Source organism: Paenibacillus pectinilyticus (assembly GCF_001700435.1).
GTDB lineage: Bacteria > Bacillota > Bacilli > Paenibacillales > NBRC-103111 > Paenibacillus_E > Paenibacillus_E pectinilyticus.
On the sequence record NZ_LYPC01000014.1, the window covers coordinates 1,095,756 to 1,211,098 of the forward strand.

General features: G+C 47.5%; 85 protein-coding genes and 3 pseudogenes (2 of these 88 cut by a window edge). 63 read left to right on the plus strand and 25 right to left on the minus strand.

The window, feature by feature from the left end; translation table 11 throughout:
* The 5 genes from A8709_RS11490 to A8709_RS11510 form a co-directional block, all read left to right on the plus strand.
* On the plus strand, positions 1–450 hold the 3' portion of the coding sequence (locus tag A8709_RS11490; RefSeq protein WP_425262321.1) for a 6-phosphogluconolactonase. The gene continues 321 nt to the left of window position 1, outside the view; the window shows 450 of its 771 coding nt (coding positions 322–771); the start codon falls outside the window, past its left edge; it ends in the stop codon at positions 448–450.
* Positions 422–1,615: an N-acetylglucosamine-6-phosphate deacetylase gene (locus A8709_RS11495; protein WP_244163157.1), complete on the plus strand. Its 1,194-nt coding sequence runs from the start codon at positions 422–424 to the stop codon at positions 1,613–1,615. The genes A8709_RS11490 and A8709_RS11495 overlap by 29 nt, the downstream gene beginning before the upstream one ends.
* Before the next feature lie 27 nt (positions 1,616–1,642).
* Positions 1,643–2,488, plus strand: coding sequence for a sugar phosphate isomerase/epimerase family protein (locus A8709_RS11500; RefSeq protein ID WP_065852481.1), 846 nt, complete (start codon positions 1,643–1,645; stop codon positions 2,486–2,488).
* 99 nt (positions 2,489–2,587) lie between these two features.
* Entirely contained in the window at positions 2,588–3,493 is a 906-nt protein-coding gene (locus A8709_RS11505) for an AraC family transcriptional regulator (protein WP_065852482.1), read from the plus strand.
* A gap of 28 nt (positions 3,494–3,521) precedes the next feature.
* Positions 3,522–4,601: a Gfo/Idh/MocA family protein gene (locus A8709_RS11510; protein WP_065852483.1), complete on the plus strand. Its 1,080-nt coding sequence runs from the start codon at positions 3,522–3,524 to the stop codon at positions 4,599–4,601.
* Between the two features lie 800 nt (positions 4,602–5,401).
* On the opposite strand, the gene A8709_RS11515 is transcribed toward A8709_RS11510, so the two are convergent.
* Positions 5,402–6,592, minus strand: a complete 1,191-nt coding sequence (locus tag A8709_RS11515) for an ROK family protein (protein WP_065852484.1) — start codon at positions 6,590–6,592, stop codon at positions 5,402–5,404.
* 197 nt (positions 6,593–6,789) lie between these two features.
* Here A8709_RS11515 and A8709_RS11520 point away from each other — a divergent pair, with 197 nt between their 5' ends.
* The 5 genes from A8709_RS11520 (at position 6,790) to A8709_RS11540 (ending at position 12,959) form a co-directional block, all read left to right on the plus strand.
* Positions 6,790–8,148: an ABC transporter substrate-binding protein gene (locus tag A8709_RS11520; protein WP_065852485.1), complete on the plus strand. Its 1,359-nt coding sequence runs from the start codon at positions 6,790–6,792 to the stop codon at positions 8,146–8,148.
* Positions 8,149–8,426: 278 nt separating this feature from the next.
* Positions 8,427–9,380 carry a carbohydrate ABC transporter permease gene (locus A8709_RS11525; RefSeq protein ID WP_065852486.1) on the plus strand — a complete coding sequence of 318 codons (954 nt, stop codon included), beginning with the start codon at positions 8,427–8,429 and terminating at the stop codon, positions 9,378–9,380.
* A gap of 4 nt (positions 9,381–9,384) precedes the next feature.
* Entirely contained in the window at positions 9,385–10,173 is a 789-nt protein-coding gene (locus tag A8709_RS11530; RefSeq protein WP_065852487.1) for a carbohydrate ABC transporter permease, read from the plus strand.
* A gap of 43 nt (positions 10,174–10,216) precedes the next feature.
* Positions 10,217–11,605 carry a sulfatase family protein gene (locus A8709_RS11535; RefSeq protein WP_065852488.1) on the plus strand — a complete coding sequence of 463 codons (1,389 nt, stop codon included), beginning with the start codon at positions 10,217–10,219 and terminating at the stop codon, positions 11,603–11,605.
* Positions 11,606–11,630: 25 nt separating this feature from the next.
* On the plus strand, positions 11,631–12,959 hold the full coding sequence (locus A8709_RS11540) for a sulfatase family protein (protein WP_084224835.1): 1,329 nt from the start codon (positions 11,631–11,633) through the stop codon (positions 12,957–12,959).
* 284 nt (positions 12,960–13,243) lie between these two features.
* Here A8709_RS11540 and A8709_RS11545 read toward each other — a convergent pair whose 3' ends face one another.
* From A8709_RS11545 to A8709_RS11560, 4 genes are all read right to left on the minus strand, one after another.
* Positions 13,244–13,789, minus strand: coding sequence for a hypothetical protein (locus tag A8709_RS11545; RefSeq protein ID WP_065852490.1), 546 nt, complete (start codon positions 13,787–13,789; stop codon positions 13,244–13,246).
* A 434-nt stretch (positions 13,790–14,223) separates the two neighbouring features.
* Positions 14,224–15,177: an NAD-dependent epimerase/dehydratase family protein gene (locus A8709_RS11550; RefSeq protein ID WP_065852491.1), complete on the minus strand. Its 954-nt coding sequence runs from the start codon at positions 15,175–15,177 to the stop codon at positions 14,224–14,226.
* A 28-nt stretch (positions 15,178–15,205) separates the two neighbouring features.
* On the minus strand, positions 15,206–16,498 hold the full coding sequence (locus A8709_RS11555; RefSeq protein WP_084224836.1) for a UDP-glucose dehydrogenase family protein: 1,293 nt from the start codon (positions 16,496–16,498) through the stop codon (positions 15,206–15,208).
* Positions 16,495–17,484, minus strand: a complete 990-nt coding sequence (locus tag A8709_RS11560) for a sugar phosphate nucleotidyltransferase (protein WP_065852492.1) — start codon at positions 17,482–17,484, stop codon at positions 16,495–16,497. The genes A8709_RS11555 and A8709_RS11560 overlap by 4 nt, the downstream gene beginning before the upstream one ends.
* A gap of 235 nt (positions 17,485–17,719) precedes the next feature.
* Here A8709_RS11560 and A8709_RS34485 point away from each other — a divergent pair, with 235 nt between their 5' ends.
* Complete coding sequence (locus tag A8709_RS34485) at positions 17,720–18,529, plus strand: hypothetical protein (protein ID WP_065852493.1); 810 nt, start codon at positions 17,720–17,722, stop codon at positions 18,527–18,529.
* 383 nt (positions 18,530–18,912) lie between these two features.
* Here the strand turns inward: A8709_RS34485 and A8709_RS11570 are convergent, their stop codons facing one another.
* Both A8709_RS11570 and A8709_RS33645 read right to left on the minus strand, forming a co-directional pair.
* The gene (locus A8709_RS11570) at positions 18,913–20,055 is read right to left on the minus strand and encodes a glycosyltransferase family 4 protein (protein WP_065852494.1); all 1,143 of its coding nucleotides are present in this window, start codon (positions 20,053–20,055) and stop codon (positions 18,913–18,915) included.
* A 20-nt stretch (positions 20,056–20,075) separates the two neighbouring features.
* On the minus strand, positions 20,076–22,049 hold the full coding sequence (locus tag A8709_RS33645) for a CotS family spore coat protein (RefSeq protein WP_084224837.1): 1,974 nt from the start codon (positions 22,047–22,049) through the stop codon (positions 20,076–20,078).
* Positions 22,050–22,353: 304 nt separating this feature from the next.
* On the opposite strand from A8709_RS33645, the gene A8709_RS11580 reads away from it, so the two are divergent.
* From A8709_RS11580 to A8709_RS11625, 11 genes are all read left to right on the plus strand, one after another.
* On the plus strand, positions 22,354–22,800 hold the full coding sequence (locus A8709_RS11580; protein ID WP_065852495.1) for a DUF1761 domain-containing protein: 447 nt from the start codon (positions 22,354–22,356) through the stop codon (positions 22,798–22,800).
* A gap of 84 nt (positions 22,801–22,884) precedes the next feature.
* The gene (locus tag A8709_RS34490) at positions 22,885–23,055 is read left to right on the plus strand and encodes a hypothetical protein (RefSeq protein WP_167357058.1); all 171 of its coding nucleotides are present in this window, start codon (positions 22,885–22,887) and stop codon (positions 23,053–23,055) included.
* Between the two features lie 209 nt (positions 23,056–23,264).
* Positions 23,265–26,054 carry a carbohydrate binding domain-containing protein gene (locus A8709_RS11585; protein WP_065852496.1) on the plus strand — a complete coding sequence of 930 codons (2,790 nt, stop codon included), beginning with the start codon at positions 23,265–23,267 and terminating at the stop codon, positions 26,052–26,054.
* Between the two features lie 125 nt (positions 26,055–26,179).
* On the plus strand, positions 26,180–27,718 hold the full coding sequence (locus tag A8709_RS11590; protein ID WP_065852497.1) for a response regulator: 1,539 nt from the start codon (positions 26,180–26,182) through the stop codon (positions 27,716–27,718).
* A 128-nt stretch (positions 27,719–27,846) separates the two neighbouring features.
* Positions 27,847–33,678: an S-layer homology domain-containing protein gene (locus A8709_RS11595; RefSeq protein ID WP_065852498.1), complete on the plus strand. Its 5,832-nt coding sequence runs from the start codon at positions 27,847–27,849 to the stop codon at positions 33,676–33,678.
* Between the two features lie 160 nt (positions 33,679–33,838).
* Entirely contained in the window at positions 33,839–35,164 is a 1,326-nt protein-coding gene (locus A8709_RS11600) for an ABC transporter substrate-binding protein (protein WP_065852499.1), read from the plus strand.
* Between the two features lie 83 nt (positions 35,165–35,247).
* The gene (locus A8709_RS11605; protein ID WP_141692495.1) at positions 35,248–36,117 is read left to right on the plus strand and encodes a carbohydrate ABC transporter permease; all 870 of its coding nucleotides are present in this window, start codon (positions 35,248–35,250) and stop codon (positions 36,115–36,117) included.
* A gap of 4 nt (positions 36,118–36,121) precedes the next feature.
* The gene (locus tag A8709_RS11610; RefSeq protein ID WP_065852501.1) at positions 36,122–36,949 is read left to right on the plus strand and encodes a carbohydrate ABC transporter permease; all 828 of its coding nucleotides are present in this window, start codon (positions 36,122–36,124) and stop codon (positions 36,947–36,949) included.
* A gap of 163 nt (positions 36,950–37,112) precedes the next feature.
* Positions 37,113–38,894: a sensor histidine kinase gene (locus A8709_RS11615; RefSeq protein ID WP_065852502.1), complete on the plus strand. Its 1,782-nt coding sequence runs from the start codon at positions 37,113–37,115 to the stop codon at positions 38,892–38,894.
* Between the two features lie 7 nt (positions 38,895–38,901).
* Positions 38,902–39,726, plus strand: a complete 825-nt coding sequence (locus A8709_RS11620; protein ID WP_065852663.1) for a response regulator transcription factor — start codon at positions 38,902–38,904, stop codon at positions 39,724–39,726.
* Positions 39,727–39,787: 61 nt separating this feature from the next.
* Positions 39,788–40,696, plus strand: a complete 909-nt coding sequence (locus tag A8709_RS11625) for a phytanoyl-CoA dioxygenase family protein (protein WP_065852503.1) — start codon at positions 39,788–39,790, stop codon at positions 40,694–40,696.
* A gap of 9 nt (positions 40,697–40,705) precedes the next feature.
* On the opposite strand, the gene A8709_RS11630 is transcribed toward A8709_RS11625, so the two are convergent.
* Entirely contained in the window at positions 40,706–41,593 is an 888-nt protein-coding gene (locus tag A8709_RS11630; RefSeq protein WP_244163158.1) for a helix-turn-helix transcriptional regulator, read from the minus strand.
* A 181-nt stretch (positions 41,594–41,774) separates the two neighbouring features.
* Between A8709_RS11630 and A8709_RS11635 the strand changes: the two genes are divergently transcribed.
* The gene (locus A8709_RS11635; RefSeq protein ID WP_065852505.1) at positions 41,775–42,380 is read left to right on the plus strand and encodes a pentapeptide repeat-containing protein; all 606 of its coding nucleotides are present in this window, start codon (positions 41,775–41,777) and stop codon (positions 42,378–42,380) included.
* A 210-nt stretch (positions 42,381–42,590) separates the two neighbouring features.
* On the opposite strand, the gene A8709_RS11640 is transcribed toward A8709_RS11635, so the two are convergent.
* Both A8709_RS11640 and A8709_RS11645 read right to left on the minus strand, forming a co-directional pair.
* Positions 42,591–43,337: a hypothetical protein gene (locus A8709_RS11640; RefSeq protein WP_065852506.1), complete on the minus strand. Its 747-nt coding sequence runs from the start codon at positions 43,335–43,337 to the stop codon at positions 42,591–42,593.
* A 59-nt stretch (positions 43,338–43,396) separates the two neighbouring features.
* Entirely contained in the window at positions 43,397–43,636 is a 240-nt protein-coding gene (locus A8709_RS11645; RefSeq protein WP_065852507.1) for a hypothetical protein, read from the minus strand.
* 134 nt (positions 43,637–43,770) lie between these two features.
* On the opposite strand from A8709_RS11645, the gene A8709_RS11650 reads away from it, so the two are divergent.
* From A8709_RS11650 to trhA, 4 genes are all read left to right on the plus strand, one after another.
* A complete protein-coding gene (locus A8709_RS11650; protein ID WP_065852508.1) occupies positions 43,771–44,865 on the plus strand; it encodes a glycosyltransferase family 2 protein in 1,095 nt (364 codons plus the stop codon).
* Positions 44,862–45,491, plus strand: coding sequence for a glycerol-3-phosphate acyltransferase (locus A8709_RS11655; protein WP_065852509.1), 630 nt, complete (start codon positions 44,862–44,864; stop codon positions 45,489–45,491). Before A8709_RS11650 ends, A8709_RS11655 begins: the two co-directional genes overlap by 4 nt.
* Before the next feature lie 880 nt (positions 45,492–46,371).
* Positions 46,372–47,037: a hypothetical protein gene (locus A8709_RS11660; RefSeq protein WP_065852510.1), complete on the plus strand. Its 666-nt coding sequence runs from the start codon at positions 46,372–46,374 to the stop codon at positions 47,035–47,037.
* Positions 47,038–47,672: 635 nt separating this feature from the next.
* Positions 47,673–48,317: a PAQR family membrane homeostasis protein TrhA gene (gene trhA / locus A8709_RS11665; RefSeq protein ID WP_065852511.1), complete on the plus strand. Its 645-nt coding sequence runs from the start codon at positions 47,673–47,675 to the stop codon at positions 48,315–48,317.
* Here trhA and A8709_RS11670 read toward each other — a convergent pair.
* Genes A8709_RS11670 through A8709_RS11675 form a run of 3 tightly spaced genes read right to left on the minus strand, consistent with a single transcriptional unit; the run spans position 48,312 to position 49,545 of the window.
* Positions 48,312–48,539, minus strand: a complete 228-nt coding sequence (locus tag A8709_RS11670) for a hypothetical protein (RefSeq protein ID WP_065852512.1) — start codon at positions 48,537–48,539, stop codon at positions 48,312–48,314. The two genes, trhA and A8709_RS11670, sit on opposite strands and share 6 nt — an antisense overlap.
* Positions 48,500–48,649 carry a hypothetical protein gene (locus A8709_RS35650; protein ID WP_425262316.1) on the minus strand — a complete coding sequence of 50 codons (150 nt, stop codon included), beginning with the start codon at positions 48,647–48,649 and terminating at the stop codon, positions 48,500–48,502. The genes A8709_RS11670 and A8709_RS35650 overlap by 40 nt, the downstream gene beginning before the upstream one ends.
* A gap of 2 nt (positions 48,650–48,651) precedes the next feature.
* Complete coding sequence (locus A8709_RS11675) at positions 48,652–49,545, minus strand: AraC family transcriptional regulator (protein ID WP_065852513.1); 894 nt, start codon at positions 49,543–49,545, stop codon at positions 48,652–48,654.
* Between the two features lie 135 nt (positions 49,546–49,680).
* Here A8709_RS11675 and A8709_RS11680 point away from each other — a divergent pair, with 135 nt between their 5' ends.
* Together A8709_RS11680 and A8709_RS11685 are read left to right on the plus strand one after the other, a co-directional pair.
* On the plus strand, positions 49,681–50,568 hold the full coding sequence (locus A8709_RS11680; protein WP_065852664.1) for a sugar phosphate isomerase/epimerase family protein: 888 nt from the start codon (positions 49,681–49,683) through the stop codon (positions 50,566–50,568).
* 129 nt (positions 50,569–50,697) lie between these two features.
* Positions 50,698–52,221 (plus strand): HEAT repeat domain-containing protein, encoded by a 1,524-nt coding sequence (locus tag A8709_RS11685; protein WP_065852514.1) that lies wholly within the window; start codon positions 50,698–50,700, stop codon positions 52,219–52,221.
* Between the two features lie 130 nt (positions 52,222–52,351).
* On the opposite strand, the gene A8709_RS11690 is transcribed toward A8709_RS11685, so the two are convergent.
* The 3 genes from A8709_RS11690 to A8709_RS11700 all read right to left on the minus strand — a co-directional run bounded on the left by A8709_RS11690 (position 52,352) and on the right by A8709_RS11700 (position 57,816).
* Positions 52,352–55,861, minus strand: coding sequence for a beta strand repeat-containing protein (locus tag A8709_RS11690; protein ID WP_482194136.1), 3,510 nt, complete (start codon positions 55,859–55,861; stop codon positions 52,352–52,354).
* Between the two features lie 454 nt (positions 55,862–56,315).
* Positions 56,316–57,155: an AraC family transcriptional regulator gene (locus A8709_RS11695; RefSeq protein ID WP_084224843.1), complete on the minus strand. Its 840-nt coding sequence runs from the start codon at positions 57,153–57,155 to the stop codon at positions 56,316–56,318.
* Between the two features lie 4 nt (positions 57,156–57,159).
* Positions 57,160–57,816 (minus strand): TetR/AcrR family transcriptional regulator, encoded by a 657-nt coding sequence (locus A8709_RS11700; RefSeq protein ID WP_065852515.1) that lies wholly within the window; start codon positions 57,814–57,816, stop codon positions 57,160–57,162.
* Positions 57,817–57,985: 169 nt separating this feature from the next.
* Here A8709_RS11700 and A8709_RS11705 point away from each other — a divergent pair, with 169 nt between their 5' ends.
* A complete protein-coding gene (locus A8709_RS11705; protein WP_065852516.1) occupies positions 57,986–59,485 on the plus strand; it encodes an MDR family MFS transporter in 1,500 nt (499 codons plus the stop codon).
* A gap of 111 nt (positions 59,486–59,596) precedes the next feature.
* On the opposite strand, the gene A8709_RS11710 is transcribed toward A8709_RS11705, so the two are convergent.
* Positions 59,597–61,051 carry a stalk domain-containing protein gene (locus tag A8709_RS11710; RefSeq protein ID WP_065852517.1) on the minus strand — a complete coding sequence of 485 codons (1,455 nt, stop codon included), beginning with the start codon at positions 61,049–61,051 and terminating at the stop codon, positions 59,597–59,599.
* A gap of 215 nt (positions 61,052–61,266) precedes the next feature.
* On the opposite strand from A8709_RS11710, the gene A8709_RS11715 reads away from it, so the two are divergent.
* Positions 61,267–62,037 (plus strand): DODA-type extradiol aromatic ring-opening family dioxygenase, encoded by a 771-nt coding sequence (locus tag A8709_RS11715; RefSeq protein WP_065852518.1) that lies wholly within the window; start codon positions 61,267–61,269, stop codon positions 62,035–62,037.
* 191 nt (positions 62,038–62,228) lie between these two features.
* On the opposite strand, the gene A8709_RS11720 is transcribed toward A8709_RS11715, so the two are convergent.
* Together A8709_RS11720 and A8709_RS11725 are read right to left on the minus strand one after the other, a co-directional pair.
* The gene (locus A8709_RS11720; protein ID WP_065852519.1) at positions 62,229–65,192 is read right to left on the minus strand and encodes a DEAD/DEAH box helicase; all 2,964 of its coding nucleotides are present in this window, start codon (positions 65,190–65,192) and stop codon (positions 62,229–62,231) included.
* On the minus strand, positions 65,189–66,808 hold the full coding sequence (locus A8709_RS11725) for an SWIM zinc finger family protein (RefSeq protein WP_065852520.1): 1,620 nt from the start codon (positions 66,806–66,808) through the stop codon (positions 65,189–65,191). Before A8709_RS11725 ends, A8709_RS11720 begins: the two co-directional genes overlap by 4 nt.
* 534 nt (positions 66,809–67,342) lie before the next feature.
* On the opposite strand from A8709_RS11725, the gene A8709_RS11730 reads away from it, so the two are divergent.
* On the plus strand, positions 67,343–67,717 hold the full coding sequence (locus tag A8709_RS11730) for a hypothetical protein (RefSeq protein WP_065852521.1): 375 nt from the start codon (positions 67,343–67,345) through the stop codon (positions 67,715–67,717).
* Positions 67,718–67,828: 111 nt separating this feature from the next.
* Here A8709_RS11730 and A8709_RS11735 read toward each other — a convergent pair whose 3' ends face one another.
* The 3 genes from A8709_RS11735 to A8709_RS11745 are packed head-to-tail and all read right to left on the minus strand — an operon-like array spanning position 67,829 to position 70,715.
* On the minus strand, positions 67,829–68,632 hold the full coding sequence (locus tag A8709_RS11735) for a 3'-5' exonuclease (protein ID WP_065852522.1): 804 nt from the start codon (positions 68,630–68,632) through the stop codon (positions 67,829–67,831).
* Positions 68,633–68,681: 49 nt separating this feature from the next.
* On the minus strand, positions 68,682–69,893 hold the full coding sequence (locus A8709_RS11740) for an MFS transporter (protein ID WP_244163159.1): 1,212 nt from the start codon (positions 69,891–69,893) through the stop codon (positions 68,682–68,684).
* 27 nt (positions 69,894–69,920) lie between these two features.
* Positions 69,921–70,715 carry a helix-turn-helix domain-containing protein gene (locus A8709_RS11745; RefSeq protein ID WP_065852524.1) on the minus strand — a complete coding sequence of 265 codons (795 nt, stop codon included), beginning with the start codon at positions 70,713–70,715 and terminating at the stop codon, positions 69,921–69,923.
* Positions 70,716–70,845: 130 nt separating this feature from the next.
* Between A8709_RS11745 and A8709_RS11750 the strand changes: the two genes are divergently transcribed.
* The 5 genes and pseudogenes from A8709_RS11750 (at position 70,846) to A8709_RS11770 (ending at position 77,892) form a co-directional block, all read left to right on the plus strand.
* On the plus strand, positions 70,846–71,685 hold the full coding sequence (locus A8709_RS11750; protein ID WP_065852525.1) for a phytanoyl-CoA dioxygenase family protein: 840 nt from the start codon (positions 70,846–70,848) through the stop codon (positions 71,683–71,685).
* A 233-nt stretch (positions 71,686–71,918) separates the two neighbouring features.
* Positions 71,919–73,520: pseudogene (locus A8709_RS34065) on the plus strand (hypothetical protein); the annotation flags it as partial.
* Between the two features lies 1 nt (position 73,521).
* A pseudogene (locus A8709_RS35655) lies at positions 73,522–74,836 on the plus strand (collagen-like protein); the annotation flags it as partial.
* Positions 74,837–74,937: 101 nt separating this feature from the next.
* A complete protein-coding gene (locus tag A8709_RS34495; RefSeq protein ID WP_065852527.1) occupies positions 74,938–75,441 on the plus strand; it encodes a hypothetical protein in 504 nt (167 codons plus the stop codon).
* 642 nt (positions 75,442–76,083) lie between these two features.
* Positions 76,084–77,892, plus strand: coding sequence for an exosporium glycoprotein BclB-related protein (locus A8709_RS11770; protein WP_208607669.1), 1,809 nt, complete (start codon positions 76,084–76,086; stop codon positions 77,890–77,892).
* A 64-nt stretch (positions 77,893–77,956) separates the two neighbouring features.
* On the opposite strand, the gene A8709_RS11775 is transcribed toward A8709_RS11770, so the two are convergent.
* Positions 77,957–79,684 carry a sigma-54 interaction domain-containing protein gene (locus tag A8709_RS11775; RefSeq protein ID WP_065852529.1) on the minus strand — a complete coding sequence of 576 codons (1,728 nt, stop codon included), beginning with the start codon at positions 79,682–79,684 and terminating at the stop codon, positions 77,957–77,959.
* A gap of 231 nt (positions 79,685–79,915) precedes the next feature.
* On the opposite strand from A8709_RS11775, the gene A8709_RS11780 reads away from it, so the two are divergent.
* The 15 genes and pseudogenes from A8709_RS11780 (at position 79,916) to murI (ending at position 100,440) form a co-directional block, all read left to right on the plus strand.
* Complete coding sequence (locus A8709_RS11780) at positions 79,916–80,830, plus strand: proline dehydrogenase family protein (protein WP_065852530.1); 915 nt, start codon at positions 79,916–79,918, stop codon at positions 80,828–80,830.
* 66 nt (positions 80,831–80,896) lie between these two features.
* The gene (gene pruA / locus A8709_RS11785; protein ID WP_065852531.1) at positions 80,897–82,468 is read left to right on the plus strand and encodes an L-glutamate gamma-semialdehyde dehydrogenase; all 1,572 of its coding nucleotides are present in this window, start codon (positions 80,897–80,899) and stop codon (positions 82,466–82,468) included.
* A gap of 405 nt (positions 82,469–82,873) precedes the next feature.
* Complete coding sequence (locus tag A8709_RS11790; RefSeq protein WP_065852532.1) at positions 82,874–83,959, plus strand: lactonase family protein; 1,086 nt, start codon at positions 82,874–82,876, stop codon at positions 83,957–83,959.
* Positions 83,959–84,273 carry an MGMT family protein gene (locus A8709_RS11795; protein WP_065852533.1) on the plus strand — a complete coding sequence of 105 codons (315 nt, stop codon included), beginning with the start codon at positions 83,959–83,961 and terminating at the stop codon, positions 84,271–84,273. The genes A8709_RS11790 and A8709_RS11795 overlap by 1 nt, the downstream gene beginning before the upstream one ends.
* Positions 84,274–84,458: 185 nt before the next feature.
* A pseudogene (locus tag A8709_RS11800) lies at positions 84,459–85,103 on the plus strand (transcriptional regulator).
* Between the two features lie 340 nt (positions 85,104–85,443).
* Positions 85,444–87,198, plus strand: a complete 1,755-nt coding sequence (locus tag A8709_RS11805; protein WP_065852534.1) for a sensor histidine kinase — start codon at positions 85,444–85,446, stop codon at positions 87,196–87,198.
* Position 87,199: 1 nt separating this feature from the next.
* Positions 87,200–88,810, plus strand: coding sequence for a response regulator (locus A8709_RS11810; protein WP_065852535.1), 1,611 nt, complete (start codon positions 87,200–87,202; stop codon positions 88,808–88,810).
* A gap of 112 nt (positions 88,811–88,922) precedes the next feature.
* Complete coding sequence (locus tag A8709_RS11815) at positions 88,923–90,341, plus strand: ABC transporter substrate-binding protein (RefSeq protein ID WP_065852536.1); 1,419 nt, start codon at positions 88,923–88,925, stop codon at positions 90,339–90,341.
* 87 nt (positions 90,342–90,428) lie between these two features.
* Positions 90,429–91,331, plus strand: coding sequence for a carbohydrate ABC transporter permease (locus A8709_RS11820; protein WP_065852537.1), 903 nt, complete (start codon positions 90,429–90,431; stop codon positions 91,329–91,331).
* Between the two features lie 131 nt (positions 91,332–91,462).
* On the plus strand, positions 91,463–92,245 hold the full coding sequence (locus A8709_RS11825) for a carbohydrate ABC transporter permease (RefSeq protein ID WP_065852666.1): 783 nt from the start codon (positions 91,463–91,465) through the stop codon (positions 92,243–92,245).
* 22 nt (positions 92,246–92,267) lie between these two features.
* The gene (locus A8709_RS11830; protein WP_065852538.1) at positions 92,268–94,247 is read left to right on the plus strand and encodes an alginate lyase family protein; all 1,980 of its coding nucleotides are present in this window, start codon (positions 92,268–92,270) and stop codon (positions 94,245–94,247) included.
* A gap of 104 nt (positions 94,248–94,351) precedes the next feature.
* Entirely contained in the window at positions 94,352–98,029 is a 3,678-nt protein-coding gene (locus A8709_RS11835; protein WP_065852539.1) for a 3-keto-alpha-glucoside-1,2-lyase-like domain-containing protein, read from the plus strand.
* Positions 98,030–98,204: 175 nt separating this feature from the next.
* A complete protein-coding gene (locus tag A8709_RS11840; RefSeq protein WP_065852540.1) occupies positions 98,205–98,735 on the plus strand; it encodes an ATP-dependent Clp protease proteolytic subunit in 531 nt (176 codons plus the stop codon).
* A 125-nt stretch (positions 98,736–98,860) separates the two neighbouring features.
* Entirely contained in the window at positions 98,861–99,631 is a 771-nt protein-coding gene (locus A8709_RS11845; protein WP_065852667.1) for a Cof-type HAD-IIB family hydrolase, read from the plus strand.
* Between the two features lie 35 nt (positions 99,632–99,666).
* Positions 99,667–100,440 (plus strand): glutamate racemase, encoded by a 774-nt coding sequence (gene murI, locus A8709_RS11850; protein ID WP_065852541.1) that lies wholly within the window; start codon positions 99,667–99,669, stop codon positions 100,438–100,440.
* 83 nt (positions 100,441–100,523) lie between these two features.
* Here murI and greA read toward each other — a convergent pair whose 3' ends face one another.
* The gene (greA, locus tag A8709_RS11855; RefSeq protein ID WP_065852542.1) at positions 100,524–100,994 is read right to left on the minus strand and encodes a transcription elongation factor GreA; all 471 of its coding nucleotides are present in this window, start codon (positions 100,992–100,994) and stop codon (positions 100,524–100,526) included.
* 293 nt (positions 100,995–101,287) lie between these two features.
* Here greA and A8709_RS11860 point away from each other — a divergent pair, with 293 nt between their 5' ends.
* Positions 101,288–103,039 carry a sensor histidine kinase gene (locus A8709_RS11860; RefSeq protein WP_065852543.1) on the plus strand — a complete coding sequence of 584 codons (1,752 nt, stop codon included), beginning with the start codon at positions 101,288–101,290 and terminating at the stop codon, positions 103,037–103,039.
* A gap of 75 nt (positions 103,040–103,114) precedes the next feature.
* Here the strand turns inward: A8709_RS11860 and A8709_RS11865 are convergent, their stop codons facing one another.
* Positions 103,115–103,633: a metal-dependent hydrolase gene (locus tag A8709_RS11865; protein ID WP_065852544.1), complete on the minus strand. Its 519-nt coding sequence runs from the start codon at positions 103,631–103,633 to the stop codon at positions 103,115–103,117.
* Positions 103,634–103,862: 229 nt separating this feature from the next.
* On the opposite strand from A8709_RS11865, the gene A8709_RS11870 reads away from it, so the two are divergent.
* The 10 genes from A8709_RS11870 to A8709_RS11905 all read left to right on the plus strand — a co-directional run.
* Entirely contained in the window at positions 103,863–106,553 is a 2,691-nt protein-coding gene (locus A8709_RS11870; RefSeq protein ID WP_065852545.1) for an alpha-L-rhamnosidase, read from the plus strand.
* A gap of 65 nt (positions 106,554–106,618) precedes the next feature.
* Entirely contained in the window at positions 106,619–106,888 is a 270-nt protein-coding gene (locus A8709_RS11875; RefSeq protein ID WP_065852546.1) for a late competence development ComFB family protein, read from the plus strand.
* Positions 106,889–107,609: 721 nt separating this feature from the next.
* Positions 107,610–107,777, plus strand: a complete 168-nt coding sequence (locus tag A8709_RS34500) for a hypothetical protein (protein WP_167357061.1) — start codon at positions 107,610–107,612, stop codon at positions 107,775–107,777.
* Entirely contained in the window at positions 107,770–107,940 is a 171-nt protein-coding gene (gene sda, locus A8709_RS35660; protein ID WP_084224848.1) for a sporulation histidine kinase inhibitor Sda, read from the plus strand. The genes A8709_RS34500 and sda overlap by 8 nt, the downstream gene beginning before the upstream one ends.
* Positions 107,941–108,057: 117 nt before the next feature.
* Positions 108,058–109,857 carry a sensor histidine kinase gene (locus A8709_RS11880; RefSeq protein WP_065852547.1) on the plus strand — a complete coding sequence of 600 codons (1,800 nt, stop codon included), beginning with the start codon at positions 108,058–108,060 and terminating at the stop codon, positions 109,855–109,857.
* A gap of 3 nt (positions 109,858–109,860) precedes the next feature.
* Entirely contained in the window at positions 109,861–111,450 is a 1,590-nt protein-coding gene (locus tag A8709_RS11885) for a response regulator (RefSeq protein WP_065852548.1), read from the plus strand.
* 126 nt (positions 111,451–111,576) lie between these two features.
* Positions 111,577–112,914: an ABC transporter substrate-binding protein gene (locus A8709_RS11890; RefSeq protein WP_065852549.1), complete on the plus strand. Its 1,338-nt coding sequence runs from the start codon at positions 111,577–111,579 to the stop codon at positions 112,912–112,914.
* Between the two features lie 83 nt (positions 112,915–112,997).
* A complete protein-coding gene (locus A8709_RS11895) occupies positions 112,998–113,876 on the plus strand; it encodes a carbohydrate ABC transporter permease (RefSeq protein WP_065852550.1) in 879 nt (292 codons plus the stop codon).
* A gap of 94 nt (positions 113,877–113,970) precedes the next feature.
* The gene (locus tag A8709_RS11900; RefSeq protein WP_065852551.1) at positions 113,971–114,813 is read left to right on the plus strand and encodes a carbohydrate ABC transporter permease; all 843 of its coding nucleotides are present in this window, start codon (positions 113,971–113,973) and stop codon (positions 114,811–114,813) included.
* 262 nt (positions 114,814–115,075) lie between these two features.
* A protein-coding gene (locus A8709_RS11905) for an assimilatory sulfite reductase (NADPH) flavoprotein subunit (RefSeq protein ID WP_065852668.1) crosses the window boundary here: on the plus strand, positions 115,076–115,343 show its beginning. 1,559 nt of this gene lie beyond the right edge of the window; only the first 268 of its 1,827 coding nucleotides appear in the window; its start codon is at positions 115,076–115,078; its stop codon lies off the right edge, out of view.

Here is a 115,343-nt window from a genome sequence, read left to right on the forward strand (position 1 = left end):
CATCCAGGGACTGTTCAGTTGATTGATAGCTCAAGCTCAAGTGAGCTAGAAAGTATACGCTATAGCGCTTTATTACAGGAGGCTCCCATAGATATTGTGTGTTTGGGCATCGGAGAGAATGGCCACATTGCCTTCAATGATCCCCCCGTTGCTGATTTCGAGGACACGTTGCTCGTTAAAACCGTAGAGCTCGAAGCAGCATGTCGTCAACAGCAGGTGAATGATGGCTGTTTTCCTTCCGTTGAAGCGGTACCGACACATGCCATCACGTTAACCATCCCAGCTTTGCTGGCTGGTGCGCATTTATTCTGCGTCGTGCCAGGGAAAACGAAGCATCAAGCGGTGACGAAGACGCTGCAAGATACGATTTCAACAGCGTGTCCTTCAACAATTTTACGAAATCATGTGGATTGTACGTTGTATGTCGATTGTGATGCGTATGGACAATAGGAAGAGACAACAAATTCAAGCGCTTCATTATCGAACAGGCGAGCCGATTCTTATCGACATTCAGCGTGGAGTTCTGGCTGCCATCACATCAGTTCAACTCGATGAGGAAGCAAAGAGAGCCTTGCCCATTGTGGCACCTGGCTTAGTAGACTTGCAAATCAATGGATTTGCAGGCATCGATTTCAATGATATTCCCTTCACGGAAGCGTCCATTAGCAAGGTGATTGAATTACTATGGCGTGAGGGAGTGACTTCATTTTGTCCAACGATTATTACGAACAGCGCGGAAGCCATCGAGCAGGCGGTTGCGACGATTGATCGTGTGTGCCAAGGAGATCCTTTGGCAGCCCAATGTATCGTGGGTATTCATCTCGAAGGCCCCTTTATTTCGCCGGAGGACGGTGCGAAGGGTGCTCATGACAAAGCCTACATAAGGCCACCTGATTGGGAGCTGTTCTGCCGGTGGCAAGCGGCTTCGGGTCAGCGAATTCGTATCCTGACATTATCACCCGAATGGCCGTGCAGCGCTGAATTTATTAGTCGCTGCACGGCTAGCGGGGTCATGGTTTCTATTGGCCATACGGCAGCAACGACGGAGCAAATTCAACTTGCCGTCGAGAGTGGAGCGCGGATGTCCACGCATCTCGGCAACGGCACGCATCTGACACTGCCTCGACATCCCAACTATATGTGGGAACAGCTTGCCCAAGATCAACTCGCGAGCTGTCTGATTGCCGATGGTTTCCATCTGCCAGACCAGGTGCTGAAAGTTGTCATGAAGGTGAAAGGACCGAAGGCCATCCTCGTTAGTGACGCGGTTGCAATCTGTGGTCTGCCCGCAGGAACGTATACCACCCACGTCGGTGGTGAAGTCGTCCTAACGCCAGAGGGAAGGCTGCATCTCGCACAGAATGAGCAGCTTCTGGCTGGCTCCGCCCAGTTGCAGCGCTGGGGAATCGAGCATCTGACCTCCCGTGGTCTTGCGACCTTAGCTGACGCTTGGGAGATGGCATCGACGAGACCCGCGGCCTGTATGGATTTTCCAATTAAAGAGGGAGTTGAGGCTCATGCTCCTGCAGATTTGGTGCTATTTAGACGGGAAGCACATCGTATCATCGTCGAGATGACCTATAAAGCTGGAGAATGTGTATATCAAAGAGATTGAAATGGGATTATCTGAGGAGGCCTTATCGTGAAATTCGCAGCATTTAGTGGCGTATTCGCAGCTCATAGTATGCAAGAAGCGATGCTTTTGACCAAACAGTTAGGGTTTGACGGAATTGAGATTGCAGCAAGAGGTAACCATATCACCCCGGATACTAGTCCAGAACGTATAACGGAAATCAAACAATTAGCGCAGACCTTACAATTAGACATACCGGCGCTGGCTGGATATATGGGGGGATTTTCTACAGCGAGTGATAAGGAATGTGCCATCGCGATTGACGAATTTAAACGTCTGCTGGACATTGCAAGTGAGCTTGGAGCCTCGATGATTCGCGTACAGCCGGGCGGTCCTAATGCCTTCATGGCGCAAGATTATCATTATACGAAAGCTGCTTATTGGCTGAATTTATGTGGGGTCGAGGCAAGAGCCAAGGGCATTCAAATTGTTCTTGAGATTCACAATGAATCACTCGTCGAAACGGTACCCAGTGCCTTGAAGCTTCTGAGTATGATCGAACAAGACAATATCGGACTGATTCATGATGCGGGGAACATGTATATTACGGATACCGACTATGGCAGAGAGTCCGTCTTGCAGTTAGGCAAACATCTTGCCCATGTCCATGTCAAAGATGAGAAACGTGTTGCGGAACTGGGTGCACCAGGGACGTTTCGGAGTCTGACGCATCGTGGGAATGAAGCTTTCTTGCAATCTCGCTTAGGAGAAGGCGAAGCAGATCATCAGCCGTTGTTCGACGCCCTGCGTGAAATTGGCTATAGCGGTTGGTTGACCTTAGAATGCCATGCACCTTTCCCGGCTGTTGAGCGACTAGCCTATGACCTTCATGTTGTAAAAAACATGTTGGCTTAAGACGAACAGTTTTTCACCCAGTAAAAAAAGATTGTGAGAAAGAAGAGCCCTATCGTATGCTAATGGGAACTGAAAAAAGGACGGATTGGAGTTGTGAGAGTGGGATTTGACCAAGGGATGCCGTATTTACAGAGCAAGTTACAATTAAATAAGGAATTTCCTTTTAAAATATTCCGCTATGCCAGCCATCCCCTGCAGCAACCCATGCATATGCATGAATATTTGCAGCTGGCCTATGTGCTTAAAGGGCAGTGTCAGCATCAAGTACGTGGGAAGTCTTTGGTAGTTGGCAAAGGGGATGTCTTCCTCATCCTTCCTGGTATGGAGCATAGTCTTCAATCCATGGCGGATAAGGAATATGAAGTGGTGATGATTGATTTCCTGCCGGATCTTATTGCAGAACCTATGAAGCGTTATTACCAGATTAGAGCGCCACGTTTCGCGGTAACGGCGGGGGAGGACTGGATAGCTTCCCTGCCTAATGCGTGGCTGCATATTGGAAAAAATAAGCAAATATTGTTCGAGCAGCTGCTGCAAGATATGCAGGATGAATATGAGATTAAGGAACTCGGGTATGAATACGTGATCCAGCTTTCACTTGCAAAACTGCTAGTTACGATGGACCGCGAATTTCGAAAAGTGAAGCGGAAATCCACACAGCAGCCTGCGTTAGCTGATCAGCAGCCGATTGATGAAGTGAAACGGTATATCAATGACAATTACAGCCAGGACATACCGCTTGAACATGGTGCGTATTTGGCCAAAATGGCGCCTGCCTATTTCAGTCATGTGTTCAAAAAAGAAACGGGTCAAAACTTTGTGGACTATGTGAATGAGGTCCGCATTGAACAGGCGATGATCTTAATTCGCCGCAATACACATACGATTACTCAGATCGGATTTCAAGTAGGTTATCATCATTTAAGCCATTTTATCCGTACTTTTAAGAAACGCGTGGGCATAACGCCAACGGAGTACAAGAAAACATTCGGCAATACCCCATAAATTTGCAGGAGAAAGAGGGCAAATCGGAATGAGTCAAGATATTATTAAAGTCGGTATTATTGGACAAGGTCGCAGTGGACGCGACATTCATGGCAATTTACTCGTGCAAATTCCAGAATATTACCAAATCGTAGCCGTTGCCGATTCCATACCAGAACGGCAAGCGCTAGCCACCCAAGAGTATGGCTGTCATTCTTATTCAACATGGGAAAAGATGGTGGAGAACGAAGAACTGGATCTAGTGATCAATGCTTCGCCGAGTCATCAGCATTTTGCGATCTCACTGGAGCTTCTGAATCGTGGATTTCATGTTTTGTGTGAAAAGCCGCTTGCCAAAACGGCGGCAGAGGTCGATCAACTGATTGCAGCCTCAGAGCGTTCGGGCAAGCAATTGCTGGTCTTTCAGCAATCGCGCTATCAGCCTGCTTTTAGGCAAATGAAACAGATTATCGAATCCGGTGTCTTAGGGAGAATTGTCCAGATCAATTTCAGCTTGAACAATTTCGCTCGTCGCTGGGATTGGCAGACGTTGCAAAGTAACAATGGCGGCAACTTGATGAACACCGGCCCGCATCCATTGGATCAAGCTTTACAGCTGCTTGGCACGGAGAGTTTGCCCGACATCACATGCATCATGGATCGAGCAAATACGTTCGGTGATGCGGAGGATTATGTGAAGCTGATTATGAGAAAAGCCGGGCATCCAACGATAGATCTGGAAATTTCCTCGACCTGCGCGTATCCTCGGGAAACCTACAATATTCAAGGCACGCTAGGTGGAATTAAGGGGACAGCGGAGGCATTGGAATGGAAATATTTCGTCCCGGAAGAAGCGCCTGAGCAGAAGCTGATTAGAGAACCGCTCGTCAATGCGGAGGGTCTACCCGCTTATTGCAGTGAAACACTTACGTGGCATACAGATAACTGGAAGCAAACGATTGCTGAGAATCGCACCTTGATGAGTCATATGACAGAACAATTGTATCTCATGCTGCATCGAACGCTTACGCAAGGGGTGCCTAGTGAAATCACGCCGCAGCAGGTTCGTCAGCAATTGCAAGTGATTGAAGAATGCCAGCGGCAGAATCCGCAGATTTATCAGGACTAATGAAAATGGAGCTAAGCAGCTTGCATGCGCTTAGCTCTATTTGTTTTTGGCGTATGGTGCTGTATGCAGCAAATCGTGGGTAACCGAAACTGCTGAGATTCAGGCTTACTTTATGGTGGCTCGGAGCTTACACCCGTAGAAGGGAAAATTGACTATGTGTTCAAAAGAAGGGCTCGCTGCAGGCCTCGGGTCTTAGCGGGGAGATAGTCGGAGAATCCGACTATCTCGAGCAGATCCGGGGCCCGAAGCAGGAAGATAGTCGGAAAACCCGACTATCTCGAGCAGATCGGAGGCCCGCAGCGGGAAGATAGTCGGAAAATCCGACTATCTCGAGCAGATCCGAGGCCCTCAGTGGGAAGATAGCCGGAAAACACGACTATCTCGAGCAAATCCGAGGCCCTCAGCGGGAAGATAGTCGGAAAACCCGACTATCTCGAGCAGATCCGAGCCTCGAAGCGGGAAGATAGTCGGAAAATCCGACTATCTCGAACATATCCGAGGCCCGCAGCGGGAAGATAGCCGGAGAATCCGACTAGCTCGAGCAAATCCGAGGCCCGAAGCGGGAAGATAGTCGGAAAACCCGACTATCTCGAGCAGATCCGAGGCCCTCAGCGGGAAGATAGTCGGAAAACACGACTATCTCGAGCAAATCCGAGGCCCGAAGCGGGAAGATAGTCGGAAAATCCGACTATCTCGAACATATCCGAGGCCCGAAGCGGGAAGATAGCCGGAAAACCCGACTATCTGGATACGCCCCGAGGCCCGCAGAGGTAAAACCTCTATCAGGTGTACTGGTTAGCTTAATCTAACAACGAATACCCAATAATTGCGCTGGGTAGCTGTCTAACGACCATCGAGATGCCGCCGTGAGCCACGCCTAACTCTCCCAAATCCGAACAATAGATTTCGAGATTGTTCAGGAAGCGCGCGGGAATCATCTCGTGCAGCGTTTTCCATATCGAGTTGATTAGAGGTGCACCTAGGAGGGCGAGTAGGCCGCCAATACAGATGACACGCGGGTTATAGGCATTAATGACATTCGCTATACCTATACCTTGATAGTGGCCTAGTTCATTCACCGCGCTGATGATGCGAGAATCGCCGTTTCGCAGTCCGTCTATTAAATTAGCGAAGGGGAGCACCTGCGGTGTCGTCTCTAGAAGATCATAAAGTGCCTTAATCGAGGCATACATTTCCCAACATCCGCGATTTCCACACGAGCATTTTTTCCCATTGATGTGTATGGTAGAGTGGCCTAAACGTCCTGCGGTACCAGCCGTGCCTGTAAATAACTCGCCTTTGTCATATACACCGACAGATAATCCCCATGAGCTTGTCACGTACACCAAATGCTCCACGGAGCGGGAGCGCCCGAAATGAACTTCGCCCATAGCGCCAGCGTAAGGAGCCGGATTCAGGTAAATGTTGAGATTCGGATTGTGTTTCGTTAAGCTATCAAGCAGCGGGAAATCGGTCCATTCCTTCAGGTTGGCGCTGTATTCGACGACATTCGTTTGGAGATTGTAATACACGGGAATGACGACGCCTACGCCGATGATACCTAATTGCCGATGCGAATGGGCTTTCTCCAAATCTTGAAGAATACGAGAAATGGCACTGACAAAATACTGCGGATCTTTGCTTTCAGCGGGATAAATCATGCTGTCGAGCTTTTTACCAAGAATATCCGTAACGAGTACAGTGAACTGATGAACCTCGATATCGATTCCCACGCAGATGCCTGCGTTTTCATTGAGATCGACAAGTGTTGGTGGACGGCCGCGTGAGGTGCCTGTTGTTCCTAATTCGATAACAAGTCCCTTTTGCACGAAGAGATCCACGCAGCTGGATACTGTCATTTTGTTGAGACCTGTTAATGCGGCAATTTTGGCGCGTGAAATCGGGCGATACTTTAATATGGTTGAGATTGTGTGCTCCATATTGATTTTTTTGACTAGATCATAATTTCCGATCGGACCCCTTGAATTCATCCCTATCACAACCTTACTCTTGCGCAGATTATCGTTTATTTAGTATGAATATTATACAAATTTTAGGGTTTTGTCAAAGAAAAACCGTGTATTTTCGCATATTTAAAAATAATCGTGCATTTTATTAGTATAGGTTATATACTAAATAAGAAAGTAGCTGAAAGCGGTTCCTACTATTGAATAAGGGGTGTTTATTCATGAGGAAGTTTAGTTGGATCAGTCTTATGTTTGTTTGCATGTTGATCTTCTCAGCCTGTTCGTCTACAACCAAAGACACAAGCGCGTCACCTTCTAATGGGACGAAAGCAGCTGAAACGAAAGCGCCGGAATCACAGAAGCCGGCGGATATCAAAGGTGAGATCTCTTTTTGGTCGTGGTCACCAGAAGATAATGTGTGGCAGCAACTGATCAAATCCTTTAATGATAAATATCCGAACATTAAAGTGAATTATGTACACACGCCGTCTGCGGATTATGAGAAGAAAATACAAGTTGCGATCCAAGGCGGAGAAATTCCGGACGTGATGGCGTTCGCGAATGGACCGATGATCAAAAATTACTCGCCAATTCTGGAGCCCTTAGCGCCGCTTGCGGAGAAGTCCCTAGGCAAGGATTGGGAGAAGCTGTTCAAAGCGACACCGCTAGAATCCTCCAAAAAGAACGGATACAGAACGATGCCGACAGGCGTAGCCGTTACTCCCTTCCTTTCGTATGATGTGGACCTATTCAAAAAGGTAGGCGCAGAGCCACCTAAAACTTATGAAGAACTGAAACAAGTGATCAAGAAATTCGATGACGCCAAATTACCTGGGGTATTACCTCGTTTAGGCTTTGCTGGTGGGAAAAGTGCTACAGTGACAGACGTATTCTACACGCTGGTCAATCAAATCGCACCTGGCAAATTATACGATGCAGACGCCGGTAAAGTGAAATTTACAGATCCGTCGTTCATCCAAGCAACGAATGCGTTCAAACAATTTTACACAGATAAAATCTTCCAAGATGGCAATTTAACAACCAAGTACGATCCGGATTTGCGCGATATGTATGAACAAAAGAAACAATTGCCTATGATTCTGGTCGGCGCTTGGATTATGAATGATGTAGCGAATAAAGATGGCCTGAAAATCGCTGATCGCACCTTTGGACTTGTGCCAATGCCGACGATTGAAGGTGGTAAAACAAGCGTTTTGATCAACGGCGACGTACCGCTTGGCATAAGCAAAGATTCGAAGAATAAAGAAGCTGCCTGGAAATTCGTTGAGTTTATGGCAACAGGTGATTACCAAACAATTCTAAGCAAAGCTTTGCAATTCCTGCCTATCAAGGAAGGCTTGTCGATGGATAAAACGAACCTGAAAACAGACATTGAGAAGCAGTCCGTTGATTTGATCACCAATGAAATGACGAAGGACGTTGGCGGCATCCGTTTCTTGGATAATGCTTCGATCGAGCAAGCGTTGTTCGTAAATTTGCAAAAAGTCGCCACGGGCACGATCACAGCAGATCAGGCTATGGCTGAGGTCCAGAAGGCTTCAGACGCAGTGAAACGTTGATAACGAATGAGGAGGAAGAATATACGCATTCATTCCCTTATTTTATCATTAAAATGGTGTGTCATGACGACTAAGATGTCGATCATGGGCAGCTTGGGATAGTGCCTATACTACGTATGGTATCGCCACGAGCTCGGCGCCGAATTTGGACGTTGTGAAAGCCGTGTCATTTTGCCCAACTGGACTATATTTTTTTTATTAAATAAGATTGGATTGTCCATCTATTGGACCTCCGTCACTAGCGTGAGGAAAGACGTGATGGCGGAGGATCCTCCCTCATGGAATGGAAAGCGAGGAGAATTCATGTGCAAATCGCTTTAACAGAAACGGATACAGAAACGAGTACTGCGATGCCATCTGCCAAAAAGAAAAAACACCGATTTACCGGATTATACTTCGTGCTGCCACTTCTGCTGTTAGTCTCTGTCTTTACGTTCTTCGGTATTTTCTACAACATCTACATTGGGATGTTTGAATGGTCGGGGATCGGGAGCAAGACGTTTATTGGCTTTGCCAATTATGTGACGATTTTTAGCACGGCGGAATTTTATGAAGCGCTTGGACATACGGGTTATTTTTTGCTAATTACGATACCGGCTTCCATGATACTGGGGCTACTTTTGGCTACTTTATTAAATGGTGTCTGGAAAGGGGAAGGCTTATTCAAGTCCATCTTCTTCCTCCCGCATGTGATTGCGGTTGTGACGATCGGTACGACTTTCGCAGGAATTTATGAACCTAACTTTGGTTTATTGAATGAAATGCTTAGAGGTCTGGGATTATCCAGCTGGGCGAAATCCTGGTTGTCCGAGCCCGCTACAGCGCTGAATGCGATTGCGGCCGTCTATATTTTTGCCAATACTGGCTTCTATATGTTGATCTACTATACGAGTCTGCTTAATATCGATCAAGAAATTTGTGAAGCTGCCAAAATCGATGGAGCTAACGTGATCCGACAATTCCGTCATATTATTTTCCCCATGCTGAGTGGAACGCACATCACCTTGGCTATTCTGGGCATCATTCATGCCCTGAAGGTATTCGATTTGGTCTGGATTATGACCGAAGGCGGCCCAGGCGGCGCAACGGAGCTGATTTCCACGTATTTATTCCGAGAATCCTTATTGAAATACAATACGGGGTATAGCGGAGCTGTGTCCGTCGTCCTTCTGCTTATTGCCTTTGGTTACACAGCCTTCCAACTACGTATGTATAACAAATTAAGGAGGTAAGCGAATGTTCGGTCGCATCCAACTATCGGAGAAGATTACGATGAATGTTCTGCTTCTCCTTGTCGCAATTGTATGGCTTGTGCCACTTGTTTATCTGTTGGGCTATTCACTAGAGGGTGACCACTGGGGAAACTATCAAGCTGTGCTCAGTCTCAAGCTATTCCCGCATTTCCTCATCAATAGCTTCATTGTGTCTGTTTCCGTGGTCATTCTGTTGCTGACGGTAGTCGCTTTGGCTGCATTCGGCTTCAGTAAGGCAACATTTCCAGGAGCATCTTCCATTTTTGCAATTTGTTTAATCGGCCTTATGATTCCACCTGTTGCGATGTTAGTCCCCTTGTTTCAAACGGTCAAATCGTTCCACTGGATGAATACCTACATGTCGTTAATTGGTCCAGAAGTCGCGATGAGTATCCCGTTTTCGCTGCTGCTTGCGCGCAATGCCTTCGATGAGATTCCGAACGAGCTGCTGGAGGCGGCGGAGATGGATGGGGCGAATGCCTGGGGGAAATTTGTTCGCATTATTTTGCCATTAGCTGTGCCTGTTCTGACAACAATTGGGATTCTGGCTTTCCTCAACTCCTGGAATCAGTATTTGTTTCCGCTTGTTTTCATTAATAAAGAGACGATGCTGACCGTGACGATGGCGCCTAAGTTCTTCATCAATGAATATACATCCGATTATCATAAGGTTTTCGCAGCGCTCGTGCTGATTACGATTCCAATCGTCATCCTATATTTGTTTGGTCAAAAGTATATGCAACGCGGTCTGACAAGCGGCGCCATTAAATAATCGCGGAAATATTCAGCGTATTCCTTAATAGTAGGAGGCCAAGATGAGAGAACAACAATCAGAGATACGTAAATCCAATATCCTTTTTCTTATCGCGGATGATCATCGGTTTGATGGGATAGGGGCGTATGGAAATCCGGTCGTGCAAACGCCGGTCTTAGATCAATTAGCTGCTGAAGGGGTGCTATATCAGTCCATCTACACGATGGGCGGCTTAACCGCAGCACTTTGCGTACCTTGCCGAGCAAGCCTGCTGACGGGAACCCATGTTTTTCAGGCTACCGCATCAGAGAAAGAAGTATCACTCGGCCAGACGGAGGATGCATCGCTATGGAACTTGAATCCGGAGCAAACCTTTTTACCCGAGGTATTCCGTCAGGATGGCTATAGAACGATTGGTATTGGGAAATGGCATAATGGCAAAGAGAGCTTTGCTCGAAGCTTCGCAGATGGAGCGGGTATTTTCTTTGGCGGCATGGGGGAGCATGTGGGGCTGCCGCTCCACGACTACGACCCTCAGGGTATATATCATCAGGATACCATGTACCCTAGTGAAACCTTTTCTTCGGAGTTATTTGCCGATAAGGCCATTGATTTTATTCAAGGGCATGAGGCTGAGGAACCGTTCTTTCTTTATGTGTCGTTCACAGCACCGCATGATCCAAGAACGCCGCCGCAAGCGTATTTAGATCGTTACCCGTTAGCGGATATCCCGCTTCCTCCTAATTTTATGACAGAGCACCCGTTTGATAACGGTGAATTGTCGGTTCGAGATGAACTGCTTGCCTCGATGCCACGCACTTCGGAAGAAATTCGCCAGCATCTGGCTGATTATTATAGTATGATTACGCATTTGGATGACCAAATCGGACGTATCTTAGCAGCGTTGAGGGCCAGTCCACACAGTGAGAATACATTGATTGTGTATACGGCCGATCATGGACTTGCTTTGGGTCAGCACGGTTTATTGGGAAAGCAAAACCTTTACGAGCATAGCATCCATATTCCGCTCATTATGCAAGGGCCAGGGCTGCCACAGGGTCTACAAGTCAGTGAATTAGGTTGTCAAATGGACATATATCCGACTCTGTGCGAATTGACTGGCAATTCCATTCCCGATAAGGTAGAGGGGCATAGTATGGTACCGAACGTATTAGGTGAGCGGAATGAGCGTAGAGCGAGTGTATTTTCGGTCTATAAAAATATGCAGCGCATGGTCCATGATGGACGATGGAAATATATTCGTTATTCGCAAGCAGGAGACGCGGGTTCGAATCGCACGCAATTGTTTGACTTACTGAACGACCCGTGGGAAATGTCCGATGTGTCGGAGGATCCTGCTATGCACGCTCATATTCAACGCTTAGAAGAGGAGCTGCAGGCCTGGCAAAAGGACGTTCAGGACCCCTTACTCCTCCAAAAGAACGCATAAATGAAGTGAATGAGGTGTTTCGTGTATGAGTCGACCTAACTTTTTATTTTTATTTCCAGATACCCATCGAGGAGATTGGATGCCTTATGAGGCGGAGATTGTATCACGCTTAGGGATGGAACCGCTGCCGATTCGGATGCCCCATATAGAAGCCTTGATGAAGCAAGGCGTCACGTTTACCCGAGCTGTTACGTCCTCTCCGTTGTGTGCGCCTGCCCGCGCTTGTCTCGCTTCTGGTTTGCGCTACAATAAGGCGGATGTGGCGGGCAATCATGAGAACTATGACATGTCGCGGAAAACGTTTTACGCTGTTCTGAAGGAACAGGGGTATCGTGTAGGCGGTGTTGGGAAATTCGATCTTCACAAAGCTACGCATTGGTGGGGGCTGGATGGTTGGATTGACGACCTGGGTGAACTCGGTTTCACGGATGGGATTGATAACGCAGGTAAAATCGATGCGATTATTTCGGGGCGGGAAGCTCCGAAGGACCCGTATATGACCTATCTCTACAAAAATGGCTGGGCGAATCTCCATTTGAAGGATATGACCAACCGTGGACAACGAACGGATGCGACGGATTTGCCCGACGAGGCCTATTGTGATAACTGGCTAACTCGGAATGGGATTGGTATGCTGAAGAGCTTCCCTCAGGATCAGCCTTGGTTTCTTATGGTTAATTTTGTAGGGCCTCATGAACCGTGGGACATCACGCACCGCATGAAAGCAGAGTGGGCGGATGTTCCATTTCAGGAGCCCCATGATAGTACGGTTCCCGAAGTAACCTGGAACTCAATTCGGCAGAACTACGCCGCTATGCTCGCGAATATTGATCGCAACGTCGGCGAGCTGATCGAGGAAGTGAAGCGCCGAGGTGAGCTGGAGAATACGGTCATCATTTACGCATCTGATCATGGCGATATGCTTGGCGATTTCAATCTGTTCGGCAAATGCAAGCCGGAGCGGGGTTCCGTGAATATTCCGCTCGTCATCAGCGGACCAGGCATTGTGAAAGACACGTACAGCGACGCGCTGGTGGAACTGCAGGACTTGGCAAGTACAATCGTGCATCTGGCTGGTACTCACATGGCAGAAGCGGCGGATAGTCTCTCCCTCAAGCCAGTTCTGGCGGGTGAAGAGAAGACGATACGCAGCGTGCAGCTGTCCGGCTTAGACGAAGGCCCTCAGCATCCGAGTCATTGGCGCATGGCTGCTGATCAGGAATGGAAACTCATCGTGGAAAGAGACCGACCTGATCGGCTATATCAATTAACATGTGACCCGTGGGAAAGTCAGAATGTGGCAGATGCCCATCCAGAGAAGGTAGCCGAATTGAAGCAAGCGCTCCAGACGTAAGTATCGGGAGGCAGGGATTAAAGTAAGAGGGTTTTTCGTAAACTCACTTGTGCACGGAACGTTGCATTACTATTGCGTTCGTCCAATCTGACTTCCTATGGGATGTCCGGCAAAGTGTGGAACGATACGCAGATGGCTCAAGAGCTTGGCCTCTTTCAGTGGTACTTCTGACTCCAAGGGTTTTGTAGCGCGAGCAACGCCGTAATCGGCAATAATGGATGTAAGCAAAAATCCCCTGTGAAAACAATGCTCGCATTGTTCACAGGGGATTTATTGTTTAGAACCTATTGTACCTCAGACACGAGGAATTTATCGTTTACTTTTTTAGTCGTATACGTAACGCCGTCTTTGGTTGAGAATTTCACAAGATCTGCTGTATTCGCTTTATCAAATGTGATCTCTTCTTTTTTGGTGTCCAACAAATTGGACTTGAAGTACGATTTGGTGTTCGTCAGGAACGCCGCGCCTGCTTTCGCATCAGTTACATAATAATTCACCAACGTATCTAGCATTGATGTATCAAAGTAGTTACCTAAAAATTTCTTAGCTGTTTCTTTATCTGTCGCTGCAATTGGATTCACTATGAATGCGCCATCAGCTGATTTGGCCTCTGCAAATAAGTAATCTACTTTCTCGCGAGCTATTCTAGCGGCGATATAGCCCTTCATGTTCGTTGTATCTTGCGATACAGCAGACGCTTGTGGAGCTGCAGTTGCCGTTGCTGTAGCAGCAGGGCTTGGTGAAGTTGTGGAATCTTTAGAGGAACATGCTGCTCCTGTTACTGCCATTGTGAGTATAAGAAGACCAGCAGCCGTTTTTTTTAATGTCATTTCGGTACACCTCATCGTTATTGAAATTCTAACTTATATTGCCAAATCATCCGAATTCTATCTTATAGGATGGCCAGCAATATAAAAATATAAACGATTAGGGTGTTTATTGCAAATTATGGAGGGAACGTACGATCTTATTCTTGGTGAATTTGTAGCTTGATCAACATGATAGCGTTTTTATTTGTGACAAAATAAAAGGGTAGTGAGGGAGGGGGATTTCATATAACTGGATTATATACAGGAAAAATCATCGATTTCAGCTGTTTGATGCAAATAACTGGAAAACCTGACTGTAAATGAGTCGATTTTTTGTCCAAATTCCGAATTTATGAGATTTAGCTAGAGGAAATCCATTTGATTTAGAAATCTGGCTAATTTTATCCAATTTAGATACTGGGAATCCAGTTATTTAAATCTGCCATTGTCACGCTCTACAAATAAGGCGTCTGCCTTAAATCTTCGATTTCATCTCGCAGCCCCGTGCGTAAATCGATTTTGGGCTCATAACCAAGGAGTACCTGTGCTTTGGAGATATCGGCCCATGTGTGCCGGGGCTCTCCAGTGGCTTTGCCCATAAATTGTCTGTCTATGCGATGACCGAAAAGCTCCTCCAGCATGGCGATGCAGTCTAGGACGGATGCTCGTTCCTTACCGCCAATATTGATCGTTTCCCCTATGATGTTCTCGGCATATGCGGTTGCAGTAATCGCTTCTACACAATCCTTTACATACGTAAAATCGCGGGTTTGCAGTCCGTCACCATGGATGGGGATTGGTTTATTCTGACGAATATGCTGGATGAATCGGTGAAACGCCATATCAGGGCGCTGTCTTGGCCCATACACCGTGAAGAAACGCAAAACAACAACAGGGACCCCAACATTATGCGCATATACCTTGCATAATTGCTCACCTGTCAGCTTGCTTACGCCATAGGGGGAGAGCGGAGCTGTGATAGCATCTTCGTTCACTTGATTCGTTTTCTCGCCATAAACGGAAGAAGTGGAGGCGTAGACGAATTTCTTAATCGGATATTTGGAGCAGCCTTCGAGCAAGCGCTGAGTGGCTTCGATGTTGTTGGTAACGTAGGTTTTGAACTCTTCCCCCCAGCTGGACCGCACGCCAGGCATGCCGGCTAAGTGATAGACCACATCCACTTGGGGAAGAATGTCGTCCCAGTTCGCTTCAAGTAAATCCTGTTGGAGATAAGTGAAGCGGTTGTGCAAAAGAAGGTGACGAAGATTGTATTCCCGTACATTGACAGGCGTTGGTGATTTCGCAATGAGAGCATCAAGTCCAACCACTTCATGCGTAGGATCTTGCAGCAGTCGCTCACAAAGATGCGATCCGATGAATCCGGCGGCACCTGTGACTAGTATTTTCATAGCTAGAAAACTCCTTTCATGAAATGGTTTAGCGATTTCCAATGCCGTAATAGTAAAATCCGAGATCAGTAAGTGATTTACCATCCAGTTTATTTCTGCCATCGAAAATGAAGTAATCTCCCATCACCGATCGCAATTGTGACCAATTTGCTCCGATATAGTCGGTCCATTCAGAACAGAGGATGATGGCATCCGCACCATCCAAGGTGTCTTCTAGGGAGTCAAACTGTTGTACAAATTCTCCTTGTAAATAAGAAGGAAGTTTAGCGATCGGGTCATGTACACGAAGGATGGCTTGTTTTTCCAACAAGTGTTGCATAATGGCAAGGGAAGGGGCTTCTCTTAAATCATCTGTATTGGGCTTAAATGAAATGCCAAGAATCGCGATTGTTCTGTGGTCAAAGCCTCCAAGCTTTTCCTCCCACACGTTCAGAAAATAAGAAGCCTGCGAGTTGTTAACTTCCGTAACTTTTTCAAGAATACTAAGTTGGATGTCGTTCTCTTTGGCCGTATAAAGCAAAGCTTTACTATCCTTGGGGAAACAGGAGCCCCCATAACCGATTCCTGCTCTAAGGAAGTGAGGTCCTATGCGGTGATCCATGCCCATGCCTTTCGTAACGTCTGAGATGTTTACCCCGATCTTGTCACAAAGCCTAGATAATTCATTGACATACGAAATCTTCGTAGCTAGGAAGGCATTTGAAGCATATTTAATCATTTCCGCTGTTTTGGGTTTGGTGACGAGGACAGGGGCATTAATCGAACGATATAAAGTTTTGAGCGTATCCACGGCTTGCTTACTGTTACTGCCAATGATAATCCGGTCAGGATGCAGAGAATCATAGAGCGCGCTGCCTTCGCGCAGAAACTCTGGATTGGACACCACATCGAAAGGATGCGGGGACGTTTGTGCTTCGCGAATCCATTGGCGCACTTTGCGATTCGTATCTATAGGAACTGTGCTTTTAACAGCAACCAGCTTATAATCATTCATATTTGTGCCGATGTGTTCAGCGACATTACGTACGTATTGAAGATCAGCGCTTCCATTAATATCTGAAGGTGTTCCTACACAAAGGAAAATAACGCTATGTTCACGGATCGCCTGAATAGGGTCTGAAGTGAAACGGATATTGTCCGATTGGAGGTGTTGACTCAACAAAATGTCTAATCCAGGCTCATAGAATGAAAGCTTGCCCTCAGATAGGGACTGTATTTTCAAAGCATCTGTATCTAACCCAGTTACCTTCCAACCTAGTTCAGCAAAAACTAACCCCGTAGTAACGCCCACATAGCCCATTCCGATAATTAAAATGTTCATTTTCCTGACCCTCCGTTGCTTTGTATAAAAACAGACTGTGGACTAATAATCGAGTTCGTCATGGGATAATGATTCGGATTCAGAATGGCATACTCGAGCAAAATACTGTTCTCCAGGGTGCAGCTTTCGAGTTTAACATTGGGACCGATCGTCACATAGGGACCGATGACACAGTCGATTAATTCTGCACTTGGATCTATACAAGATGGATGGATAATTACAGTTCTAATATGTGTGTCGCTCACACTGTAATCCAATGTACCTTCTTCTTCCATCTGATCTAGCATCCATTTATTGGCCCCTAACCAGCCATCCATCGTACCTACATCGGAGAAGTTTTTATCTGTTATTTGATAGGCGACTGAATATTGGTGATGTATCAACCACTGAATCGCATCCGTAATTTCGTACTCGCCACGGGCAGAGGGACTGATCGCATGAATCGCTTTGAATATGCTAGGCTTAAAAGCATAAGCCCCCAGCACGGCAAGGTTGGACTTGGGTACTGTTGGTTTCTCTACGAGTGCTATGATGGTGTCCCCGTCGACTTCTGCAATACCAAAATCTTTCGGATTCGCGACTTCGCGTAATAGAATAGCTGCATCGTGCCCTTCCTCTGTAATCGCGTGACATAAGCCATCTAGCTTTTGTGTGATCAAATTATCACCGAGCATTAAGACGAATGATTCACCTGCTATGAAAGGCTCCGAATATTTCACGGCGTCTGAGATGCCTAAGGGGTCTTTTTGAAATATATACGTAATACGAACCTGCCATCGCTCGCCAAGGCCTACTTCTTCCATAAACATGTCATAGTGATTGCGCCGGATCACGATGCCAATTTCGTAAATACCTAACTCGACCAACTTCTCAATTCCGTAAAAAATAAGCGGTTTATTAGCCACAGGAAGCAATCCCTTCGGCTTAATATTAGAGAATGGCTGGAGTCGAGTGCCCTTACCCGCACAAAGAATTAATCCTTTCATAGCTATGACCTCCTTGTCTGCTTATAGACCTATTGTTAATTTATGATGAAAAATCTTAATTGGAAGGGCGATTAGCAAGGTACGTTCCGCTTTCTAACTGTTATTTTTTGCATATCGTGCTTCTGGGACAAATACAATCCGCAAATCTACGTGATCAACAGCCTAAGCATGGCTACAGGAAAATCATAGTATACAGAGAGACAATATAAGTGTCGCACTCGACAGAGGGAGAGGAATGATTAATTTGCTAGATCTGGACGCAATTAAAAGCTATTTAAAAGGAAATGCAGAGGTAGTTGAAATCAAAGTGGAGTTTATCAACGGGGACAAGATGAGTCTTGATTTGGATGAAGTTGAAATGAGAGATGAGGCTATTCGTGCATTTCTTGGAGAACTTGATTGGGATTTAGTCGATGAAGTAGAAGTTGAACTTGCTGACGGCACCAAAAAGGAGTTTGGTGAAGAGGACGACGAAGATGACGAGGAAGAAGATGGAGATACAGACGGGGAAGACGACGAAGAAGATGAAGATGAAGAAGATGGAGATACAGATGAAGAAGACGACGAAGATGAAGACGAAGATGAAGACGATGATTCAGATGATGAAGTAACAATATCGGCATTAGGTGGAGATGACGAAGAAGAGTCCGACGAAGATGACGAAGAAGAGTCTGATGATGAAGACGAAGAAGAGTCTGATGAAGATGACGAAGAAGAGTCCGACGAAGATGACGAAGAAGAGTCCGACGATGAAGACGAAGAAGAGTCCGACGAAGATGACGAAGAAGAGTCCGACGATGAAGACGAAGAAGAGTCCGACGAAGATGACGAAGAAGAGTCTGATGATGAAGACGAAGAAGAGTCCGACGAAGATGACGAAGAAGAGTCTGACGATGAAGACGAAGAAGAGTCCGATGATGAAGACGAGGAAGAGTCTGACGATGAAGACGAAGAAGAGTCCGATGATGAAGACGAGGAAGAGTCCGATGATGAAGACGAAGAAGAGTCTGACGATGAAGACGAAGAAGAGTCTGACGAGGACTAAGCCTTCTATACTCTGGGGGCTTCACTAACATATTTACCAGGACATACACTAGTCTTGGTGCGAAAATTCAATAAAGCTGGAAAATCTCCCATTATATTTCTGGTTAGCCGTTCGTGCAGGAACTGCTCAGAAATTGAGGGATTTTTCACGTTAACTTCCATCTAAAAATGGGTTGCACGTGGCTAGCACGAGAGCAGCAACTAGAATTGCAACTGTTGCACCCTAATTAGTCGATTTTATCGACTAACAGACCGAGAAAAGCTGCCGCTGCACCTAATTTAGTCGATGCCCCCAAAAAAACGTAGAAAAAAGGGCTGCTACCCAGCAGACGATGTCATCTGTGGGACAGCCCTTTCTACGGAGTTTACAAATTGTGAATCAGCTTAGCGTTGTTCCCAGACAGCCAGAATTTCCTGTGCGACGCGTTCCCAAGTGAAATTTCGTTCGGCTAGGCGGCGGCCGTTGATTCCCATTTGACGCGCATGGCCAAGGTCGGAAAGCATCGTATTAAGCCCGCGCGCGTACTCCTTGGGATCTTCTGGATTATTGATGAGCAAGCCGTTATTGTTGATCACAATTTCTGGATTTCCGCCTCTGGCTGTTGTAAGAAACGGCAGTCCAGCAGCCATGGCCTCATAGTGCACTCGCGCTAACGGCTCTTGCCAAATGGATGTACACACAAATACATCTCCCGCACAGAACCACCGATGAACATCGTGTGCTTGCACATACCCTGTCGTAATAACCGGAAGAGGTGCGCGTCCGGCAAGTGCTCTGACGTATGCTACGTAGTCACTGATGGTATCATCATTGAACCAGGCTCCCCCGACAACCACGAGTACTGCATCGGAATGCGTGACGTCTGACATCGCACGGACTAAGACGTGCGGGCCTTTATTGCGGGTTAACCGACCCACAAATAAGATGACCTTTTTAGAAGAAAGATTATATTCAGCTCGGATACTCTCTCTTGCTTGCAAAGCACTAGCGGACTCCATCCATGGCGCGAATCGGTCCAAGTCAACGCCAGAGTAGATCGTACGGAGCTTGCTAGCCACATGTGGATAATAATCGGTTATCGCATCCCCAATATACTTACTAATGGTGATAATACGCTCTGTTTGTTCAATTACAGCGTTACCAACCGGATTCGCCAGCTTAAAAGGATTAAACATATCGTTGTGCATGCTCAGAATGATTCGAGAATTGGGCGCAACGCTGCGAACTGGCAGAACCAGCAACGGGCGATTATAAATTTGAATAATATCATAATGTTCCGATGTATGCTCTAGGAAATGGACGACCCCTGCCTTATAGGGCTCAAGTAATCCCTCAGAATCTACACGGACATAACGGATGCCGTCGACCACTTCATCATTGGGTAAATCGGGGTCTGTTCGGCCAAGGATCGTAATTCTGTGATGCTTGCTGAGCAGTGAAGCTACCCCACAAATATAAGTTTGGATGGCTCCCCCACGAATGTTCGGAACTGGCAGCTTTTCTGTACAAATCATCAGAATGTTCACAAGTTAACACCTTCCTTTCTTTAAGCAGTTCGATGCTTGGGTTTAAGCTGCTTTTTCTTCATCGGATAGGCCTTCTTATTTCTAGCTAAGTGTTGCAAGTTTTTCTTCAAAGGTTTGCTGTAGCGGTGTTTGATGACTTTGCTCCGTTTTTTGATCGTTTTACGAATAGGAACAATGACTCTGATATAGCGCTGTTTTTTGTTGCTCCAAATGAGTTTGTAGCGGGTGCGTCTTTTCCATTTGACCAGCTTTTTAAGCTTTCTTTTTTTCCAAACGGTATACTTTCTAGATGGTTTAGCTCGGAAAGCTCTACGCTTTTTAGGTACACGTAAAGTGAATTTCTTCTTAGCTCTTGCTGGGACAAGTACGAGGGCAGGAACAGGAGCGAAGTCTGCAGGCATTGGAATGGCTGGCATCACTGGGACAGTCGTATCTCCAGGCAATGTTGGTGAATAAGGAATTGCAATCAGCTCAGAAGATTCCGAATAAACAGCCTCTTGTGCTAAAGGATGTGCATATGGCTCGGCAGCAGCATCCGAGAAGGCTGGTTTCGGTGTAAATGGAAGCGCATAAGGTTCTTCAGCTTCTGAGTAAGCTGGAATTCGGATTGGATCCGTAGTCTCCGAGTAGTGAGGTTCTTGATCAGGTAATGCCGCAACAAGATCGGGAGTCTCCGTAAATACTGGCTCTGAAATAGGCAAGCTGGGCGTACTGTATGCAGGCTCTGAAATAGGCAAGCTGGGCGTACTGTATACAGGCTCAGAAATAGGCAAGCTAGGCGTACTGTACGGACGCTCTGAATAGGCAGGTATCGTGAGATCTCCGGGAAGAACTGAAGCGGGACGCTCGATGATGAGTGGTTGGGTAATATCCAGCGTGTAGTCGCCTGCAGGATAATTTGCTTTATCTTTTTCCAGCTCCGCTAAAGCTTGCCATTTACTCGTTTCTGTTGTCAGAACTCTCTGCAGAATAGGTCCGAGCTCAAGCTCAAGGAAGGGGATTGGATTAAACACGATTTCTTTCACATGCTTGTAAAACTCATTCGGAAAGGCCATGTCGATCCATAGGATCTCAAATGTCTCTTGATCCAGCGGGTTGGCTTGGTGATAGGCCTCGATCATACCGCGAATCCAGGTCACATCCCATACGCCCATATCATCCATGGTACTTGTAATCAATTTACGTAAATCACGGATCGGTAGATCGTAGGAAACGCCGTCTAAGTCGATGACCCAGATACCGCCTGGTCCCATTTGACCATTCGACCATCCGAAATCCTGATGGGCAAGTCCCCAATGCGGCTCCCCTTTGGAGAGCATAGTGGTGTAAGGCGAGTTTTGAAAACGAAGATAGATGTCATTGGCTTGGCGCTTAAACTCTTCAATGACCTCAAGTAAGCTTGCACTTGCTGTCGTTTCTGGATAGGCCAAAGCGATGTCTTTGAACCAGCCAATTTTGGAAATGATTTTTTCGTAATATTTTCCCCAACCGAAGATCCGAGAAGATTTTTCCGAGCCGGCAGGAGGTACATAGCCTCTGGAATTCTTGTGAAATTCACCTAAGCCATAGCACAGCTGAGCAGCGCCTTCTAAATCAATTTTAGATACAGGTACGAGGGGTTCAATCCAGTCTGTTACGATCCACAGCTTTCCACCAGCTTCAACGTAGTAATTCCCTTCTTTGGTAGGAATGAACGAAGGTACGCGGTAACCTAAGCCAGACATGTATGCTTGTGCACCGATGCTGAAAAGACTTCTTCTAGGCCGTCTATGCAAACATTTGATACTAAGATTGCCCTTGTTCGTGTTAATTTTCCAGATAGCTCCGCCTTTGTCAGGCTTGGAGGTGATCAAAACCATATCATATACCTGCATGTCGTATCGTTCCATAACCACACGTGCCAACATCTCTAACCCTGGGGGAACATACATATTAGCTACGACGCCTGGATCTAAAACGTCATTGATCCAAGGGACGACTTGATAATTTTCCATCACCATCACTCCATAACGTATTTTAAAAGTGAATTGTACGATCTAAGCATTTCCTCTGATGCTGCGAAATTACGATTGATCCATTCCTACGTACACTTGGCTTCATGTGCTTACGAACAATCACCCCGCATATACAGATTAGGTTTATCTCTCCCTATGCATATGTCATTAGGAGAATAGTTGATATGTACAAGAGTGGAACTTGTGAAAAGATGGATTGACATGAAACCAAATGGTTGTATATAATGAAAAACGAAACCAAATGGTTTCGTAAATTAATATAACTGAAATGAGGAGAAACAGAATGATAATAAGTTCAATTAATTACTGGGCAGTGTTCGTGACAGGAATTTTATCATTAGTGCTAGGCTTCCTATGGATGGCGGTCATCTGGGCTAAGCCGTATCAGAAGCAAATGTATGGCAACCTGGACCAGCTCAAGGAGAAGGCGACGAAAGCGGCTAAAATTCAATCCTTCGTTCTTTATATTCTCGTATCCTTCGTTACTTCCATTGCTTTCGCAGTTTGCTTAGAGCTATGGAAAGCGGGTGGACAGGCTTTTGATTATAATGGTGACAGTTTGTTAAATGCCTTCTGGTTCACGATGCTGCTAACAGCAGGATATACGCTTCCATTCACGCTTGGGAAAAAGGTGTGGCAATTCAAAAGCTGGCTAGTCGTAGGTGTAGACACATCTTATGAAGTCGTTCGGTTTACGATGTTGCTGTTGATCTTTTGGTTCTGGAAGTAGATGAAGGCGTAGGCAGGTAGTGTGGGATGCCCTCGGAAGGTGTATAATAAAGGCATCTGATCTACATAAAGGGGACGACTTCTCATGATAACTTGCCAATCTTGTTCCAAACAAACCGATCTCCAATTGCAGCGTTGTACGCACTGCGGGGCTATGTTAACCTACTCGGTGGCGGAGAAGTTCGATAGAATGGCCGAACTAGTGGAACAAGCGCTGAAGCAGGAACTCGAGGCGAGAAGAAGGTTGAAGCATTAGGTGTATGTAGAAAATCCCGACCTCGTCGGGATTTTTTTGTAGATGAACAGCCACACCGCGCGCGGTGGCCATATTTGAGTCATAGAATCCAGTTTAAGGTCAAGTTTTTGATACACAGTCCAATTCAATCTGAGCATGAAGGGCGTATACTTATTTTGTAGGCGCTTACAGCATAAGCGTCTGCCAATAAGATGACTGGGGTGATAATAATGGACACAGGCCTTATAAGCTTCAAGAGCAAGGCGACGCTCATGGCTTGGATTTTACCGCTCATGATGCTTTGGGGAATCATTTATACGCCGCCTGCAGCTAAAGCTGCGGTGACAGGCTATGTCACGCGATCGGGTAGTCAACTTCAGCTCGATGGCCAGCCGTTCAGATTCAGCTCGGCGAACATTTACTGGTTGGGCTTGGATGAGAACGTGCCAACGAACGGCACGATCGATTTCCCAACGAATTTTCGTGTGGATGATGCGCTCGCTACGGCCAAAGAAATGGGCGCAACGGTTGTTCGCTCTCATGCTTTAAACTCATTTGGCTGTACGAAATGTATCATGCCAACGCTGGGCAATTACAATGAGGAAGCCTGGCAGAAGGTGGATTATGCGATCAAAGCGGCAGGTGATCAAGGGATTCGTTTAATTTTACCAGTTGTCGACATGTACAATTACTATCATGGCGGGAAGAAAACATGGACCAAATGGTATGGATATCCTGATGATGGTGTGAGCTATACGGGATATGAATTTTTCAGCGATGCCAATATTATTACTGCGTTTAAAGCGCACTTGAATGTTATGTTGAATCGGGTGAACACATACACAGGCGTGGCTTACAAGAATGATCCGACGATTCTGGCGTGGGAAACAGGGAATGAGCTGGGTTGGTATGACAATCCGACGCAATTGAAAAACTGGACACAGCAAATTGCCGATTACTTGAAACAGCAAGATAGCCATCACTTGGTAGCAGATGGAAACTATGGTGTTGCGGATGCGCACTTGACCATCCCGAGTATTGATATGTATTCGGATCATTTCTACACTTGGGGAAATAAAGGTTTATCTGTTCCTGTTCTACAAACGCAAGCAAATAAAGTAAGAACGGCAGGCAAAGTGATGTTTGTCGGCGAGTATGATTGGGCTAGCGAGCAGTACGGTACACTTGCAGCGTTCCATACCGCGATTGAGAACGATGATGTCATCGCAGGTGATATGTATTGGGCGCTCTTTGGCCATAACGATAATTACGGCTATGAGCAGCATCCTGATGGCTATACCGTACATTACCCTGGCGACACGACATTCATGCGGACGCAAGCGCAGCAAATGCGGAATCATGCCTATAAAATGAGAGGCATCACTACTCCTCCTGCTCATGGTATTCCAGGTGCACCGTTGATTACGGGTTCCACGACTTCTGGTGGCAAATATGTACTAAGCTGGCGCGGTTCCGTGCCATCCGATAAGTACACGGTTGAACGCTCAACCGCAGGCAGCAGTGGACCTTGGACGGTGGCATGTAATCAATGCGCAACGGATAATCAAACTCCGTGGACCGATGCGGGCTCAACTGCAGGTGCTGCGACTTGGTACAGAGTCAAAGGACACAATTTATCCGGCATAGCAGGCGCGTATTCCAATGTGTTTGCGATTGCAGGCACGCAGCTGCAAGCGCCTGGAAGCTTCAGTCAGTCGACTCCAGCTAGCGGAGCAACAAGTGTGAATGTAACACCGACGTTTACGTGGGGCACAGCGGCCAATGCAGCCTCTTATTCACTCATCGTGGCCGATAATGCAGCGTTTACGAGTCCTGTAATCAACGTAAGCGGGCTTACCAGCACCAGTTACACGTCATCTAGTGTTTTGACAAACAACAAAACCTACTACTGGAAAGTAACAGCGGTTAACAGCACGGGCTCGACGAACGCCTCCAATGTGGGTCTCTCGTTTACAACGGTGGCTTTAGCCGCCCCGACAACAACGGTGGATGATTTCGACAGCTATGCATCAGATGCGGCGTTGCAATCTGCCTATGTGCGTAATTCCAGCGGAAATACGTTCACCATGACAAGAGAGGCAACAACCAAAGATGCTGGTGCCTATGGCGCGAAAATCGTGTATACCGTCAATGCAACGACGGACTATGCCGGAGCTGTTCACACGCTTGGCAACGCGAATTGGACCGGCAACACGAGTCTGAATCTATGGGTGAAGCCCGATGGCTCCAACCGGACATTAACGATTCAATTCAAGGAAACGAATGGCGAGCTGTGGGAGACGTACTATACGTTAGCTGGAACGACAGCGACGACGTTATCCATCCCATTCACAAGCTTTCAGCACCCCGGCTGGTATAGTGGCGGTAATGGCGTGATTGATTTGGGTTCCATTGCGGAGACTAATTTGTATGTCAATAAAGGCTCAGGTGCAGACGGCAGCAGCACAATTTATGTAGATTCCATCAAGCTTGGTAACGGCTCAACGCCACCACCGCCAACGACAGTCCTTATTGACAATTTCGAGGGCTACGGTGGCTCTAACCCAAGCGTTCTAGCAGCTTACGTTCGTAACACGGACGGAAACACGATCACGCCAACGTTAGACACAACGAATAAATCGCAAGGCTCCTATGGCTTGAAGTTAGTCTACACGATTGGAACACCTAACTTTGCTGGCGTCGTACATACGATTAGTCAGAACTGGACGGGTAAAACAGGGATTCAATTCTGGTTGAAGCCAGATAGTTCTAACCGTACGCTAACTGTACAATTTAAAGAGCCAAACGGTGAACCGTGGGAAGCGACGTATACGCTCTCAAGTTCAACTAGCGGAACGATTCAGCTGCCGTTTTCGGCATTTGCACATCCGTCGTGGTATTCTGGCGGCAATGGCACGAAAGATTTAGGCAGTATTTCTGAATTTAACCTCTACATCAATCAAGGATCTGGTGGAACGGGCAGCAGTACTATTTATGTGGATGATATTCAAGCTTATTAAGTTGTAGTGTTTGCGATACCAACTGAAGCCGTCATGCGGAAATTCCGTGTGATGGCTTTTGCCTATATGATAGAATGAATGGGACCAGAGTCAAATTCTGGAATGCCCTCAAGGGTGGGATGTTCATGATCCGCATCATTGTCGTTGAAGATGAGAAAGCAATTCGTATTGGTATTGTAAGTATGATTGAACGTATGGACCTTGATGTCCAAGTGATAGGATCGTTCGGTAATGGCTTGGAGGCTGTACAGTTTCTAACCAAACAAGCCGTAGATGTCATCATCACGGATATTTCAATGCCGAGAATGGATGGCTTCGAGCTGGCTGAGTATGTCCGTCAGCATGATCCCGAAACCCATATTGTCATCTTGAGCGGATACAATCAGTTTGATTATGTGCGCAATGCGCTTCGAAGCGGTGTCAGTGATTATTTGGTTAAGCCCGTGAATAAGAAAGAGCTCCACCAAGTGCTGTTAAAATGTATCGAGCACAAGGCGCAAGAGAGATTGCGTAAGAGCAAGAAGACGGATCTGCTGCTGCGAAGTTACTTAGTTGGCGAACTAAAGGCAGATCAACTGACACTGCTGTGGGATTCTTTCGTAACGTACCAGCAGCGAGAAATGCCTTGTGTATGTGTGGTAGGCAGCTTTAGCCACGCACCGACAGCATATGTTAAGCAGCGTGCATCTGCGCTTCATGCCGCTCCAGAAATCCTCGTATGCAGCCTCACGTCTAACCTTCAGATGCTAATTGTAGCAGGTATTTGGGACGCAGATGAAGAACCAGCCACAGCAAGCTATGAGCGAATAGCGTTAGTATTGGGATTGGAAAACGGGTGTCGCCTAGGCTTGTCAACGGTGATTACACGCATGGAAGACTGGCCTAGAGGCTTCTCAGAAGCGATGTCGGCTTATTGCCAGTATTGGCATACGAATGGAAAGCAGACGGTGATCCACTATGAGGAGCCGAGCTATCCACGTTCCGAAATAACAGTCATGGTATCACTGATCGATGGCCTGTTACACAACACATCCAACTGGATGAATCCGGATGAACGTAAGAAATTAAAAGGGCATCTCTATCGGCGAGCAAAACGAATCGAGATTCGGTGGGAAGATTTGTGCCGCGTTTTGGGTTATTTACTTTATCAACTGCGCAGTCGCATGTCGGATGCCACGAACCGCACGTTCCATTCGCAAGGAGAATCAAGTGATCTGGACCTGCAAATAGGGGAACATGCTGCTATGTTGGACGCGATAGAGGATATTTTTGGCAGGATTGATGCGATAGTAGCAGAGATGAACATGGAATCTGGTGCCTATGAGCGTAAGGTCGTGGGTACCGTGAAGAAAATCATCGATCAGGCTTATCATCGTGAGATTGAATTATCGGAGTTAGCGAATCAAGTGTATTTGACAGCGAATTATGTGAGTTTTCTTTTTCGCAAAGAAACAGGCATAACGATAACCGAATACATTATGGAACTTCGCATCTCGAAGGCCAAGGAACTGCTGCTTACACAATTAGCGATGAAAACCTACGAGGTGGGTCAAGCGGTGGGGTATCCCGATGCGGCCTATTTTAATCGTTTATTTAAAAAGGTTGTCGGCACCACACCCCGTATGTATCGGGAACAAACGCATGTGTTGCACGTGCCGAACTAAACTTTTTTGCTGTTCGATGCAGGATGGCAATGGAGTCCAAGAAAATGCCAAGCCAGTACATTTTATCCCTAATCCATCCCTCCTATAATTGAAATGAACCAAGATGTAGGATACAAGGGGGCGAATGTATGCATTTGAAAAGCATGTGTGCGAAGCTAGTAGTTGCCATGCTAGTGGTGTCTATGGTCATAAGCGGTTTTATAGGCACACCAATCATGAAAGCGGATTCAATTCCGGCGACAGTGCTGGGACATTTTATTACCCGGTCCGGTGATAAATTGATGGATGGCACCAGCGAATTTCGATTTATTGGGGCCAATGTGCCCACACTGACGATGGTGGAGGACGGTTATTGGCAGGTTCCGACGGAATGGGAGCAGCGTGATGCATTCAAGGCTTTGCAGCAAATGGGAGCTACAGCAACGAGAACGTATGTCATCTCTGTCAAAAAAGCGACGGATTATCCAGGTAGGATTCGGCACGTAGAAGCACCTGGGCAGTTCAATGAGCAAGCGTTCGTTGCGCTGGATCGCGCGCTCGCACTTGCGAATGAATACGGAATTCGTTTGATTATTCCCTTCGTGGATCAATACGAGTGGTGGGGCGGCATTGGCGAATATGCAGCTTTTCGCGGGAAGAACAAAGATGCATTCTGGACGGATACGACCATCAAGAACGACTTCAAGGCAACGATTAACTATGTGTTGAATCGCACTAATACCATTACAAATGTGAAATACAAAGATGATCCGGCCATTCTTGCTTGGGAAACAGGGAATGAATTAACGCCTCCAACCTCGGCATGGACGACGGAAATAGGCACTTATATCAAAAGCCAAGATAATAACCATCTGCTTATCGATGGCAAATACGGGATCGATGCCAGTTCGTTGGAGGCAAGTTCACCTATCGATATCGTTAGCAATCATTATTACCCGAATCATTATGCTAGCTTTGCTTCGCAAGTAAGTCTCGATCGCGAGATGGCGAAAGGGAAAAAGCCCTTCTACGTAGGCGAATTCGGCTTTATACCTCAAACAGAGCTAACACCATTCTTAAACAATGTAGTTGAAAACGGTACCAGTGGAGCCCTGATTTGGAGTCTCCGGTATCACAGTGAGGATGGAGGCTTCTTCCGACATACGGAAGGGACCTATGGCGGCACCTTCTATGAAGCTTACAAATGGCCGGGCTTTCCGGCTGGTGAACAAAGTTTCCAGGAGTCTTCCGTGTTAAGTTTACTTCGAGATCAAGCATATGCAATCCGTGGCATTGCGAAACCTGCGCTGCCGGTTCCTGATGCACCTGTCATGCTGCCGATTAATACGGTGTCACGTATCGGCTGGCAAGGGTCAACAGGGGCAACGGCGTACACGGTGGAACGCTCCGTCTATGCGAATGGTCCTTGGGATATTGTCGGTGCACAGGTTTACGATGCAGCCAAGACGGATCTATTTGACGACATGACCTCGGTTACAGGAGCGACGTATTATTACCGGACGAAGGCAAGAAATACCGTTGGAGAATCCACGTATTCGCCTGTTGTAGGTCCTGTTATAGCAATACATGCGATACAAGATGAACTAATTGACTACAGTCACATGTATCAATTCTCAACGGATTTGAAATTTACAACGGATGATCTGGATCCAGCCTTATTCGGAGGAGATCATTATCGACTCATGTTGCAGCCAAATGCAGTTGACCAATTCGTGGCATATGCTCTTCCAGCTACGCCAAGCCATTCAATCGAACTTCGCGGGTTATCCTTGAAGGTTTCTACATTCCGGCTTACAGCGAATCCAACGAATGAGTTTAAGTTCTGGACTTCAGCAGATGGCATAACGTACACAGAACTTCAAGTTGAGAAAACGGATGCTGGAGGCGGCGAGTGGAGGAAGTTTGTGTATCACACGGACAGCTTGCCGGTGGATGCGAAATACTATAAAGTTACTTTCCCTGAGGGAGATGGAGAGTCTCAACTAGGAGATGTCGAAATCACATATAATCACACGAGTGGTGAAGCTTTGATCTATCAAGATCCGATTTCCAACATCGCAATTACGAATGGCGTTCTGACAGACGAGATGAATAATACGTTGAAAATGGCGGATCATACGACCAATCTGGGGTTCGAATCTGGCGGTGACTACTTCGACCATGATGAGAAACGATTAGTGCGAACCGCCAATACAGCCGAATCCTTTGTCTATCAAACGGCAGGGGATATGAATTACTTTGTCATGACGACGTATGCTAGACAAGAACCAAGTGCCTATCGATTACCGAATTTTACTTTCCAGACTTCATCCGATGGTGAGCACTATAACGATGTGAATAATGTCGTTGTCAATGAGACGCCAGGTGAGGGATATTGGAGTCGGATGGTTTATACGGCCTATACATTGCCTGCGGGAACCAAATATGTGAAAATTATTTTCCCAATTGTGCCTGCTGAACATGCTGATCAGTCCTGGAACCCGCAAGTTGGGCGCATCCAGATTGGTGTTGGTTCTGAGACACTAGAGCCGCCTATCATTAAAAAAAGTGATGTCATCGAGAATTTTGAGACATATACAGGATCAAATGACACGTTGAATCGTGCGTACACAGTGAACTCCTCTGGGTCAACACTTGCGCTATCCTTGGATGCAGAACACAAATCCGAAGGGAATTATGGCTTGAAGTTAACTTCCTCACTGAGTGAAGGTTGGGGTGGGATGGAGAAGCCAACAACCAATACGGATTGGTCGGGAAGCAGTGGAATTTCGTTCTGGGTTCTGCCTGCAGAGGTAGACACAGGGATTACGATTCAATTCAATGAGGGCAGTGCAACCAATGGGGAAGTCTGGAAGAAGGACATCCGTGTCTCGGGAAGTGAACCACAGCTTATTCAATTGCCATTTAATCAATTTTATGTGGCAGATTGGTGGAAGAACTCTCATCTAGGTGTAGGCAATAATCAGGTTGATCTCTCATCCATCACCACATTCAGTATTAATATCGATGGTGCCAAAGGTGTGAATCGAACGCTATACTTCGATAATTTCAGCTTGTATAAATCGCCTGTCGTGGATACTTTCGAGAGCTACGGCGGGGACAATACGAAATTAGGAACGCAATATAACCGTAATTCGGATGGTGACCCGATTACCGTTAGCTTGGATGCCGAACATAAACAGGCGGGAGATTATGGGCTTAAGCTCAACTTTGAAATGACTGCAGCCAAAGGGTATGCCGGTGTAACGAAATCTGTCGGCGGTGCGGATTGGTCTGCCTACAATGGACTTCAACTATGGATGCAGTCTGAGGAAGCAGGGCGAGGGGTTACGATCCAGGTGAAGGATGCTACCGGTGAGTATTGGGAAGCCAAATTGTTTGTAGACCATACAGATGGTGCTGTTGTGAAAATACCATTCGGCGCCTTCCATTTGGCGGGATGGCAAAATGTAACGACGGATGGCATACTGGACCTCAATGCTATGAAGGAATTTTCCATTTATGTAGATCGGGGATCGATCGGCAACGGTGCTGGAACGCTTTATGTCGATGATATTCAAGCGGCATCGATCCAAGATATCGACAATTTTGACTATTATTCGTCTTCCTCTGTGGTGCAAGCCGATTATGTGGCTGATTCATGGGGAGATACAATTACGGCTGCGTTGGAAAATGAAACGAAGCAAGCCGGCAGTCATGCATTGAAACTCAGCTACCAGCTAACGGATGCAAAAGGCTATGCGGGCGTGATTCGAACGCTCGGCAAGATGGATTGGAGCAAAGGCGGCAACGCGATGTCTTTCTGGATGAAGTCAGCTGCTGTCGGGCATGGTCTTACGTTCCAGTTGACAGAGCGTGATGGCGACATTTGGGAAGCGCAGACGATCATATCGAGTACAGATGCGCGTGTTGTACAAATTCCTTTCGGTGGATTCGCCCGGAATCAAACATGGTCACGAGGCGATGGCAAGCTCAATCGAGCAGAGATTGCATCCTACGCTATTTTTGTGAATAAGGGAGCGGGGCAAGCCGGAGCGAATACCATTTATATCGATTCCATCAGGATTGATCAAGTGCCTACGCTAGAGGATTTTGACTACTATGGCAGTGGGGAACTCGTATTAGGAGGCGCATATTCAACGAATCCATATGGCGGTACGGTCACGTTGACGCCCGATGCAGCTTTCAAAGAAGCCGGGCCTTATGGTGGTAAGTATGTGTATGAACTAACGGATACACGCAATTTTGCCGGTGTGAACAAACAGCTCGGTGCGATGGATTGGCGTGACTATGAAGGTATCCGGTTTTGGTTGAAAAAGGACGCCTCCAACCGGAAGCTGACGATCCAGTTTCTAGAGTCAGACGGATCAGCGTGGGAATCCTACCTTGCTTTAACGGATGATAAAGCAGGCATAGTCAAAATGAAATTCAGTGATTTTGTCAGGGCGCCGTGGAGTACGAATGGGAATGCTGTGATGGATCTAGATGCCGTCAAAGAATTTTCGATTTATATCAATCAGGAGAATGGTGCGATCGGTAAGAGCACATTGTATTTCGATACGATTAAGGTATATAAGGCAGGGGAAGAGCCTGACCCCGAAACAGATCCAGGTACTGATCCAGGCACAGATCCAGGTACAGATCCAGGTACAGGACAAACGCCTGATCTAGTTATTCCAGCGCCAAGCGTAGTTGAACATACGAATCAAATTGAACTTACGGCAGGTTCTTGGAAACTCCAAACGATCACAAATGTTTCAGGGAAAAAGGTCAAGCAAGCAATTGTTCAAGATGATGATTTGAATCAGGCGTTGCTGCTCCTGACGAAGAAAGAGCAAGGAACACCGATTGTGCTGACGTACAGCTCCGCAGACATCGAAGAGATCGTTATACCGAGTGGGGTATTGGCAGATGCACTTAAAGCCAATCCTGATTCCTTCGCGCATACGGTCATTACGCTTACGAACGAGATTGGCTCGTATTCCCTTCCGCTTAACATCGTGGCTAATCCTGCCGTTGTGAAAGCTATAGGGGCAGATGCACAGGATGCTGAGCTGCATATTGCGATCTCACCTGTGACAACGGAGCAAGCTGAGTTGGTAGCAGCTGCTGCCAAAGCCCATGGAGCAACGCTCATCGGTCAGCCGATTTCCTTCCGCTTGCTCGTTGAACATGGCGGACAGCAAACGGAGATAGACAACTTCGGATCCTTGTTCATCAATCGAAGTATCCGTATTGTCGATCCTACTGATCTGTCGACAGCCACCGTTGTGGTATTCGATGAATCCACAGGTACATTGACGTTCGTACCTGCCACATTCCAACAGCAGGAAGGTAAACAAGAAGCCGTTATCAGCAGAAACGGCAATAGTGTCTATGCGGTCTTAACGCATCAGTCGTCATTCACAGATGTGCCAGCCGCGCATTGGGCGAAATCTGCGATTGACACCCTTGCGTCCAAGTTTCTGCTCAATGGGATCACGGATACCACTTTCGCACCGAATCGCGCCGTCACCCGAGCGGAGTTTACAACGATGCTGGTGAAAGCGATGGGAATCGTGCCAAGCGGCAGCGCCTCAGCGATATTTACCGATGTAGCTGCGCAAGATTGGTATGCACCTGCGATTCGAGCTGCGCATGAATTGGGCATTGTGGATGGCTTTGCCGACCACAGCTTCCAGCCGAATGCGACCATCACCAGAGAGCAGATGGCCGTCATGCTCGGCCGAGCACTAGGGTTAACGCAGTTAACCCAAACGGTGAAACCGGCTGCGACACTCGCATATACGGATGCGTCCAACGTATCCGCTTGGGCGGAGGCATCAATCCGCCTGGCAACGGCCGTTGGCTTGCTAAGTGGGAATCCGGACGGTTCTTTCCGACCGCAAGCCAATGCTACGCGAGCAGAGGCAGCTGCTGTCTTCTATAATCTGCTGCACAAGTTAGGCAGTGTTAAGTAGGTCAATGGGGGGCTTCGGCCCCCGTTTCCGAATCACTTTTCCACAGAAAAGTGGAAATACAGTACAAGGAAAAACAAATGCGTGCCATTTTACTCGAAGTATGGGCGTTTTATAATGAAATTGTAAGCGCTACACAAACTAGTTCATTGGGGGAAATAAGATGAAGAAGACATTAGTAGCCACAACATCGATTTGTTTATTAGCGACTTTACTTGCAGCATGCGGATCGGATACAACGACAACGACGACCAGCTCATCGCCAGATACCAAAGCCACGGCAGCGCCAACGGCTGCGGCAGCGACCGAAGCACCGAAAACAGCCAATGCGAATGATGATATTAAAGGCAAAATTGTATTTGCCACGAATCGGACGGACTTAATTGATACGAAGCTGAAAGAGTATCGTGAAGCCTTCAAGAAAAAATTCCCGAATGCAGACGTTGAGTTTGAAGCGGTGAAGGATTATGAAGCCGCTATCAAATTGCGCATGGCAACAGCGGATATGCCGGACGTCATTCTAATTCCGAACATTCCGAATGCGCAGCTGCCTGATTATTTTGCCCCACTGGATGATCTCGGCTTGAATGATAAAATTCGCTTTAAAGACTACAAAGCTGCGAACGGTAACACATATGGACTCGTGACAGGCGGTTCCACAACAGGAATTGTGTATAACAAGAAAGCATTCGCGGACGCTGGCATTACATCCTTACCGAAGACGCTTGATGAATTCTATGCGGCATCCGACAAGCTGAAAGCGAAGGGGATTGTGCCTCTTGCAACAAACTACAAGGATAAATGGCCACTGTACACTTGGCAGCACGTCGCTGTTGCGATGTCCGGCAATCCGAACTTCTGGAACGATCGCATCAAGCAGGATAACGCTTTTGACCCGAATGGCGCATTTGCTAAGTCCCTAGGTATTCTCAAGACGATGATCAGCAAAGGTTACGTGGAGAAAGACATCAACTCCTCTAACTGGGAGCAGTCTAAGAAAGATGTAGCATCAGGCAAAATGGCGATGTATCTATTGCCGAACTGGGTGATTCCGCAAGTGATTGAAAATGGCACGGATAGCGCCAATGTCGGCTTCTTCCCAATGCCTTTCGATAACTCTGGCAAGCTGACAACGTTACTGACACCTGATTATTTCTATGCCGTTAGTAAAAACAGCAAAAACCTTAAAACAGCCAAAGCCTTTGTTAAATGGTTAATCGAAGATTCCGGCTATGATGATTTCGCGGGCTTCATTCCATCTCTGAAGGATAAGAAGTCCTCCATTACTCAATTGTCTGATTTCCTTGCTACGAAGGATCTGAATTTTGTGGAAATCGCAGCGGATAACAGCGATGCTATGGCAATTCAAAACAAAGCGCAAATCGATTTGAATGACATCGCACAAGAGGTAGCCGTAACTGACGTTGCCAAAGTATTTGATAAATACAACAAGAAGTGGGAAGAAGCGAAAAAGGCGCTCGGCAAATAAGCCTGTAACGTATGAGGGGGCTGAGTGAGATGTATGAATCATTCAGTCCTCTTTCTCAAATTAAAGAGCAATGAGGTATGGAGATGAGCTACCAACAACAAAAAATATCTTTGATCGTATCCTTCTTGATCGTGCCGCTTGTGCTGCTTCTGACGTTTACTTATTATCCGGCGATGAGGCTCATTTATCTAAGCTTTACCTCTTGGGATGGATTGACACCAGTCAAAACTTGGATTGGTTTCCGTAACTATAAAGATATTATGGGGAATCACGAGGTTTTCTATATCTTCCTCCATAATGTGGCTTACTTTGTAGGCGGAATTGTGCAAAATGTGATTGCTTTCTTCTTCGCTGTACTGTTGAACAGTAAATTGAAAGGCCGGAATGCGTTTCGCACCATCTTATTCTTGCCCTACATTATGAATGGGGTCGCTGTAGCGTTCATGTTCGGCTATGTTTTTGACACCAACACAGGCTCCTTAAATTATTTTCTGCATCTCTTGGGTATTGACCCGATATCTTGGCTAGGCAAGCCTGGTCTCGTTAACGTATCATTGGCTTCCATCTCAGCTTGGAAGTTCATGGGTTTCAACATGGTTGTTTACTTGGGTGCTTTGCAATCACTGCCGGAAGACCTTTTTGAAGCAGCTAAAATGGATGGTGCACGAAGGCTTCAAGTGCTGCGCTATATTACATTGCCTGGTATGAGGAAAATTATCGAGCTTAATCTGTTTCTGACTGTTATAGGGGCATTGGAAGTGTTCGACCTCCCCTTCGTCCTCACCAAAGGCGGCCCGTTGGCTGCCAGTAAAACGTATGTTCAGCAAACAGTGGAGACCGCGTTTCAATATAATAACTTTGGACTCGCGTCAGCGATGAGTGTGATGCTCATGATCGTCGTCATCGTTGTCGTAACCGCACAGCGTAGAATTGTCGGAGGAAAGGAGGAGTGACCCCATGAAGCCAAGAGCCTTCACGTCGGCGATGAAATATGCCATGCTTACGTTAGCAAGCCTTATTATCTTTTTTCCCTTATACATCTTGTGTGTCAATGCTTTCAAGGGAAGCAAGGAATATGGCATGTCCAGTGCATTTTCACTGCCGAACTCCTTTCTTAATTTCGAAAATTTCCGAATCGTCTTCGAACGTGGGAATCTCGGTCAGGCCTTTCTGAACACGATCATTGTCATCGGTTTATCCTTGATTGGGAACATTGTCATGGGCACTATGGTCGCGTATGTACTAGGGCGGTTCAAGTTTCCAGGTCGGTTTCTCATTCTGGGCCTGTACACAGGGGCGGCGATTATTCCAGCGATCACAACACAAGTGGCGATTTTCTCGATTATCAAATGGTTAGGCTTATTCAACACCCATTTCGCTCCGGTGCTTCTGTACATTGGTGCGGATGTGGTCCAAATTTATATTTTGCTTCAGTTTATTCGGAATATCCCGTATGAACTCGATGAGAATGCGATGATTGAAGGGTTATCCCTGTACGGAATCTTCTATCGGATTATCGTACCCTTGCTAACACCGGCGATTTCGACCGTGATTATTCTAAAAACGATTTCGATATACAATGATATGTATACACCTTATCTGTATATGCCCTCGCAGAAGTTAGGTGTCGTATCGACCACGTTAATGAAATTTACAGGCACGAATAGTGCAGAATGGCAATTGATTTGTGCGGCAATTCTTATCATTCTACTTCCGACGGTTGTCTTGTATCTGTTCCTTCAGCGATACATTTTCTCAGGAATAACGAACGGTTCTGTGAAATAATGACGCAGCAGGACACCGCCATCCGCAAGTCGAAATAGTAACCCAAGGCTCTGATTATGGAGCCCTGGGTTTTCTCACGTTTAAAAAGAAAGGGCTTACATACGAGTGCAGGCTAGGATATAGCCCGATTAACAGTCTGTCAAAGAGCTAGGAGGAACTTCTAATGCGAAGTGGGATATGGCATTGGATTGTCAGGCTATCGCTGACTCAGAAACTGATTACGGTGTTTGTTATTTTGATCACAGTGCCCATCGTTGCTATCTCCATGATCTCGTATGCGAGTTATTCCAAATCCATTGAGAAGAATACGGCCGTGTACGTCAACCAGATTTCTCAGAAAATATTAGAGCGCGTAGATCAATATGTTTCGGATATTAAACGGGTGACAGGCAGCCAGATTTATATGCAGGATATCCAAGAATCGCTTGCGAATCCTACCAAAACATTAGAAGAAACGAACCGTCTGCAGAATTTCGTGAAGGGCTTGAACAGCCTTAAGAATGATACGGAGTCTGTGTATATTTTCGACAACTTTGGCAACATGTATGACAGTACGAAAAATGATACGATCAGAGCAGACATCCGGCAGCAGGCCGTGGATTTGCGTCAACAAGTGCGCAATGCGCAAGGATCTTCGATCGTGATCTCGACTCAGAAAATAACCGTTGGTCATACCGATAAATATTACTTCTCCATCGCGCGTGAGCTGAAGAACACGAACTCCTTGGAAGGCATCGGCATGATTATTTTCGATTCCAGAATTCAAGTCATCGCGGATGCGGTGAGCGAACTGGATGAGGTAACTAAAGGGCGAACGATGGTGATCGACGATCAGAATACAGTGATTTATGATAGCGAACAGAGATGGATTTCGACGAATGTAGCGAATAATGAGCTTGTTCAGAAAGCTGTTGGCGCACACGGGAGTTTTAAGGTGACACTGGAAGGCAAGACCTATCTGACCTCGTATACGACCTCGGAAGTGACAGGGTGGAAGCAAATCGTGTTGATCCCCGTGGATCAATTAACCGAAGAGACTAGGGTGACAAGGGATTTCACGATGATTCTCGTCCTGCTCTCGATCACGGTGGCGTTAATCACATCGGCGATTATTGCCATCGCGTTGACTCGGCCGCTCAGGACGCTGATGAGGACCATGAAACAAGTCAATAAAGAGAATTTGGACGTCCAGATTCCAGTGAAATATTCGGACGAGTTTGGCATTTTAGCGAAGCATTTTAATAATATGATTAGACGCATTAATGAACTGGTGGAGGAAGTGTATCAGACGCAGAACCGTAAACGTGAGGCCGAGCTGCGGTCGTTGCAGCATCAAATAAATCCGCATTTTATCTACAATACACTGGAAGTAATTCGCATGACAGCCGAGGTGAAACGAGATTACGAGATTTCAGAAATGACGTATAATCTCGGTGAGCTGCTGCGTTATGGCATTTTGCGAGGGACGGATCAGGTAACGATACATAAGGAATTGGATCACTTGGAGAAATATTTGGCACTCCAAAGCTTTCGATTCTCCAAAGATATTCAGTTAGAGCTGGATATCAGCGAAGTGCATCTAACCTATCCCGTTATTAAACTATTGTTTCAACCCATTGTAGAAAATGCGATTTTACATGGATTTGAAATGAAGGAAGAAAACTGCTTGATTACGATCAGTTCATATGAGGAAAAGTCGGCGCTTTATTTCTCCGTTCGTGACAATGGCTGTGGGATGGAAGAGTCCCAGCTGAGAATTATTCGAAATGCGCTGATGGGCATTCAGCAAGAAAATCGATCGAACATTGGCATTGCGAATGTAAATGAACGCATTGTTTTGCAATATGGGGCTCCGTTTGGTTTACAAGTAAGTAGTGAGCCGGAGGTTGGCACAACGGTTACGATTGTTCTACCCATTCTGGAAGCATGGAAGGAGAGTGCCTAAATTGACGATGAAAATGGTTATTGTAGATGACGAGCAGCGGATACGACTGGGCCTTCAAGCTATGGTAGAGGCGATGGATGTCCCGATCGAAATTATCGGTTTATGCGCAAACGGGATTCAAGCGATGGATAAAATGAGCAGTTGGGAAACGGCGGATTGTAAAGTGCTTCTGACAGATATCAAGATGCCCATGATGGATGGGATGAAGCTAATTGAGAAAGCAAGAGCGGATTATCCGGATGTACATATTATTCTGCTGAGCGGGTTTAACGAATTTGAGTATGCCCGTCAGGCGATACGGTTTGGCGTGGAAGAGTATTTATCGAAGCCTGTGAACAAGAAAGAATTGCATGCTGTTCTGAAGCGTGTTGGGGAGCGAATGCCGGTGCCTAGCACAGCTTCTGAGGGACCTGTTGCGATTGCTGCAACTGCTGATAAAGTAGATCAAGTTGACCTTCCACCTGAGCCCAAGATCCATAAAAAGCAGATTATCACGGATGTTATTCGTATGCTAGAGTCGGATCTTAACCAGTCATTTGATTTGAATGAGCTTTCCAACAAAGTCGGATTAAACCCTAGCTATTTATGTAAATTATTTAAGAAAGAGACGAACAAAACAATCACAGACTACGTTACGGATCAACGTATGAAGAAGGCGAAGCACATTCTAGAAGATTATCCGGATGTGAAAATGTATGAAGTAGGCTCGCTAGTGGGCTATGAGGACCCGGTTTATTTTACGAAACTGTTTAAAAAAACAGTCGGTATGACACCGAAGGAGTATCAAAGTGGTCAGAGTGCTTTTGGCAACCATAATGCCTGTTTCGACTAAAGATTTCCTGCGTTGCATGGCGTAAAGTAAAGGTATGAAAGATGTCTGAGGAGGTTGTAGTATGAGCCAAAAAGAGATTCACATACCTGAAGCTAATGCCTCACTGCAGCATGAAATAACAGATGAGCAAGCGCAATTTTTCCTGGATAATGGTTTTCTTGTTATCCGTAATGTAGTGGCCCACGAAGAGCTCCGTCTTCTTCAAGAACAAACAATGCGAGTTGTTGAAAAGGGGATAGCGGGGTGCGAGGATGAGGACTATCTATACCGCATAAGGAGCAATGGGGAACGTAAATACTGGCGTACGGAGTATATCATCGACAAGCAGGAAGCGAATAAGGCGCTGCTCGCGCATCCGTTTATTTTGCGCTCCGTCGCGAAGGTGCAAGGAGAGAATTTCATTCCTACCTGGGATTCCCTCGTTGTAAAAATTCCTAATCAAGCCGCTAGTGTGCCTTGGCATCGCGATGCACTTGTTCCTGAAGGATGTTCGGATCCGCGGCCGATCTTCAATGTTGATTTTTATTTGGATGATGCTGATCTGAAATCATGTTTATGGGTGATTCCAGGGAGTCATCACTGGTCCACTGAGGTGGCGGAAGAACGCTGTGCTCGCCCAGGCTTTGAGTTTAGTGACGCAGTACCGGTACCGATGAAGCCTGGCGATGTGATTTTTCACAACATTCAGCTGTTGCATGGATCGCCAGAAGGGGACGGTAACGCACTGCGCAGGACGGTGTATTACGAGTTTCGTCCAGGAGAGATCGAAGCAGCGTTCGGTCCGCATACGCTCGAATATTTGGCCTTGAAGCAGCATCTGCTTGTGGATTGTATAGAGAAGCGTAGAGGTGCCGGGTATACGGCAGGAGAGGCGCCCTATGTGTATCAGCCGAAGGGAGCTTTCGCACTAGGTGAGTGCCAGAAGCCAAAGACGTACAGGTATAAGCATGAGGCCTATTGGCGCGGCTAAACATAGATGCTAAACATAGATCAAATTCGCACAAAACTGGGTTAAACTTTGCCCAGTTTTCTTCTTGAACATGCGTCCAAAGGTATGGACGTCGGAATAGCCGACCCGATCCGCGATCTCACTGAAAGACAAATTGCTCTGGATGGCAAGCTCTTTGGCTTTGTTAATGCGAATCCATGTCAAATACTGCATGGGTGACATCCCGACATGCTGGCGGAATAAGGTCAAAATGTAATTTTTGCTGAGACCGGATACGCCCTCCAGCTCCTTGATCTGAATTTCACGGCTGTAGTGCTCGGTGAGAAAATTCTTAATAAGGACGAGCTTCGGCATGGTGAGCGCGTCTGATTTACTATGGGAGGCACCATAGTCGATACGCTGTGCAACCTCTGCTAAGATGCGCATGAGCAGGCTTTGGCAATGCATCTGATGCACGAGTCCAGGTTGGCGATAATGGGCAACAAGCTGCGACAGCATCGTTTCTACGGGATGATCGGCGAAGTTGCCAAGATGATGTTTATGCTTGAAGAGCTCCTCATAGGGAAACCCAGACGTTCCAAAATGGAAGACGAGCGAGATGCATACATAGGGACTATGGTTCTCTGTAATAATCGAGTGCTTCTCGTTCGGTCGATGGAATAAGAGATCACCGCGTCGCGTTTCATATGGGTTGTCTCCAATGGGATAGTGGGCGAAGCCGTCAACCACATACTGCAGAATAAACTGTGTCATCTCCCGATTGCGAATCGCCCAGCCTTGCGGTGCGTGGAACATATGGGCTAACGTAATATAGGGTGGAAAATGGTAATCGGTGAGCATATCAATCGTTTCAGCAGGAGGCAGTGCACTAAGGTTACCGGTCATGAGATCATCACCTTTTTGTGTCCATTGTAGCATGAAACTGCTAAGTTTCAGAGTGCCTTTGGCAACAAGATGAGAGACTTTCGATGAAAAAATATATGGCTTGACTTTTCGTTACGATGAAGCGGCCCCTTGACTTCGGTATGCTATATTATAAAAGTATGTCGATATCGAAATATGGTTTTACCGAATTCTCTTCTTACTTAGGAGGCATCTCATGTTCGAACATAACAATCAACATTATGAAGGCGTTAATTTTGGCACGCAAGATTTGAGGTACGGCGAGCTCAAAAGTTGTACATTTAATCGTTGCTCTTTTGCAAATGGATCCTTAGATGAGATCACGTCGATCAACTGCCGTTTTATAGAATGTGATTTTCGCGGTGCGTCTTTCAATGGCTCCGTTCATAAAGAATCTGCTTTTGAGAATTGCAATTTTAATGGAGCGAATCTGTTTGTTTCAAAATTTGATACTTGCAAAATGACAGGTTCGGATTTTACAAATGCTAATATGGATGGAATGACCATTTATCAAGGCGATTGGTCCTATACGAATTTGAGACATGCCCGCTTAGTCAAACAGGACTTACGTGGCGTCAAATTTCATGAAGCGGACTTGTCAGGAGCCAATTTAGAGAAAGCTGATTTAAGAGATTGTGATTTGACGATGGCTATATTGTCCAAAGCGAAGCTGCAGGGTGCTGATGTTAGAGGGGCCAATCTGGCTAGCGTAGATTTCAAAACATTCACCATCACAGGGATGCGAATCGATCGCGAACAATCCGTGTTGTTTTCGCTTTCTCATGGCGCGAGGGTTGATTAGGAGGAGGTGCGCTGTGTAAGTGCCGCCTACTCTAGCCCAACAGGCTAACGGAGATCCTAAGCAAAAAACGCCAGCCCAATCAGCTAACTGCCGCCCTAACTAAAAAAACTCCAGCCCCCAGAGGGCTGAAGTTTGAAATTTCTCTAAACAATGAACATCTAAACTTTGAACATCAAGACCATGAATATCTAAACCGCGAATATCTACACCTTACTCCGTTACTTTTTGCATTTTCCCCGGATTGTTGATCTTGTACGGCACAGGGTGTTTGCTGAGCTTCTTAGCAACGATTTTGCACTCGAACGTGACCGTGTCACCGATGGCGAGTTCAAGCTTTTTGAGCGTAGCGCTATGGCTGGACCACGCGGTACCGACGTCCAGTGCGGGATCCAGAATGGAAACCGCCTCATAAATGATAACTTCATCATCCGTATCAGAAAAATTATTCGGCACGGTCGTAAACTCGGTGATCGTCGCCTTCATTTTCACTTTCTCCTCAGGAAGCTCCAACTTAGGCGCTTTCTCTTTCTTGACTTTTGGCGCAGCCGGCGCTTTCTTGGGTGCTTCGGCTTCACTATCTTCAGCCACGGTTTCAACCTTGGCTGCTTTCACTTTGGCCGGTTTTTCTTCCGGCTCAGCTTCAGCATCCTCAGCCACAGCACCTTCTTCGGCTAACAGGGCGCCTCGCTGTGTATAATTCGCAGCCTGCATTTCCTTCAAATAGGAAGGGTGGATGCAATGCAGCTGCTGCGTTTCGAACTCGATGACAGCCGTCATCGGATCAACTAGTCCTACAATGCTGCAAGAAACATTCAGGTTGTTGCCTTTGTAGTAAAAAATTTTAGCTTTCGTCGCCTTCTCCGACACTAAACCCCATTCTTTACACTGATCCAGCAGCTCAGACTCATCATCGAAACGAGTAAAAGCGGCTGGTTGAATGTTGAACGCGTAGTCCATTTGGTATCAACCTTTCTATATAGAGGGAAGGATTATGCCACTTCATCCTCATGTTTAGTCTAGTGTTGTTCTTCGCCGACTTCCTCGTCATCCAGGTCGTCAAGCTCAGCTTCGTCTTCCTCATCTTCCACTAAGCGGAAATCATCAGTTTTTTCCCCATCTTCCCAAATCTCCACGAATAAAGCATCACAATTTTCAAAGTCAGCGGGCGTAAAGGCTAATGCTTTTTCCTCATCCGGACCGACATAAACATTCTCAAGCGTTTCCCCATCAAATGAGAGGATGACGTAAATTTTCATAGTACAATTGCCTCCAATAAGGTGATAAGGATTATTATAGCATACCGAAGGAATTGTTCGCATGAACAGCGAATGATCTTTCATATACATCTATATAGCCTGTATCTCTCGGATGAGAAGGAGGAGTTGTAAGGATGGCGTTTCTAGTTATATGTGTCCTCGGCTGTCTGTCTGGTTTCTTAATCTTCAGGAAAAACGTGATACCACGCAGCGCGGATCAAGCTCTAAATGATGTTAAGCTGTCCATTATTATTCCGGCTAGGAATGAAGCGGACAATCTCCCTCATTTGCTTCATGCACTCAAAATTCAAACATTGGTGCCCCATGAAATCATAGTAGTGGATGATTTTTCGGTGGACGATACGAGGGCGATTGCTGAAAGTTACGGGGTTAAGGTGATTGCAAATGCCAGCCTGCCTGAAGGGTGGACGGGCAAGAACTGGGCGGTATGGAATGGCTATGCGCATGCCACTGGGGATCTGATTGCTTTTCTGGATGCAGATATTCGGTTTGCTCCTCGAGCATTAGAATTATTGGTCAAAGCGCGGAATAAATTAGGTGGAGTACTCTCCATTGTGCCTTATCATTACACAGAGAAATGGTTCGAGAAACTCGCGCTGATCTTCAACGTGCTGGGCGTATACGCGTTTACTTCTCCTTTTGAAAAGAATAATTCACAGAAGGGCCTTTATGGGTCCTGTATTTTAACGACAAGGGAAGATTACGAATTGATCAAAGGTCATGAAGGCATCAAATCGGAAATGTTGGATGATCTGAATTTGGGAGCTACGTACGCGAAGGCAGGGATTCCGGTGAACAATTTCATCGGCTATGGGCTCGTTTCGTTCCGGATGTATCCCTCGGGCTTGAAAAGCCAGATCCAAGGCTTCGGTAAAGGTGCTGTTCTAGGCACTTCTAAACTCAAAGCAGGTACACTCACATTGACGGCGATTTGGGTGATTGGTTTGCTTCTCTCTTCTGCCTTTCCGTTTTTATTAGATACCTCATGGGGCCTACCGCTTCTTATTGGGTACCTGCTCTATATGGCACAGCTCTTTTATTTTGTAAAATACGTAGGGATTTTCGGCATTGTGATGCCTGTTTTGCATGTCGTGTCGACGTTGTTCTTCATTATGGTCATGCTGTACTCGATGTATCAGGTCGTATTTCTAGGGCATGTGGCCTGGAAGGGACGGCACGTCAAGGTAGGAAGCAGGCGAGAGCGATGATCATCTTATGGACCGTTTGTGCGTTTATCTCGGGTGCGTTAATGTTCAGCTACTGGCTTGGCCGGTTGGCGCGGCACAATCTCAAAAACGTCGGTGACGGCAATCCAGGTGCCCTCAATTTATGGAAAGCAGCGGGGTATCGGCTCGGGATTGTGGGAGTTTTACTCGATTTCATCAAAGGATATCTCATTCTCCGCTTGGCTGTGGACGCTGGGGGCATGTCCGGTTATGCTCTGATCCCGATTGCGCTGGCGCCGATTTTGGGGCATGCGTTTTCTCCCTTTTTGCGTGGAAAAGGGGGCAAAGCCATCGCCGTCACCTTCGGCGTCTGGAGTGGACTGACCCAGTTCAGGGTGTCACTTGCACTGGCAGTTATTTTGGCTATCATGCTGGGCATCATGAAAATCGTAAACAAATGGAAGCCGATCTCATCGGAGGTCGATGGCCAACAAGTTGTGCTAGGTATGCTGCTTTTAGGTATTTACCTGTACGTGAGGGACGCAGCCGCGGTGGAGCTGTGGGTCTGGATTGGGAACTCGCTGCTCCTGATGCTGACACATCGGAAAGAGCTGGCGGCGCTCCTGCAAAGGAAAAGTGAAATCAAAGAAGGATCCCGGCATTTATGAAGAATAGACTAGTTGGAGTGACGATTGGTGAAGATGATTGGGAGGTGGCCGGGTTTTCTGGCTAGCTTCAAGCATATAGGTACTGATGTGCAAGAGATAGACTGGTTTTCCGCGTAACTTTCTCCATATTGCTACTGATGCGTAAGAGATACTCTGGTTTTCCGACTAACTTTCTGAATATTGCTGCTGTAGCGCGCGAGATAGACTGGTTTTCCGAGTAACTTTCTGCAAATAGCGACTGATGCACGCGAGAAAGACTGGTTTTCCGAGTAACTTCATGCATATAGCTACTGATGCACGCGAGATAGACTGGTTTTCTGAGTAACTTCATGCATTTAGCTACTGATGCACGCGAGATAGACTGGTTTTCCGAGTAACTTCATGCATATAGCTACTGATGCACGCGAGATAGACTGGTTTTCCGAGTAACTTTCTGCATATTGCTACTGATGCACGCGAGATAGACTGGTTTTCCGAGTAACTTTCTGCATACAGCTACTGATGCACGCGAGATAGACTGGTTTTCCGAGTAACTTTCTGCATACAGCTAATGTAGCACGTGAGATAGACTGGTTTTCTGAGTAACTTTCTGAATATTGCTACTGATGCACGCGAGATAGACTGGTTTTCCGAGTAACTTTCTGCATATAGCTACTGTAGCACGTGAGATAGACTGGTTTCCCAGTAACTTTAAGCATACAGGTACTGATGCGCAAGTTATATTCTGTTTTTTCAACTTAAAAACAAATGAAGTTTATTTTGCCAAGTGACTAGGAATTTGTTATTGTTAATTTATGTTAAATATGAATACGTGAAGCACACGTCGTTAGCTCCTTGTTGGAGTTGGCGGCGTTTTTATTTTTTTAAGGGGGAGATTGGCATGTTTGAGCAGGAATATGAAAGCTTCTGGAAAGCGCAAGTTCGGAATGCAAGTGGTCAGCGACTGGAAATGCTGCAGAGGGATCTGACAGGAACGAAGAAACTATTGGAGGCGGTGTTGCTGCCTGTTTTGGGGTCGTTAGACGACTTGATACTTGAATATGAAATGTTGAGTGTGTCAGGGATGAAAATTTATGCTGTTGTATGTCTTCCGAGGCTGCGCACCGTGTTCGAAGAGGACAGTTTCGTCACCCATGCGGAGAAAATTACGAGAGATCGTTTCTCGTTCGAGAGGGTGCGTGCTCGTTCAGTTGCGATACTTGGGTACACGTACTTTCCCTATAGCAGAGATGAATTAGAGAAGAAAGCCAGTTTCTGTCAAAGAAACCTTTTTGAGTTGATTGGCCGCGTAGGGAATGTGGAAGGAACGGGGATGAATCAATTGCCCGTATATGAGAGGGAGGTTTTGAGGTTTGCGGTATATAACAGAAAACCTTTTCAATTGAAAGATGTGTGCGAGTGGCTTCAACTTCGGAAAGAGGCGTGCAGACAAGTAGTGCGAGAATTGGAATTCAAAGGTTTGGTTAATGCGGTCGGAGGCAGTGCAACAAGGTGTCATAAATTTATGATTTCTGAAAAAGCAGTAGCGCTTTTGCATCGTAGTTAAATTGTGTAAGCCATTAATTTGCAAGCTGTAAAATCAAAATGTCCACAAATAGCCGGAAAACCCGACTAACTCGCGAGCCGCAGAGCGGAAATTCCCACATATAGTCGGAAAACCCGACTAACTCGCGAGCCGCAGAGCTGAAATGCCCGCAGATAACCGGAAAACCCGACTAACTCGCAAGCCGCAGAACCGAAATACCGCAGATAGTCGGAAGATCCGACTAACTCGCGAGCTACGGAGCAGAAATGCCCGCAGATAGTCGGAATATCCGACTAACTCGCGAGCCGCAGAGCGGAAATTCCCACATATAGTCGGAAAATCCGACTAACTGGTGTTCCACAGAGCCGAAATGCCCGCAGATAGTCGGAAATCCGACTAACTTGCGAGCCACGGAGCCGAAATGCCTGCAGATAGTCGGAATATCCGACTAACTCGCGAGCTACGGAGCCGAAATGCCCGCAGATAGTCGGAATATCCGACTAACTCGCGAGCCACGAAGCCGAAATGCCAGCACATAGTCTGAAATCCCGACTAACTCACTCAAAGGTAAAGCGATTTATTCTGTCATCGTTTCGTACATACCCAATCCCCCAATGGGAAAAACTAGGCCATACACAGAAAGGGAGTGCCTGCCCATGGAGGATCGGATTGCACGGAATGAAGAACGAGTGAATGCGGTAAGCCATGGTATTGGCGCATGTTTGAGCGTATATGGGCTTATTTTGCTATTGCAGCGCTCGGCGCTTTTTGGAGATGGCTTATATACATTGAGTAACATCATTTTTGGCACTTCGTTTTGCCTATTATATATGTCCTCGACGCTTCTGCATGGGGTGCGTTCTCCCAAATGGGGGAGACGCTTTGAACGAATGGATCATGCGGCGATTTTCATCGCGATGGCAGGATCTTACACGCCTTTCCTGCTAATTACATGGCACAGTCGCATGGCAACGGAATTGTTAATTGTTATTTGGGCGCTAGCCTTCGGCGGTGTGCGGTATGTGCATCTCATTATTCAGCGATTTATGCCGTGGGGGCTGCTTTTTTACTTAGGTATGGGAGGCTTCATGATGATTTTCTTCGTCCCGTTGTATGTTCGCCTTCCCCAAATGGCGTTTACATGGCTAGGGCTTGGGATGCTTAGTTATATCTTGGGTGTACCTTTTTTCCTCTGGCGAAAATTACGCTACCATCACGCCATCTGGCATCTGTTCGTGCTTGCTGGCAGTGTCTGCCACTTCATCGCGGTGTACAGTTATGTGATGCCTGCCATTCTATAGTCTCAGGACGACGGTGCGTTTAAAGCTGGAATCTTGGTGGCCCAAGATTTCAGCTTTGGTCAACTTGCCTGCAGCTACTTCGCAAATTTCCTGCCAAATCAACTCTCCCGCTTGCTCCAAAAGCAACAATCCTTCTGACAGTGGTATAACCAATGCTCCAGGAATCTGCTCCGCATTGGCGATCAAATCTTGAATCGGGCTGTACCGCATTTGCTGATGCAATCAAGGGATTTCTCTTCTATGGCAGAGAGACTGCCGGCGATGTTGCCGATACTCGGTTTGCCGCCGCTCCTATCAGCGGCTATGTCATGCGTGGGATTAATGGCTCGCATTCTTACTTTCCTGCTAGCTTTCTGCGTATTTCAGATGGGGGGAAGCCCTTATATTTTTTAAAAAGCTTCGTAAAATAATTCGCATTTCCGCAACCTATTCGCTCAGCGATTTCTGTAACGGTCCATTCCGTTTCACGAAGGAGACGATCGGATTCGTTGATCCTGAGCCAGTTCATATAATCGATGTAGGTCCGGCCTGTTAGTTTTTTGAAGGTTTTGCAAAAATGATAGGGATTTAGATTCACAACTCGCGCTGCTTGCTCCACAGAAAGAGGCTCGGAAAGCTGATCTTCCATTAACTGAATTAAGGGTTTGAAAGCCTCAGAGTGCCGCACAGGAAGCGGCTTCGCAACGAATTTCTCAGGTATAAACTCCCGTGCAAATAGGGTGAAAAGCCGATGGAAATTATGTTTGATCATCAGCTCATGAGCAGGTTTGCCTGCTTCAAACTCAGCTGTTGATTCACGAACAATCTGTCGATAGGGTGCAGCTATTTCATCAGTAGCTTTCAGCATTGCGGGTGGAAGTACGCGTCCATCAAGGAATGGCAGAATGTAACGTTCATAAACCGGATCCGGGTTCACCATCCGCAGTAATGAGGCGTTGAATACAATCGCGACATACGACATAGGCTCATCCGTTAAGTTATAGCCAACATGCAAGGCGCCAGAGGGGACGAAAAGCAGATCACCAGCCTCGACCTCGTAGGGTTTGCTATCAATATGAAACACGGCTCTCCCGTACTGCATATCGATAATTTCAAAATGCTCGTGCCAATGCAAATACAGAATATTATCATCCTTTGCATGCTGTGAAGGACAATTACGATAAAAACGAATCGGATAGTTGCTGTCCCAAAGGGGTGTTCGTTCTTTTAAATCCTGCGGGTAGGTCATCGCTTCGCCTCTCATTTCTGGAAAATGCAAGATTACACATAAATAGCACAAGATTGGATAGGGTAATCGGGATAAAGCCTAGTTATAATGACAATATATCTTAACTTTATCTCAAAATAGGAGTGATAAGCAATGATGCATAATAAACTTCGCATTGGAACTTTAGTAGGTGGCGGCGATGCGGTCCGTGTGATTCCGCAAATCGCCAAGCATGGCTTCGAATCATACAGTTTAACCTTCTGGCAAACAACCGGTGAAATTGATTTGAAAGAGACAGCTAAGCGTGTAGCAGAGATCGTTGCTGAGCATGATGCCGTCATTTCAACGATTGGGATCTTTGGCAATCCCTTGACGGGTGCAGGAGATAATCGCGATACGCTTGCGAGCTGGGAGCGATTAATCGATCATGCCCATTTATTTGGAACCGATATTGTAAACGGATTCACTGGTCGAATGACAGATCGTCCGATTGATGAATCGATTCCGAAATTCAAGGAAGTGTTTGGCGAGCTTGCGCGCAGGGCGGAGGATCGCGGGGTTCGAATTGCTTTTGAAAATTGTGATATGGGCGGCACTTGGCAAAAAGGTGATTGGAATATCGCGCATAATCCGACAGCGTGGAACATGATGTTTGATGCCGTTCCTTCGGCTAATCTAGGACTGGAATGGGAGCCCTGCCATCAGATGGTCAGCCTAATCGATCCGATTCCGCAGCTCCGCAAATGGGTGAATAAAGTGTTTCACGTTCACGGCAAAGATGCGACGATCGCGTGGGATATTGTGCGGGAATATGGGGTTCATGGGAGACAGGATTACGTCTGGCATCGCACACCAGGCTTCGGAGATACGAATTGGTCGGATGTGATCACGATTCTTCGTCAGAATGGATATCAAGGGACGATAGATATCGAAGGTTGGCATGATCCGGTGTATCGTGACGAGCTAGAGATGACCGGTCAAGTGCATGCACTGAATTATTTGAAGCGTTGTCGTGGTGGCGATTTTGTTCCGAATCCGGTGTAATATAGGTGGATAATAATACCTTAATTTTGTGCTAGCACGGATTAAGATTGTTTATTTATTGTCTGAATCCGCGCTCCTATAATAAAGGCATGGTTCACTTATTCCTCACATGCCAAGGAGGCAGAGACAATGCAGAGCAACACACCTTTATTATTGACTGATGAGCAAATGAGAACGTTTATTATGAATGGCTGTCTTTTTCTTAAAACCGATTTCCCACGTGAATTTCACGAAAGTCTAGTCGAGCAGTTAAACACGGTGTACACGGAAGAAGGTAACCCCGGCAACAACTTGCTACCTCGCATTCGGGAGCTGCGCAAAGTATTTGATCATCCCGTTGTGACAGGCGCGTTAACGAGTGTGCTGGGGCCGAATTATATGATGCATGCGCATCGTCATGGTCATTTCAATGCTTCGAGCGTAGCAGGTGGTTGGCATAAAGATAGTTATTGGGGTTATAACAGGATACGGAACCACCACCCGCAATGGGCGATGATTATGTATTTCCCACAGGATACTCCTGTGGAATTAGGACCAACTGGCGTTCTGCCAGGAACGCAAAACTATGAATCTCGCACTTTTGAGGGGAATGAGCAAGAAGCTGAGGTTTTGGCGAGTGGGGAAGCGGGGACGTTTGCGCTGATTCATTATGATATTTGGCATCGATCCACCCCTAACGTACTAGGGCAGCCTAGATATATGTTGAAGTTCGAATTCATGCGTACAGAAATGCCGCAAGCACCAAGCTGGAATAACGTAGAGAGCGAATGGCGGAAGCCAGAAGGCTTGAAATTGCCGATCGCGGAACATGATTTGATGTGGGAAGAGTCATGGTATTGGCTCTCTGGTCGTGTGGGCAGTTTGGCAGATACGGTAGTTTCTGATCAAGATCGGATCCATGCGTTAGCGGCGGAATTGAGCGGCTTCGAGCCTCTTGCCATCAATGCGGCCTATACGCTAGCGGCTAGCGGGCAAAGCGGCGTAGAGGCATTGGTCACGGCTTTGCGTGGGGGTAATGCGAATGTGTCACGAATCGCCGCGTATGGATTATCTGTTGCGGGTCGTGCAGCCGTTAAGGGATTAGTTGCGATTGCAGCGGATGCGAATGCGGCAGCGCTTATGAAAGCTGAAGCAAGTGCAGCGGTGGAAGCTGGGACGAGTGCGGATGAGAATACAGACGCTTTTGAAAATGCGAAGGCGAATGAACTGGCGAAAGCGAATGAGGAAATCATTGCGCATGCTGTGTTCGCACTTGGTGAGCTGCGCGGGCTCGCGAGTGAGGCTGTACCTGCACTAGTAGGTCTCATGCAGCATTCGTCAGAGAAGATTCGTTGCGCAGTTGTGGATGCGCTAGGCCTGATGGAGGCAGAGCTCGACATGGTCGTAGCTGCCTTAGCTGGCGGCTTGCAGGATGAAAGCGCACAGGTTCGGTTTATGTCGAGCCTCGCACTATCCCGATTGGGGGCAATTGCCGAGGCAGCGATTCCAGCTTTGGAAATCGCCATGGACGACGAGAACCGTTATGTTCGTGCGCATGCAGCGGAATGCTTGAACTACATTGGAACCGAGCGAGCGAAGGATACACTCATCAAGTTCCTGCTGAACGCGCGTTGGTGCCCAACGACGTCGGCGAAGAATGCGTTTTATCCATAAATGTCTAGATAAATATAGTGAAAAAGCGATCTATCCTCAGAAAGACAAGGGGATAGATCGCTTTTTTGATGGTTGAGAACCTGTCGAATTGGCGGTCTCAGTCTAGCGCAGGATTAAATCTCACTAGAGACTAACTTAATTTTTTGATAAGGACAGAAACGTTGGAATTTGTTTGTGTGCCACCCGCCAAAGTCTGAAGAGTTATAGCGGCAGCTGAACTATGATTTCGGAGAGTGAGAAAATCGCCAGCAGTTAAGGCAACTATAACCTGCCCATTGTTTTGCTGGGTGCCAGCACCGGAACCATATATGGAACCCAAAACTAGGGAGTTATTTAAAAATAGTGCGAATTGATTGGGTTCTACACCTGTGACAGAATAGGTAACCTCATAATTGCCGGGATTGGGATTGGTAATAAAGATCTGAGTGGCACCAAGAACATGTGTAATGCCAGTTGTAATAATGCCATTTGTATCAAAACTAACATCAGCCTCTAATGCAACCACTTGACCACCTAAGTTGAAAATGTACCCGAACTCGGCTATCCCGCCGGTTGGTCCAGTGACGCCCGTCGCGCCGGTGGGTCCGGTAGGGCCGGTGACGCCCGTCGCGCCGGTTGGTCCGGTAGGGCCAGTGACGCCCGTCGCGCCGGTGGGTCCGGTAGGGCCGGTGACGCCGGTAGCGCCGGTGGGTCCAGTAGGGCCGGTGACACCGGTAGCCCCGGTTGGTCCAGTAGGGCCGGTGACACCGGTAGCCCCGGTTGGTCCAGTAGGGCCGGTGACACCGGTAGCCCCGGTTGGTCCAGTAGGGCCGGTGACACCGGTAGCCCCGGTTGGTCCAGTAGGGCCGGTGACACCGGTAGCCCCGGTTGGTCCAGTAGGGCCGGTGACACCGGTAGCCCCGGTTGGTCCAGTAGGGCCGGTGACACCGGTAGCCCCGGTTGGTCCAGTAGGGCCGGTGACACCGGTAGCCCCGGTTGGTCCAGTAGGGCCGGTGACACCGGTAGCCCCGGTTGGTCCAGTAGGGCCGGTGACACCGGTAGCCCCGGTTGGTCCAGTAGGGCCGGTGACACCGGTAGCCCCGGTTGGTCCAGTAGGGCCGGTGACACCGGTAGCCCCGGTTGGTCCAGTAGGGCCGGTGACACCGGTAGCCCCGGTTGGTCCAGTAGGGCCGGTGACACCGGTAGCCCCGGTTGGTCCAGTAGGGCCGGTGACACCGGTAGCCCCGGTTGGTCCAGTAGGGCCGGTGACACCGGTAGCCCCGGTTGGTCCAGTAGGGCCGGTGACACCGGTAGCCCCGGTTGGTCCAGTAGGGCCGGTGACACCGGTAGCCCCGGTTGGTCCAGTAGGGCCGGTGACACCGGTAGCCCCGGTTGGTCCAGTAGGGCCGGTGACACCGGTAGCCCCGGTGGGTCCAGTAGGGCCGGTGACACCGGTAGCCCCGGTGGGTCCAGTAGGGCCGGTGACACCGGTAGCCCCGGTAGGTCCAGTCGGTCCAGTGACACCGGTAGCACCGGTTGGTCCAGTAGGGCCGGTGACACCGGTAGCACCGGTAGGTCCAGTCGGTCCAGTGACACCGGTAGCACCGGTAGGTCCAGTAGGGCCGGTGACGCCTGTAGCGCCGGTGACACCAGTAGCGCCGGTTGGTCCAGTCGGTCCAGTGACGCCGGTTGGTCCAGAAGGGCCCGTGACACCGGTAGCACCGGTTGGTCCAGTGGGACCCGTGACACCGGTAGCACCGATTGGTCCAGTCGGTCCAGTGATGCCGGTAGCACCGGTTGGTCCAGTAGTGCCCGTGACGCCGATAGCGCCGGTGACACCAGTAGCGCCGGTTGGTCCAGTAGTGCCCGTGACGCCGGTAGCGCCGGTCAGTCCGGTAGGGCCGGTGACACCGGTAGCCCCGGTGGGTCCAGTCGGCCCAGTGACGCCAGTAGCGCCGGTGGGTCCAGAAGGGCCAGTGGAGCCGGTAGCCCCGGTGGGTCCAGAAGGGCCAGCGACGCCAGTTGCACCGGTAGGTCCAGTAGGGCCGGTGACGCCGGTAGCACCAGTCGTTCCAGTAGTGCCAGTGGCGCCGGTCGTTCCAGTAGTGCCAGTGACGCCCGTCGCGCCGGTGGGTCCAGTAGGGCCCGTGTCGCCAGTAGCTCCAGTGGGTCCAGTAGGGCCAATGTCGCCTGTAGCACCGGTTGGTCCAGTAGGGCCGGTGACACCAGTAGCGCCGGTGGGTCCAGAAGGGCCCGTGACACCGGTAGCACCGGTCGGTCCAGTGGGACCCGTGACACCGGTAGCACCGATTGGTCCAGTCGGTCCAGTGATGCCGGTAGCACCGGTTGGACCAGTAGTGCCCGTGACGCCGGTAGCCCCGGTGGGTCCAGTAGTGCCCGTGACACCCGTCGCGCCGGTGGGTCCAGTAGGGCCAATGACGCCGGTAGCGCCGGTCAGTCCGGTAGGACCCGTGATGCCGGTAGCGCCGGTGGGTCCAGTAGTGCCGGTGACGCCAGTAGCGCCGGTGACGCCAGTGATGCCAGTAGTGCCGCTTGGTCCAGTAGGGCCGGTGACCCCGATAGCGCCGGTTGGTCCAGAAGGGCCGGTGACGCCGGTAGCACCGGTTGTTCCAGTAGGGCCAATGTCGCCGGTAGTACCGGTTGGTCCAGTGACGCCCGTCGCGCCAGTTGGTCCGGTAGGGCCCGTGACACCCGTTGCGCCGGTTGGTCCAGTCGGTCCAGTGACGCCAGTAGCGCCGGTGGATCCAGTTGGTCCAGTGACGCCAGTAGCACCGGTTGGTCCAGTGTCGCCGTTAGCGCCGTTGACGCCTGTAGCACCAGTCGGTCCAGTAATGCCGTTGACGCCAGTAGCGCCGGTCGGTCCAGTAGAGCCCGTGACGCCGTTAGCACCGGTTGATCCAGTAGAGCCCGTGACGCCGGTAGCACCGTTTGTTCCAGTAGGGCCAATGTCGCCGGTAGTACCGGTTAGTCCAGTCGGTCCATTGACGCCCGTCGCGCCAGTTGGTCCAGTAGGGCCCGTGACACCCGTCGCCCCGGTTGGTCCAGTCGGTCCAGTGACGCCAGTAGCGCCGGTTGGTCCAGTCGGTCCATTGACGCCAGTAGCACCAGTCGGTCCAGTAGTGCCGGTGACGCCGGTAGCGCCGGTTGTTCCAGTAGGGCCCGTGACGCCGGTAGCGCCGGTTGTTCCAGTAGGGCCCGTGACGCCAGTAGCGCCGGCTCTTCCAGTAGGGCCCGTGACGCCAGTAGCGCCGGCTGTTCCAGTAGGGCCAATGACGCCGGTAGCACCGGTTAGTCCAGTAGCACCGGTAATTCCAGTGGCGCCGGTACTGCCCGCGGTACCAGTCGCACCCGTGGTACCCTCGCTGCCTGTAGCACCAGTGCTGCCCGTGCTGCCCGTGGCGCCCGTGCTGCCTGTCGCCCCCATGGCACCTGTGGCACCAGTGCTGCCTGTGGCACCAGTGCTGCCCGTGGCACCCGCCACGCCTGTAGCGCCCGCCACGCCAGTGCTACCCGTCTCCCCCGTACTGCCCATCGCCCCCATCGCCCCCGTCGCGCCCGTCACGCCCGTCACGCCCGCGGCACCCGTACTGCCCGTTGCACCAGTGCTGCCCGTTGCACCGGTCACGCCCGCACTACCCATTGCCCCCGTCGCCCCCTTTGCTCCAGTCATCCCTCGGGGGGCATGAACTATAATTTTAAACGGAGGGCACTTTACGTGAACGTTTTTTTTGCAGACGATTCTATCAGATCGTTTCTTTCTTTTCTTAGGAGGACAAACAAATAGTGTGTCTCTTTTGCATCCTTTGCATGTTTTGCATCTTTTACATGGTTTGCATGTTCTGCGTTTTTTGAGCTTTTTGCAAATCTTGTAGTTTTTGGACTTGTTAGTTGGCCTACAATTTGAAGATCTCAACATAGGCACCTCCGCATAGTTAATTATATTGTTTTATACTATGTGGGTTGTTTTATATCTGCATGGACAGATGTTAAGAAATACACAAGCTTTTACTAGTGTGTAATATTTTGTTTGATGATGGTCTACAAATAAAAAAATCCCCTAGCCTTCCCAAAACGGAAGACTAGAGGGGCACAACTCATCGTGGCCGCAAATCGCGGAACGCGGTCGGTTTAAATCCCGTTTGTTCCTTGAACATACGGGAGAAGTAAGACAGCTCCATGCCGAACGCGTCGGCAATTTGTGAAACATTCAGCTCCGTCGTCAGGAGCAGATCTTTTGCTTTTTCCGAACGAAGGTGGTTCATATATTGGATCGGGGAGTATCCCGTAAATTGTTTGAAGGCATTGATGAAATAATTCGGATGATAGTGAGCGAGCTGGGCGAGCGTTTCGATCGAAATTTGTTCAGCCATATGCTGTTCCATGTAGCGTAGAACGCCATTCATTTTCTCGTAAGTTGGCGTTGTTGCTAGATTCAGCTTAACCGCCGCATTCCCGTCAATAAATTCCGCAATGAGCTCATGTAAGATACCCGTGACCCGGAATTCGGCCGAGAAGGCGTCACTCCGACGATTGGAAATCAACTTTTCGAACGTTTCTTTCAGTAATACTGGATCCTTCACGACGATCGATGGGGCGGTACTCAGAATCTGAAAGAGATCCAAATCCCCAATTTTCGCTGTAAAATGGCACCAATACTTGCCAAACGTATCATCGCTGATCGTTCCATAGGCCTGATCTCTGCCAGCAGGGAGGAGATACAGCTCACCAGGCTTAGGGTAATAGGTCTGATCGCCAATTTTTACATAGCCTTCGCCTTCGATGATAAAATAAAGCCGATTCACTGGACATGCGGGGATTACATCCGTCCAGCTTCTCACTACCTTCGTGTACGCGGCATGGTCAACATCTATTTTCACGCGTGCGATATACTTTTTCCAAAAGGTGTGTTGGCTCAAATTCATATCCGTCTTCATCGTCTTATATCCCTTTTACAAAAAGCCGACATATGCCATCCGTAAACTTTGCTTTCGAATAGCCAAGTACGTCTTTATGATAGAGATACTGTTCTGGGAAAACGGAAATCAGAATCGTATTTACGGTCAAAGTGACGTCAATGTCTTCAATTTCACCATGTTGGATGGCATGATTAAGGAGCGGGACAAGAATATTACGAAGCCTTACGAAAAAAGGCTTCTTGTGTATGCTAAAGCCGCGTTTATCCGCATGCATGGAGGAGATGACGGAAAGCAGTGAGACATTCACATCCACAAAATCGATCACTTCGTGAATACAGGCTGACAGTCGTTTCATACCTGATTCTTCTTCAGATGAGCCTGCCGCGTATTTTGCCTCGAGCTTATCAATGAATTGCATCGTTGTGGACTTGATCAAATCGCTGCACACATCCCCAATATGGGTATAGCGGCGGTATAGTGTGCCTTGACCTACACCGGATTCTTTGGCGATTTGATGCATCGTGACGGATTCAATATCGTTCGTTTCCAGCAGCGATTGAGCAGCAGAAAGGATACGGCGGCGATACTCGGAATCGCGTTCTTCACGACGACCACTGGGTGGAGTTGACTCCTTATCGGGTTCGCAAAATGTAAAGTTATGATCATCTGGATGCTTCATATTTTCGTTCCTCCTGATAGAGAGAGATCGTTATTTGAAAAAAGGACAATGTTAATAAAAAAATCATTTGACTTTGCGGACAATTGTCCGTAACATGAAGAAGCGGACAATTGTCCCGATTTCTATTGTAACACGACAAGAGAGATATTGTCTAAGGAGGAGTTTTAGGATGAGTCAAACAGCTGTGTCCGGTGGAACTGAGCCGGAATTTAAGATTACGAGCATTCTGGTGCCGTTAATCGCTATTATCTCAGGCATATTCATGGTTATCCTCGACACGACGGCGATGAACGTTGCGTTGTCGAAGTTAGTGGTCGATTTCAAAACAGATCTGCCAACCATTCAATGGGCAGTTACAGGGTATATGTTGGCTTCCGCTGCGGTAATTCCGTTAGCAGGTTGGCTTTCTGACCGTTTTGGAGCCAAAAATGTCTTCTTAACGTCCGTACTTTTATTTACGATAGCCTCGCTATTATGTGCAACACCGAACAGTGCTGAGCTATTGATCACATTCCGTGTTTTACAAGGCTTGGGTGGGGGCTTTGTTATGCCTGTCGCCATGGCTTATGTATACAGACTTAGTCCTCCCAGCAAAATTGGGCAAGTCATGGGTATGCTTGGCGTACCGATTCTAATCGCACCAGCGATTGGTCCAATCCTTTCGGGTTGGTTAGTGGAGTACCATTCCTGGCACTGGATTTTCCTAATTAATTTGCCTGTTGGTATTTTCAGTTTCATTTTTGGTCTTTGGAAGCTGCCAGTTGCAGCACGTAAAAAGGTTGCCGGCTTCGACTTACCAGGTATGATTCTGGGGCCAATCGCTTTCGCATCGTTATCCTATGGGATTTCGCAAGGTGCGCAAGGGTGGACGTCAGATAAAGCACTTGGCGGGATGATCGTTGGGGCAATAGCTCTCATTGCTTTCGTCATTGTTGAATTAAAAGCCAAAATTCCGTTACTCGAGCTGCGCGTGTTCAAGTCGTTCGATTTTTCATTTAGTATATTCATTCAATGGGTGATCCAATTCTGTATGTTCAGTGCGATCTTCCTGCTTCCACAATTCTTGCAGCAGGCGCGTGGTTTCGGCGCTTTCGAATCGGGGTTGACCACGTTCCCGCAAGCCATTGCTTCAGGACTTATGATGCCAATCGGTGGCTATTTATTTGATAAAATTGGCGTGCGTTGGTTGGTTGTTATTGGTCTTAGCCTTGTTTCAGGAGCGATTTTCCAATATTCCCACATGGATTTGACGACACAAAGAACAGATCTTATTCTACCTCTAGCGATGGCTGGCGCAGGAATGGGTCTCATGATGATGCCAATCAACTCCCATCTGATCAAAAAAGCTCCGCAAGACTTAGTCAGTCGTGTAACTTCTTTGACAAGTGCGATGCAACAAGTTATTAGTTCATTCGGTGTTGCGATCGTAGTTACGATTCTGACGTCCCGTGTGACATCATTAATTAAAGATCAGCATCTGCCAGTCGGTACCCCTGGTGATATGCAAAAATCCATGATTTCCGTTGCGCCTGCAGCATTTGGCCATACATTCAAAGTGATGATGGTGATCGCGATGTGCGGTATCGTGTTAGGCTTCTTCCTTCGCCGCGGTAAATCCGAAGTGCATCAAGAAGCGCGCAAAGAAGTGGCGTTTGAGGCTATGCATTAAGATTGTAAATAGCAAGCCTATGTGATAAAAAGGCAACCCTTAGATTTGTCTAGGGGCTGCCTCTTTACGTTGAACATACTATTGCTTAGCTGTTGTGTTGCCAATAAGTTTTTAAGGCAGGCGAACCGACGCTCGGTACAATTTACTATTCCAGTCTACCGTGCTTTTAAGTGATTCGGCGACTAGGCGAAGAGGGACATACATCCGGCTGTCCGCCATGATCTGCAAAGGAACGGGTACGGAGACGGATTTGCCGTTGACCGTAGCGGTGGTACTGCCATCTTTCAGCTTCAACGTGACACCAGCATTCGTAATCGTAGCTGTTCGGGTGGCTGCATCCCAGGCAAAATTTGCATTCATCGCCGTAATAAAGGGTCGAATGGGAACGACGGTCGTTTCTTTGTCGATGAAGCCGTTAAAATCAGGAATGTATTGCCCATTGATTTCAATTTGCACTTTAGGCTTATCCAGCTTGCGAACGACGAGCGCATTGCTGAGCTTGCGTCCGGGATAGGTCATCATGGTACCATTGGCATAAAGGCCGGAAGATGATCCGCCATCCATGTTCATTGCTTCTTTCAATCCTAGCTGAATCGAAATCGCAGCGAGCTCCAACAAGGTAGCACTCGGGACTGTTCCCATCACCAATCGATCCGAGCTATCGATGCCGACGAAGCTTCTAGCAGCGCTAGATTGCGTCACTTTTGGGTCTGAAAAGCCGTCGCGCTGCACATTGATATCGGTAGCACCGTTTGTAACCAACTTCGGACCGACGCCGATCGCGGCCAGCCAAGTTTTGGCATCGAGGTTGCTTCCACCCTCACCTTTGGCTACAAGATCCGTCGTAATGCGATCCCCTACGTCTAGCTTGGTCAGCACGTTTTGCCTATTGTTAGCACTGTTGCCAACGAAGAGCACATATCCGCCTGCTGGAACGGCCACGGAATCTTGGATAATGCGCGTGACGAGTCCATCGCTGATAACGACTTTAGTCCCGTTTGGAAACCCGATCCAACGGCCAAAATCCGGCGTATACCAGACAATCTGGTCGGTGCTCGTGTCGCCATAGTATTTATTAATGCCCCAAGGATTGATGGTATACGTTCCGCCACCTTCACTGGTGCGAACAGCAATATCGAGATTCACATATTGAATGTCCGGTATTTTATCTTTGTTCAGAAAAAGTGTTTGATTCTCCCCCGAATGCATCGGTTCGCCGGATTTCAACAAAGTCCCGTTAGGGTAACGGATGTAAGGGTCACTTTCGTACGCGTTGAAAAAAGTCCCATTAATGGCGGCAACTGCGTTCTCGCGGCTAGCCATAGATTGCAAGGCATCATCATGCCCGATGCCTCCATCGGCCAAAGCGGGAACAAGTTCTAAGGTTGGATCTGTAAGATCAACCGTGACCACATTGACAGTGAAGTTTTTACCTGATGCATATACGAGTTTCGTGCTTGCATTAACAGACGGAGAGTACGCAGCAGATGCAGGTGAGCTACGAACGAAGAGCGTTGCAGCAAACAGTACGGCAGTGCAGGTTATGATTAATTTTCGTGAGAACATGTGGAAGTCTCCTTTGGTTAGAGGATGTCGAAAATTGTGAAATGCTGGTGGGATATCTATACCATTCGGAGCAAAACTAGGATTTAAGACGCTGGGCATAACGGATATAGTTTGATATGGTGAATTAGGTTATTTTAAAATACCTACTTTCCAAAAGTAACATTGTAACTTATTATTATCGTATAGAATCTATATACAAGGTAGGAGGCCCCATGATGTTATCACCCGTATTTTTGGCCCACGGATCACCATTTACGATTTTCGAGCAATCCGAGTTCACTGCATTTTTGAATCAATTCGGAAAAGAGAACCGTCCTAAAGCTATTGTTATCTTCTCAGCGCATTTCGAAAGCGAAATAACAACAATCGCGGCAACGGACGATGTTCATGAAATGGAGTATGACTATTACGGATTTCCGCCCGAATTCTATCAAGTACAGTATCCTGCGAGAGGATCAAACATCGTCGCTTCCATTGTGGAGGAACGGTTGCTCGAGCGTAACATTCCAGTTCAAAGGAAATATCGTGGCTTAGATCATGGTGTATTTCCGATTATGAGGCATGCCTACCCAGAGGCTGATATTCCGATTGTCCCCGTTTCTGTGAATGCCTTCTTACCAGCAAGGGAACAGTTTGCTATCGGGGAAGCGTTACAGGGGCTCGAGACAAGCGGGATTTTAGTGATCGGCAGCGGGTTTTTGACGCACAATTTCAATGAAATTGACAGAAATCCAGATGCTGCTCCTCGTCAATGGGCTGTGGAATTTACAGATTGGATTCGCGAAAAAGTCCTCGCCAGGGATATCGAATCCTTAGTAAATTACGAAACACTGGCTCCACATGCGAAGAGGGCGGTACCCCGTGCTGAGCACTTTGTCCCTTTGCTTATAGCGCTGGGAAGTGGAACGCCAGGTCGTGAAAGCCGTGTCTTGCACAGCGGTCCAATCAAACATGGCTCTATGAGCAATTTAAGTTTTCAGTTTTAATATCGATAATAAAATGGTAGCCGAGGACTATTTGAGTCTTTGGCTACCATTTTTGTTCCACGTTAGGGTTAGTCGTTTTCTTCAACTTAGAGCGAGCGAAGCGCGGCTGCTGCACTGAGTAAGTCGAATTCTTCGACTTACCGTGAGAGAACGAGCCCTTCGATCCGATTTAGTTGCTTTTTATTCCGAAATTACCAAGTCCTCCGCAGCGTAAACAAATCCTGCAATTCATCATTCGAAAGCTCCGTGATCCAGCCTTCGGAGGAGGAGATGACGTTGTCGCTGAGGCTCATTTTGCTCTCGAGCATCTCGTCTATGCGCTCTTCGAGTGTGCCGAGCGAGATGAACTTGTGCACCTGGACATTCCGCGTCTGCCCCATACGGTAAGCGCGATCGGTCGCTTGGTTCTCGACAGCGGGATTCCACCAACGGTCAAAGTGGAACACGTGGTTCGCCGCGGTTAAGTTCAACCCAACGCCGCCGGCTTTCAGCGACAGCACGAAGATATTCGGTCCCTCGCCGTCAGCGGCTTGGAACCGTTCAATCATGCGGTCGCGCTCTTGCTTCGGCGTGCTCCCGTTGAGGTAGAACACCGGCTCCCTGCGCTGCGCGGAAAGCACATTCGCCAGCATGCGGCCCATGCCCACATACTGCGTGAAGATCAAACACGAATCGCCTTCGTCGCGCAGCTCATCGACCATCGCAACCAGCCGCTCTAGCTTCGCCGAGCGCAGGACCAACGCTTCGCGGCCATCCTCGTTCTGCACCATTTCCTCCGCCAGCTCCGCTTCCTTCGTGAGCAGCATCGGATGATCACACAGCTGCTTCAGCTGTGTCAAAGCGCCAAGGATCGCGCCCTTGCGCTCCATGCCTTCTAGCTTTTGCATCCGCTCCATGAGATCCTTGACGGTCTGCTCATACATCGCGCCTTGCTCGGCGGTCAAGTTGATGTAGACCTTCATTTCCAGCTTATCCGGTAAATCCAGTTGGATGGCAGGATCTTTCTTTTTGCGGCGCAGCATAAAGGGTTTCACCAACTGCTGCAGCTGCGCGGTCCGTTCCGTATCTTGATGTTTCTCGATCGGGTTCGCGAAGCGAATTTGAAAGCCGCGCTGGTTCCCGAGATAGCCAGGATTTAAGAAATCATAGATGGACCACAGCTCTGATAAGCGATTCTCAATCGGTGTCCCGGTCAAAGCAATGCGGTGTACCGCGTTCAAAGAGCGTATCGCCGCTGATTGTTTGTTTTGCGCGTTTTTGATATTCTGTGCCTCGTCTAGACAGAGAGAGCTCCACATATAAGGCTGAAGTGTTTCTTGGTCCATGAGGGCTGTCGTGTAAGAGGTGAGGACGATATCGATTCCTTGCAAAGCATCATCTAGTGCCCCGCCACTGAGTCGACCCTTCCCGTAGTGGAGCATGACGTTAAGTTCTGGAGCGAAGCGAGCAAGCTCCTTCTGCCAGTTGCCAAGTACGGATGTCGGGCAGATCAATAAGGCGGGCTGCTCAGAAACCGGCTTATGATGCAGCAAATAGGTGATGAATTGGACGGTTTTACCTAGCCCCATATCATCGGCTAAGCAGGCGCCAAGCCCGAATTTGCGCAGATAAGTCAGCCAAGTATACCCTTGATGCTGATAACCGCGAAGCTCAGCACGCAAGCCTTGCGGGACGGGAATTATCTCGAGGTCGGAAGGCTGCCCAAGCTGTTTGAGCAAAGCCATCAGATGCCCATTTAGCTCAACTTCTAACTGCAAGCGGGCTTCCTCTTCAGGATCCATGTCTTCCGGAGGTTCGCCATCCCATGAAGCTTTTACTTTATCCCGTTCCAATTCACTTAATAGATGGAGTTGGAAAATATCTTGCAAAGACAAGCCCTCAGCAGGATCAATACTATCCATCAACCTGCGAATTTGTTCGAGGAAGGCAGGGTCTAGGTAGATCCATTGCCCACGGAAACGCACGAGCCGCTCGTTGCGAGTGAGTAAACTATTGAACTCGGCTTCACTCAATTCGGAATCCCCAATGGCGATTCGCCAATCGAAGTTAACCAGCGAGTTCATCCCGAACAGGGACTCGCTTTTCCCTCCGCCGCCAGCGCCGCTTCCAGCTTCGGCTGCAACCTTCGCGCTGAGTCGCGGCTTCCGCTTCGCTGCCGCTTCCCACCATGCGGGCAGCATGACGTTCCAGCCATCCTCTAACAGGATGCGGCTGTCTTTGGTAAGGAAAGTCCACGCGGAATCGTCGCTGATCGCATGCGCGAGCAGTTCACCATCATCGGCCATGCGTGGCAAAGCTTCTAGCAAACGTGTGACCCAGCCAGGTGCACGTTCAACCACATGCGGCGTCCATTCGGAGGCCCATTGGCCTGAGGCTGTACCGTCGACATGCAGACGAATGGGTGTCAGCAGGGTGCTGTCTTGTTTATCCTGAAGCACGAGGCGCAAACGCCATTCGTCGTCCAGTTCATCAGGCTCAAGCAGCTGCAGCGCAGGGCGGAAAGGGGCTGTATCCGGTCGCCATCCCATGGCCGAGAGCCATTCATTCTCTGTGAAAGCAGCAGGGGAGTCAGCCACAATCGGCTTCTTCGCATTGTTAAATAAGGCCGGAAATTCACGACGTAAATCCGCCATAGCGGCATCTGTAGCATAATGGGCTTCCACAACAGCAGCCGAGAAAGCTGCTTGTAATCCCTTCAATCCCTCGCCGAAGTCCTCTAGGCCTTCCAGCATGTCCCAATCGATGTCTGCTAACTCTTGTGCACTTCGATCCCAGGTCCATTGCAGTTGTCCATTACGAAAAGCATCATAGCTTGGAATGAAATGGCCGTTCTGCGCAGCTTCATGAAGAGCAGGGGCTATCTGCAACATATGCTGCGCGGTATCAGTGCCCATTTCCCAGCTAACAATATCCATGAAATTAGGTTCAGCAAAAAAAGCGATCACCTGCTCAACAGGGAGGATCGTTACGGTGACTTCACCAGCTTGATGCGACTCTAGTGTCGTTCCATAGAGCGAGGGAGTGTGCCAAGTAAACAGCAGCTTACGGAAGTGATCGCCAGATACGTCTCTACCATCTTTGAAGCCCCATAATAAGGCATCTCCACTGATTGTTAGGGTCATGCATAATGACATTTCATGCAATTTGGTGCTCATTCTAGCAACTTCCCTTTCTTCAATTCTTCCTGCAAGGCGCGCAGCCGGCTGTACCGACTCACGAATGGCGTGAAGAAGGCTTCCCATCGCTCGGGTTGCTTCATTTTTTTATATACTTTTTCCAACCGTTTGAGTAAACGAACAGCTGCTTTATAATCATGGCGATTCTTCAGCCGGATATAATGTTCTACCGCTTGGTGATAATAGGGGAGCAGCAGTTCAGGCGACTCCTTCTCAATCGGTTGCAATACATTTACACGATGCGTGAAAGGGTCGTAGCCCTGCACAATCTGCATTTCGATCCAAGATTTCCATTCGCGGCGCTCATAAAGCAATGATTCAATTAACCGATAGGAAGATGGTAAAAGCTCTTTGAGTGCCTCCCACATCGGTTCCTCAGCTTCTGGCAAGTGGGCTACGGCTATTTTCCAATAGGCAGCATAGTCCTCGACGACATAATGTCTTTTGCCAGCATAAAAAGAACTAAGACGCCGCAGCCAATGGACCATCTCGCTCCATTGCTCGCTATCTTGCAGATAGCTCAGAAAAGGTGTAAAAAGAAGCGCTGGTGCTTCCGTAAAAGCAGCATGTGCTGCCATGGCTTCCCATGCTTCGCTGGGCCTCGCTTGACGAAGATGAAGATAAGCTCGTCCCGCGCACAGGGAAAGGGAGAGTTCCGTCGCATCCATAGCTTCAAAAGCTGCAATTTCTGCCCTTGTTAGTCGGGCGATTTCAGGTTCCTCTGCCACTGCTGCCCAACCATCCCAGAACGTTGTAAACACACGGAAGTGATGAAGTTTCTTCGGCGATTCAATCGCCATTTGCTCGCGCAAATAAGTTAGCGTCTGCGACAGCCGATCTTCTTTACTTGCACTTGAACTTGCACTTGAACTTAAAATCGTATTTGAACTCGCGCTAGCCTCACACGCTCCACCAACCGCTTTCCGCATCCACACATCGAGCTCATCACTGAGATGATAAACCGTCGCAGCGGTATAGAACGTGACACCCGTTTGGGCGTTCTGCTCGACAATTTTACGCAGGATAAATAGCCTCTGATGCAGCTCGAAATAGCGTTCCTCTGTTTCAGTGAAAGGAATCGACTTTACCTTAAGCTGAGCGAACTGCCCTCGCAGCAACTCGACATAGTTCCCTTGGTCATAGGAGGGCTTAAAATGAAACGTATAGTGCTCCATGAATTTGTGCCAGCCCTCTACAGTCATACCAGGCAGCTGTTCGAGGGTAGATACATTAGAAGATTGAGCTGCAACACGTTTCAGCGCCATTTTGGCATTCATGATTTGCGAAGCGGGATAGCCTTGTCGATCGGCCAGTTCCATCAATGCAGCGGCCACATGCTTACAGGAAGTGCCAACGGGACATGTACACGTACTAGATTTTAATTTGGTTAGGTCAATCGTCACCTTACATTTCTCACCAAACTCTTCCACAACGGCGTGAACCTTACGGAGTTCGAGTGAGATTAGGAGTGAAGTAACCATTTGTTGTTTATAGAAATGAAAGCCGCGACTTAGCGTAACTTCGTTGTACGTTTCAGCCACGTATTCGAGCAATTTCGACCATTGGTCATCATTCAGAACGGGTGTTGAAGACATGAGTAAACTCCTTTGGGGAACCAACGATAAGAACACATGTCTCTATTATAAAATGTCGAGACTAACTTGTAAATTTTATAGGGACAATTTATACGTTGTCTACCAAGCAAGAACAATATGAAGCGGGTGAAGCTTAACAAAAGGCCGTTCGTGTCCTTACGGACCAAATTTCTTATCTTATTTTGCCTAATAATAACGCTGCCAATTCTATTTAACGGCTATTTAACCTATCAGAAGTATTCGGCAAATGTAGAGAGAGGCCACGGCGTACTCGGATCAAATCGCTGAACAGCTCTCGATTAACTTGGAACGCTATGTGAAAGAAATTGAACGCATCACGATCGCCCTCTATTATGACTTGAACTTACTGGGATTCGAAATCTTCCAGCTTTGTCATTCTGCCGGATTTTTAATTAGTGCGATAGGGGAGATATCATTTCTTATGATTCCGTTCCTGACCTTACTTGACTTTATCTTCTGTAACTAATATAATTACAGTATGCAAGACATTCCGGAGTGAAGGTGGCGAGGCAGATGTTGAACGTTGCAATCAGTGATTGGGTTGTCGCAACAACAAGTGATGATGAGATGGTACATGGTTATGTAGAAGCGATCGCTTGGCAGCAAGGTATCGCCTTCGTACATGTCATCGCTTCTGATCAAGATGAGATCATTGGACATCAGATGGAAGTGAAACTCGCAAGTGTGAAGAAGCTGCCAGAAAGCGTAATGGAAACAGAAGCCGACGTAATGAATTTAATCGATATTGCGTTATCCGTTCGTGATGAACAATGGTTCGTGGAGCTTTCCGCGACACTGCGCAACCTACAATCTCAAGAATCAAAAACAACCAAAGACAAAGAGATACCCGGTCATATCATCAACCGACTAGGTGTGGATCAACTGTAAAGGTTGGTATATAAAGAAGCCGATTTACTGATTGACTTGCTTAGCAAGTTTCGGTAAATCGGCTTTTTGTGTTTTGTGCTCGATCACATTCAAATCAAGGCTCAACCCGCGCTACTGCGAAGCCGCAGTATCTGTCACACTAGCCGCTGTTCCCGCGGCTTTCACCTGTGGCTTCGCAACTTCCGCGGCGAAGAGGGTTTGCATTTCGGCGACTTTTTTGGCGTCGGCGGCTTCGATTTTGTCAGCGAAGTATTTCTCGACGAATAGCTCCCAGGTTGGCACGACTTTTTGTGTCTTGATGGTTTTGACGGCAGTTTTGATCAAACGGCGTTCCTTCGCGTTGGTGTACATATCCACATATTGCTGCTTACGCTCAAAATCAAGCTCTGCAAATATCGAGCGGAACACTTCCGCCGTCATCTTGGCATCATCCAACGCGCGATGGGCGGAGCCCTCTGCGACGATGTTCAGATCAGCAAGTGCGGCTTCGACGCTGACGTCGTTCGTTACTTTTTTGAAGCGGGTGAACCCCTTCAGTAAGTCGAAATAATGAGCCGCCATCCAGTAAGCATCATCGAGCTTATGCATTCGTGTATCGAAGACGATGCGTTTTAAATCCTCGCCACCCCAAGTAACTAGCAGCAGTTCTTCGCTTCGTCCAAGCCAGTCCAAGAAATCGGTAATCACCTTGCGAAAGCCTGCAGCTTCATCAATATCTTCCTGGGGAATGCCTGTTTTCTTTTTAATAAAACTGTTCAATTTAGCGAAATATACGGGTTTAATCAAAGCTGAGAATTCATCGACAGTCTGAAGCGAAGCGTCTAGACGAACAGCGCCAATCTCGATAACCTCCATGGGGAGGTCGCTGGCGAATTTGCGGCCGTTGAATTCGATATCTAATATAATGTAGTCCATGATGCGGGCCCCCGTTTCGTCTCTATCTTTTTATTTTAGCAGAAAATGCTTAGGTTGCCAGCCTCTGTTTCCGATAGACCGTCCGCAGCACTAAACTGAAGATAAATCCAGTGAGCGACATGAACGATACGCCGTAATAAAGTTGCTGTCCGCCAAAAGATTGATAGAACCAGCCGCCTACATAAGAAGCGACGATGCCCGATATGCCGAAGAAGATGATGGCTAGTACCGTTTGTCCAGTTGCCCGCCATTCTTCCGGCACAATTTGGTATAAATATTGAATCGCAGCGGAGTAGAAGATCGGGAACGTGAACGTTTGGAGAAGCTGGATCGCAACAAGTACATGAGGGTCAGTTACCCAAGCGCTAATTAGAAAGCGAATGAAATAAAACAAGGCAGCGAATGAGATGATCGCTAGTTCTTTTCCTTTTCGAAGCCACCAAAAGCTTAGTGCAAATACGAGAATCTCACTCCCCGCCGCTAGGAAAAAGGCTATGCCGACCAAGTGGTTGCTGCCGCCTAACTCACGAATGTACACCCCTAAGAACGTATCGTTAATCCGCTGGGGTACTGCGCAAATGAAAATGAGTATCATAAACCAAATGGTCTCCCGGTTTCCTAGGAAATTACGCAGACTTCGTAAGGAGATCGGCTTCCCAGTCACAGGAGCATCAGGTAATGCGAGTCCGATGATTAAGCTCATCACACCAATGCCCCCGAAGAGATAGGCTAAGCTGTGAATACCAAAGTACTGAGCGGCATAACCGACGACCAAGGACATGACTGCATAGCCAACCGCGCCAAATGTACGTATGGACCCATAACTTGTCCCCACAGCTTCCGCAGTTTGGAAATTCAGGCTTTCCGTCAGAGGATCTAGCGGCATTAAGAAAAAGTAGAGCAGCATGGTAAAGAGGAGCAGAATGATGAAGCTTTTGGAGTCATATAACAAGTAGCCGATAATCGTCGAGCAGAAGAGGAGGAGTAACATCACTTTCTTAATAGTTTTCGTCCGATCACTGATCATCCCCCAGAGCGGCTGGGAAAAGATAGCGATGAAGCCGCCTGTCCCAATAATGAGGCCAATTCGCGATGTGGAAAGTCCCTGTGCGTCGAGATAAACAGGCAAAAATGACACGAAAAGAGCGAGTAATGCAAAGTACATAAAGTTAAATGCACGTAATAAATTGGATGAATTCATGATGACCTGACCTTCCTTGATGAACTTGCGCAATGCTGTCGTAAAGATACATTTTATCACGAGCTGTCAACCTTGCAAAAAAATTAATCAGTTTCTGAGCTCGGACGGGTTCGTACCGGTGACTTTTTTGAATTGGCGGCTGAAGAAATAAATACTGCGATAACCAAGTGCCTCAGCCACCTCACCCACATTCATGCCAAGTTTCAGCAGATAGGTGGCGCGTTCAATTCTTTTTTGAATGAGAAAGGATTCGATCGTTTGGCCCATAATATCTTTGAATTTTAAGGAGAAGTAGCGTGGAGACAAGTGAGCTTGCTGCGCGAGTTCTTTAATCTTGTACTGGCGACCTGGATCTTGCCGAATGTGGGCTGCAATGTCCATCATAACGCGGTTCAAGGAGCGTTTGGCAGGATCACTTAGAGATTGATGGGCAGGAGTTTGTCGTTCAAAAAGCAACAAGAGCAGCTTCAGTAAAGTCTTCGATTCTTCCTCATGACCATAAGCGTCTGTTAGACGCATGTGGACAAACCGATCGAGATAGGCCTCGTGAAATTCGGCAGGATCGAAATGCACGAAGGATGGCAGCGATATCGGGAGTGTGAGATCACCTTTCGTAGCAAAGTGAATAAATGTAACCGTTAACGGTCGCTCAGGATTGTGTCTGGCGCTCGATAAATCCCCAGGTTGAAAAAGAAAGCAGTCACCCGCACTAACGTGGTATTGTTTTGTATTTAAAGTGACCTCCCCCTCACCATCCCATACATACCAGAAATCAAAGTCTTGGAAGGGCTCGTTCCCACGGTTCCATTTCCAATTGACCTCACAGTTGACTTTGCCGAAAAATTCGTTGAGTACGAGCTCTTGATTAACGAAAATAGACATGCGTAAAAAACTCCTTTCTATGTAAAATAGTGCAAATTCTTATGTGGTTTGATGCATTTATCTTAGCACTTTCTGTTTCTATAATAAAGGTAGTGAATGACGAATTGTTTAAATTGTGGAGGTGTCCATATTGGCCAAAATAGAACCTGTATCTTTTTCGCCTGAAGTGATTTCCGCTCAACTGTATCGCTACGATCGGATCGCGGATAAAGTTGATGGTTTTGCGAATTGGAGCGAAGAGCAGCTATCGAATTACCGAAGAGATGGATTCATCGCTGTTGAGCACGTAGTAGATGAAGACCAAATTGCACAGTCGAAAGAGGCTCTGTATGATCTGATTTTCAAAGATGATAAAGGTGCACACATTCAGTTCACGAAACCGAAGAGTGAGTTGCATACGGATGAAGAAAAGGAATTAGCTGTTAGGAAAGTGCATGATTTCGTTCAAGTGGACGAACGTTTGAAAGCGGTTGCGGAACATCCTGCCATATTGGCGATGGTTCAAGATATTTTGGGTGAAACACCGCGGCTTGTTCAAGATATGGCCTTACTCAAACCGCCTCATGGTGGAGGGGAGAAGCCATGGCATCAAGATATGGCGTATGGTCCATTGGCTTTTACGAAAGCCGTTGTTGGTGTCTGGATCGCCTTAGATGAAGCAGCGCTAGATAATGGTTGTATGCACGTCATCCCCGGCTCCCAAGCGGATGGGGCTACGCCGCATTATGCGATCCGGGACTGGCAGCTGTGTGATGCTCAAGTTCAAGTTGAGAGGGATGTCGCCGTACCGTTATTGCCTGGAGGACTACTATTGTTCCATGGGTTACTCAAGCATGGGACGCCTTATAATCTATCTACCAAAAAGCGCCGTGCGCTGCAATTTCACTATGTAGGGGAATCGGCTGCCAAGTTGACGCCGAAGGAGTACAAGCTCTTTTTTACAAATGAAATGAGCGGGGCTGAGTGTTGAGATCAAATGTAATAGGAAATCTAAATTAATAGAATTGTAGCAGTCCTCTTTCCACCAATGTGGGTAGAGGATTTTTTTCTTTTAATGGATACTCTCAGTTATCTGCTTTCTATGTGGACGGGCTAGATAGTCAAAGGCATATTTTCTCATAAGTTCCAATCTATTACCATTTTGCACAATCCAAGATGATAGTTTTACGTATGATGAATAATCAAACCGGAGGTGGTAAAACCATGGCAGGAGAAACAGGCGCAACAGGCGCAACAGGAGCAACAGGAGCGACCGGAGCAACCGGTCCTACTGGTGCAACAGGCGCTACAGGTCATACAGGGGCAACAGGATCAACTGGCTTTACTGGAGCTATTGGATCGACAGGATCCACAGGTTCTACAGGTACTACAGGAAGTAAAGGTGTTACAGGACCCATAGGGGCAACGGGAGCTACAGGAGCAACGGGATCAACTGGAGCAACAGGAGCAACAGGAACTACTGGATCTAAGGGTGTAACTGGTCCTATCGGAGCAACGGGAGCAACAGGAGCAGTAGGCGAAACCGGTGCAACCGGCGCGACAGGGTCAACAGGTGCTACGGGTCATACGGGCGGAACAGGAGCAACAGGAGCAACAGGATCATTAGGCGAAACCGGTGCAACCGGCGCGACAGGGTCAACAGGTGCTACGGGTCATACGGGTGGAACAGGAGCAACAGGATCAACAGGATCAACAGGTTCTACTGGAGCTACTGGTGCCACGGGAGTAGGAACAACTGGAGCAACTGGTGCAACAGGAGCAACAGGGCCAGGAGTAGGAGCAACAGGACCGACAGGGCCAGCAGGTGTAACAGGGCCGACAGGGCCAATAGGTCTTACAGGAGCAACTGGACTTGCGGGAGCAACAGGTGCAACAGGAGTAACGGGGCCTACAGGATCAACAGGATCGACAGGAGCAGTAGGGGTAACAGGACCGACAGGAGCTACAGGAGCGACAGGATCCACAGGATCCACAGGACTTGCAGGAGTAACGGGGCCGACAGGAGCGACAGGTGCGACAGGATCGACAGGAGCAGTAGGAGTAACAGGACCGACAGGAGCCACAGGATCGACAGGAGCAACAGGACTTGCAGGAGTAACTGGGCCAACAGGAGCAACAGGACTTGCAGGAGTAACGGGGCCGACAGGAGCAACTGGGGGTACAGGAGCAACTGGAGCAACAGGAGTAACGGGACCGACAGGTGCGACAGGATCCACAGGATCGACAGGAGCAACAGGATCGACAGGAGCAACAGGATCGACAGGAGCAGTAGGAGTTACGGGTGTAACTGGAGCAACGGGAGTGACTGGACCGACAGGAGCAACTGGGGGTACAGGAGCAACTGGAGCAACAGGAGTAACGGGGCCGATAGGAGCAACTGGGGGTACAGGAGCAACTGGTGCAACAGGAGTAACGGGACCGACAGGAGCGACAGGTGCGACAGGATCGACAGGATCGACCGGAGCAGTAGGAGTAACAGGACCGACAGGTGCGACAGGTGCGACAGGAGCCACAGGAGCCACAGGATCGACAGGAGCAGTAGGAGTAACAGGACCGACAGGAGCCACAGGATCGACAGGAGCAACAGGACTTGCAGGAGTAACGGGGCCAACAGGAGCAACTGGGGTTACGGGTGTAACTGGAGCAACAGGAGTAACGGGACCGACAGGAGCAACTGGGGTAACGGGAGTAACTGGAGCAACAGGAGTGACTGGACCGACAGGAGCAACTGGCGTAACTGGGGATACGGGTCCGACAGGGACAACAGGAGTGACAGGCCCAACGGGAGCAACTGGGGTTACAGGANGGGGCCAACAGGAGCAACTGGGGTTACGGGTGTAACTGGAGCAACAGGAGTAACGGGACCGACAGGAGCAACTGGGGTAACGGGAGTAACTGGAGCAACAGGAGTGACTGGACCGACAGGAGCAACTGGCGTAACTGGGGATACGGGTCCGACAGGGACAACAGGAGTGACAGGCCCAACGGGAGCAACTGGGGTTACAGGAGCGACAGGTGTCACAGGAGTTACCGGTCCGACTGGAGCAACAGGAGTGACTGGACCGACAGGAGCAACTGGCGTAACTGGGGATACGGGTCCGACAGGGGCAACAGGAGTGACAGGCCCAACAGGAGCAACGGGGGTTACAGGAGTGACTGGTGTCACGGGAGTTACTGGCCCAACAGGAGCCACTGGCGTAACTGGGGATACGGGTCCGACAGGGGCAACAGGAGTGACAGGTCCGACGGGAGCAACGGGGGTTACAGGAGCGACTGGTGTCACGGGAGTTACTGGCCCGACAGGCCCAACAGGAGCCACTGGCGTAACTGGGGATACTGGCCCGACAGGGGCGACAGGAGTGACAGGCCCAACGGGAGCAACGGGGGTTACAGGAGCGACTGGCGTCACAGGAGTTACTGGCCCGACAGGAGCCACTGGCGTAACTGGGGATACTGGCCCGACAGGTGCAACAGGAGTAACAGGAGTAACTGGCCCAACAGGAGCCACAGGGGTTACAGGAGCAACAGGAGCCACAGGGGTTACAGGAGCAACTGGCGTCACTGGAGTAACAGGAGTAACTGGGGTTACTGGAGCGACTGGTCCAACAGGCCCAACAGGAGCAACTGGGCCAAGTGTGCTTACAGAATCATTTTCAGCATTCAATTCCAACTTATCCACTGCGGCTACTACTCAAATCGCTAACTGGTCTGTGGCAAATCCTTATTACAATGCAACGACATTTAATCCGACAACTGGAAATTTCACAGTTCCAGCGACTGGAACATATCAATTTGAAGCTACACTCAACTATTCAACTACAGCGACATTATCCATTTCTCTAGGTGCAGGAGTGAACCCAGCATTTGTAATCCGAAGAACTTCCCCAACGGTTACTGACTTAATTACGGGATTGTTCCCAATCTTGGACGTAAACGTTGCACTCGTTTTAAATCTAAGAGCAGTACTCGGTGATGGAGTTGTAACACTAACAGGCGCACTTGATCTAACAGCAGGAGATGTAGTTGGACTCTTCTATGTAGCAAATGGATTAACGGTTTCCCTCAATTTAGGTGGAAACACATCGGCTGGTATGTACTGGTCTGTGTTCCGTATCGTATAAAAATGAGTTAAACAAACCATTCAAAAGGCTCACTAACGAGACTGTTGTTAGGTTGAGCCTTTTGATTTTTTATAAGAAACTGTTCGATAGGAGGAGTCTGAATGCGCCCCATGAACCGTGGGAGGAGGAGTCTCACATATAAGAAAAAAAGCATAAAAAAATACACAGAAAAAGACAAAGATAAAGTCAAAGACAAAAACAAATATAAAACCAAAGATAAACTTAATCAAAAGAAAAGAAAGAAAATTGTTGTTAAAGATGAAACTAAAGTTCAAAAGAATGTACGGAGACCTGGTCTGCGATGGGAATTAATGAAGCAGCAGGATTTTTTTGATCAACTGGACGAATCTGAGCAAGCAGTGCAACCAGAGCAATCGGGAGGATTGGAGCAAGAAGAGCCACTGGAAGTTATGGAGGCACTGATAAGACAGGTGCGACAGGGTCAATTAAAGCTAAAAGAGTTAAGGGAGTTACGCGTCTTAATGGAGCAACTAGATCAACAGTTACAACTGGAGCATTTTGAGCAACGGAAGACCGATAGAGAGCAGGTCCAACAGCTTTCAGATGAGCACATGGGTGAACACGAGCAACCAGACCTTCAATAGCATATATAACTGTCAAAACTAAGGCAATTAACATAATTTCAGTGCAGCTAGTACCGCTTTTTAAAATTGAGATCGGGCTCTAGCAGCTCGAAAATAATTGAAAGACTGGTCAGGTTAGATCAGTCTTTTTAATAGTTTTACAGGTGGGTTTCAATTTCTCCGCATTAAAATTATTTCAAGAAATAGGTGAGTTATTCAGTATCGTTCATGGCTAAAAAAGTAAGCTAATAGGCATCAGCCAACATGTCTGCACGAGAAGGTCGATGTTGTAGAACTTTGCTTTATTTACATATATAGTCAAAAGCGTATTTTGGGTATAGACGAACATACTTTGCCAGAACACACAGACATTTAACACCGGTAATCCGTATGATGAAGAATCAAATAGGAGGTGTTGTAATGAGTCAAATCGTTGGCAAAAAGAAAAAAGTTTATATTTCCAAAAAACCTTCCCTCTCTAAGAAATCCAATCTATCTATTAAATCAGTTAGTGGATGTGGATGTAAAAAGAAAAAGAAACAACACAAAAAACATGTACATCATGGTAAACATGTTTGTTGCAAATTTGTTATCGTGAAAGGTGTACGCAAATGTAAAGTAGGTCCAAGAGGCCCTCGTGGTTTTAAAGGTGCAAGAGGAGCAATGGGGCTACAAGGTGCGACAGGAGCAACCGGAGCGATGGGGTTAATGGGTGCGACTGGAGCTACGGGAGCAACTGGGGACCCTGGTGCAAAAGGAGCTACGGGAGCAACCGGATCGACTGGTGCAACAGGAGCTACAGGGCCAAAAGGGAAACACGGGGACGATGGTGAGCGTGGACCGAGAGGTTTTGCAGGTGCAACGGGAGCTACAGGTGCAACGGGAGCAGCAGGTGCAACAGGAGCAGCAGGTGCAGGAGTTACGGGAGCAACAGGAGCCACAGGATCAACAGGATCAACAGGATCAACAGGATCAACAGGGGCCCAAGGTTTAGCAGGTGTTACAGGAGCAACCGGAGCAACGGGTGCAACGGGATCAGGAGCAACAGGGGCAACGGGTGCAACAGGATCAACAGGATCAACTGGTGCCACGGGTGCGACAGGACCGGGAGTTGGTGAGACTGGTCCAACGGGGGCTACTGGAGCGACAGGAGCAACTGGAGACCCTGGTGAGGCGGGTGCTACAGGTGCGACGGGAACAACGGGAGCCACAGGAGCAACGGGTACAACAGGAGCAACGGGAGCAACGGGAGATTTAGGTGACACGGGTCCTACAGGTGCGACGGGAACAACTGGTGATACAGGAGCAACAGGAACTACAGGAGCAACGGGAGCAACCGGAGATCCAGGAGATACGGGTCCTACAGGCGCAACAGGCGCAACCGGATGGACAGGAGCAACAGGAACTACAGGAGCAACGGGAGCAACTGGAGATATAGGTGACACGGGTCCTACGGGAGCAACCGGAACAACAGGTGACACAGGAGCAACCGGAACAACTGGAGCCACAGGAGCAACAGGAGATCCAGGTGAAATGGGACCTACTGGCGCGACAGGAACAACTGGAGCTACAGGAGCAACCGGAACAACAGGATGGACAGGTGAAACCGGTCCAACAGGTGACGTAGGTCCAACAGGTGCAACCGGAACAACTGGTGCAACAGGTGCAACCGGAGCAACAGGATGGACAGGTGAAACAGGTCCAACGGGTGACATAGGTCTAACAGGTGCAACCGGAACAACTGGTGCCACAGGTGCAACCGGAGCCACAGGATGGACAGGTGAAACAGGTCCAACGGGTGACATAGGTCCAACAGGCGCAACCGGAACAACGGGTGCAACTGGAGCGACAGGAACAACGGGAGCAACCGGAGAAACAGGATTAGTTGGTGCTGATGGAGCAACAGGAGCAACCGGAACTACAGGAGCAACTGGAGCAACAGGTGAAAACGGTTCAGGTTCAATCATTCCTTTCGCTTCCGGAATTCCAGCTGTATTAACGACAGTACTTGGTGGACTGGTAGGAACGACATCACTTGTTGGGTTTGGTAGCAGTATTGCAGGTGTCTCCGTCTTAGGTGGTAGTATCGATCTTGCGGGAGGACCAGCAGCATTACTCAACTTCTCTTTCTCCATGCCGCGAAGTGGCGTCATTTCTTCGATTGCCGCTTATTTCAGTACGGTAGTAGCTTTGAGTTTGGTTGGGACAACGATGACTATTACTGCGCAATTATATGAATCAACGACACCAGATAACATTTTCACACCGATTCCAGGAGCCGTTGTTACTTTAGCGCCTGCATTAACGGGTCTTATTAGCATCGGAGACATTTCCAACGGGGTAACTACAGGCTTATCAATCCCAGTTGCAGCACAAACACGCTTATTACTCGTTTTCTCAGCTACAGCTACTGGCCTTACTCTCATCAATTCCATAGCAGGATATGCAAGTGCTGGTCTGGAAATTGTGTAAGTAATAAATCAAAGAAGGGCTTACCAAGTTCATTTGGTAGGCCCTATTACTTTGAGATTAAGTCTCATTCCATCGAAAATTCTTTCATCTTATTATATAACGTGCCTCGCGAGATCCCGAGCAGCTTGGCTGCTGCACTCTTATTCCCAGCTGTTTTGGTTAAGGCTTCTTCAATCAAGGAGACCTCATCTAGCTCATCGCTTTTATCTTTGAGAGAAATACCCGAAGATTCTACTTCATGAACTAGACTCGGCTGTTGCTCCTGTAACCCAGAAGGGAGTTGATCTAACGTAATAACGTCATCCTCATTCAAAATCACACAGCGCTCGATCACATTTTTCAACTCCTGAATGTTGCCAGGCCAGTCATATTGCGTGAATGCCAGAATGACTTCTGGCGATAGCGTAGGTGCCGGTTTCTGATAATGCATAGCAAACTGTTTGAGATACATATGAACCATCGCTGGTATATCCTCAATGCGCTCGCGCAGTGGGGGAATCCGAAGGGAAACAACATTCAGCGCATAATACAGGTCCGAACGAAATTCATGCGTTGCTAGTTTGCTGGCAAGATCCTGCGTGGTCGCAATGATGATGCGCGTACGTACATGGATAGATTGACTGCCTCCCGAGCGGACAAGCGTTTGCTGAGTGATGTACAAATACAACTTGGCCTGAAGCTCTAGCGACATTTTCTCAATATCATTAATAAATAATGTACCCTCTTTGGCTTGTTCTAATTTACCGGGTTGTCCACTTTCACTTCCGCTAAAAGCTCCGCCTTGATATCCGAATAGTTCGGTTTCTAGAATGCCTGCTGGCACAATACCACAATGCACTGTGATAAAAGGCTGCGCCGACCGCGTGCTCGATTGATGTATGATTTGCGCTAACTGTTCCTTCCCAACACCGGACTCACCAATTAAGAGGACAGGTGTTTCGGTTGCGGCGACCTTTTTGGCCCATTGGATGACCTTGCCGATGGCCGGCCCTTTCCCTTTGATGAGGGCAAAAGGGTCCTCTTGCGACGCCTGTAAAGGAAGTCCGACGGACTCGACAGTTGTCAATTGTTCGTTCAATCGCACCAACTGGGTGATATCTTGTTCAGTCGCGATTCCGCCAATGATTAAGCCCGCGGCATCTTTGATAGGCGAAGCATTGATCAGAACATGCGTGTCCGGTCTTGGACGGTGATAGGTATTCCGGACGAGCCGGCCTTCATCTAACATTTTCAGAACCATTAAGGTTTCTACGTCAAAATGCTCTCCAATTCGCTTACCAATAATATCAGCTCGAGGCAGGCCATATAGCTCTTCTGCGACAGGGTTCCAGCAGATTACGGCACCTTCCCGATCTACGACAGTCACGGCGTCAGTCACTGTATCAGCTAGCGCAGCGAAGTAGGCGTGCCACTTTTGACTTTCTTTTATCGTATAAGCAGCAAAATCAGATAGAGTAACGTACCCGAGGATGTTGTTTTGATCATTTGTACAAAGAAGGGTACGTGTCAACACTCGAGGTATCTCTTGTGATTGGACATGAGCCGAGAGCGTCGTCAAGTTCTGCAGGTGAGTATGGAAAAAAGTATTGGATTTCAATAATGACTGTACCGTTGTTGCTGGAAGTGACATCAGAAGATCAGCGTCCCCTGGTATAAAGAGAGCGAAGCCAGCTTCGTGTTGGATGAGTGCGGCCGTCCCATTTTGAATAAAAGCAGTTAGCTCTGGGAGAGATGTCTCTATAGGAAGTGTTTGAAAGCAAGTGTTCAATGGAAAGTGTTCAGGAATGAACATGTTAACCCTTCTTTATCCGCGATATTTGGTATTAATTTACCATGAAAAGGTAAGTGATTCAACACATGATGTCCCTCTTTTGAATATCGTACAGATATGGAGGGAATTAAGGGTGATTGTACAAGTTCATAAAATATTTTGAACAAATAGTGTTCAAAATAGAAAAATAGTTGTATAATTTGAATATAAATTAAACATAAGTGTTCAAATTCTACTTGGAGGCAACCACAAATGGAACTTATGATGCGAAATATGTTTCAATCCCTCGGCAAAAGTCGCGCTGCCAATCGCTTAGCAAAGAAATATGGGCTTCGTTTTGGTGCAGCACGTTTTGTAGCTGGTGAGACCATACAGCAATCAATCGATGCGGTACGTGGTTTGAATCAGGATGGCCGTGTAGCGACGTTGGACCATTTGGGTGAGTTTGTTTTTAGCGTGGAAGAGGCGTTAGAGTCTGCTGCGATGTGTATCCAAACCCTCGACGCGATTGCAGAGTCAGGCGTTCGCTCTAATTTGTCCCTGAAGATGACCTCACTGGGATTGGATATCAACCGAGAGCTTTGTGTAAGCAGCATGAAGCGGATTCTGGATCGGGCTCGGATGCATGGGAATTTTGTGCGGATTGATATGGAAGATTATGCGCATTGTCAGGTTTCCCTCGATATTTACCGGGAGCTGCGTCAAGAGTACGACAACGTCGGGATTGTGATTCAAGCCTATCTCTACCGCACCATGCAGGACATTGGGGATTTACATGCGTATGGTGCAAATTTACGACTAGTGAAAGGCGCGTATAAGGAGTCTCCAGAGGTTGCTTTCCCTGAGAAAAGTGCAGTCGATGAGAATTACAAGGCTATTATTCAAAAGCATCTGATGAACGGACACTATACAGCGATCGCCAGTCATGATGAGGCCATAATTCAGTTTACGAAAGCATTTGTACGTGAGCAGGGGATTTCGAATGATCAGTTCGAGTTTCAAATGCTTTATGGGATCTGTGAAGAGCTTCAGAAGCAATTGGTGCGTGAAGGTTATCGGGTCCGTATTTACGTACCGTATGGCGTGGATTGGTTCGGTTACTTCATGAGAAGGTTGGCGGAGCGTCCAGCGAATGTCTGGTTCGTGCTCAAGAATATGTTCAAATAAAAATAGAAATCAGATTGAGCGTAACCCCATATAACTTAGCTTTCTATTCAGAGAGGAGCCAATAAAATGAGTACACTAACAACGAAAATTTTGCCATATGCGAACGAGCCGTTCACGAATTTTGCGCTTGAGGATAATATGAAGGCCATGCAAGCGGCGATTGCGACAGTGAAGAGCGAGCTCGGACGGGAGTACCCACTATATATTGGTTCTGAGAAGGTGATGACCGAGGCGAAGATTACGTCAATTAATCCAGGGAACGTGGATGAGGTGATCGGGTACGTCAGTAAAGCGGATCAAGCTTTGGCTGAAAAAGCGATGAACACCGCACTCGCAACGTTCGAGTCCTGGAAAAAAGTTCCCGCTAGAGAGCGCGCGGAATACTTATTCAAAGCAGCAGCACTGATGCGTGCGCGCAAGCATGAATTCTCGGCTCTCATGATCCTCGAATCCGGTAAAAACTACGTAGAAGCGGACGTTGATACTGCGGAAGCGATCGATTTTATCGAGTTCTATGCACGCGAGATGATCCGTTTGAGTGAGATCAATGAAACGCAGCCATTGGTGCGAATACCTGGTGAGAACAACCAAATTTCGTATATCCCGTTGGGAGTTGGCGTCGTGATTCCGCCTTGGAATTTCCCGCTTGCGATTTGTGTAGGAATGACGGTTTCTGCCGTTGTATCGGGAAATACAGTACTATTGAAACCAGCATCCACGACACCGGTGATCGCGCATAAATTCGTCGCGTTGATGGAGGAAGTCGGACTTCCTGCGGGCGTCATCAACTTCATTCCAGGCAGCGGCGCTGAGGTTGGCGACTACTTGACGACGCATCCGAAGACGCGTTTCATCTCCTTCACCGGCTCCAAAGAGATCGGCTTACGCATCAACCGATTGGCTGCTGACGTGGCGCCAGGTCAAATATGGATTAAGCGCGTCATCGCTGAAATGGGGGGCAAAGACGGCGTCGTCGTCGACGAAACGGCGGATTTGGATGCAGCCGCGGCTGCGATTGTGGCTTCGGCTTTTGGCTTCCAAGGGCAGAAATGCTCCGCAGGCTCCCGCGCTATCATCGTTGAGTCCGTCTACGATGAAGTGGTAGAGAAGGTCGTCGCGTTGACGAACAGACTGCAAAGCGGTCTGCCGGAGGAAAACTTCGCGGCAGGTCCTGTCATTGATAAAGCATCTTATGAGCGTATTCTCGACTATATCGAAGTTGGCAAAAGCGAAGGAACCCTGCTTGTCGGCGGGGGGAAGGCCGAAGGGAATGGTTACTACATTCAGCCGACTGTGTTTGGCGATGTGAGCGGCAAAGCACGGTTGATGCAGGAGGAGATTTTCGGACCGGTGTTGGCGATTGCGAAAGCGACGGATTGGCAAGAAGCCATTTCGATGTACAACGACACAGAGTTCGGCTTGACAGGATCCTATTTCTCCAGCGATGAAGATCGCATCGCAGAAGCATTGGAGACGGTGCACTGCGGTAACCTGTATATCAATCGCAAATGTACAGGCGCGCTTGTCGGCGTGCACCCGTTCGGCGGGTTCAACATGTCGGGTACCGACTCCAAAGCAGGCGGCTACGATTACTTGATGCTGCTGACGCAAGCGAAGCTGACATCGCGTAAAGTCTAGGGATTCAGACGTCCTGCTTGCGAGCAGGCGAGAATGTTGGATGGAACCTCACTTCAGGGATGAAGTGGGGTTTTTGAATTGAGCGAGTTTTAACCCAGCCTGCATGCCCCGATAGCAACTTTTCCGTACGCAACATGTAGGGGAACTAGGATGCACTATCTCTGCATTTTAGGGCTGTTTTTGGACCAGAAGGAACGACGGTGCGCTATTTCGGTGAAATTGGCGTGTTATGGCCATTTTAGATAAGAATAATGCATCCTCGTTCCCCTTGTCTCACTATCTGCCGTTTTGGAGGTTGATAGTGCACTGACGTTCCCCCGATATTGCCTCGCACTGAAGAGTTGCCCCAGATGGATGAATTTGAGATAATGCTCATAGTAAATTAGATGAATGGGAGCGACAACCATGGACACGCAGCAACAATCGAAACAAACTTTAGCCTTTATTGGTTCTTACGCCGATGCCAAGAATCCAGGGGTATACACGGCACAATTTAATACAGAAACAGGCAGCTTAACGCTTACTCATAACGTAAATGGACTACAGAACCCAACCTTTCTAGCTATCGACGCTGACAACGGCAGATTATACGCACTTGGTGAAGGCGTTGGCGATGAAGGTCAGAAATGTGGAGCTGCTAGCGCCTACACGATTCATCATGAAACAGGCGAATTATCGTTACTCAATAGGGTAAACACACTGCCTGCGACAACTTGTCACATTCAGTTGGACAATACGAATCAAGTAGTAATGGTTTGCAGCTATCACGGCGGCATGGTCGGATTATCTCCGATTCTAGCAGATGGACAACTCGGATCCTCCGCCGATATTCAGCAGCATCATGGTGCGAGTCTACTTTCTGTTCAGGATCGGCCGCGTGCACATTCCGTTTTCGTAGATCGGTCGAATCGCTACATCGGTGCCTGTGATTTGGGCCTAGATAAAATCATACTATACAAGCTAGATCTCACTGCTAAACGTTTAGTATTACATAATGAAGTGTTGGTTGCACCGGGTTCGGGGCCGCGCCATTTTGCCTTCCATCCTTCATACAAGTACGGTTACGTCATCAACGAACTTGGCTCAACAGTAACTGCTTTCAGCTATGATGAGGAACAAGGACAATTGACAGAGATTCAAACCATTCCAACCTTACCAGCCTCCTACGATGGCGAAAATGGTTGCGCAGACATCCACGTTTCCCCAGATGGACGTTTCTTGTATGGATCAAATCGTGGACACGATAGTATCGTTGTTTATGCGATTGACGTGCAGACTGGTAGACTCACTGTCGTCGAGCATGCATCGACACTTGGCAAACATCCGCGTAATTTCGGACTTTCACCTGATGGGAAATTCATACTTGTCGCGAATAAAGACTCCGATAATATCGTGAGTTTTGCCCGTGATGAAGCGACAGGAAAACTGATCCCGACGGGTAGTATCCTTGAAATGTCACAGCCGGTATGCATCAAGTTTCTTACCGTATAATGACACCTTTTACAGAGAGGGTATTAGAAGTTATTCGATCCATTCCTGAAGGCAAAGTGATGACCTATGGTCAAGTTGCGCATGAAGCTGGTAGTCCGAGGGCAGCTCGACAGGTTGTACGAATTCTGCACGCCATGAGCCGCAAACATCGTCTCCCTTGGCACCGAGTTCTCAATGTTCGAGGTCAAATTGCGATCCAAGATGATGAGGGTGCACAGTTGCAGCGGTTTTTATTGGAATCGGAAGATGTCCATGTTACGGATGAGCTTACGGTTTCACTGGCAGACTATCAAGCTCAACCTGAAGAGGGATGAAGATTAGGCACTTCAATTACTGCTTGGCTTGACATGACCTTAATCTAGTATACGAATAGCCATTATCATATAAATGGTTGCGAAGCACGCGCCGTTCTTATCATGGTTTCTGAGGAGTTTCTCCTTTCAGAGATTGTGGAGAGAGTGGCGTTTTGTTTTGTGTCTACATAAGGAGCGTAATTTCAATGAAATTCGAGCAAGCTTTCGAAGCATTTATGGCCAAACAACTTGCAGAGGAGACCAATCCGCGCAGACGGGAACGGCTCGAACGTGGATTAGGACATGCGGAGATGGAATTCCTCCGATCCATTTGGTATCCAAAGGTCGGTAATTTCAACGATCTGTATCCTGAATGGGAGGTTCGTGACTTCGCCAATGGCTATCGTTAAATTGATTATGCCTATATGCCTGGAGAAGCGAAAGGCGCAATTGAAATCCAGGGTTACAGTTCGCACGCAAGAGATCTTGATCTATGGCGATTTAAAGATCTTTGCCTCCGACATTCCCACCTTGCTCTAGATGGTTGGCTGGTTCTTCCGATCGCTTACCCCTCCATTGTCGAAGCACCGAACCAGTGTCAACAGCTCATACTTTCGCTTATTGGTAAGTTTATCGCAACTGACGTCCCTCCGACATTACCTTGGTTAGAGAGTGAAGCGATTCGTTTTGCTCGGAGGAAATTTCGTCCGTTCACAGCCCCAGAACTCTCTGAACATCTGAATGTGAGCAAAAGACACGCTAGAACTCTATTACATAAGTTGTGTGATAGGCAGCTATTGGTTGTTGCGAGTGGCAAGGAACGTGCGCGAAGCTATATGCTCCACTTGTAACTGTCCCAAAGGAACGTCGGTGCGCTATTACTTGCAACATTAGTTAAAAGTGAGGCTGTGGGGAACCAGAATGCCCTATTTTATCGAATTTAGCTAAATTTACACCAAATAGCTGAAATAGCGTACTGTGGTTCCCTTCGAGCTCGAAATTAACCAATATCGCTCAGTTAGCGCATCCTCGTTCCTTCTCATGTTGGTGGGACGAAAATTTGGGGCTGGGAGGCTGCTATTTGCTACTTAGTGGCTTTTGAGCGCAATTCACCCCTTTCCTCACAGAGGAAAATACTGTATCCCTTCTGTAAGCGTTTGCGATACAATATGCGCTAGGGGGTGCATGCTGATGAAAGCCATGCTGTACAAGCTCACGCTGAAGAAGCGCATGTGGGTGTCATTCGTTCTGCTAATTGCCTTCTCAATCGCGGCAACTGGGGGGCTGTCTTACTATATAAGTGCTCGCGTAATCGAGCGCAATACGTTTCAGCTTAGCCAGGATAATCTAAATACGTCGGCGCGTGTTCTTGATGAGAAAGCGAAGCAAATTCTCGTTTCGGTGTTAAATATAATGATCTCGCAGCCGTTTGTGCAAATGGCGAAGGATTCTGCCGCAGGCAAGAAGGACGGCTATTACGGTCATATGACCGCGATGAACTCGGCGTTCACGCAGGCGAAGCTGGCGGAGCCGTCAATCGAGTCGATTTTCATCGCGACGCCGATCGGTGAGTTTTATTCCGCTAGCTACTATAGGAATCAAGGATTCTCATTCTACGATTCACCGATGTACGAGAAGTCGCAGACGACCAAAGAGCCCTTCTGGGTCGAAGGGCATGAAGATCTTCTTTTTCAAGGCAAAGACCGCGTTATCTCTTTGGTGATGCAGTCGATTAGCGATACGCCGAACATGTATTTCGTTGTGAATTTGAACGAGAAGGCGATCCAAAGCATACTGTCGGACCGGCTCGCCGAGCAGGCGAATAACAATTTATTTCTAATCAATCGTAATGCTGAAAGCGTTTTAATGAACCAGCCAGCCCTACCCAAAAGCTACGATAAAGCCTTCTTAGAAGAGCATATCGGTACAAACTCAAGAGGGCATTTCGAGGTGGGCATAACGGCACATAATGATTTAATTAACTACGCCACCCTGCAATTCAATCCAGACTGGCTGCTGCTCAGCGTACAATCGAGATCTGATCTCCTCAAGGATTTGGGATGGATTCAATGGACCACTGGCATCATTATGCTCGTCTGCATCATCATGGCGGTACTCGTTTCGAATCTACTTTCGGCCATTCTTCTGAAGCCGCTCTATCATCTCCAAATGCTGATGAGCAAGGTAGGTCGCAATGATTTATCAGTCCGTTTCAAAAGCAACTATCAGGACGAAGTAAGTCAGGTAGGTCACAAATTCAACAGCATGCTGCTTGAAATAAATGAACTTATCGACGAAGTGAAGGAGGCAGAACGAGAGAAACGAAAGTCCGAAGCCAAGGCGTTGCAGGCACAGATTTCACCTCATTTTTTATACAATACACTCAATACAATTATTTGGAAAATGGAAACTGGCGAGCTGGATAATTCCAAGTCGATGGTCATCGCTTTATCTCAACTCTTTCAATTGGGCCTCAATCATGGGGAAGAGTGGACGACAGTAGAGAAGGAACTCCTGCATGTTCGCCAGTATTTGACGATTCAGCAGCTGTGTTATGAGGAGCTTTTTGACTTTGAGATTGTGCTGAGCGATGACAGTATTCATTCCCTGCCCATCATGAAAATTATGCTGCAGCCGCTCGTTGAGAACAGCTTACTTCACGGATTTGAACATATGGAATCCGGTGGGAAAATTCGCATCGAACTCAAGACAGAAGGTAATCAACTCCACATTATCGTCGAGGATAATGGTTCAGGCATGGATGCGGATAAGCTGCAGTCCAGCTTGCTGCAAGCCACAAATACAGGCAAAAAAGGCTACGCCCTACGAAATGTGTATAACCGATTGCAACTGTATTATGGCGGTGAGGCAACGATGGTTCTTTCAAGTGAGCCTTATGAAGCGACAAAGGTGAATATCACGATTCCGATTAAGGGGGAAGTCTAACATGAAAGAGACGGAAATAACACTCTGTGTGATCGACGATATCAAAAGTGTGGTCCGAGGTATTGCCGATTTGATCCAAATCGACACACACGGTGTGAAGGTGGTAGGTACAGCGGGGAACGGGGAAGACGGCTTGCAAATGGTCCTTGAGCTCCGGCCGGACATCGTCCTGACCGATATTAGGATGCCTCGCATGGATGGACTGGAGATGACCAAAGCGATCATGGCGGTGCTGCCCAATTGCAAGGTGATCATGCTCAGCGGCTATACCGATTTTGAATATGCGCAGCAAGCGCTGCGATTAGGGGCTTTTGATTTCATTGCCAAGCCGTTTCTCAAGACGGCGATCGAGGCCGTTGTTCAGAAAGCGAAAGAGCAGATTGAGCTCGATCGGGTTCGTTTTGCCAAACAAAGCGAAATGGAACGTCAGATCAAGGAGAGCATGCCCCTTCTGCGACAAGAATATTTACATCTTTTGCTGCGATACAACGCCAATGAGGCGAGGTTGAAGGAGCGCTGGGATTATTTGAAGCTGGATCTAGACCGAGAGCGGCTCATTATTATGTGCATTGAAATCGATGGCTTTGCAAAGCAGGTCGATACGCATAGCATTCATGACGTCGAGCTAGCCCGTTTCGCTGTCAAAAACATTTTAGAAGAAACGCTCGCCTCCGTCACGAAATCCATCGTGTTTCGGGAGCAATTGAGCGGCTTTATTTGTTTGCTAAATGTGCCTCCATACATGGAAATGGTTACCCTTGCCGAGCAATGCCGAGAGCACATGTTGAACTATTCGCGTTACACAATCTCTGTAGGCGTAGGGCTGGAGGCAATAACGATTCATGAGCTGCCTATGTCGTATCAACAGGCTGCGGAGGCTTTGTCCCACAATTTCTATACAGGGGGAAATAGTGTTTTCTTTTATGAGGACATACAACGTCCTGTTTCGTCTCGTCCTCGGCATGGCGCGGAGCAAGAGAAAGAGCTGTTCAACTGCTTGCGCATGGGGAATCCAGAGAAGGCCCTGCCGCTGCTAGCGAGCATCGTACAGGGCTACTCGGGCGTGCAGCCAAGTGATATGACGAGTGTATGCGTGGAGTTGGGACTGTTGATGTATCGGATTTTTGCAGAGAAAATAACAGAGCCTAGTGGAATAGACGAGTTGACAATAAAGCTGGATATGTTGAAAAAAGGGGAGCGTTTGACGCTCCGTGAGCTGAATGGCTTATTGCAGCAGTTAGCCACAGTAGGTTGCGAATGGATACAGAAGCAGCGTGAACTGGAGGCTGACTCGGTGATCACCCAAGCGATTCACTATATGAAAGCAAACTTGGATAAGAACGTAACGGTTAATGATTTGGCGAAGCATGTTTATTTGAGCGGGAGTTATTTTGCGAATCTGTTCAAAAAGGTAACCGGCACGACCCTCATCCACTATATGACGGGGCTGCGTATTGAGCGCGCGAAAGAGATGCTGCTCGAAGACGATAAGCAAGTACAGGAAGTAGCGATTCTTCTCGGTTACGAGGATCGTTCTTACTTCACAGACGTGTTCAAGAAGCATGTCGGGATGACGCCAACCGAATATAAGCAAGGTTATAAACCTGTTTAAAACCATCATATTTTCCTACTGGAAAGTGGTTTTACCCTCCTCACAGCTAGAGCGAATTCACTTACACTTTAAGAGTAAACACATGGGAAAAGAAAAGGGAGGCCAACCATTTATGCGTAAGAAACCGTTTCATATCGTTGTATCTGCGGCTCTGTTAGTCACTTTGTCTGCTTGCGGGAGCAGTAAAACAACAGATACAACAGCTAGTTCTGCAGCCTCAACAGCAGCACCCTCAGCAGCAGGTACTGCAGCACCAGCAACAACAGGGCCCAAAACAAAGTTAACTTACTGGACCAACGACCGGGGTGCATCGGATCATATTAAAGCGGAAATCGCGAAATATAATGCCGAGAACAAGGATAATATCGAAGTGGAAGTCACCATCATGGCTGACAATTATGAGCAGTCTCTGGATGTTGCTTTTGCGAGTAATCAAGCACCGGACATCATCAAAACATCAGGATCTAACTTCGCTCCGTTCATCAAGAAAGGCTATCTAGAACCATTGGATACGTACATGTCCCCTGAATTCAAGAACCGTTTCAAAAACTTGATCATCGATGATGGCAATCGCGTAGATAATAAAATTTACTCCTTGCCGAACTATGGGATCACGTGGCGCCTCATCTATAACGTCGATCTTTTCCAAAAGGCCGGTATTGCTGCACCGCCAAAAACGATCGATGAAATGGTTGAAGATGCGAAGAAATTAACGGCAGCAGGTAAAGATATTGGCGCATACGGCTTTGCGGGCAACTTCAAAAATAACGGCGGCTTCGGTCGAACAGCCTCTCCTATTGTTGCTTTGAGCGCAGGGATGTTGGATGGCTTTAACTTCAAAACAGGCAAGTTCGATTTCTCCAGTCAAATCCCGATGCTCGAAGCATTGCGCAAAATGAAGCAAGACGGCAGTATGATCCCTGGCTTTGAACTGCTCGATATTGACCCACTGCGTGCGCAATTTGCTGAAGGCAAAATCGGCATGTACATCAACCATGCAAGTGAACCTGGCGTATTCAAAAATCAATTCCCTGCGAAAATTAAATGGAGTGCAGCGCCGCTTCCAACGATTGACGGCACAGTTAACGGAGCATCTCCTTTCTCGAATGCGACGGTTTGGCTCGCGATGAGCGCGAAATCAGCGAACAAGGCGAAGGCATGGAAATTCCTCGAAAGCATGTACGGACCTGATGTGTTAAAAACGTATCAAGAAGATAGCGTTGGCATCTCCGCTGTTCCAGACGTGCTTGCAGTTGCGAAGAAACCAAGCTTCGCCAACATGGATCTGTTCTTGCCTAACAAATTTGATGCGTTATTCCCAGTCGTGCCAGCAGTTACACCTGAAGGTAAAAATTTGGGGGATGAGGCATTGAGATACATTCTTGAAGGCGGCGATGTCAATAAAATAACGACAGATCTGTCAACACGGTATAATGCTGCTTTGGATAAAGCTCGAAAAGAGGGTACGACTAAGAATCAACCGATGCCAGACTTTGATGCGAAAAATTTGCAAGGCAGCTTAGTTAAATAAGATCACGCTAGACATGGGTGGCTATCTGCTTGCAATCTTTTTAAACGCAGATAGCCCCATGTTCCCCCAGCAGAAAGGAGCCTTGCAATGAACAAACGAAAGCATGCGCTAGCCCCTTATATTCTGACATTTCCGAGTCTTGTGCTGACGTTGGTATTAAGTATTTATCCTTTAGGATGGGCGATGCGCTATATGTTTTACAGCTATCCCGGCTATGGCGCCAAAACGTTCATTGGCTTCGATAATTTCAAACGACTCTTCCATGATGATGTGTACTGGCAATCCGTAGTGAATACTTTGGTCTATGCGGGAGGCAAAATCGTGCTCACTCTGCCAATCGCGCTGGCACTCGCGGTAATTCTAAATGGGACTATGCGAGGACGCAATCTCTTTCGTGCCGTCTATTTTCTACCAACGGTCATTAGTACGGCGGTAATGTCCGTCGTTTTCTACGTGATTTTCAATTCGTATAATGGCATCCTCAATCAATTTCTGATGAAATACGGCATTATCCATTCGAATATCGATTGGCTGGGAACGAAGTTTGCCATGCTTACGATGATCCTCATCGCTGTTTGGGGTGCCATCGGGAATTACATGCTGCTGTTCCTCGCTGGATTGCAAAATATACCGCAGGACGTTTACGAAAGTGCCGCTATCGACGGGGCAAATGGCTGGAAGAAATTCATCAACATTACTGTACCCATGCTCGGACCCGTTTTACAAATGATCGTGCTTCTCGCCATAACGGCTGCGCTGAAGGGCTATGAGAGCATCATGGTGCTGACAGAAGGCGGTCCGATCGGCAAAACAGAGGTCATGTATCTCTATGTATATAAGCTCTTCTTTCCAGTATCGTCGGCTGGTGGCGCTGTTCAGCAGCAAATCGGCTACGGCAGTGCGGTTGGCTTCGTATCCGCTCTCATCGTAGGCGTTGTAACGCTGGGATATTTCTACCTATCCAAACGCTTGAATCAGATTCACGAATAGGAGGAGAGACAGATATGCAGTCGGTTCCATCTCAATTGTCTAATCGCACAACATCAACTAGATCTTCTTATGTCTCGCTGTTGATTGCGAAGCTGGCGGGTAAGCTTCTCCTCTGGGTGTTCCTGCTTCTGATGGTGGTATTCACCGTATTTCCAGTCATCATGGCCGTTCTTGGCTCATTCAAAACGAATGCGGAAGTCACGACTGGGGCCACATTCTGGCCATCCGTTTGGCAATTCAACAATTATGTTAAAGCGTGGAAGGGCGCTAATTTTGCTCATTTTACGATGAATAGCTTGTTCGTGAGTATTGTAACCACAGTAGGAAGCCTACTCGTAGCCTCTTTAGCAGCTTACGCAGTAGATCGTCGAGAGTTTGCGGGTAAAAAAGTTTACGTGGCGCTGCTCGCCTCCACGATGTTCATCTCCATTGGCGCTGTTGTCCTGCGTCCGCAATTTGAATTAATGGTGCATTTGAACCTACACAAATCGTTGTGGGGTGTCGTGATCATTCTGATCAGTGGTCATGCGGCAACATTTTTCACCTTGATCGGCTTCTTCAAAGGCATTCCGCGTGATCTAGACGAAGCTGCTATGATTGATGGCTGCAATGTGTACAGTATCTACTGGCGAATCATCCTGCCGCTATTGGCACCGGGTCTTGGCGTAGCTGGATTATTCGTTTTCCGCAATGCCTGGAACGAATACATTTTGCCGTTGGTATTCACGATGACGAAGCCAGCGCTGCAGACGTTAACGGTCGGGCTAGCTAGCTTACGCTACGGCACTTCGGCGGCTGCGGAAACGCACATTATGCTTGCTGGGGCATGCATGTCCATTTTGCCGATACTCGTTGTCTATATCCTTGCCAACAAATCATTCATTAGCGTCACAGCGGGCTCTGTCAAAGGATAGTGCGAGAGAAAAGGAGAATACCATGCGATTTTATGTCACGAATGCAGAACTGCAAGAGGCGGCTAATGTATTTGAATTCCATTATCCAACACGTGTTGCTGAGGTACTTGAAAAAGCGGATCAATGTTGTGTAGGGAAGTTCAGTCTTCCCTATACGATGGCTGCGGGAGAGTGGATCGATCACGGCTTGCGGCCGGATTGGTTGTATAATCCAACGGATGACTTGGAATATACGTGGATCTTGAATCGCCATTGGCATCTGCGCGACTTCGGAATTGCCTACTTACTGACGGGGGATGAGCGGTATGTGGCAGCATTTAAGCGGCATATCGTCAGCTGGATCGAGCAGAATCCTTTGCCAACCTCGCTGACTTACGAGCAATTGGTGTATTTCCAACGACCCGGTCCGTGGCGATTGCTTGAAGTCGGGCTGCGCGTTCAATCGTGGGTTTGGGGCTATATGATGATGAGTCATAGTCCATCAATGGACTCTATTTTTGTTGAAATGTGGCAGGACAGCCTAGCTAAGCAGGCCACCTTCCTGTCGAGGTTTCTGGGGGAAACCTCGATCAACCATGCGACTATGCATATGCAGGGGCTCTATATGGTGGGGACTTTTCTTGCGGAGCACGCCGATGCGCCTTATTGGCGCCAGCTTGCGCAAGAACGGCTCATGCTCTGTTTGCACGATCAAATTCGTGCCGACGGGATTCAGAATGAGCTGACGCCGCATTATCATACGGCCAGCTTGGATATGTTTGGTACGCCGTATTGGTTGGCGAAGCAAACGGGGCGGCCTTTCCCTGGCAGTTATCTGGAAAAGCTGAAATCGATGGTAGCCTTTAGTATGGCGACGATTCGGCCAGATGGCAAGTCGGTTGCGCTATCCGATTCGGATAGCGGTACGCATGTACGAGCCAAGGTCGGCCTCATTGGCGCAATCTGTGATGAGGTGGCAATAGCTCAGCAGGGTGAGATCAGTGAGGAGCTGCTCTGGATGATGGGCGGCGAGAGGTTTGTGTCTTGGATGAAGCGGATGGAGGGTGCGCAGACAAGTGAACAGGCAACGACCGTAACCTTCCCCGAATCTGGCTACTTTGTGATGCGGGATGTGCAGCAGTATCTCTTCTTTGATGCGGCACCGATGGGCGGTGCCCATGGTCATGCGGATGCTCTCCATTTTGAATGGATGTTCCAAGATCGCCTAATATTCGGCGATTCTGGCCGGTACACGTACCAAGAGGGGGAATGGCGGCGCTATTTTAAGAGCACATCAGCGCATAACACGGTTACGATCGATGGTCTAGATCAGACGCCATATGTATCCACACAGCAATGGGGAGTGCCGGAAGCGGAAGTCACGCTTCATCGCTGGGAGTCGTGCGAGGCATATGATTTCATCGATGCTTCACATAATGGCTATACACACTTGAAGGATTCCATTACACATCGGAGATGGGTACTGATGGGGAAAAAACAATCCTTTCTTCTCATCGTCGACTGGATGGAGGGTGTGGGGACGCATCATTTGGAGCAAACATTTCATTTATCGGGGGATGCTCAGACAGAGATTCAGCAGTCTCGAAATGGCTCTGCTCTGGAAGCGTTGATTGCTTTCGATGAAGAAGAGGATAAAGTGTCAGGTATGCGTATGTATTGGGTTGGAACAGTTGGCGCCAATCCACAGCTTGTGATGAAAGAAGGCTGGCGATCCGACGATTATGGGATGAAGGAAGGGATTCCTGTCTTATCATGTCATCAATTATTTACAGATCAAACAGTCATAACTACGCTATGCTTACCACAAGGGAAGGCGAATGATAGTGAGGTGTGGGAGATGGAGTATATAAATGTGAACTTAGTGGAGACTGATCGTCATCATATAGGGGGACCCCAATCGGTGCACATTCCTCGAGTGGATCTTCAGTTTACCAAATCTGTCGATGGCCAGTTAGCCATAACGGTGGATGAAAGAGGCGTGTCTGTCAAAATGAAAGGATGAGTTTAATAAGCTTGTGATTGAAAGGGGGGTTGATGACATTGAGTTCGTAATTGGAAGCGTTTTCAATCATATTAATGATCAACCATTCGAAGGAGGAAAATTGAATGCGAATCTTGTGGGGATTAAGTAAAGTAAATGCAAAACTTGTCTTGTTGCTTTTCGCTTCATTGTTGATGTGTGCATTGTTTACAGTGGCGCATAACGCACACGCGGATACGAATAGGGAGCAGGTTTCGTTGAACGGAGTTTGGGATTTTTACCCGAATGGGGGGACGACGCGTTACGATATTACCGTGCCGTCCTACTGGGACTCGCCAGCAGCTTATGGCTATCCAGCCGCTTGGAATACGTTGAATTATGGGGTCTACAAACGGAATTTCACGGTGCCGTCCTCGATGGTGGATAAGGAGATTTTCCTAGATGTCGCCAATATAGGTCCTCTCTCCAAGGTATTCGTCAATGGCACGCAACTGACAACCGAAACGGATGGTTACTTAATGACCAGACTGCCTTACAAGCTGGATATTACGCCACTTGTTGTCGTTGGTGGTACGAATACGTTAGAGGTTCGCGTGTGGGGCTACTATGCGCTTCCAAGCGATGCGAAGGATGCCAGTGGTAAATCGCTGTATCCGATTGGTGTCGACAATCAGAGCTGGGGGCAAGGCCGAGGCATTAATGATGACGTCGCTTTAGTGGCCTATCCGAAAGTGTATATTTCAGACACATTCGTCATTACGGATTTGAAAAATAACACATCACCTACTGATGATGAAATAACGGTTAAAACAACGGTGACGAATGCGACAGCTATGAGCCAAACCGTCACAGTCAAAAATAATGCCCAACTCGTTGGCGGCAGCACAGAGAAGACCTTTGCCGATCAGACTGTAACGGTAGCTGCCAACAGCTCTCAAACGGTGACGTTATCGGCAGTGGCATGGACCAACGCGAAGTATTGGTGGACGCAGGACCCTAAGCTGTACAATTTGAACACGAGCCTTGTCCAAAGTGCTATAACCATCGATAGCTTGGCAACTCGGTTCGGGTTCAGGCAGTTCGCTGTGAATGCGAATTATTATCAATTGAACGGCGTCAAGACGAATCTGCGTGGTGATGCGCTGCAATTCAACTGGGCAACGGGCAGTGGGCACGGGGCGGCGAATAGCTCTTCGCAATCGTATGCTAACGCCAGTATTGCCGAGGTTAAACAAACGATGGATGCCTGGAAACAAACGTACAATGTTGCACGGACTCATATTCATGGAGGCATTAAGGAAGTGTACGATTATGCAGATGAAATTGGTCTGCTTTTGATCGACGAGACGCCATACTGGCAGTATCAAGGTGTACACAGCTACACGCCTGATGCGATGGATCATATTACGAAGTGGGTCAAACAGTGGGTAAATGCGAAGAAGAATCACGCTAGTATTGTGATTTGGAGCGGCGGGAATGAGAATTGGAGTTCAACGAGCAATAATACGACCATTCTGCATCCAACCATTGCGGCAGCTATCACTTCGATCGATACGTCGAAGCCGATTATTCAGGACGATTTTACAACAACAAGTGAAGAAAATCATCATTACACAGGTGGTTACCAAATTGGCTGGCTGAATAACAGCGCCATGTATGGTTTGTACGCGAATAGCAGTACACAACCAAAGGGCGAAGGAGAAGCCTATACGCCATCCGGCGGTTGGCCAACACTGAATGCGAATGGGACGTATAACGCAACGTTGGCCAAAGATGTTTTGAATGACAATATCGTTTCACAGGCGGTTTGGCATCGGGCAGCGGATCGCATGACTAGAGCGATGAGGTATGCAGGATTTGCTGATATACGCTATTATGCGAATTGGATTTATTCGTATGAAGTTACGGAAGATACCATCTATCCGACATGGGCAGATTTGACAGCACCGGGGCTCAAACCAATCGCTATTAATCGACCAGTATTTAATCCGTATGATACTGCAAAGCCTGCTTTTATCAAGTCGGATTCCTATGAGTACACGCAAAATACGTACTCGCCTGTGGCGGCGTTTGACAAAGACGGGGATAAGAACAATTTGATCGGCGTAGCGCCAATTGTGTTCGCTGGAGGGACGTCGACGACACGTACCATCATTGTCTATAACGATGAACAGCAGGATGGCACAGGGATTGATGTGAATTGGGAAGCCGGCTATTTGAATCCTGTGAATGGTGTTTACACAAGCTTTCAAACGGGAACTTTCAACGTTACGGTTCCTTATGGCAACAAGTTGGAACAAACGATTTCGTTTACGCCGCCCGCAGGCGTATCTACCCAGTGGCTGCAATTGAAGTTGACAGCAAAGAAGGGTGCAACAACAAAGTTCCAAGAAACGAATCAGCTTGGTGCGTTGGGCAGTATGCCTGCTGCGAAGATTGATGTGCCAGCCAGTATACTTGTTGGGACGAAAAATGTAACAAACAGCTCCCAGTATCATAAGTTAAAAATCGTTAATAAAGGTGGCGGGCTGAGCACCAACTGGACTGTGAGCGGGCAAGGGGATTGGCTTTCACTTACACAGACCTCGGGGAATTTACGTGGGGAGCGGGAGATTTATTTTACCATTAACACGTTAGGCTTAGCCCCGAATTCAAGCTATTCGAAGACGTTGACATTTACAGAAGCAGGCGGGACATCGGACAGCGTTACCATTAGTTTTCAAACGGATGGCAATCCAGGCACAAGTAGCAGCAACTCAATTACACTTCTGAGTGATGACTTCGAATCGGGAACAGCAGCGGGTTGGTCTACGACAAGCGGCACATGGGGCGTGGTTACAGATGGTACGAAGGTGTATAACCAATCCAATTCAACGATTGGCGGAGCTACTGCTTTTATTGGTGACAGTACATGGCAGCATGTTGCTATCTCAGCGAAGTTGAAAGCGGATGCCTTCGATGCAGGAAACTACGCAGGCGTTGGTGTCGTGGGGCGCTACGTGGATAGCAGTAATTATTACGCATTCATGTATTACAAATTGACGAATACGCTGAAAATCACGAAACTTTCTGCTGGAGTCGCGACCGATATTGTGACGATGCCTTATACATTTAGTGCGGGGACATGGTACGACTTCAAAGCGGTCATGAATGGCTCCACGCTGGAGCTGTGGGTGAATGGTACGAAGTTATTAACTGGGACGGACACTACACTAACTGCAGGAAAAATAGGCATGTATGCACATCGTGCGAATGCCAAATTTGATAATGTGAGCGTTGCGCCAATTTTCGGTGATGATTTTGAGTCTGGAACAGCGGCTAGCTGGGCAACAACAGGCGGCACATGGAGTGTTGTGACAGACGGTACGCAGGTATATAACCAGTCTAACAATGCGGCAGCGAGTGTTCATGCGTACACAGGTCTGAGCACTTGGCAGAACTATACGGTTGCGGCCAAAGTCAAAGCAGACAGCTTCGATGCAGGCAATCTCGCTGGTCTTGGTCTCGTCGCTCGGCGTGTAGATGCTAATAATTTCTATGGATTCATGTATTACAAATACACGAATAGCTTGAAGATTCTCAAAGTCGCTGGTGGAACCCCAATGGATCTTATCACCGTACCCTTCACCTTCGCCTTGGGTACCTGGTATGACTTTAAAGCTGTCGTCAACGGCAGCACATTGGAATTCTGGGTGAACGGCACGAAACTGTTGACAACGACAGACACTAGCTTCAGCACGGGACAGATTGGCGTGTATTCGCATCGTGCAAGCAGCAAGTTTGATAATGTGAGCGTGTATTAGTGTGTAAGAAAAAGGGCTGCCTCATTCCTTAGGGAGTGGGTGGCTCTTTTATTTTGCTCATGAGCCATTCACGACATCAGCCCAAAAATCTGAAAATAGCGTCATCTGAGTTACAAAGTTTACAAATGGAGAATAGACTAATGTAATACAAGGCCATACGGACAGGAGGCATGTTATGAGTGACAGAACTCTTTATCTTTTCGATGGCATCAACAAGAACTCTGTGAAATTGATAGTTGAGCAAATTATGAAAATTAATCAATATGATGAAGACCGAGATAAGAAAGAAAAAGATTTCAAACGTCTGCCGATCGATCTCATCATTAATAGTAATGGAGGCAGCGTCTACGATGGCTTTGGCTTAATCAACGTCATAGAGAACAGCAAAACGCCCGTTCACACTTATGTCTACGGACTTGCCGCAAGTATGAGCTTACTGATCGCGGTCAGCGGGCATAAGCGGTATGCCGGCAGGCTCAGCACCTTCATGTATCATTCTGTTTCCACGCATATTGACGGCCACTTGGAGCATCTAAAGAATCGTGTTGATGAGACACAGCGGCTCCAGAATATCTATGATGAGTACATTTTATCCAAAACAAGTCTGAAAGGGGACGAATTGGACAGTGTGAAGGAGCATCAACGGAACTGGTATTTGAGTCCGGACGACGCATTAACCTATGGCATCATCGATGGTATCGTGTAAGGAATGACGAGAGAAGCCTCAGGGATTCTCTTTTTTCTTTGTTTTTTCTCGGCAGATGGTGTTTAATTGAGAGAAAGAGAGATGGAGTGGCAGCGCTGCTTCGGAATGAAAAGGAGAACCAAACTGTGTACAAAATTGTATTTTTTGATATCGATGGCACATTAATTAACGAGGACAAGCAGGTACCTGAAAGTACGGTTAAAGCGATCCATGAACTGAAGAAAAGTGGTGTCGAGCCTGTTATTGCAACGGGACGAGCACCTTATTTTATTAAACCATTGGCTGAATTACTTGGCATTGATTCCTATGTCTGTTTAAATGGGGGATATGCCGTTTACAAAGGTGAGCCTCTATACCACCGCGTGATCGCGAAAAGCGCAATTGAAGCTTTGGTTGAGCTAGCTGCGACACATCAGCATTCGCTCGTATTCGAAGGTCAGCATACGTTCACAACAGACGCGGAGGATCATCCTTTTGTGAATAGCTCGGTATCTTCATTGAAAGTCGATTTGCCAAGCTATGATCCGCATTTCTGGAAAACGAATGATATTTATCAAATTTTTCTGCATTGTGAAGCGAAGGACGAGCATTTATATGAAAGTCTGCTTTCGGATTTCAAATTAATTCGTTGGCACGAACACGCGATGGATGTGTTGCCTGCTGGCGGTTCTAAGGCGCAAGGGATTGCCGCGATGCTAGAGTTGTTAGGTATGAAGCCGGAAGATGCGGTTGCTTTCGGGGATGGACTGAATGATATGGAAATGTTATCCTATGTCGGCTTCGGCATCGCGATGGGCAATTCGCATCAAGATTTGTTGCCCTACGCCGATCACGTAACGACACATGTGGATGAAGAAGGCGTAAGGAATGGTCTGATCACGGCTGGGCTTCTATAAGACAGAACAGAACGATTATAAATAGGGTGACGATGATGAAAATAGCTTTTTTTGACTCAGGGCTCGGTGGAATCACGGTTCTACACGAAGCTATGAAACGGATGCCTCATGAAGATTTTATTTATTATGCTGACACTGCGCATGTGCCTTACGGGCCCAAATCGAGGGATGAGGTTCTGACCTTCGTCAAGCAGTCGGTGGATGCCATTATTCAAGATGAGATCAAGGCACTGGTGATCGCCTGTAATACAGCAACCAGTATCGCGATCACGGATTTGCGCAAAACGTATAAGCTCCCGATTATCGGGATGGAGCCTGCGGTGAAGCCAGCCTTAGAGATGAATCGTTCGTCAGGCAAAAGAGTGCTTGTATTCGCAACGCAGCTGACGCTGCAGCAAGCGAAATACAGGGAACTCGTCTCTCGAATCGACGATATGGGCATGGTAGATTCACTGCCGCTCCCGGAACTCGTGGAATTCTGCGAGAATCTAGAAGTAGAAGGTCCGCAGATCCGAGACTATTTCTTGACGAAGCTGGCGTCATTTGACCTAAGTAACTATGGCACGGTCGTGCTTGGATGTACGCATTATCCATTTTATACCAGTGTTCTTCGCGAAATTCTGCCTAGCCACATTCAAATTGTGGATGGCAGCAGAGGCACTGTGAATCGGTTGATGCAGGTTTTGCAGGAGAGTGACCAGCTAACAGCCACAGGCGATGCGCATGTAAAGTGGATGTGCTCAAGTGGCGACTCTGCTTACATACAGAAAATGGAGAGGGCTTTAGCTTTCCTCCAAGCCGCGAAATAACTAAAAAAGCAGTCCGTAACTAGATCAACTAGTTATGGGCTGCTTTTCTTTTGGGACATTTCTTATTTCAGGAAAATGGCGACTTACACGCGAATCTCAAGCAGTTCATAGGAGATAACACCCATGGGTGCGTTCACACTAATGACATCACCCACAGATTTGTTCATAAGAGAAACACCTAGTGGGCTTTCGTAGGAAATTTTGTTTTCGTTCACGTTAGCCTCGGAGGAGCCTACGATTTTGTATTCGATTTTTTCGGCGAATTCCACATCGTTTAGGATGACAGTGGAGCCAACTTGTACCTTGGATGTGCCGGTATTCTTAACAACCTTCGCTTTTTTCAACATGCGTTCAATTGTTATAATCCGTGTTTCCATGAAAGATTGGTCATTCTTCGCAGAATGATATTCACTGTTTTCTTTCAGATCGCCATAAGAGATCGCAAGTTTGATCCGGGCTGCTAATTCCTTACGCTTAACTGTTTTGAGATCTTCAAGTTCTTCCTCTAAACTGCGTAAACCCTCAGGGGTTAATATGATTTCATCATTGGACACGTAAAGCACCTCGTTTCATTCGATATTAGCTATACTACTAAAGTCCATGCGGATAGTAAAGCAATCGGCGTATGTAAGGGCTATTTTCCACGACATTGTTATAAATTAAGGGTGACTTCCCTATTTTTCCAAAAGATATGAGAGCATTTGAATAAGGGATAGACAACCCTTTGCGCAACAACTATACTACATAACATGGGAGCTTTTTGTGAACGGAGCAGGTAAAAATGGGAATTATTTCTTGTTATAACTGTCATATTCAGCATACGACATGAGGAAAGTGTGAATACATCATGAATATTAACAAACGCGTCATTTATATCACTTTTATTAGTGTTATCTTGTTACTGATTACAAATAATTCGTCTTATTATTGGTACATGAAATCATTATTAACCCAAGCACAATCTGACAAAATGGCCTCGATGGCCAATCAAATTCGAACGGCGATCGAGCAGTCGAAAGAAGGCGCCTTCTTTGTAGAGGATTTGATCGGTGAACAATTGCGTTCCGCGGCGATGATCGCCCAAAGTAAGTTAGGTTCTGACATTAATAAGGTCACGAACGGGCAATTGGTGGAACTCGCCAAAGAAACGAATGTCGATGGGTTCTCCCTGATGAAGCGAAGCGGGAACGGCAATGATATTATGGTTGCTAAGTCTTCCGAGCCCAAAGAACTGCAAATTACAAGCACAATCCCTTTTGGCTATTGGTTTACAGCTTTCGATCAGCTCATGACACATCATGAAGTTACGATCCCAGAAGGACAGAAGCTGGCTAATTTCTGGTCTGGCATTTATGAAGTTCCGGCTTCTGGATCAAGCGATGTCAGCAAATTTGGCTACTATGATGACGGTTCAACGAATTATATGATTTGTGTGTTCGTGAATGCGGATAAAATTCAACATTTCCAGAAAATAGTCGGTCCCGAAACGATTTTGAAAAAAACAATTGCGGCTACTCCTGGCATTTTGGAAGTAGCAGGACTGAATGCCGTAACGTTCGGCACGAAGCCGATTGAATATAAGAGTGCGAGTGGCGAAACGTTTATTTCTGTTTACGACAGTCCAGTTCTATTTGGCAGTAATGAGATGTCCACCTCGGATGATGTTCAATATGTCAAACAAGCGATCCAGCAGGGAATGCCAGTAAATGTGGTGGAAGATTACCAAGGAATTCCGGTGATGAAGACTTATGTGTATGTCCCTGTTAAAAATAAATTGACCGAAGTTCAACGTGATGTTCCCTACGTCATTAAGATCGTATCGGATTATCAGTCGACTCAACATACGTTGAAAAAGCAGCTAAATCAGCTGACCTTGCTTATTATTCTTTTTACACTGATTAGCTGCGTATGTGTCTATTTCGTATTTCGGTTGGTTTCGAAATCACGGGAGACGGCAGTTCGATCTACGCAAGAGATGTATATTGAAAATATGGACTTGATGTTCGCAACAATTCGCAGTCAGCAGCATGATTTCAATAATCACGTACAAACGATGTACGCGCTGTTGTCCAAGGGGGAACTTGCGGATCAAAAACGCTATATGGAAGAATTAATAGAGGAAATTAACGATGTCAATGACATCATTCGAATCGGGCAGCCTGCGATCGCCGCATTGATTCAAGCGAAAATTGCTCTCGCCATGCGAACCAAAATTCAGTTTACCTATGAGCTCTCGGGGCTTGATGGACTGTCCCTTGGGGTCAGATCGGTTGATCTCGTGAAAATCATCGGCAATCTCATTGATAATGCGTTTGATGAAGCGAATAAATTTCCGATTGAGGCACGAGAAGTTTCAGTAAATGGTTGGAAGGGGGCGAATCATGTGCATATCGCCGTGAGAAATCCTGTGTCCACCGCGTTTGACTTGGAAGATTACACGCAGATGTTCACGATGGGCTATTCGACCAAAGAGGATGGGGAGCACCAAGGGATTGGCCTCTCTGTCGTAAAGGAACGCATCGAGTACTATCGGGGGACGATCGAGGTTACGATGGAAGAAGGCTTCATCTGCTTCCAAATATCGATACCGATGGCATAGGTCAACAAATTGAAAACCGCTCATCTCCAAGAGGAGAGAGCGGTTTTTTTGGTCATAAGAAAGCTGAGATTCGGTCTAAATGGAGCTATTCCCGATGTACGGCAGTACATATTTCCAAAAAGGGAGCACGAGACAGACCACAAGCAATAACCAGCGAAAAACGGTTTCGCTTGCTGAGCCGGTATCAATGGCGAGCCATTTCGGAAGTAGGCGAACTCGGAGGGGGATCGGCCATAAGAGCTGAACACCACGATCGTTTAATAGATCAATCAGTGGATGGGAAGCGTACGACAGAATGAACACCCAGAAGTATAAAGGGGCGAGATGAAGGCTAAGAAAGACGAGCAGCCCCATAAAAAGTAAAGAGTGCGTTAGTGTACGATGTTTGATCTTGAGCACATGGAGAAGTGCGGATAAAGGGAAGAGTACCTTGGCCATTGTGGAGCCAGGCTTATCGACATCGGCTAGCGTACCCGCTAAACAACCGAGTAAAAGCGCGCTGGCGGCCTCCCATGTAATAAAGCTAATGTCGCCTTGTATAAGCACGATTTCGGCAGCGATCATGCCAGCTGCGCTATGTGTTTTTTGAAGCATCCTAAACGCCTTCCCATCTATAAGTAAGGTATAACTTTATACTATTCGAGTTCGAAAGGGAAATTAAGGGGATACAAGGGGAAATGAAATGTCGTCGTTTTCGACCCTAATAAATGTCGTAATCGACCTTAATTTTGAGTGGAAAGATCCTCTACAATAGGACGTAATGGTGCTTAAAAAAGTAACTGCACCTCACACACGACGGTCCGTGTAATTAGGAGGAGAAGGTATGAGTAACATTCGGATTTCATCTTTACATTGTGAATACAGAACGAATCCCGTAGGATTGGATACCCCGCAACCTCGATTTACTTGGCAGCTAGAAGCAGATGTCAACGCGGTAAGACAAGCCGCTTATCATATTCAGGTGAGTAGGCAGGCGGACGACTTCGAATCCTCCCAATTGGTGTGGGATACAACGCGGAGGGATTCCGATCAATCTGTGCTGATTACCTATGAGGGACTTAAGCTGGAGGCGAGAACGCGTTATTATTATCGGATCCAAGTGTGGGATCAGAACGGCGAGGCTTCGCCTTGGAGTGAAATCGCTTACTGGGAAATGGGGCAGCTCAGCGTCTCCGACTGGCAGGCCGCCTGGATTACACCCGACCCAGCAATGATCGACTCGGACGCGGAGGAAGCTTACTATCTCCGTAAAACCTTCACAACGAGCCAGCCCATTCGAAAAGCGACTATCTATGCGACAAGTCTTGGTGTTTACGAGCTAGAGCTCAACGGTGCACGTGTTGGGGATTGGGAGCTCACACCTGGCTGGACGAGCTACAAGCATCGTGTACAAGTGCAATCTTACGATGTGACGAATATGTTGTGTGCAGATGGGAATCAGACGATCGGGGCTGTATTGGCGAATGGATGGTACAAAGGGAATCTGGCATGGGAACATCAACGTCATGTGTTCGGAAGTGTGCGAGCGCTTCTTTTGCAATTACACATCGTCTATGAGGATGGATCAGAAGAAACCGTGCTGAGTGATACGTCATGGAGAGCTTCGCTCGGAGCTGTTCGAATGTCGGAGTTATATCACGGTGAAGTCTATGATGCTGGATTAGAGATGCAGGGTTGGAGTCAAAACGATTTTGCGGATACGTCGTGGACGGCTGTAAAGGAACTAGATCATAGCTTGGATATTCTTGTGATGCAAGAGAACGAACCTTCTCGTGTGACGGAGCTGCTGAAGCCAATCGCTGTGATTGAAACGCCGTTAGGTGAGACTGTGCTTGATTTTGGGCAAAATATGGTCGGACGTGTGCAATTGAAAATCACTTTGCCCGAGGGGACACGGATCGAGCTGCTTCATGCTGAGGTTCTCGATGCGCAAGGGAATTTCTACGTTGACAACTTACGCTCGGCCAAACAAACGGTAACCTATGTATGTCGCGGGAATGGCGAGGAGACGTATGCGCCGCATTTCACGTTCCAAGGCTTCCGGTATGTGAAGGTGAACGGCTGGCCACAAGACATACCATTCGATAGCACAAGTTTCATTGGGCAAGTCATTCATACGGACATGGTGGCAAAAGGAACCTTCGAATGCTCCCACCCGCTCCTTAATCAGCTGCAAAGCAATATTGTTTGGGGGCAGCGTGGCAATTTCCTTGATGTACCAACAGATTGTCCGCAGCGCGATGAACGGCTCGGTTGGACGGGAGATGCTCAGGTATTCATCCGCACAGCGGCATTTAATTATGAGGTGGCTCTATTTTTTAGCAAATGGCTGCGCGATTTGAAAGCGGATCAGCGCGAAGATGGCGGCGTGCCTTTCGTTATTCCGAATGTGCTTTACGAGAAAGATCATTCCTCTGCTGCGTGGGGGGATGCGGCCGTTATCTGCCCTTGGACACTCTATCAGGTGTATGGGGATAAGCGCATTCTGGAAGAGCAGTATGACAGTATGAAGGGCTGGATTCATTATATTCGCGAGCAAGGTGAGAACGAGCACTTGTGGCAAACAGGCTTCCATTTCGGCGATTGGCTCGGTCTGGATGCCAAAGAAGGCAGTTATATCGGGGCGACGCCAAAAGATTTAATTGCCACTTGCTTCTATGCATACTCGACATCGTTAGTGGTGAAAACAGCTGAAGTATTAGGGCGACAGGAAGATGTCGCAACCTATTCAGCGCTTTATGAGCGCATTGTGGATGCTTTCACAGCGGAATTCGTGACGCCTAGCGGCAGATTGGCAGGGCACACGCAAACAGCGCATGTACTTCCTTTGATGTTTGGTTTGGTAACCGGAAGCACGCGCGAACGCTTAGCCGCGACCCTGGCTGAATACGTGAAGGAGCAAAAATATCATCTGACGACAGGTTTTGTTGGGACGCCATATTTGTGCCATGTGCTCACAGAGAATGGTTATCATGATATTGCGGTGAAGCTCGTTCAGCAAGAAGATTATCCATCCTGGATCTATTCCATTCACCAAGGTGCAACGACGATTTGGGAGCATTGGGATGGGATCAAGCCGGATGGTACGTTCTGGAGCAGGGATATGAATTCCTATAATCACTATGCCTACGGGGCCATTGGTGATTGGCTCTATCGCAAGGTAGCGGGACTAGACTCCGATGATTGCCAGCCAGGGTACAAGCGGGTGCTATTCCGACCGCGTACAGATTCTGCGCTAACTTTTGCCAAAGCGGCTCTTGTTACGAATTATGGGGAAGTTCGCAGTGAGTGGAAGATAGAGGAGGATGGCGTAGTTCGTTATACGTTCGAGCTTCCGCCAAATACGTCGGGAGATGCCGTCTTGCGAGGAGCGAAGCTCTCTGAAGTGACATGCAATGGTCAAAAGCTGCGCGATGTACCGGGGGTTGGCGCTGTCTCGGAGACAGATGAGGCTCTCCAAATTGAGCTGGGTTCTGGTGTTTATACGCTGGTTGTTGAAGTTTCGAACTCCTAATCTTGGTCATTCTAGGTTTATCAGGTATAATAGACCTAATGAAGTTAGTAGAGGGAGAGTTATAGATGGCTGTCATCAACGCAATGGAAACTGTGGTTACTCATTTATTCGGAGAATTCAAGAAAAACTATGAATTGAAATGCGAATGTCTGACATGCCAAGAAGACATTTTGGCCATCGTTCTGAACCGGGTTCCTTCCAGGTATACCTCTAGTGAGAAGGGCCAGCTTTATGTCAAAGGTGAATTCACCAATCAGCAACTGAAATCGGATGTCATGCGCGAATTAATGGAAGCTGCGAGCTTCGTTGAGCATCACAAACATCATCGTGACTAAATGTAAGTTCAGGCAGCAGCTTCCCTAAGAAGCTGCTGTTTTTTGTTGTATGCGGCAGTAGATGCCATGCAGTGGCATTGGGCATATCTTAAGCATGCGCGGTGGTCTTAAACCACGGGAAATTGCGTTGCAGGTGGGATAAGCAAGCTGGCGTGGCTTATCCTGCGAAAATGCAACGTAGACGGCTCCGCATGCAGCAAATAAGCACTCGTGGTGGTCTTAACTTGCGAGATAATGCAATTCCAGAAAGAGTAAGCAAACTGTGAGTGCTTATTTTGTGAAATTACACTTGCGCGCACATAGACTGGCCGTAACGTTCAAGTGTTCAAGCTAGGCGGCTCAATGTGGTCGACAGGAAGTGAATTGGCATTCTGATCACCCTACGAGCATTCTGTTGTAGATACAACAGAATAACCGTAATGCAGCATCTCTTCTCAGCGAATACCTGCTCCACGCCAAATTTATGTCGAAGCCAGACTAACTTTCAGGCAATCCTCCCCCAACAATAACCATCATCCGCGTGTTTGCGTAAAATACGTGTTTTTTCGCGCACGGACTCTACCTGGCTATTAGCTCCAAAACTCCATGAATGCAAATAAAATTACATATTATAGAAAAAAACGATGTATGTCATGCAAAAATAATTGCGCTGTTTTCTTATGCGCTTCACGATAAAATAGAGGTATAATTTCCAAATAAATGAAAATCAGGAGGGGTTCGTGTGAAATCAGAGCAGTTTAATGGCATGTTTGATTCGGTGTTAACAGATGTTGTACAGCAGTCTTATGGCAGTATATGCTTACCCTCCGATGAACAAATTCAGCAATCGATGAAGAAAATGATGTCGATGCTTGAAGAAAACCCGAATTGGTTGTTGCACAATGAATGATCGCGAACATTTCACGTCCATATCCAATGACTCTCTAGTTGATGCTTATATAAATGCTAGTCGGATGCAATTAAGCAAGGAGTTTCTTACGTTTTTACTAGTAGAAATCCAAGCAAGACAGATCAGCTTCTTCCAAGATAACAGTCTAGAAAGTACAAGCTAATGATCTATGCAGTAAGTATGTTTCAAAAAAGAGACGAATCCTTTACAATGTAACGAACAGGGAACCCTGACGTTAAATAGTAAGGGATTTTTTGTTTTTCGTAGAAAGGAGGCCGTTATGTCCATACTTCAAAAGTGGAAGTCGGCGAACTGGTTTCGTAATCAACGCATCCGCTATAAAATCATTCTTATTTATTTACCGCTCATCTTCGTGCCATTGTTCGTCTTAGGCTTCGTTTCCAACCAAGTGTACACGAATGCCATCGTCAAAAAAACGATCAAAAATGTGTCGGATAATTCCTCCCTCATCATAACCCGCATCACGGGCATGTTAACGAATGTAGAGAGCTGCGCCAATATGTTGACCATTAATCTCAATAAAGTAATCGTGGAAGACCAACAGTCCTTAACTGCTCCAGAAACTAGTTTACAAATGTATACACAGATAACGAATCAGCTTAGCTTCGCTTTGCTCGTATTTCCTGATGTCCAATCTGCGGCATTCATCGATAATAATAATCGGATCTACGGCTCGAACCTGGCTCTAGAGCGTAATAAAGAAGGCATTACTAGCAGTGCGATGTTAAAACAAATAGACGCGTCCAGTGGAAATAATATATGGTTCCCCATGCAACGCAGGGATTATTTGACCAATGGTTCAGATGAGACAATCATGACCTTGGGTAAACGGATCGTTAACATTTACACCGGACAAAAGCTTGGTTTACTCGTCGTGAACATAAAAGAGAGCGCGTTAACCGCAATTTATCAAAAGATCGGCTCACTTCAAGACGGGAGCTACTTCATTGTCGATGATGAAGCAGTTGTGATCTCTTCTCAGCATGCAGAAGATGTATTACAAGAGGTGGCGAATCCGGACATGAAGCGTTGGATCACCTCTAATAAACATATTGTTGGGCCTACTTCTTTTGAGTACGAGAAAACGCTTGTCGTAAGTTCGGAAGTGCCCAGCTTCAACTGGAAGCTGATTTCGATGGCACCTCTCCAATCCTTAACCGCTGATACGCGTAAAATTACTTTGCTCATCGTTATGCTCGGGATTGTTTGTTTAATTTTCGCATTGCTTGGAGCGGGTATGCTTTCACAGCTTATCGCCAAGCCAATTATGGGACTTACGAAATATATGAAAAAAGTCAAAGAAGGATCCCTAGACATCGAATTTCAAGTAAATTCGGAGGACGAGATCGGGATGCTGGCGACGGGGTTTAATTCGATGATTCGGCGGATTCAAGAGCTGCTCTCGAACATTAATTGGGAGCAGAAGAAGAAGCGGGAATACGAACTCGCACTCATCCAGGCACAAATTAAGCCGCATTTCCTGTATAACACGCTGGATGTGATCTATACATTGTCCGAGATGGGACGAACCCGTGATGTGCAGCGGACAACGAAGGCTTTGGCCGATTTCTATCGGGCGGCACTCAGCCAAGGTCGTGAAACGATTACGATTGAAGAAGAAATTCGGAATGTGAAAGATTATCTATCCATACAACGTATTCGCTATTCGGATGTATTTACGTTTGAATTGGATATTCAAAATGACGTACTAAGTGGTCAAATTCCTAAGCTGACGATTCAACCACTTATTGAAAACGCCATCTATCATGGCCTCAAGACCAAAGGAAGTCTGGGACTGTTGACCGTACAAGGTGAAATTGTGGATCGTAAAATTAAAATGGTCGTCAGAGATGACGGGGTTGGGATGGACCCAGATCGCTTGAAAGCGATTGTGAAGAAAACCTCATCGCCACAAGAAGCTGTTGGCTATGGATTCAGGAATGTCAATGATCGTATCCAGCTGTACTATGGCGAGGATTACGGTTTGCAAATTAAAAGTGAGCAGGGGCAAGGCACGGAAGTTACTTTATGGCTGCCTTTTCAAAGTGAGGAAGGATAAAACATGCAAAAAATATTGATCGTAGATGATGAATCGATTTTCCGTGAATATTTACGGACGGCATTGGATTGGGAAGCCTACGGCTTTGAACTTTGTGCGGAAGCGAAGAACGGGATCGAAGCCCTGGAGCAGGTTGAAGTGCATCGCCCAGATATTGCGCTGGTGGATATTACGATGCCATTCATGGACGGTTTGAGCTTAACAGAGCATTTGAAGGAACATTATCCGGCGACGAGTGTTGTCCTTATCACTGGACACAATGAGTTTGATTATGCCCGTAAGGCGCTCAAGCTAGGGGTAGAGGATTACATATTGAAGCCTTTCTCCAAGGATGAGCTCGTTCTAACGCTGCTTAAGCTTCAAAAAGAGCACGAAAAAGCGCGGGAAGAAAGATCCACCCTGAAAGAAAATCAGCAGTTGATGAAGGAAAGTTATTTGAACCATTTACTGAGCAGTGATTATCATCAATCTCCAGAGGAAACACGTCTGAAATTGCAGCAGTTAGGGGAGTCATTCGCCTCTTCGCTCTTCGTCGTCGCTTGCATCGAAATTGACCACATGGATGTCAAATGGAATCAAGTAAGTGAGCGCTTACTGTGGAAATATGCGGTTACCAACATTCTGAACGAAGCCTTAGAGGAAACAGGGCATCATCTTATTTTCAATGGACCCGAGGGGCGAATCATTTGCTTGGTCGAGCATCAGGGCGGCAAGGAGCTGGAGGTCCCAGCCTTAGAGGGGTATGAAAAGCTGATTTTCCTGATAAAAAAATATTTAAAGTTCACAATAACCATCGGTGTCGGCCGCAGCCAGTCCGGTTATACCGGGATTCGAATCTCTTATTTAGAGGCGCTTGAGGCGCTGCAAAATAAATTCGTGCTAGGTAACGACCGTGTGATTGCTTACGGTTCGAGTGTGCTGGATTCTGGGAAGCAAGCGCTCTATCCAACGGAAGTTAACGAGGAATTGTTGGTTTGCTTGCGGATGCACAACGAGGGGAAGGTAGAAGAGAAACTAGAGGAAGTTTTCCAATCTATTCGGGAACAACGATTGTCTATCGAGTATACCTATGTGATCTCCATGGGGCTGATTTCAGTGTGCTTGTCCTATATTACGGAAATGGGGCATCCCATTGAAGACTGCTTTGGCGAAAACTTCTATCCCTATAGTGAGATTAAAAGGCTGGGTTCCATCGATAGTACATCGGCTTGGATCAAAGAGCTGTTCACGAAAGCCATCCAATACACGTCGAAACACAAAAAAACGCGTTCTTCCAAAATTGCTCAATCCGCCAAGGACTATATCGAGGGCCATTACATGGATTCCGAGCTGCAGCTCGATCAAATTGCCCAGCAGGTTTTTATTAATCCGAGCTATCTGCGAGCCGTCTTTAAGAAGGAAATTGGCATGACGGTCACGGACTATGTGACACATGTTCGCATGCATAGAGCAAGGGAATTACTGGGCAAAGGAAACATTCGCCTGGCCGACATTGCAGAGCAAATTGGGGTCAGTGATCCTAGTTATTTTAGCAAAAGTTTCAAGAAATTCTTCGGCTATTCCCCCAGTGAATATGAGAATAACCGCTTATAACGAATCTTCGTAAATAGTGCGGATTTTACAAGAAGCCCTCAGTTATTCCATTATCACTGGGGGTTTTTCCTTCTATACTGAGGTTGTAAAGAGGCGAACGCACAAGAATTTCTGGGAGGTCATTACATGAAAAAGATGGCAGTAACTCTCGTAAGCTTGCTTACGGCAACAACCCTAGCAGCTTGCGGATCCACAAGCACACCGAAAGAAACAAGCTCAGCAACACCTGCTGCAACGGCGGCAGCGACAGCAGCGCCTGCAAAAGCAGATGCGAAACCAGTGAAGCTTCGTATTTATGCGCAGTACGCGGATGAAGACACCAAAACACCTTACGACTACGCGGTCGCTGAATTGAAAAAGGAAATGCCTAACGTTGAGCTTGAACTTGATATCCAAGCGCAAGATGACGGACAAAAATTGAAAACGTATGCGGCGACTGGTAATCTTCCAGATATTTTCCAAGCAGGTCTCGACATTATCGATACGTTCAAGAAGTCCAATAACATTCTGGTGTTGGATGACTATGTGACCAAATTCGGTTTCAAAGACAAAATGCAACCAAGTGCCATGAACACACTAGTAACGGATGATGGTCACACATATGCGTTCCCTTATGCTGGGAATGAAGTTGCCTTGTTGTACTACAACAAAGATTTGTTCCAACAAAATGGCGTGAAAGTGCCTACCACCTATGATGAAATGATGACGGCAGTTAAAGCATTCAATGCAAAGGGGATTACGCCACTTTCCATTTTCGCCAAAGAGAAATGGCCTTGCGTAGCGTTATACGATATGTTCGTAACACGTGCTGAACCAGGCGGTATTAATAAGTTGGACAAAGGCACAGCGAAAGCAGGAGATCCTGCTTACAAAACAGCAGCTGATAATATCATTCAGCTAGTTAAAGCGGGCATGCTGCCGAAAGGTGCAACGAACTTGAACTATGACCAAGCCGCGGCGCTCTACCACGAAGGTAAAGCAGCGATGTTCATTAACGGTCAATGGGAAATCGAAGCTGCAACAGCAGCACTTGGCGACAAAGCAGGCTACATGTACTTGCCAGCAGCAGATGCGGCAGCTTATGAAAAAGGTAAGACAGCGTTCAGCGGCAGCGGTGGTCCTGGTGGATACGCTGTATCCGCTAACACGAAAGATAAAGAACTAGCTGCAAAAGTAGCTTCCTTCATCTCCTTGAAATATGCCGAGTACAAATACACAAACCGCAGCAACCCGATTGTTGCAACGAAAGTGGATAAACCGATCGTGAAACAGTTCCCTCCAATGATGGATCAGCTGTCCAAAGATATTCCGAAAATCACAAGCACAACCGCTTTCTCATGGGGCTTGTCCAATCCGAAGTTCAAAGCAGCACTGGAAGATGCAATACAAAACCTAATGACAGGTAACTACACATCTGATCAATTCGTGAAAGATTTGGATAAAGCAGCAGTAACAGCGAAATAAATAGGATTCTATGACATGGGAGACTCACACTGGAACGCCTTACACCCAGTGTGAGTTTTCTACTCTACGAAGGAAGTGATGACATGCGCAAATTCATGGGAAATAAAGCAGCGATTATGTTGTTTACGCTGCCGGCACTCCTTTTGTATACAGTGATCGTGTTTTACCCGATTTTACAAACGTTTTACCGCAGTACCTTCGACTGGGACGGATTGAGTGCGGGAACGTTCATTTTTCTAGACAACTACACACGATTGTTCCAAGACAGCATTTTTTACACGTCACTCTATAATGGACTCGTGTTTGCAGCGATTTTAGCTTTTGTGCAAATTGGGATCGGAACGGTGCTCGCCTTTGCGGTAGCAGAGGGCTTCAAAGGGAGTAAGATTCTTCGCATCTCCTACTTCATTCCCGTTGTACTTTCGATCACTGTCGTCTGTCAGCTCTGGCTGGCCATGTACAATAGTGAGTACGGCTTAATCAACAAGGTGTTTGAAGCGTTGGGCATCTCCTACCGTCAGGACTGGTTAACGAATAGCAAAACAGCGATTTTTGCCATCGCTTTTGTTAACGCCTGGCAGTATATGGGCTACCAATTCGCCTTGCTTTTAGCGGCTGTGAAGTCTGTACCTGAACAGTACTTAGAGGCTGCTCGCATCGACGGCGCTTCGAAATTCAAAGCACATATGAAGATTACGATCCCGATGCTGGCTGAAACGTACAAATTTTGCCTCGTGCTCGCCATTACAGGCGGCTTGAACGCTTTTGCTAACATGTTCATCATGACCGGTGGCGGTCCAGGTAACTCGACGTACACCTTGACGTATCTCATGTACCGTTCGGCTTTCCGTGTCGGCGAATTCGGCTATGGCTCTGCGGCAGCTGCATTCCTCGTTATTGAATGTTTGATCGTAACGCTAGCCATTAACAAACTCATCGCACGTGAACGAATTACCTTTTAAGTGAATGCTTACGAAGCTAGTTTTCTTACGAAAACTTTAATAGTGAATGCTTACGAAGCCAGTTTTCTAAAGAAAACTTGAAGGAGGATGACAAATGAACGGCCTGCTCAGATTGCGTAAAAAAAATCCGATTCTTGGCATCCTTTTATGGGTGTACGCGGGGTTGTCGGTGTATCCACTCTTGTGGATGATCTTCTACTCCTTGAAAAATAATAATGAAATTTTCGTTACGAACCCCTTCGGGATTCCAACCCATTTCCGCTTCGGCAATTATGTGGATGCTTGGTCCAAATTTAATGTACCGCAATACTTCAGTAACAGTCTCCTAGTTGCAGCCTGTACCGTCGTAGGGACGATCGTCCTTTCCGTGACGTTTTCCTACGCAGTGGCTCGTATGCAGTGGCGCTTCAAGGAAATGGCAAGGATCTATGTCGTCATCGGGATGTTCATTCCGGTTCAAGTGATCATGATTCCACTCGCGATTCTTGTTCGTGATTTTCATCTAGCCAATACGTACGGAGCACTCATTGTGCCTTATATTGCTTTCAATATTTCGTTCTCTAGTATGGTGTTCTACGGCTTCTTTCGTAGCATTCCAGTCGAGCTCGAAGAGTCGGCTTGTATGGATGGCGCGAGCATTTATCGCACATTCTATACGATTATTTTACCAATCATTAAGCCGGCAATGGCAACGATGGTCATCTTCGTATTCTTATCCTCGTGGAATGAGTTTACGATGGCACTTATTTTAATTACCAAAGAATCGCTGAAAACCTTGCCGCTCGGATTGCTGTTCTTCCAAGGCCAGTTTACAACGAACTGGGGCGCTATGGGGGCGGCAATGACGATTGCCAGCTTGCCTACGGTTCTCGTGTATGTTCTCTTTAGTGAGCAAGTCGAGAAGGCGATGACCGTTGGGTCAGCTGTAAAGGGATAAAGGAAGACTAATGAAGTGATATAGGACAACGTATGAAGTGATAAAAGACGACCAAATCGTGTAAATGACCCCGAGTAGGGTCATTTTTTGCATGGAAAAGGGCTCAAAGGTGCTCATTTCACCATATATCAATATCCCTTATAAGTCTCATAAGATGAATCTAATTGACCTAAGGTGCGCACTATGATAGGTTTCAATGGAGAGTAAAAAAAGTGCGAAAAATAGCAAAGCTTATCAATACATGCTGATGAGGTGGATTTTGTTGGAACTTCAAGTCTTAAACAGTCCTTTTAACCAAGAGCAAGTTGAATTACTTAATCGTATTCTGCCATCATTAACGGATACCCAACGTATCTGGTTAAGTGGATATCTGACAGCGCAACAAGGTACGTCCAGTTCTGCGGCGGCGCCAATCGCTTCCGTACCAACGGCTTTGACCAGTCAACCGGTCATCTCCAAAGATGTTACCGTACTTTTCGGATCACAAACAGGCAATTCCCAGGGTTTAGCTAAAAAGCTTGCCAAAAGGC

What these genes read in the sequence shown, in the direction of transcription:
- A8709_RS11680 (WP_065852664.1), top strand. Translation starts at nt 49,681, where the DNA reads ATGCATAATAAACTTCGCATTGGAACTTTAGTAGGTGGCGGCGATGCG.
- A8709_RS11825 (WP_065852666.1), top strand. Translation starts at nt 91,463, where the DNA reads ATGGTGGTATTCACCGTATTTCCAGTCATCATGGCCGTTCTTGGCTCA.
- A8709_RS11580 (WP_065852495.1), top strand. Translation starts at nt 22,354, where the DNA reads ATGATAATAAGTTCAATTAATTACTGGGCAGTGTTCGTGACAGGAATT.
- A8709_RS34490 (WP_167357058.1), top strand. Translation starts at nt 22,885, where the DNA reads ATGATAACTTGCCAATCTTGTTCCAAACAAACCGATCTCCAATTGCAG.
- A8709_RS11895 (WP_065852550.1), top strand. Translation starts at nt 112,998, where the DNA reads ATGCGCAAATTCATGGGAAATAAAGCAGCGATTATGTTGTTTACGCTG.
- A8709_RS11685 (WP_065852514.1), top strand. Translation starts at nt 50,698, where the DNA reads ATGCAGAGCAACACACCTTTATTATTGACTGATGAGCAAATGAGAACG.
- A8709_RS11715 (WP_065852518.1), top strand. Translation starts at nt 61,267, where the DNA reads ATGTTATCACCCGTATTTTTGGCCCACGGATCACCATTTACGATTTTC.
- A8709_RS11555 (WP_084224836.1), bottom strand. Translation starts at nt 16,498, where the DNA reads ATGAACATTTTAATTATCGGAATGGGCTATGTGGGCGTTACTACGGGG.
- A8709_RS11770 (WP_208607669.1), top strand. Translation starts at nt 76,084, where the DNA reads ATGGGGCTACAAGGTGCGACAGGAGCAACCGGAGCGATGGGGTTAATG.
- A8709_RS11875 (WP_065852546.1), top strand. Translation starts at nt 106,619, where the DNA reads ATGGCTGTCATCAACGCAATGGAAACTGTGGTTACTCATTTATTCGGA.
- A8709_RS11705 (WP_065852516.1), top strand. Translation starts at nt 57,986, where the DNA reads ATGAGTCAAACAGCTGTGTCCGGTGGAACTGAGCCGGAATTTAAGATT.
- A8709_RS11820 (WP_065852537.1), top strand. Translation starts at nt 90,429, where the DNA reads ATGAACAAACGAAAGCATGCGCTAGCCCCTTATATTCTGACATTTCCG.
- A8709_RS11870 (WP_065852545.1), top strand. Translation starts at nt 103,863, where the DNA reads ATGAGTAACATTCGGATTTCATCTTTACATTGTGAATACAGAACGAAT.
- A8709_RS11620 (WP_065852663.1), top strand. Translation starts at nt 38,902, where the DNA reads ATGAAAATGGTTATTGTAGATGACGAGCAGCGGATACGACTGGGCCTT.
- A8709_RS11725 (WP_065852520.1), bottom strand. Translation starts at nt 66,808, where the DNA reads ATGTCTTCAACACCCGTTCTGAATGATGACCAATGGTCGAAATTGCTC.
- A8709_RS11615 (WP_065852502.1), top strand. Translation starts at nt 37,113, where the DNA reads ATGCGAAGTGGGATATGGCATTGGATTGTCAGGCTATCGCTGACTCAG.
- A8709_RS11495 (WP_244163157.1), top strand. Translation starts at nt 422, where the DNA reads ATGTCGATTGTGATGCGTATGGACAATAGGAAGAGACAACAAATTCAA.
- murI (WP_065852541.1), top strand. Translation starts at nt 99,667, where the DNA reads ATGAAAATAGCTTTTTTTGACTCAGGGCTCGGTGGAATCACGGTTCTA.
- A8709_RS11515 (WP_065852484.1), bottom strand. Translation starts at nt 6,592, where the DNA reads ATGAATTCAAGGGGTCCGATCGGAAATTATGATCTAGTCAAAAAAATC.
- A8709_RS11560 (WP_065852492.1), bottom strand. Translation starts at nt 17,484, where the DNA reads ATGAAAGGATTAATTCTTTGTGCGGGTAAGGGCACTCGACTCCAGCCA.
- A8709_RS11775 (WP_065852529.1), bottom strand. Translation starts at nt 79,684, where the DNA reads ATGTTCATTCCTGAACACTTTCCATTGAACACTTGCTTTCAAACACTT.
- A8709_RS11890 (WP_065852549.1), top strand. Translation starts at nt 111,577, where the DNA reads ATGAAAAAGATGGCAGTAACTCTCGTAAGCTTGCTTACGGCAACAACC.
- A8709_RS11635 (WP_065852505.1), top strand. Translation starts at nt 41,775, where the DNA reads ATGTTCGAACATAACAATCAACATTATGAAGGCGTTAATTTTGGCACG.
- A8709_RS11710 (WP_065852517.1), bottom strand. Translation starts at nt 61,051, where the DNA reads ATGTTCTCACGAAAATTAATCATAACCTGCACTGCCGTACTGTTTGCT.
- trhA (WP_065852511.1), top strand. Translation starts at nt 47,673, where the DNA reads ATGGAGGATCGGATTGCACGGAATGAAGAACGAGTGAATGCGGTAAGC.
- A8709_RS11900 (WP_065852551.1), top strand. Translation starts at nt 113,971, where the DNA reads ATGAACGGCCTGCTCAGATTGCGTAAAAAAAATCCGATTCTTGGCATC.
- A8709_RS11535 (WP_065852488.1), top strand. Translation starts at nt 10,217, where the DNA reads ATGAGAGAACAACAATCAGAGATACGTAAATCCAATATCCTTTTTCTT.
- A8709_RS11585 (WP_065852496.1), top strand. Translation starts at nt 23,265, where the DNA reads ATGGACACAGGCCTTATAAGCTTCAAGAGCAAGGCGACGCTCATGGCT.
- A8709_RS11690 (WP_482194136.1), bottom strand. Translation starts at nt 55,861, where the DNA reads ATGGGTAGTGCGGGCGTGACCGGTGCAACGGGCAGCACTGGTGCAACG.
- A8709_RS33645 (WP_084224837.1), bottom strand. Translation starts at nt 22,049, where the DNA reads ATGGAAAATTATCAAGTCGTCCCTTGGATCAATGACGTTTTAGATCCA.
- A8709_RS11815 (WP_065852536.1), top strand. Translation starts at nt 88,923, where the DNA reads ATGCGTAAGAAACCGTTTCATATCGTTGTATCTGCGGCTCTGTTAGTC.
- A8709_RS11630 (WP_244163158.1), bottom strand. Translation starts at nt 41,593, where the DNA reads ATGCTACAATGGACACAAAAAGGTGATGATCTCATGACCGGTAACCTT.
- A8709_RS11700 (WP_065852515.1), bottom strand. Translation starts at nt 57,816, where the DNA reads ATGAAGCATCCAGATGATCATAACTTTACATTTTGCGAACCCGATAAG.
- A8709_RS11865 (WP_065852544.1), bottom strand. Translation starts at nt 103,633, where the DNA reads ATGCTTCAAAAAACACATAGCGCAGCTGGCATGATCGCTGCCGAAATC.
- A8709_RS11525 (WP_065852486.1), top strand. Translation starts at nt 8,427, where the DNA reads ATGGAATGGAAAGCGAGGAGAATTCATGTGCAAATCGCTTTAACAGAA.
- A8709_RS11605 (WP_141692495.1), top strand. Translation starts at nt 35,248, where the DNA reads ATGAGCTACCAACAACAAAAAATATCTTTGATCGTATCCTTCTTGATC.
- A8709_RS11735 (WP_065852522.1), bottom strand. Translation starts at nt 68,632, where the DNA reads ATGGACTACATTATATTAGATATCGAATTCAACGGCCGCAAATTCGCC.
- A8709_RS11510 (WP_065852483.1), top strand. Translation starts at nt 3,522, where the DNA reads ATGAGTCAAGATATTATTAAAGTCGGTATTATTGGACAAGGTCGCAGT.
- A8709_RS11595 (WP_065852498.1), top strand. Translation starts at nt 27,847, where the DNA reads ATGCATTTGAAAAGCATGTGTGCGAAGCTAGTAGTTGCCATGCTAGTG.
- A8709_RS35650 (WP_425262316.1), bottom strand. Translation starts at nt 48,649, where the DNA reads ATGCGAGCCATTAATCCCACGCATGACATAGCCGCTGATAGGAGCGGC.
- A8709_RS11860 (WP_065852543.1), top strand. Translation starts at nt 101,288, where the DNA reads ATGAATATTAACAAACGCGTCATTTATATCACTTTTATTAGTGTTATC.
- A8709_RS11790 (WP_065852532.1), top strand. Translation starts at nt 82,874, where the DNA reads ATGGACACGCAGCAACAATCGAAACAAACTTTAGCCTTTATTGGTTCT.
- A8709_RS11530 (WP_065852487.1), top strand. Translation starts at nt 9,385, where the DNA reads ATGTTCGGTCGCATCCAACTATCGGAGAAGATTACGATGAATGTTCTG.
- A8709_RS11600 (WP_065852499.1), top strand. Translation starts at nt 33,839, where the DNA reads ATGAAGAAGACATTAGTAGCCACAACATCGATTTGTTTATTAGCGACT.
- A8709_RS11550 (WP_065852491.1), bottom strand. Translation starts at nt 15,177, where the DNA reads ATGAAAATACTAGTCACAGGTGCCGCCGGATTCATCGGATCGCATCTT.
- pruA (WP_065852531.1), top strand. Translation starts at nt 80,897, where the DNA reads ATGAGTACACTAACAACGAAAATTTTGCCATATGCGAACGAGCCGTTC.
- A8709_RS11520 (WP_065852485.1), top strand. Translation starts at nt 6,790, where the DNA reads ATGAGGAAGTTTAGTTGGATCAGTCTTATGTTTGTTTGCATGTTGATC.
- A8709_RS11880 (WP_065852547.1), top strand. Translation starts at nt 108,058, where the DNA reads ATGTCCATACTTCAAAAGTGGAAGTCGGCGAACTGGTTTCGTAATCAA.
- A8709_RS11810 (WP_065852535.1), top strand. Translation starts at nt 87,200, where the DNA reads ATGAAAGAGACGGAAATAACACTCTGTGTGATCGACGATATCAAAAGT.
- A8709_RS11660 (WP_065852510.1), top strand. Translation starts at nt 46,372, where the DNA reads ATGTTTGAGCAGGAATATGAAAGCTTCTGGAAAGCGCAAGTTCGGAAT.
- A8709_RS11545 (WP_065852490.1), bottom strand. Translation starts at nt 13,789, where the DNA reads ATGACATTAAAAAAAACGGCTGCTGGTCTTCTTATACTCACAATGGCA.
- A8709_RS11650 (WP_065852508.1), top strand. Translation starts at nt 43,771, where the DNA reads ATGGCGTTTCTAGTTATATGTGTCCTCGGCTGTCTGTCTGGTTTCTTA.
- A8709_RS11610 (WP_065852501.1), top strand. Translation starts at nt 36,122, where the DNA reads ATGAAGCCAAGAGCCTTCACGTCGGCGATGAAATATGCCATGCTTACG.
- A8709_RS11540 (WP_084224835.1), top strand. Translation starts at nt 11,631, where the DNA reads ATGAGTCGACCTAACTTTTTATTTTTATTTCCAGATACCCATCGAGGA.
- A8709_RS11645 (WP_065852507.1), bottom strand. Translation starts at nt 43,636, where the DNA reads ATGAAAATTTACGTCATCCTCTCATTTGATGGGGAAACGCTTGAGAAT.
- A8709_RS11780 (WP_065852530.1), top strand. Translation starts at nt 79,916, where the DNA reads ATGGAACTTATGATGCGAAATATGTTTCAATCCCTCGGCAAAAGTCGC.
- A8709_RS11745 (WP_065852524.1), bottom strand. Translation starts at nt 70,715, where the DNA reads ATGTCTATTTTCGTTAATCAAGAGCTCGTACTCAACGAATTTTTCGGC.
- A8709_RS11730 (WP_065852521.1), top strand. Translation starts at nt 67,343, where the DNA reads ATGTTGAACGTTGCAATCAGTGATTGGGTTGTCGCAACAACAAGTGAT.
- A8709_RS11695 (WP_084224843.1), bottom strand. Translation starts at nt 57,155, where the DNA reads ATGAAGACGGATATGAATTTGAGCCAACACACCTTTTGGAAAAAGTAT.
- A8709_RS11885 (WP_065852548.1), top strand. Translation starts at nt 109,861, where the DNA reads ATGCAAAAAATATTGATCGTAGATGATGAATCGATTTTCCGTGAATAT.
- A8709_RS11590 (WP_065852497.1), top strand. Translation starts at nt 26,180, where the DNA reads ATGATCCGCATCATTGTCGTTGAAGATGAGAAAGCAATTCGTATTGGT.
- A8709_RS34485 (WP_065852493.1), top strand. Translation starts at nt 17,720, where the DNA reads ATGATTAATTTGCTAGATCTGGACGCAATTAAAAGCTATTTAAAAGGA.
- sda (WP_084224848.1), top strand. Translation starts at nt 107,770, where the DNA reads ATGAATGATCGCGAACATTTCACGTCCATATCCAATGACTCTCTAGTT.
- A8709_RS34495 (WP_065852527.1), top strand. Translation starts at nt 74,938, where the DNA reads ATGCGCCCCATGAACCGTGGGAGGAGGAGTCTCACATATAAGAAAAAA.
- A8709_RS11805 (WP_065852534.1), top strand. Translation starts at nt 85,444, where the DNA reads ATGAAAGCCATGCTGTACAAGCTCACGCTGAAGAAGCGCATGTGGGTG.
- A8709_RS11840 (WP_065852540.1), top strand. Translation starts at nt 98,205, where the DNA reads ATGAGTGACAGAACTCTTTATCTTTTCGATGGCATCAACAAGAACTCT.
- A8709_RS11795 (WP_065852533.1), top strand. Translation starts at nt 83,959, where the DNA reads ATGACACCTTTTACAGAGAGGGTATTAGAAGTTATTCGATCCATTCCT.
- A8709_RS11675 (WP_065852513.1), bottom strand. Translation starts at nt 49,545, where the DNA reads ATGACCTACCCGCAGGATTTAAAAGAACGAACACCCCTTTGGGACAGC.
- A8709_RS11720 (WP_065852519.1), bottom strand. Translation starts at nt 65,192, where the DNA reads ATGAGCACCAAATTGCATGAAATGTCATTATGCATGACCCTAACAATC.
- A8709_RS11625 (WP_065852503.1), top strand. Translation starts at nt 39,788, where the DNA reads ATGAGCCAAAAAGAGATTCACATACCTGAAGCTAATGCCTCACTGCAG.
- A8709_RS11640 (WP_065852506.1), bottom strand. Translation starts at nt 43,337, where the DNA reads ATGGACTACGCGTTCAACATTCAACCAGCCGCTTTTACTCGTTTCGAT.
- A8709_RS11830 (WP_065852538.1), top strand. Translation starts at nt 92,268, where the DNA reads ATGCGATTTTATGTCACGAATGCAGAACTGCAAGAGGCGGCTAATGTA.
- A8709_RS11835 (WP_065852539.1), top strand. Translation starts at nt 94,352, where the DNA reads ATGCGAATCTTGTGGGGATTAAGTAAAGTAAATGCAAAACTTGTCTTG.
- A8709_RS11655 (WP_065852509.1), top strand. Translation starts at nt 44,862, where the DNA reads ATGATCATCTTATGGACCGTTTGTGCGTTTATCTCGGGTGCGTTAATG.